At 59.5% G+C, this 114,517-nt stretch carries 104 protein-coding genes and 2 tRNA genes (2 of these 106 only partly in view); 74 read left to right on the forward strand and 32 right to left on the reverse strand.

The window, feature by feature from the left end; all coding sequences use genetic code 11:
• Positions 1 to 192 carry the 3' end of a holo-ACP synthase gene (acpS, locus tag LAD35_RS04505; protein WP_224151516.1) on the forward strand. It extends 201 nt beyond the left edge of the window, so the window shows 192 of its 393 coding nt (coding positions 202–393); its start codon lies off the left edge, out of view; the stop codon is at positions 190 to 192.
• A 108-nt stretch (positions 193 to 300) separates the two neighbouring features.
• Positions 301 to 1,392 (forward strand): beta-N-acetylhexosaminidase, encoded by a 1,092-nt coding sequence (gene nagZ, locus LAD35_RS04510; RefSeq protein WP_224151517.1) that lies wholly within the window; start codon positions 301 to 303, stop codon positions 1,390 to 1,392.
• A 5-nt stretch (positions 1,393 to 1,397) separates the two neighbouring features.
• On the opposite strand, the gene LAD35_RS04515 is transcribed toward nagZ, so the two are convergent.
• Positions 1,398 to 2,324, reverse strand: a complete 927-nt coding sequence (locus LAD35_RS04515) for a LysR substrate-binding domain-containing protein (protein WP_224151518.1) — start codon at positions 2,322 to 2,324, stop codon at positions 1,398 to 1,400.
• Positions 2,325 to 2,610: 286 nt separating this feature from the next.
• Here LAD35_RS04515 and LAD35_RS04520 point away from each other — a divergent pair, with 286 nt between their 5' ends.
• From LAD35_RS04520 to LAD35_RS04555, 8 genes are all read left to right on the forward strand, one after another.
• Positions 2,611 to 3,894, forward strand: coding sequence for an MFS transporter (locus LAD35_RS04520; RefSeq protein WP_224151519.1), 1,284 nt, complete (start codon positions 2,611 to 2,613; stop codon positions 3,892 to 3,894).
• A gap of 308 nt (positions 3,895 to 4,202) precedes the next feature.
• The gene (locus LAD35_RS04525) at positions 4,203 to 5,030 is read left to right on the forward strand and encodes an ABC transporter substrate-binding protein (protein ID WP_224151520.1); all 828 of its coding nucleotides are present in this window, start codon (positions 4,203 to 4,205) and stop codon (positions 5,028 to 5,030) included.
• Between the two features lie 328 nt (positions 5,031 to 5,358).
• Complete coding sequence (locus LAD35_RS04530) at positions 5,359 to 6,189, forward strand: ABC transporter substrate-binding protein (RefSeq protein WP_224151521.1); 831 nt, start codon at positions 5,359 to 5,361, stop codon at positions 6,187 to 6,189.
• A gap of 35 nt (positions 6,190 to 6,224) precedes the next feature.
• Positions 6,225 to 7,049, forward strand: a complete 825-nt coding sequence (locus LAD35_RS04535) for an ABC transporter substrate-binding protein (protein ID WP_224151522.1) — start codon at positions 6,225 to 6,227, stop codon at positions 7,047 to 7,049.
• 68 nt (positions 7,050 to 7,117) lie between these two features.
• Positions 7,118 to 7,813 (forward strand): amino acid ABC transporter permease, encoded by a 696-nt coding sequence (locus LAD35_RS04540; protein ID WP_224151523.1) that lies wholly within the window; start codon positions 7,118 to 7,120, stop codon positions 7,811 to 7,813.
• A 9-nt stretch (positions 7,814 to 7,822) separates the two neighbouring features.
• Positions 7,823 to 8,536, forward strand: a complete 714-nt coding sequence (locus LAD35_RS04545; protein ID WP_224151524.1) for an amino acid ABC transporter permease — start codon at positions 7,823 to 7,825, stop codon at positions 8,534 to 8,536.
• Positions 8,533 to 9,273: an amino acid ABC transporter ATP-binding protein gene (locus LAD35_RS04550; protein WP_224151525.1), complete on the forward strand. Its 741-nt coding sequence runs from the start codon at positions 8,533 to 8,535 to the stop codon at positions 9,271 to 9,273. Before LAD35_RS04545 ends, LAD35_RS04550 begins: the two co-directional genes overlap by 4 nt.
• A gap of 28 nt (positions 9,274 to 9,301) precedes the next feature.
• Positions 9,302 to 10,333 carry an isopenicillin N synthase family dioxygenase gene (locus LAD35_RS04555; protein WP_224151526.1) on the forward strand — a complete coding sequence of 344 codons (1,032 nt, stop codon included), beginning with the start codon at positions 9,302 to 9,304 and terminating at the stop codon, positions 10,331 to 10,333.
• A 95-nt stretch (positions 10,334 to 10,428) separates the two neighbouring features.
• On the opposite strand, the gene LAD35_RS04560 is transcribed toward LAD35_RS04555, so the two are convergent.
• The 4 genes from LAD35_RS04560 to lysS all read right to left on the reverse strand — a co-directional run bounded on the left by LAD35_RS04560 (position 10,429) and on the right by lysS (position 14,243).
• A complete protein-coding gene (locus LAD35_RS04560) occupies positions 10,429 to 10,602 on the reverse strand; it encodes a DUF1328 domain-containing protein (protein ID WP_224151527.1) in 174 nt (57 codons plus the stop codon).
• 138 nt (positions 10,603 to 10,740) lie between these two features.
• A complete protein-coding gene (locus tag LAD35_RS04565; protein ID WP_224151528.1) occupies positions 10,741 to 11,388 on the reverse strand; it encodes a mechanosensitive ion channel family protein in 648 nt (215 codons plus the stop codon).
• 135 nt (positions 11,389 to 11,523) lie between these two features.
• On the reverse strand, positions 11,524 to 12,537 hold the full coding sequence (locus LAD35_RS04570) for a hypothetical protein (protein WP_224151529.1): 1,014 nt from the start codon (positions 12,535 to 12,537) through the stop codon (positions 11,524 to 11,526).
• Between the two features lie 164 nt (positions 12,538 to 12,701).
• Positions 12,702 to 14,243, reverse strand: a complete 1,542-nt coding sequence (gene lysS, locus LAD35_RS04575; RefSeq protein ID WP_224151530.1) for a lysine--tRNA ligase — start codon at positions 14,241 to 14,243, stop codon at positions 12,702 to 12,704.
• A 242-nt stretch (positions 14,244 to 14,485) separates the two neighbouring features.
• Here lysS and LAD35_RS04580 point away from each other — a divergent pair, with 242 nt between their 5' ends.
• Positions 14,486 to 15,043 (forward strand): YggT family protein, encoded by a 558-nt coding sequence (locus LAD35_RS04580; RefSeq protein WP_224151531.1) that lies wholly within the window; start codon positions 14,486 to 14,488, stop codon positions 15,041 to 15,043.
• 101 nt (positions 15,044 to 15,144) lie between these two features.
• Here the strand turns inward: LAD35_RS04580 and accD are convergent, their stop codons facing one another.
• The 5 genes from accD to truA form a co-directional block, all read right to left on the reverse strand.
• Positions 15,145 to 16,017 (reverse strand): acetyl-CoA carboxylase, carboxyltransferase subunit beta, encoded by an 873-nt coding sequence (gene accD, locus LAD35_RS04585; protein WP_224151532.1) that lies wholly within the window; start codon positions 16,015 to 16,017, stop codon positions 15,145 to 15,147.
• A gap of 67 nt (positions 16,018 to 16,084) precedes the next feature.
• Positions 16,085 to 16,894: a tryptophan synthase subunit alpha gene (gene trpA / locus LAD35_RS04590; protein ID WP_224151533.1), complete on the reverse strand. Its 810-nt coding sequence runs from the start codon at positions 16,892 to 16,894 to the stop codon at positions 16,085 to 16,087.
• Positions 16,891 to 18,159, reverse strand: coding sequence for a tryptophan synthase subunit beta (gene trpB / locus LAD35_RS04595; RefSeq protein ID WP_224151534.1), 1,269 nt, complete (start codon positions 18,157 to 18,159; stop codon positions 16,891 to 16,893). The genes trpA and trpB overlap by 4 nt, the downstream gene beginning before the upstream one ends.
• Positions 18,152 to 18,883 (reverse strand): phosphoribosylanthranilate isomerase, encoded by a 732-nt coding sequence (locus LAD35_RS04600; protein WP_224151535.1) that lies wholly within the window; start codon positions 18,881 to 18,883, stop codon positions 18,152 to 18,154. The genes trpB and LAD35_RS04600 overlap by 8 nt, the downstream gene beginning before the upstream one ends.
• 3 nt (positions 18,884 to 18,886) lie before the next feature.
• Positions 18,887 to 19,705 carry a tRNA pseudouridine(38-40) synthase TruA gene (truA, locus tag LAD35_RS04605; RefSeq protein WP_224151536.1) on the reverse strand — a complete coding sequence of 273 codons (819 nt, stop codon included), beginning with the start codon at positions 19,703 to 19,705 and terminating at the stop codon, positions 18,887 to 18,889.
• Between the two features lie 160 nt (positions 19,706 to 19,865).
• Here truA and dnaB point away from each other — a divergent pair, with 160 nt between their 5' ends.
• The gene (dnaB, locus tag LAD35_RS04610) at positions 19,866 to 21,275 is read left to right on the forward strand and encodes a replicative DNA helicase (RefSeq protein ID WP_224152582.1); all 1,410 of its coding nucleotides are present in this window, start codon (positions 19,866 to 19,868) and stop codon (positions 21,273 to 21,275) included.
• A 174-nt stretch (positions 21,276 to 21,449) separates the two neighbouring features.
• Here dnaB and LAD35_RS04615 read toward each other — a convergent pair whose 3' ends face one another.
• Complete coding sequence (locus tag LAD35_RS04615) at positions 21,450 to 22,352, reverse strand: LysR substrate-binding domain-containing protein (protein WP_224151537.1); 903 nt, start codon at positions 22,350 to 22,352, stop codon at positions 21,450 to 21,452.
• Between the two features lie 193 nt (positions 22,353 to 22,545).
• Between LAD35_RS04615 and LAD35_RS04620 the strand changes: the two genes are divergently transcribed.
• The 4 genes from LAD35_RS04620 to LAD35_RS04635 all read left to right on the forward strand — a co-directional run bounded on the left by LAD35_RS04620 (position 22,546) and on the right by LAD35_RS04635 (position 28,679).
• Entirely contained in the window at positions 22,546 to 23,679 is a 1,134-nt protein-coding gene (locus tag LAD35_RS04620) for a branched-chain amino acid ABC transporter substrate-binding protein (RefSeq protein WP_224151538.1), read from the forward strand.
• 121 nt (positions 23,680 to 23,800) lie between these two features.
• Positions 23,801 to 25,333: an L-piperidine-6-carboxylate dehydrogenase gene (gene amaB, locus LAD35_RS04625; RefSeq protein WP_224151539.1), complete on the forward strand. Its 1,533-nt coding sequence runs from the start codon at positions 23,801 to 23,803 to the stop codon at positions 25,331 to 25,333.
• A 107-nt stretch (positions 25,334 to 25,440) separates the two neighbouring features.
• Positions 25,441 to 26,625 (forward strand): NAD(P)/FAD-dependent oxidoreductase, encoded by a 1,185-nt coding sequence (locus LAD35_RS04630; protein ID WP_224151540.1) that lies wholly within the window; start codon positions 25,441 to 25,443, stop codon positions 26,623 to 26,625.
• A 362-nt stretch (positions 26,626 to 26,987) separates the two neighbouring features.
• A complete protein-coding gene (locus tag LAD35_RS04635; RefSeq protein ID WP_224151541.1) occupies positions 26,988 to 28,679 on the forward strand; it encodes a thiamine pyrophosphate-binding protein in 1,692 nt (563 codons plus the stop codon).
• Positions 28,680 to 28,795: 116 nt separating this feature from the next.
• Here the strand turns inward: LAD35_RS04635 and LAD35_RS04640 are convergent, their stop codons facing one another.
• The 3 genes from LAD35_RS04640 to LAD35_RS04650 all read right to left on the reverse strand — a co-directional run bounded on the left by LAD35_RS04640 (position 28,796) and on the right by LAD35_RS04650 (position 31,822).
• Complete coding sequence (locus LAD35_RS04640) at positions 28,796 to 30,523, reverse strand: PhoH family protein (protein ID WP_224151542.1); 1,728 nt, start codon at positions 30,521 to 30,523, stop codon at positions 28,796 to 28,798.
• Positions 30,524 to 30,798: 275 nt separating this feature from the next.
• Complete coding sequence (locus LAD35_RS04645; RefSeq protein WP_224151543.1) at positions 30,799 to 31,287, reverse strand: peroxiredoxin; 489 nt, start codon at positions 31,285 to 31,287, stop codon at positions 30,799 to 30,801.
• 154 nt (positions 31,288 to 31,441) lie between these two features.
• A complete protein-coding gene (locus LAD35_RS04650) occupies positions 31,442 to 31,822 on the reverse strand; it encodes an Mth938-like domain-containing protein (RefSeq protein WP_224151544.1) in 381 nt (126 codons plus the stop codon).
• A 209-nt stretch (positions 31,823 to 32,031) separates the two neighbouring features.
• Between LAD35_RS04650 and LAD35_RS04655 the strand changes: the two genes are divergently transcribed.
• The 7 genes from LAD35_RS04655 (at position 32,032) to moaD (ending at position 41,052) form a co-directional block, all read left to right on the forward strand.
• A complete protein-coding gene (locus LAD35_RS04655) occupies positions 32,032 to 33,324 on the forward strand; it encodes a pyridoxal phosphate-dependent aminotransferase (RefSeq protein WP_224151545.1) in 1,293 nt (430 codons plus the stop codon).
• Positions 33,325 to 33,470: 146 nt separating this feature from the next.
• Entirely contained in the window at positions 33,471 to 34,805 is a 1,335-nt protein-coding gene (locus tag LAD35_RS04660; protein WP_224151546.1) for a homoserine dehydrogenase, read from the forward strand.
• 173 nt (positions 34,806 to 34,978) lie between these two features.
• Positions 34,979 to 37,162 (forward strand): M48 family metallopeptidase, encoded by a 2,184-nt coding sequence (locus LAD35_RS04665; RefSeq protein ID WP_224151547.1) that lies wholly within the window; start codon positions 34,979 to 34,981, stop codon positions 37,160 to 37,162.
• A gap of 163 nt (positions 37,163 to 37,325) precedes the next feature.
• Positions 37,326 to 38,753 carry a threonine synthase gene (thrC, locus tag LAD35_RS04670; protein ID WP_224151548.1) on the forward strand — a complete coding sequence of 476 codons (1,428 nt, stop codon included), beginning with the start codon at positions 37,326 to 37,328 and terminating at the stop codon, positions 38,751 to 38,753.
• 61 nt (positions 38,754 to 38,814) lie between these two features.
• A complete protein-coding gene (gene mobB, locus LAD35_RS04675; RefSeq protein ID WP_224151549.1) occupies positions 38,815 to 39,375 on the forward strand; it encodes a molybdopterin-guanine dinucleotide biosynthesis protein B in 561 nt (186 codons plus the stop codon).
• A 154-nt stretch (positions 39,376 to 39,529) separates the two neighbouring features.
• Positions 39,530 to 40,762, forward strand: coding sequence for a molybdopterin molybdotransferase MoeA (locus tag LAD35_RS04680; protein WP_224151550.1), 1,233 nt, complete (start codon positions 39,530 to 39,532; stop codon positions 40,760 to 40,762).
• A 29-nt stretch (positions 40,763 to 40,791) separates the two neighbouring features.
• Entirely contained in the window at positions 40,792 to 41,052 is a 261-nt protein-coding gene (gene moaD / locus LAD35_RS04685) for a molybdopterin converting factor subunit 1 (RefSeq protein WP_224151551.1), read from the forward strand.
• An 88-nt stretch (positions 41,053 to 41,140) separates the two neighbouring features.
• On the opposite strand, the gene LAD35_RS04690 is transcribed toward moaD, so the two are convergent.
• Positions 41,141 to 41,461 (reverse strand): hypothetical protein, encoded by a 321-nt coding sequence (locus LAD35_RS04690; RefSeq protein ID WP_224152583.1) that lies wholly within the window; start codon positions 41,459 to 41,461, stop codon positions 41,141 to 41,143.
• A 169-nt stretch (positions 41,462 to 41,630) separates the two neighbouring features.
• Here LAD35_RS04690 and ddpX point away from each other — a divergent pair, with 169 nt between their 5' ends.
• From ddpX to LAD35_RS04720, 6 genes are all read left to right on the forward strand, one after another.
• Positions 41,631 to 42,200 (forward strand): D-alanyl-D-alanine dipeptidase, encoded by a 570-nt coding sequence (gene ddpX / locus LAD35_RS04695; RefSeq protein WP_224151552.1) that lies wholly within the window; start codon positions 41,631 to 41,633, stop codon positions 42,198 to 42,200.
• Between the two features lie 104 nt (positions 42,201 to 42,304).
• Positions 42,305 to 43,915 carry an ABC transporter substrate-binding protein gene (locus tag LAD35_RS04700; RefSeq protein WP_224151553.1) on the forward strand — a complete coding sequence of 537 codons (1,611 nt, stop codon included), beginning with the start codon at positions 42,305 to 42,307 and terminating at the stop codon, positions 43,913 to 43,915.
• Positions 43,916 to 44,029: 114 nt separating this feature from the next.
• Positions 44,030 to 45,139 carry an ABC transporter permease gene (locus tag LAD35_RS04705; RefSeq protein ID WP_263434666.1) on the forward strand — a complete coding sequence of 370 codons (1,110 nt, stop codon included), beginning with the start codon at positions 44,030 to 44,032 and terminating at the stop codon, positions 45,137 to 45,139.
• A gap of 48 nt (positions 45,140 to 45,187) precedes the next feature.
• The gene (gene nikC, locus LAD35_RS04710) at positions 45,188 to 46,123 is read left to right on the forward strand and encodes a nickel transporter permease (RefSeq protein WP_224151554.1); all 936 of its coding nucleotides are present in this window, start codon (positions 45,188 to 45,190) and stop codon (positions 46,121 to 46,123) included.
• Positions 46,113 to 47,027 (forward strand): ABC transporter ATP-binding protein, encoded by a 915-nt coding sequence (locus LAD35_RS04715; protein ID WP_396022769.1) that lies wholly within the window; start codon positions 46,113 to 46,115, stop codon positions 47,025 to 47,027. The genes nikC and LAD35_RS04715 overlap by 11 nt, the downstream gene beginning before the upstream one ends.
• A complete protein-coding gene (locus LAD35_RS04720; protein WP_224151555.1) occupies positions 47,024 to 47,785 on the forward strand; it encodes an ABC transporter ATP-binding protein in 762 nt (253 codons plus the stop codon). The genes LAD35_RS04715 and LAD35_RS04720 overlap by 4 nt, the downstream gene beginning before the upstream one ends.
• A 77-nt stretch (positions 47,786 to 47,862) precedes the next feature.
• On the opposite strand, the gene LAD35_RS04725 is transcribed toward LAD35_RS04720, so the two are convergent.
• Positions 47,863 to 48,114 (reverse strand): hypothetical protein, encoded by a 252-nt coding sequence (locus tag LAD35_RS04725; RefSeq protein WP_224151556.1) that lies wholly within the window; start codon positions 48,112 to 48,114, stop codon positions 47,863 to 47,865.
• 229 nt (positions 48,115 to 48,343) lie between these two features.
• On the opposite strand from LAD35_RS04725, the gene moaE reads away from it, so the two are divergent.
• The 7 genes from moaE (at position 48,344) to LAD35_RS04760 (ending at position 57,310) form a co-directional block, all read left to right on the forward strand.
• Positions 48,344 to 48,802, forward strand: coding sequence for a molybdopterin synthase catalytic subunit MoaE (gene moaE / locus LAD35_RS04730; protein WP_224151557.1), 459 nt, complete (start codon positions 48,344 to 48,346; stop codon positions 48,800 to 48,802).
• A 411-nt stretch (positions 48,803 to 49,213) separates the two neighbouring features.
• Positions 49,214 to 51,823 carry an ATP-dependent chaperone ClpB gene (gene clpB, locus LAD35_RS04735; RefSeq protein ID WP_224151558.1) on the forward strand — a complete coding sequence of 870 codons (2,610 nt, stop codon included), beginning with the start codon at positions 49,214 to 49,216 and terminating at the stop codon, positions 51,821 to 51,823.
• Positions 51,824 to 51,996: 173 nt separating this feature from the next.
• Positions 51,997 to 52,335: a hypothetical protein gene (locus LAD35_RS04740; RefSeq protein WP_224151559.1), complete on the forward strand. Its 339-nt coding sequence runs from the start codon at positions 51,997 to 51,999 to the stop codon at positions 52,333 to 52,335.
• A gap of 160 nt (positions 52,336 to 52,495) precedes the next feature.
• Entirely contained in the window at positions 52,496 to 53,932 is a 1,437-nt protein-coding gene (locus LAD35_RS04745) for an aldehyde dehydrogenase family protein (protein ID WP_224151560.1), read from the forward strand.
• Between the two features lie 386 nt (positions 53,933 to 54,318).
• Positions 54,319 to 54,855 (forward strand): GNAT family N-acetyltransferase, encoded by a 537-nt coding sequence (locus LAD35_RS04750; RefSeq protein WP_224151561.1) that lies wholly within the window; start codon positions 54,319 to 54,321, stop codon positions 54,853 to 54,855.
• 126 nt (positions 54,856 to 54,981) lie between these two features.
• On the forward strand, positions 54,982 to 56,253 hold the full coding sequence (locus LAD35_RS04755; RefSeq protein ID WP_224151562.1) for a methyltransferase: 1,272 nt from the start codon (positions 54,982 to 54,984) through the stop codon (positions 56,251 to 56,253).
• A gap of 76 nt (positions 56,254 to 56,329) precedes the next feature.
• Positions 56,330 to 57,310 (forward strand): tRNA dihydrouridine synthase, encoded by a 981-nt coding sequence (locus tag LAD35_RS04760; protein WP_224151563.1) that lies wholly within the window; start codon positions 56,330 to 56,332, stop codon positions 57,308 to 57,310.
• 8 nt (positions 57,311 to 57,318) lie between these two features.
• Here the strand turns inward: LAD35_RS04760 and LAD35_RS04765 are convergent, their stop codons facing one another.
• A complete protein-coding gene (locus LAD35_RS04765) occupies positions 57,319 to 59,145 on the reverse strand; it encodes a phospholipase D-like domain-containing protein (protein WP_224151564.1) in 1,827 nt (608 codons plus the stop codon).
• A gap of 227 nt (positions 59,146 to 59,372) precedes the next feature.
• Between LAD35_RS04765 and LAD35_RS04770 the strand changes: the two genes are divergently transcribed.
• A complete protein-coding gene (locus LAD35_RS04770; RefSeq protein ID WP_224151565.1) occupies positions 59,373 to 59,618 on the forward strand; it encodes a hypothetical protein in 246 nt (81 codons plus the stop codon).
• Between the two features lie 108 nt (positions 59,619 to 59,726).
• Here the strand turns inward: LAD35_RS04770 and ribD are convergent, their stop codons facing one another.
• Entirely contained in the window at positions 59,727 to 60,824 is a 1,098-nt protein-coding gene (gene ribD / locus LAD35_RS04775; protein WP_224152586.1) for a bifunctional diaminohydroxyphosphoribosylaminopyrimidine deaminase/5-amino-6-(5-phosphoribosylamino)uracil reductase RibD, read from the reverse strand.
• An 85-nt stretch (positions 60,825 to 60,909) separates the two neighbouring features.
• Here ribD and LAD35_RS04780 point away from each other — a divergent pair, with 85 nt between their 5' ends.
• The 8 genes from LAD35_RS04780 (at position 60,910) to LAD35_RS04815 (ending at position 69,546) form a co-directional block, all read left to right on the forward strand.
• Positions 60,910 to 61,521, forward strand: coding sequence for a GspH/FimT family pseudopilin (locus LAD35_RS04780; RefSeq protein ID WP_224151566.1), 612 nt, complete (start codon positions 60,910 to 60,912; stop codon positions 61,519 to 61,521).
• A gap of 15 nt (positions 61,522 to 61,536) precedes the next feature.
• A complete protein-coding gene (locus tag LAD35_RS22370) occupies positions 61,537 to 61,815 on the forward strand; it encodes a prepilin-type N-terminal cleavage/methylation domain-containing protein (RefSeq protein ID WP_396022770.1) in 279 nt (92 codons plus the stop codon).
• A gap of 544 nt (positions 61,816 to 62,359) precedes the next feature.
• Positions 62,360 to 62,881 carry a GspH/FimT family pseudopilin gene (locus LAD35_RS04790; protein ID WP_224151567.1) on the forward strand — a complete coding sequence of 174 codons (522 nt, stop codon included), beginning with the start codon at positions 62,360 to 62,362 and terminating at the stop codon, positions 62,879 to 62,881.
• Positions 62,875 to 63,552, forward strand: a complete 678-nt coding sequence (pilV, locus tag LAD35_RS04795; protein WP_224151568.1) for a type IV pilus modification protein PilV — start codon at positions 62,875 to 62,877, stop codon at positions 63,550 to 63,552. Before LAD35_RS04790 ends, pilV begins: the two co-directional genes overlap by 7 nt.
• A gap of 1 nt (position 63,553) precedes the next feature.
• On the forward strand, positions 63,554 to 64,540 hold the full coding sequence (locus LAD35_RS04800) for a PilW family protein (protein WP_224151569.1): 987 nt from the start codon (positions 63,554 to 63,556) through the stop codon (positions 64,538 to 64,540).
• A 19-nt stretch (positions 64,541 to 64,559) separates the two neighbouring features.
• Entirely contained in the window at positions 64,560 to 65,369 is an 810-nt protein-coding gene (locus LAD35_RS04805) for a pilus assembly PilX family protein (protein WP_224151570.1), read from the forward strand.
• Positions 65,370 to 65,431: 62 nt separating this feature from the next.
• Entirely contained in the window at positions 65,432 to 69,109 is a 3,678-nt protein-coding gene (locus tag LAD35_RS04810) for a pilus assembly protein (protein ID WP_224151571.1), read from the forward strand.
• 35 nt (positions 69,110 to 69,144) lie between these two features.
• Entirely contained in the window at positions 69,145 to 69,546 is a 402-nt protein-coding gene (locus tag LAD35_RS04815; protein ID WP_317986730.1) for a type IV pilin protein, read from the forward strand.
• A gap of 121 nt (positions 69,547 to 69,667) precedes the next feature.
• Here the strand turns inward: LAD35_RS04815 and LAD35_RS04820 are convergent, their stop codons facing one another.
• The 3 genes from LAD35_RS04820 to LAD35_RS04830 all read right to left on the reverse strand — a co-directional run bounded on the left by LAD35_RS04820 (position 69,668) and on the right by LAD35_RS04830 (position 72,293).
• Positions 69,668 to 70,093 (reverse strand): RNA-binding S4 domain-containing protein, encoded by a 426-nt coding sequence (locus tag LAD35_RS04820; RefSeq protein WP_224151573.1) that lies wholly within the window; start codon positions 70,091 to 70,093, stop codon positions 69,668 to 69,670.
• A complete protein-coding gene (locus LAD35_RS04825; RefSeq protein WP_224152587.1) occupies positions 70,071 to 71,450 on the reverse strand; it encodes a sensor histidine kinase in 1,380 nt (459 codons plus the stop codon). The genes LAD35_RS04820 and LAD35_RS04825 overlap by 23 nt, the downstream gene beginning before the upstream one ends.
• 147 nt (positions 71,451 to 71,597) lie before the next feature.
• Positions 71,598 to 72,293, reverse strand: coding sequence for a response regulator transcription factor (locus LAD35_RS04830; RefSeq protein ID WP_224151574.1), 696 nt, complete (start codon positions 72,291 to 72,293; stop codon positions 71,598 to 71,600).
• A 158-nt stretch (positions 72,294 to 72,451) separates the two neighbouring features.
• On the opposite strand from LAD35_RS04830, the gene LAD35_RS04835 reads away from it, so the two are divergent.
• From LAD35_RS04835 to LAD35_RS04850, 4 genes are all read left to right on the forward strand, one after another.
• Positions 72,452 to 73,414, forward strand: a complete 963-nt coding sequence (locus LAD35_RS04835) for a Bug family tripartite tricarboxylate transporter substrate binding protein (RefSeq protein ID WP_224151575.1) — start codon at positions 72,452 to 72,454, stop codon at positions 73,412 to 73,414.
• A 315-nt stretch (positions 73,415 to 73,729) separates the two neighbouring features.
• On the forward strand, positions 73,730 to 74,320 hold the full coding sequence (locus LAD35_RS04840; protein ID WP_224151576.1) for a tripartite tricarboxylate transporter TctB family protein: 591 nt from the start codon (positions 73,730 to 73,732) through the stop codon (positions 74,318 to 74,320).
• On the forward strand, positions 74,320 to 75,834 hold the full coding sequence (locus tag LAD35_RS04845) for a tripartite tricarboxylate transporter permease (RefSeq protein WP_224151577.1): 1,515 nt from the start codon (positions 74,320 to 74,322) through the stop codon (positions 75,832 to 75,834). The genes LAD35_RS04840 and LAD35_RS04845 overlap by 1 nt, the downstream gene beginning before the upstream one ends.
• A 169-nt stretch (positions 75,835 to 76,003) precedes the next feature.
• Positions 76,004 to 76,309, forward strand: a complete 306-nt coding sequence (locus LAD35_RS04850; protein ID WP_224151578.1) for an ArsR/SmtB family transcription factor — start codon at positions 76,004 to 76,006, stop codon at positions 76,307 to 76,309.
• A 66-nt stretch (positions 76,310 to 76,375) separates the two neighbouring features.
• Here LAD35_RS04850 and LAD35_RS04855 read toward each other — a convergent pair whose 3' ends face one another.
• Positions 76,376 to 76,792, reverse strand: coding sequence for a DsrE family protein (locus LAD35_RS04855; RefSeq protein WP_224151579.1), 417 nt, complete (start codon positions 76,790 to 76,792; stop codon positions 76,376 to 76,378).
• Between the two features lie 320 nt (positions 76,793 to 77,112).
• Here LAD35_RS04855 and LAD35_RS04860 point away from each other — a divergent pair, with 320 nt between their 5' ends.
• The 12 genes from LAD35_RS04860 (at position 77,113) to LAD35_RS04915 (ending at position 88,592) form a co-directional block, all read left to right on the forward strand.
• On the forward strand, positions 77,113 to 77,979 hold the full coding sequence (locus LAD35_RS04860) for an MBL fold metallo-hydrolase (protein WP_377779489.1): 867 nt from the start codon (positions 77,113 to 77,115) through the stop codon (positions 77,977 to 77,979).
• Positions 77,976 to 78,464, forward strand: a complete 489-nt coding sequence (locus tag LAD35_RS04865; RefSeq protein ID WP_224151581.1) for a thioredoxin domain-containing protein — start codon at positions 77,976 to 77,978, stop codon at positions 78,462 to 78,464. The genes LAD35_RS04860 and LAD35_RS04865 overlap by 4 nt, the downstream gene beginning before the upstream one ends.
• 220 nt (positions 78,465 to 78,684) lie before the next feature.
• Positions 78,685 to 78,987, forward strand: coding sequence for a c-type cytochrome (locus LAD35_RS04870; RefSeq protein ID WP_224152588.1), 303 nt, complete (start codon positions 78,685 to 78,687; stop codon positions 78,985 to 78,987).
• A 55-nt stretch (positions 78,988 to 79,042) separates the two neighbouring features.
• Positions 79,043 to 80,392 carry a sulfite dehydrogenase gene (soxC, locus tag LAD35_RS04875; protein ID WP_224151582.1) on the forward strand — a complete coding sequence of 450 codons (1,350 nt, stop codon included), beginning with the start codon at positions 79,043 to 79,045 and terminating at the stop codon, positions 80,390 to 80,392.
• Complete coding sequence (locus LAD35_RS04880) at positions 80,376 to 81,482, forward strand: c-type cytochrome (RefSeq protein ID WP_224151583.1); 1,107 nt, start codon at positions 80,376 to 80,378, stop codon at positions 81,480 to 81,482. The genes soxC and LAD35_RS04880 overlap by 17 nt, the downstream gene beginning before the upstream one ends.
• A 69-nt stretch (positions 81,483 to 81,551) precedes the next feature.
• Positions 81,552 to 82,007: a thiosulfate oxidation carrier protein SoxY gene (soxY, locus tag LAD35_RS04885; RefSeq protein WP_224151584.1), complete on the forward strand. Its 456-nt coding sequence runs from the start codon at positions 81,552 to 81,554 to the stop codon at positions 82,005 to 82,007.
• A 28-nt stretch (positions 82,008 to 82,035) separates the two neighbouring features.
• The gene (gene soxZ / locus LAD35_RS04890; RefSeq protein WP_224151585.1) at positions 82,036 to 82,347 is read left to right on the forward strand and encodes a thiosulfate oxidation carrier complex protein SoxZ; all 312 of its coding nucleotides are present in this window, start codon (positions 82,036 to 82,038) and stop codon (positions 82,345 to 82,347) included.
• A gap of 141 nt (positions 82,348 to 82,488) precedes the next feature.
• Entirely contained in the window at positions 82,489 to 83,304 is an 816-nt protein-coding gene (gene soxA / locus LAD35_RS04895) for a sulfur oxidation c-type cytochrome SoxA (protein WP_224151586.1), read from the forward strand.
• Between the two features lie 12 nt (positions 83,305 to 83,316).
• Positions 83,317 to 83,970, forward strand: coding sequence for a sulfur oxidation c-type cytochrome SoxX (gene soxX, locus LAD35_RS04900; RefSeq protein WP_224151587.1), 654 nt, complete (start codon positions 83,317 to 83,319; stop codon positions 83,968 to 83,970).
• 80 nt (positions 83,971 to 84,050) lie between these two features.
• Positions 84,051 to 85,778 (forward strand): thiosulfohydrolase SoxB, encoded by a 1,728-nt coding sequence (gene soxB, locus LAD35_RS04905; RefSeq protein WP_224151588.1) that lies wholly within the window; start codon positions 84,051 to 84,053, stop codon positions 85,776 to 85,778.
• A gap of 62 nt (positions 85,779 to 85,840) precedes the next feature.
• On the forward strand, positions 85,841 to 86,956 hold the full coding sequence (locus LAD35_RS04910; protein ID WP_224151589.1) for a YeeE/YedE family protein: 1,116 nt from the start codon (positions 85,841 to 85,843) through the stop codon (positions 86,954 to 86,956).
• Positions 86,957 to 87,092: 136 nt separating this feature from the next.
• Positions 87,093 to 88,592 carry a LamG-like jellyroll fold domain-containing protein gene (locus tag LAD35_RS04915; protein WP_224151590.1) on the forward strand — a complete coding sequence of 500 codons (1,500 nt, stop codon included), beginning with the start codon at positions 87,093 to 87,095 and terminating at the stop codon, positions 88,590 to 88,592.
• Positions 88,593 to 88,636: 44 nt separating this feature from the next.
• On the opposite strand, the gene LAD35_RS04920 is transcribed toward LAD35_RS04915, so the two are convergent.
• Entirely contained in the window at positions 88,637 to 89,257 is a 621-nt protein-coding gene (locus tag LAD35_RS04920) for a uracil-DNA glycosylase family protein (RefSeq protein ID WP_224151591.1), read from the reverse strand.
• Between the two features lie 1,290 nt (positions 89,258 to 90,547).
• Between LAD35_RS04920 and LAD35_RS04925 the strand changes: the two genes are divergently transcribed.
• Positions 90,548 to 93,319, forward strand: a complete 2,772-nt coding sequence (locus LAD35_RS04925) for a DUF7933 domain-containing protein (RefSeq protein ID WP_224151592.1) — start codon at positions 90,548 to 90,550, stop codon at positions 93,317 to 93,319.
• 168 nt (positions 93,320 to 93,487) lie between these two features.
• On the opposite strand, the gene LAD35_RS04930 is transcribed toward LAD35_RS04925, so the two are convergent.
• Entirely contained in the window at positions 93,488 to 96,004 is a 2,517-nt protein-coding gene (locus LAD35_RS04930; protein ID WP_224151593.1) for an autotransporter outer membrane beta-barrel domain-containing protein, read from the reverse strand.
• Positions 96,005 to 96,824: 820 nt separating this feature from the next.
• Between LAD35_RS04930 and LAD35_RS04935 the strand changes: the two genes are divergently transcribed.
• Complete coding sequence (locus tag LAD35_RS04935; protein ID WP_263434667.1) at positions 96,825 to 100,148, forward strand: DUF5979 domain-containing protein; 3,324 nt, start codon at positions 96,825 to 96,827, stop codon at positions 100,146 to 100,148.
• 275 nt (positions 100,149 to 100,423) lie between these two features.
• Here LAD35_RS04935 and LAD35_RS04940 read toward each other — a convergent pair whose 3' ends face one another.
• On the reverse strand, positions 100,424 to 100,657 hold the full coding sequence (locus LAD35_RS04940) for a BPTI domain-containing protein (protein ID WP_224151594.1): 234 nt from the start codon (positions 100,655 to 100,657) through the stop codon (positions 100,424 to 100,426).
• Positions 100,658 to 100,833: 176 nt separating this feature from the next.
• On the opposite strand from LAD35_RS04940, the gene LAD35_RS04945 reads away from it, so the two are divergent.
• Positions 100,834 to 102,219, forward strand: a complete 1,386-nt coding sequence (locus LAD35_RS04945) for an aminotransferase-like domain-containing protein (RefSeq protein ID WP_224152590.1) — start codon at positions 100,834 to 100,836, stop codon at positions 102,217 to 102,219.
• Positions 102,220 to 102,307: 88 nt separating this feature from the next.
• Here LAD35_RS04945 and infA read toward each other — a convergent pair whose 3' ends face one another.
• On the reverse strand, positions 102,308 to 102,574 hold the full coding sequence (gene infA / locus LAD35_RS04950) for a translation initiation factor IF-1 (RefSeq protein ID WP_224151595.1): 267 nt from the start codon (positions 102,572 to 102,574) through the stop codon (positions 102,308 to 102,310).
• Between the two features lie 28 nt (positions 102,575 to 102,602).
• On the reverse strand, positions 102,603 to 102,827 hold the full coding sequence (locus LAD35_RS04955) for a hypothetical protein (RefSeq protein ID WP_224151596.1): 225 nt from the start codon (positions 102,825 to 102,827) through the stop codon (positions 102,603 to 102,605).
• Positions 102,828 to 103,176: 349 nt separating this feature from the next.
• On the opposite strand from LAD35_RS04955, the gene LAD35_RS04960 reads away from it, so the two are divergent.
• The 4 genes from LAD35_RS04960 to arsB are packed head-to-tail and all read left to right on the forward strand — an operon-like array spanning position 103,177 to position 105,619.
• Positions 103,177 to 103,500: an ArsR/SmtB family transcription factor gene (locus LAD35_RS04960; RefSeq protein ID WP_224151597.1), complete on the forward strand. Its 324-nt coding sequence runs from the start codon at positions 103,177 to 103,179 to the stop codon at positions 103,498 to 103,500.
• A 38-nt stretch (positions 103,501 to 103,538) separates the two neighbouring features.
• Positions 103,539 to 104,036 carry an ArsI/CadI family heavy metal resistance metalloenzyme gene (locus LAD35_RS04965; protein WP_224152591.1) on the forward strand — a complete coding sequence of 166 codons (498 nt, stop codon included), beginning with the start codon at positions 103,539 to 103,541 and terminating at the stop codon, positions 104,034 to 104,036.
• A gap of 6 nt (positions 104,037 to 104,042) precedes the next feature.
• Positions 104,043 to 104,549: an arsenate reductase ArsC gene (locus LAD35_RS04970; protein ID WP_224151598.1), complete on the forward strand. Its 507-nt coding sequence runs from the start codon at positions 104,043 to 104,045 to the stop codon at positions 104,547 to 104,549.
• A gap of 5 nt (positions 104,550 to 104,554) precedes the next feature.
• On the forward strand, positions 104,555 to 105,619 hold the full coding sequence (gene arsB, locus LAD35_RS04975; RefSeq protein ID WP_224151599.1) for an ACR3 family arsenite efflux transporter: 1,065 nt from the start codon (positions 104,555 to 104,557) through the stop codon (positions 105,617 to 105,619).
• Positions 105,620 to 105,758: 139 nt separating this feature from the next.
• Here arsB and LAD35_RS04980 read toward each other — a convergent pair whose 3' ends face one another.
• Complete coding sequence (locus LAD35_RS04980; protein WP_224151600.1) at positions 105,759 to 105,956, reverse strand: hypothetical protein; 198 nt, start codon at positions 105,954 to 105,956, stop codon at positions 105,759 to 105,761.
• Positions 105,957 to 105,984: 28 nt separating this feature from the next.
• Here LAD35_RS04980 and LAD35_RS04985 point away from each other — a divergent pair, with 28 nt between their 5' ends.
• The 5 genes from LAD35_RS04985 to greB all read left to right on the forward strand — a co-directional run bounded on the left by LAD35_RS04985 (position 105,985) and on the right by greB (position 109,681).
• Positions 105,985 to 107,898 carry a DUF7933 domain-containing protein gene (locus LAD35_RS04985; protein ID WP_224151601.1) on the forward strand — a complete coding sequence of 638 codons (1,914 nt, stop codon included), beginning with the start codon at positions 105,985 to 105,987 and terminating at the stop codon, positions 107,896 to 107,898.
• A gap of 352 nt (positions 107,899 to 108,250) precedes the next feature.
• A complete protein-coding gene (locus LAD35_RS04990; RefSeq protein WP_224151602.1) occupies positions 108,251 to 108,688 on the forward strand; it encodes a GDSL-type esterase/lipase family protein in 438 nt (145 codons plus the stop codon).
• Positions 108,689 to 108,845: 157 nt separating this feature from the next.
• A tRNA-Ser gene (locus tag LAD35_RS04995) sits at positions 108,846 to 108,935 on the forward strand.
• A 15-nt stretch (positions 108,936 to 108,950) separates the two neighbouring features.
• A tRNA-Arg gene (locus tag LAD35_RS05000) sits at positions 108,951 to 109,027 on the forward strand.
• 96 nt (positions 109,028 to 109,123) lie between these two features.
• On the forward strand, positions 109,124 to 109,681 hold the full coding sequence (greB, locus tag LAD35_RS05005; protein WP_224151603.1) for a transcription elongation factor GreB: 558 nt from the start codon (positions 109,124 to 109,126) through the stop codon (positions 109,679 to 109,681).
• Between the two features lie 35 nt (positions 109,682 to 109,716).
• Here greB and LAD35_RS05010 read toward each other — a convergent pair whose 3' ends face one another.
• From LAD35_RS05010 to LAD35_RS05025, 4 genes are all read right to left on the reverse strand, one after another.
• Positions 109,717 to 111,960, reverse strand: a complete 2,244-nt coding sequence (locus LAD35_RS05010) for a RelA/SpoT family protein (RefSeq protein WP_429017151.1) — start codon at positions 111,958 to 111,960, stop codon at positions 109,717 to 109,719.
• A 101-nt stretch (positions 111,961 to 112,061) separates the two neighbouring features.
• Positions 112,062 to 112,265, reverse strand: a complete 204-nt coding sequence (rpoZ, locus tag LAD35_RS05015) for a DNA-directed RNA polymerase subunit omega (RefSeq protein ID WP_184709130.1) — start codon at positions 112,263 to 112,265, stop codon at positions 112,062 to 112,064.
• Positions 112,265 to 112,903, reverse strand: coding sequence for a guanylate kinase (gene gmk / locus LAD35_RS05020; RefSeq protein WP_224151604.1), 639 nt, complete (start codon positions 112,901 to 112,903; stop codon positions 112,265 to 112,267). Before gmk ends, rpoZ begins: the two co-directional genes overlap by 1 nt.
• A 22-nt stretch (positions 112,904 to 112,925) precedes the next feature.
• Positions 112,926 to 113,822: a YicC/YloC family endoribonuclease gene (locus tag LAD35_RS05025; RefSeq protein WP_396022771.1), complete on the reverse strand. Its 897-nt coding sequence runs from the start codon at positions 113,820 to 113,822 to the stop codon at positions 112,926 to 112,928.
• An 87-nt stretch (positions 113,823 to 113,909) separates the two neighbouring features.
• On the opposite strand from LAD35_RS05025, the gene LAD35_RS05030 reads away from it, so the two are divergent.
• Positions 113,910 to 114,517, forward strand: the 5' portion of a protein-coding gene (locus LAD35_RS05030; RefSeq protein WP_224151605.1) for a serine/threonine protein kinase. Its footprint extends 394 nt past the window's final position; only the first 608 of its 1,002 coding nucleotides appear in the window; it begins with the start codon at positions 113,910 to 113,912; its stop codon lies off the right edge, out of view.

The raw sequence follows: 114,517 nt of genomic DNA on the forward strand, positions 1-114,517 counted from the left end.
GTGGGGCTGGGCATGCGCATGCCCATGACCTGGCGCCACTGCGAAATCGTCAACCTGGCGAGCGGCAAGCCGGCCATTGCCTTGCATGGTGAGCTGGCCACCTGGTTTGCTGCACAAGGGCTCACGGCGCACATCACGGTGACCGACGAGGTCGATTACGCGGCGAGTTTCTGTGTGGTGGAAAAGCTGTAGCAGCACCGCCAATCCAAGTTAATCTAGGCCAAACAGGTTGTTGGCGCTCAACTACTGTGCGCTGATAGCTATTGTTTTTATAGTATTGATCTACGTATTTCCCTGCCCATGACCATGCATGCACCACTGATCATCGATATCGCCGGCAAACAGCTCACCGACGTGGACCGCAAGCGTCTGGCTCACCCGCTGGTGGGCGGCATCATTTTGTTTGCCCGCAACTGGGAAAACCGCTCCGCACTGGTGCAGCTGTGCGCCGATATCAAGGCTGTCAAGCCAGATCTGCTGATCTGTGTCGATCACGAGGGCGGGCGCGTGCAGCGCTTTCGCTCCGACGGCTTCACGCACCTGCCGCCCATGCGCGCCTTTGGCCAGATGTGGATGGATGACGGCAAGGGCAGCAAGCACCGTGAGGGCAGCGGCGCCATGCGCGCCATGAACGCAGCCACTGCGGCGGGCTATGTGCTGGGCGCGGAGCTGCGCGCCTGTGGCGTGGACTTCAGCTTCACGCCGGTGCTCGATCTTGACTATGGCGAAAGCTCCGTCATCGGCGACCGCAGCTTCCACCGCGATCCACGCGTGGTGGCGGCGCTCGCTCGGAGCCTGATGCATGGCCTGCTGCAGGCGGGCCTGGGCAACTGCGGCAAGCATTTTCCCGGCCATGGCTTCGTCAAGGCAGATTCGCATGTCGACATTCCTGTCGACACGCGCAGCCTTTCTGCCATTCTGACCGAAGACGCAGCGCCTTACCCCTGGCTGTCCAGCGTGCTCACGGCCGTGATGCCAGCGCATGTCATCTACCCCAAGGTCGACACACGCCCCGCGGGCTTCAGCGAAAAATGGCTCAAGGACGTGCTGCGCAGCCGCCTGCGCTATGACGGCGCCATTTTCAGCGACGACCTCAGCATGGAAGGCGCTCGCCGCATTGGGGGCCAGCTCATCGGCTACACCGACGCAGCCCTGGCGGCCCTGAATGCGGGCTGCGACATGGTGCTGCTGTGCAACCAGAGCCTGGGCCTGGGCGCACATGTGGACGAACTGCTGGCTGGTATGGATGCGGCGCTGCACGACGGCCGCTGGGTGCCCGACGCTGATTCCGAATCGCGCCGCCTGGCCCTGTTGCCCGACACCGAGCCCCAGGCCTGGGACGACCTGATGCACCAGCCTGCCTACCGCAATGCGCTGGACCTGCTGGTCTGATCTTTTCAGGCGACGACACCAGCCTCCTCGCGTACCCATTGCGCAAAGCGTGCCAGCGCGCCCTGGGCGTCGTCCGCATGGCGCTGGCGGGCCGAGGCAAAGGGCACCAGCCAGTAGCCATAAGGGCTGAGCGTGGGGTCGATGGGGGCGAGCGCCACAAGGCGCCCATCCTCCAGCATCGGGGCAATCAACTCATAACGTCCGATTGCCACCCCTTGCCCGGCAATGGCTGCCTGAATCACCTGGTCGTACTGGTTGTAGCGCAGCATGCGCTGCGTGCCGCTAGCGGGCCAGCCCTGCGCCTGCAGCCAGCCATGCCAGTGCAGCCAGGGGCGGTTGGGCAAGTCCAACTCCAGCAGCACCAGGCTGGCGACTTGTGCAGGTGTATCCAGCCGTGGTGCGTTCAATGACGGGTGGGCCACCGGCACCAGTGATTCGCCAAACAGGCGCTGCGCTCCGGCAGGGGCGTCCTGCGCTGCGCAATAGCGGATGGCCAGGTCGATATCCGGTGTCTGCGGGCCATGCAGCCGGTTGTCTGCAGCCACGCGCACATCCACATCGGGGCAGCGCTGCTGAAAGCGCCCCAGGCGCGGCAGCAACCACAGCGCGGTAATGCCGATGCTGGCAGAGACGGTGACGCTGTGGCGCTGGCCCTGTGCGGCAATCTGCGCCAGCGTGCCATGCAGCGCCCGCAGATGCTGATCGGCACTTTGGTACAGCCGCTCGCCCGCTGTGGTGAACGCAATGCTGCGGTGGCTCCGCACCAGCAGGGCCACGCCCAGGGCTTGTTCCAACTGGCGGATCTGCTTGCTGACGGCAGATTGGGTCAGATACAGATCCTGGGCCGCCAAGGTGATGCTCATGCGCTGGCCCACGGCGACCAGGGTGCGCAACAGATCCAGCGAAGGCTGGGTAGACAGTGGTTTAGGCATTCCTGAAATTCATGTGAAGTGCGACAAGTATTCGTTTGAACATGCACTGGCAATGGCCTGTAATAAGACCACTCTAGCGCAAATTTCAGGATTTTCATGCTCAGTGATTATTCGAACTCTGTTGCAACGCCCAACGATCTCACCTTCGTCCGTGAGGACAGATTCACATTCCTTCCAGCGATGGGCGCCTGCTGCAAGGGCATTTCTGGTTCGCTACTGCATGAGGGGCAGCAACACACCGATCTGCCAACTGCAGTATGCGGCGGCGCAGCCCACTGAGGACAACATGACCAACCATTCCAAGCATTTCCCATCCCCCTTGCAGGACGAAGTCTGGCGCCGCCGCTGGCAGCTGGTGCTGGCCGGCGGCATCATCATGGGCTGCGCACTGGGCGTACGCCATGTGCAGGGCCTGTTGATGCAGCCTGTCATTCTCGAGCGCGGCTGGAGCCGTGAGGATTTCGCCTGGGCCGTGGCGCTGCAGAACCTGGTGTGGGGGCTGGCCCAGCCCTTCACCGGCATGGTGGCCGATCGCTTTGGTGCCGTACGGGTGATGCTGGCCAGCGCCGCACTGTATGCCTTGGGCCTGGTGCTCATGGCGCAATCGCAAAGCACCTGGCTGCTGACCTGGGGCGATGGGGTATTGGTGGGCATTGCCCTGTCGGGCACGGGCTTTGCCGTGGTCTATGGAGCACTCAGCCGCTTGTTTTCTCCGGCGCAACGGCCTTGGGCGCTGGGTGTGGCGGGCGCACTGGGCGGCTTGGGCCAGTTTCTGATGGTGCCCCTGACCCAGAGCCTGTTGCTGCAGTGGAATTGGCAACTGGTAGTGCTGGCGCTGGCTGCCGTCATGGCGGTGGCGGCCCCACTGGCGCTGTTGCTGCGCCAGTGCAAGCCCTCAGCGGCTAATTCTCAGGCGGCGCTTGCCGAACCTGTAGAACCTGCCTTGAACATGCGTAGCGCGCTGCAGCAGGCCTTTGGTCACCAGGGGTTCTGGCTGCTCAATGCTGGTTTTCTGGCCTGTGGCTTTCAGCTCGCCTTCATTGCCGCGCATCTGCCTGCCTATCTGCTGGACCAGGGGCTGGGGGCGCGGGAGGCCGGCATCTGCCTGGCGCTGGTGGCGCTGGCCAATGTGTTTGGCACCTATGCCTGCAGCTGGGCGGGCGGCTGGATGCGCCGCAAATACGCGCTGGCGCTGCTGTATCTGGTGCGATCGGCGATCATGTTGTGGTTCGTGCTGACGCCGGTTTCCGCTGCCACTGCCTATATCTTTTCTGTGGCCATGGGCCTGCTGTGGCTCGGCACTGTGCCACTTACCAACGGCCTGATCGCACAGGTGTTTGGCGTGCGCTACCTCAGCACCTTGTTTGGTTTTGTGTTCTTTGGTCACCAGGTGGGGGGCTTTCTGGGGGCGTGGTTGGGCGGGTTGGTCTACGACGCCACCCATTCGTACCTGTGGCTGTGGTGGGCTGCCATTGCCTTGGGAGTGCTTGCAGCACTGCTGCACTGGCCCATCAATGACGCGGCGCTGGGCGAGGCTCGTGCAAACCGGCTCGCGTCTGTGCCTCGGTGAAAGGGCGGGCTCACATGCACAAGCGCATAAAAAGTTTGGCGATGGTTGCCCTGCTGGCGGGCTTGGCGGCGGTGGTGTTGGTCTGGGCCTGGCGGGCCTGGATGGCTCCGGAATCGCTGATGCGTCTGTTGGCAGGTTTTTCGCTGTGCAATTGAGCAGGCCTGCCGGCGTCACATGCCGTCCAAGGCAGCAGTGGCTGATTTTTGGAATTTTCATATGACTTAAAAATAGTATTGCATCGCTTTTCATAACCATAGAATTTATGACACGGTTTCGCTCGGTAGCGGAACAGAACAAGGAACGATGCAATGAAGACCGGTGTATGGGCTGCCACTGCGGCGGCGTTGGTATTACTGACAGGCGTGGCAAAGGCAGATCTGCTGGCAGACATTCAGAAAAAGGGTGAGCTCGTGGTGGGCGTACTTGGCACGGATGAGCCCAACAGCTTCATCGACCCCAAGACCCGCGAACTGGTGGGCTACGACGTGGATCTGGGCAAGGCAGTCGCGCAGAAGATCGGCGTCAAGCCCGTGTTCAAGCAACTGACCGTGGCGGCGCGCATTCCGGAGCTGCAGCAGGGCCATGTCGATCTGCTGGCCGCATCGCTCACCCATACCAAGGAGCGCGAAGCGCAGCTGGATTTCTCCATCACCACCTTTGTGACCGGCCAGACCGTGCTGGTCAAGAAGAGCAGTGGCATCAATGATGTGCCGGATCTGGCGGGCAAGCGCGTGGTCACGGTCAAGGGTGGCACGCAGGAGCCCAACACCAAGAAGGCCGTGCCCACCGCAACCGTCATCACTTTCGACACCGCACCGCAGGCCTTCCAGGCCTTGCAGCAGGGCAAGGGCGCAGCCTTTGTCAACGATGACAAAAGCGTGGTGCGCGCCCTGGTGCAACTGGGCGACAAGGGCAAGGATTACAAGATTCTGCCCTCCAACCTGAGCATAGAGCCTCTGGCACTGGGCATCAGGAAGGGCGAGAGTGGATTGAAACAGGTGGTGGACAGCACGCTGCGCGAACTGGAAGCGAGCGGCAAAGCCGAAGCCCTGTACGAGCAATGGTATGGGCAGCAGAGCCCCCTGAAGATGCCCAAGCGCAACTTCAAATTTGACAGCGATCAAGTGGCAGAGTGACCACGCTGCGATTGTCTGGAAAGTGACAAAGCGCTCGCAAGAGCGCTTTGCCTTTGACGATGTGGTTGCAAGGGTGAAACAGGTGCTGACTGACTTTACAGGACGTGATTTACAAGAAGCCGATAGCGGCTTCCCAGGTAGGGCGCGTTCTGGGAGCGCGCATTCCTGCAAGTGGACCCCATATGTGCGTTTGCAGCATCATCGGGTTTGCGAGAGCGCCCGTCCTTCCGGGCCACTGCTACAGTGTTCTTTGGCCTGAAACCGATACGCAAGGTCCATTCCCTGCGTCGGCCGAACATTCAGAGCCGTATATATGACAAGGAGCACTATGGAAAGGCGTGTGTGGATGGCAGCGGTGGCCGGTCTGGCATGGATGGCTGCTGGCGCGGCGAACGCAGACCAGTTGGCCGACATCCAGAAAAAGGGCGAGTTGATCATCGGCGTCTACGGCTCCAGCGAGCCTTTCAGCTTCATCGACCCTCAGACTCGCGAAATGGTGGGCTATGAGGTGGACATTGGCAAGGCCGTCGCACAGAAGCTGGGTGTCAAACCCGTCATCAAGCAGCTCAATCTGGCAGCTCGCATACCCGAGCTGCAGCAAGGCCATGTCGACATCCTTGCCGCAGCCCTGACCCACAACAAGGAGCGCGAGGCGCTGGTGGATTTCTCGCTGACCACCTATGTCACCGGCCAGAAAGTCATGGTCAAGAAAACCAGTGGCATCAATGACGTGCCGGACCTGGCAGGCAAACGTGTGGTGACTGCCAAGGGCAGCACGATGGAGGTCAATATCCGCAAGGTGGTGCCCACTGCAGTGATCGTGACCTTTGATACCTCGCCCCAGGCCTTTGTAGCCCTGCAGCAGGGCAAGGCCGTAGGCTTTGTCAACGACGAAATCAGCTTGGTGCAGGCCAACTACGAGTTGGGCGAGCGCAGCAAGGACTACCGGGTGCTGCCGATGAATCTGAGCACCGAGCCCCTGGCGCTGGGCATCAAGAAGGGCGAAGCCGGTTTCAAGAAAATGGTGGATGACCTCCTGCGTGAGATGGAGGCCAGCGGCGCTGCCAATGCCCTGTACGAAAAATGGTTTGGCCAGCAAAGCAAGCTGAAGCTGCCAGCGCGCAGCTTCAAATGGGACAGCGACAAGATTGCAGAATGAGTGAAACAACGGAACACAACAAGGAGAAGTTTGGTATGAAAAGACGTGTATGGATTGCAGCCGTTGCCAGCCTGGTAGCGGCCAGTGGCATGGCGCATGCCGACCAGGTGGCCGATATCCAGAAGAAGGGCGAGCTCGTGGTGGGTGTGCTCGGTACGGACGAGCCTCTGAGCTTCATCGACCCCAAGACCCGCGAGCTGGCGGGCTATGACGTCGACCTGGGCAAGGCCGTGGCGGCCAAGCTAGGAGTCAAGCCGGTGTTCAAGCAGATCACGCTGGCAGCACGCATCCCCGAGCTGCAGCAAGGCCACATCGACCTGCTGGCCGCGTCCCTCACGCATAACAAGGAGCGTGAGGCACAGATCGACTTCTCGCTGACCACATTCGTGGCGGGCCAGAAGGTGCTGGTCAAGGCGGGCAGCGGCATCAAGGATGTGGCCGATCTGGCCGGCAAGCGCGTATCGACGGCCAAGGGCAGCTCGATGGAAGTGAACATCAGGAACGCCGTGCCGACCGTGACCGTGGTGTCCTTCGACACTTCGCCCCAGGCACTGGTGGCGATGCAGCAGGGCAAGGTGGCCGCCTTCGTCAATGAGGACCAAAGTCTCGCACGGGCGCTGGTGCAGATGGGTGACCAGCGCAAGGACTATGTGATGCTGCCTACCAGCATCAGCTCCGAGCCACTGGCACTGGGCATCAAGAAGGGCGAAGCCGGCCTCAAGAAGGTCGTGGATGACACCCTGCGCGAGCTGGAAGCCGGTGGCAAGGCCGAATCCATGTACGAACATTGGTTCGGTCAGCAAAGCGCACTGAAGCTGCCCAAACGCAGCTTCAAGTTCGAGACCGACAAGATCGACTGAACGCGGACCAGCGCTGTGAATGACAAGGCGCTGCTTCCAGCGCCTTGTCATGTTTTTGGATATCTGAGATGACGACTTTTGATGTGCAGATGCTCTTGTCGGGCCAGTACCACGATATGTTGGTGGCCGGCTTCAAGATGTCGCTGCAGTATTTGTTCTACGCCTTCTGGATTGCGCTGCCGCTTGGTCTGGTGATCGCTCTGTGCCGTCTGTCGCCGTTCAAGGCACTGCGCTGGATTGGCGCCACCTATGTCGAGGTAATCCGCAGCATTCCACTGCTGGCGCATATGCTGTTCTGGTACTTTGGTGTGCCCGAGCTCTTGCCTGCAGCATGGAAGGAGGCGCTCTACGCCGGGCCGGTCGAATCGATCTGCGCCGTGGTGGCCTTGGGGGTGTACACCGCAGCCTATATGGCAGAAGACATCCGCAGCGGTATCCGCGCCGTGCCTGCCGTGCAGATGGAGGCATCGCGCGCGCTGGGTCTGACCTACATGCGCACGATGCGCCTGGTCATACTGCCGCAGGCATTGCGTTTTACCGTGCCGCCCCTGATCTCGCAGACCCTGAACATGTGGAAGGGCACATCGATCGCCACCGTGATCGGTGCGGCCGAGATGATGTACCAGGCCGGGCAGGTGGAGAGCCAGTCCTTCCGCAGCTTTGAAGCCTTTGCATTTGCGAGCGTGGCCTATCTGGCCGTCTCGCTGGTGATCACTTTTGCCGCCATCTGGTTCCAGCACCGTTATCCGGTGCGCACGATGTAAGGAACGCAGATGCTGGAACTCATCCAAACTTATTGGCTGTATTTTCTGGTGGGGCAGTACCCCAACGGACCGCTGGGTGGCCTGGTGCTGACATTGATTCTGGCTGTCATGGGCCTGCTGCTGTCGCTGCCGCTGGGGCTGCTGCTGGGCATGGCACGCATATCGCCCTGGCGCATCGTGCGCTGGCCGGTCACGGCACTGGTGTATGTGGTGCGCGGAACGCCGCTGCTGATGGTGGTGTTCTGGGCGTATTTCTTTCTGCCCAGCGTGACTGGTCACAAGACAGACCAGTTCTGGACCATGCTGATTGCGCTGGTGATTTTTGATGCGGCCTACCTGGCCGAGATCGTGCGCGCCGGTATCCAGGGCCTGCCCAAAGGGCAGATGGAATGCGCGCGTTCGCTCGGGCTGTCCTACTTCAAGGCCATGCGGACGGTGATCCTGCCGCAGGCGATGCGCAACTCCCTGCCTTCGCTGGTCAACCAGTTCATCTCGACGATCAAGGAAACCTCGCTGGGCTACATCATCGGGCTGGCCGAGGTGACTTTCATCGCCACACAGATCAACAGCCTGGTGTTCACCAAGCCGGCGCAGGTATTCGGCATTCTGGGCCTGACCTATTTCGTGCTGTGCTTCGGGCTGTCGCGTTTTGCATTTTGGATTGAGAAGCGGCTGGAGCGCAAAGGCTTGGGCAGCCGCCGTGTAGAGAAGGTAGCCGCATGATTGAGCTGAAGAACGTGAACAAGTGGTATGGAGATTACCACGCACTGGTCGATATCAACGAGACGATTCCCACCGGAGAGGTGGTGGTGGTGTGCGGGCCTTCGGGCTCGGGCAAATCCACCTTGATCCGCACCATCAACCGGCTGGAGGAAATCCAGTCCGGCACCATCTTGCTGGACGGACAGGATGTGCACGAACCCAGGCTGGATGTGAACCAGCTGCGCGCGGGCATCGGGTTCGTGTTCCAGCAGTTCAACCTGTTTCCGCACCTGACGGTGCTGGAGAATTGCACGCTGGCTGCGGTGCAGCTCAAGAAGATGACCACTGCGGAGGCCAAGGAGCGTGCGATGGAACTGCTGCACCGCGTGGGGTTGGCCCACAAGGCCGAAGCAATTCCCAATCAGCTCTCGGGCGGCCAGCAGCAGCGGGTGGCGATTGCGCGTGCGCTCACGCTCAAGCCGCCGATCATGCTGTTCGACGAGCCCACCAGCGCGCTCGATCCCGAAATGGTGGGCGAGGTGCTGCTGGTGATGCGCGATCTGGCCAAGGACGGCATGACCATGGTCTGCGTGACGCACGAGATGGGCTTTGCCCGAGAGGTGGCCGATCAGGTCATCTTCATGGACCAGGGCGCCGTGCTGGAGCGTGCCAGGCCCGAGGATTTCTTTTTGCGGCCACAGCACCCGCGCACGCAGAAGTTCCTGGCGGACATCCGCTCGCCGTTCGACAAAGCCTGAGCCCTGCATTGCCTGCAACCACATTTCCATGACGACCGAGACCGTTTCCTCCCCCGTGGCCGGCCTGCCGGTGATCGATATTGCGGCGCTGGTCAATCCTGTTGCCGATGATGCTGCGCGGGCTGCAGTGGCGCACGCGATTGGCAGTGCCTGCCGCGAGCATGGCTTTTTCTATATCCGCCACCATGGCGTTCCGCAGGAACTGATCGACCGCTTGCATGCGTTGAGTCAGGCGTTCTTCAGCTGGCCCGAAGAGCGCAAGATGCAATGGCGCATGGCCCTGGGAGGGCGCGCATGGCGCGGATACTTCAAGGTAGGAGGGGAGCTGACCTCAGGCTTGCCGGACTGGAAAGAGGGCTTGTACCTGGGCACCGAACTGGCGGTCGAACACCCGCTCGTGCAGGCAGGAACGCCCGTCCACGGCCCCAACCTGTTCCCCGAGCTGGAGGGCTATCGCGAAACCATTCTGCAGTACATGGATGCGGTCACCCAGGTGGGGCACCGTGTGATGGAGGGCATCGCATTGAGCCTGGGCCTGCCGGCTGGTTATTTCTCGCAGCGCTATACGGCAGATCCCCTGGTGCTGTTTCGCATCTTCAACTATCCGAGCATCGATGTTCCAGCAGGTGTGGACGCGCCCTGGGGCGTAGGCGAGCATACCGACTACGGTTTGCTCACGATTCTGTACCAGGACCGGATCGGGGGCCTGTCCGTGCACACGCCAGGCGGCTGGGTGGATGCGCCGCCGCTGCCCGGCACCTTCGTCTGCAACATCGGCGATATGCTGGACCGCATGACGGGTGGCCTCTACAAATCCACGCCGCACCGCGTCAGGCGCAATACTTCTGGCACGGACCGTCTGTCGTTTCCGCTGTTTTTTGACCCAAACTTTGAAGCGCGCGTGCAGCGTATCGAGGGGCTGACTGGCGCACGCGTGCGCGACGACAGCAGCGAGCGTTGGGACAAGGCCAATGTGCACGCCTTCAATGGCCGGTATGGTGACTACCTGCTTGCCAAGGTGTCCAAGGTGTTTCCCCAGCTCAAGGACGAGGTGCTGTAGCCATTCGGAGCATTGCGCGCTCAGCCCATCGCTTCCAACACGCAAGAAGCCTGCGCATCGGCAGGCTTTTTGCATGTGAGTGAAATGCCTGTCTGCTACGCCACGGCACCGATACCTAGCAAGGCCACGACCAGGAAGATCACGGTGATCACGATAAAGATATAGAACAGGATTTTCGCAATCCCTGCAGCGCCCGACGACACGCCGGTGAAACCGAAAACGCCAGCGACCAGCGAGATCACCGCAAAGATAATGGCCCACTTGAGCATACAAACCTCCTGTGCAATGGAATGCATTGAGCTTAGGTGTTGGCCAGTGCTGTCTGCGTGAGGCGATGGGGAGTATGACGGTAGGTGTGTGCTGACAGAGAGTGCAGACAGTGCGAAGGTTCGGTGGGTACCCTGGGCTCAGGGGGCAGGCGATGAAGAGGGGGCGGTTGCCTCCGTTGCAGGTACTTCGGCAGGTTTGGTGGGCTCAGTCGGCAGCGGCTGTGGCGGCGCGTCCGTCCAGCGGCGCACCACTTTCTGAAAGACGTGCGTGTTCGGAATCTGCAGAACAATGCGGTGCGCCGGGCCCGCAGAAAAGTCTTCCAGCGTGGTGTAGAGCATGTTGATGTCGACCACGCGGCCTTTGGCCCCGGGCTTGTCCAGCGCGTCCAGCACCTCAATGTAATCGCCCAGGCGGTAGGGCCGGACGGTGAAGATGAGCAGCGCACAGAAGAAATTGGACAGCACGCTCCATGCGGCGAAGAACGCCACGGCACCCACGGCGGCAAAGCCGGAGAATGCCGTCCACAGCACGGTGGCACTCACCCCCAGCCGCTCCAGGATCAGCAGGATGGTGCCCCCGATGATGAGCCAGCGCACCAGGCCTTTGACTGGCACCACCAGCTCAAGCGGCCATTTATAGTGCGCCGCCGCGCGGTTGATGAGCTTGCGGGTGAGGTAATGCAGTGCGATCGACAGCAGCAGAATCAGTGCAATCTGAATGGCCGGAACAATGATGTCCATCCATTCGGCGGCCCAGGCGGGGATCAGTGCTTTGAATCGGTACATGGCAAAGGAATCAGGGAGAGGCTGTCGCTACAAAGGCATTACGGCAGCAGGGATGGCATGGCGGCAAGCCGCGCTGATGCGGGCGACGGACCGAGTGCATGGGTCGTCGATCAGCACACAGGCAAGAACGCACGCTTACGCCACGGGTAGAGCGGTATTGTGGGCCCGGCTGGCCTCGTCGTGCCAGTCCACCAATGGCTGGGCTTCGGGCGCGATTCGGCTCTCGCCCAACTGGCTGACGAACTGGCAGGCGCTGTACTGCGCGGCCTTGTTGTCGTAGTAACGGCTCCAGCGCTCGCGGTCTGCGAGGTGCTTTTCAGTGGTTGGCCAGCGCCTGACCTGTGGGCTGGGGCCTCCCATGCCCATGCGCCAGGGCTTGCCGCTGACACGGGCGCGAAAGCATTGCTGCTGCACGCACAGCCGCTGGTACAGGGGATCTACCTGCAGCGCGGAAAACATGGCCTGCACATCGGCCTCGGCTGATCGCATGGGCCTGTGCGTGACGATGACGCGCAATCCTTTGGGAGTGCTGTAGAGGCGCAATCCCCAATCAGGGTGCTGGGCGGAGAATGCCGTGATGCGCTGGATGGCAGCTTCACGCGGGTCGGCCCGGTTGGCCGCGCTCTGGCGAGCATTGAGGTAGCGCTTGAACCACAGCAGCAGCACCAGCGCGGCAATCGCGAGGGAAACCCAGGCCACCATGCTCCAGCCCTGGGACTGCATCAGAAACCACCAGCCCAGTGCCACGACGGCGAGGGTGCCCAAGGGGCGCAGGCTCGGGGGCGGGGCCTCCTTCGGATAGTCGACATCGGCGATGGCAACATGGGGCGTATTGAGACAGTGCGCGCCGTAGCTGTTGCGCGTCATCACTGTCTCCCCGCGCTGCTCCAGAATCTCTTCCCGGATCGGGGTCTCGCCATTGAGGCCATAGTCATTGAGGCCTTCCAGCCGCCGAAAGTGGCCGTCCAGATTGCGTAGCTTGGGAGCGGCAAGCGTCTGGTCCAGCGCGGCCTGCGCGCGCTCGCGGGCATGGGCTTCGGCAGCCTGTTGGCTTTCGTCGGACCAGCCCCAGCGTTGCACGGTCACGCCGTGGCGGATACCGGTCTCATGGCGCAAGCGCGTTTGCGCCCAGTAGTGTGGAATCTGCATGGTCGCCAGTATATCGGCCTCACAAGCGGGGTTTATGTGGCACACCTGCGGGTGAGATTCCGTAAGGATGCAGCGGAGAGTGTATGAAAAAATAGCTCCCAGCGCTTATTGGTAAAGCGCTGGAAGCTATTTTTTTGGAAGCGTACCGAGGGGCACGCACTGGCTTACTGTTCGCGGCGCAGTGCCGGGAACAGAATGATGTCGCGAATGCTGGCGCTGTCGGTCAGCAGCATCATGAAGCGGTCGATGCCGATGCCGCAGCCGCCGGTGGGAGGCATGCCATATTCCAGCGCGCGCACGAAGTCGTGGTCGTAGTACATAGCTTCGTCGTCACCACCGTCCTTGGCTGCGACCTGGGCGTTGAAGCGGGCAGCCTGGTCTTCGGCATCATTGAGCTCGGAGAATCCATTGCCGAATTCGCGGCCGGTGATGTACAGCTCGAAGCGCTCGGTCACCTCGGGGCGCTCATCGTTGGCGCGCGCCAGCGGGCTGATCTCGGTGGGATGCTCCATGATGAAGGTCGGGTTCCACAGCTTTTCCTCTACCACTTCCTCAAAGTACAGCACCTGCAGGCTGGCCAGCGAGCGGGTGGACAGCTTGTCCTTTTCTTCCTTCATGCCCAGCTTCTTCAAGGCATTGGTCAGCCACTCGCGGTTGCCGACGTTCTCGCCTGCATCGGTGTATTTGACGATGGCCTCGGTGATGGTGAGACGCTCGAAGGGCTTGGCCAGGTCGACGGGTTTGCCGCCATAGGTGAGTTCCAGCGTGCCGACGGCCTTCATCGCGGCATCGCGGATGAGCTGCTCGGTGTAGTCCATCAGATCGCGGTAGTTCCAATAGGCCGCGTAGAACTCCATCATCGTGAATTCAGGGTTGTGGCGTACCGAGATGCCTTCGTTGCGGAAGTTGCGGTTGATCTCGAACACTCGCTCGAAGCCACCCACGATCAGGCGCTTGAGGTACAGCTCGGGCGCGATGCGCAGGTACATCTCCTGGTCCAGCGCATTGTGGTGGGTGATGAACGGCTTGGCGTTGGCGCCGCCTGGGATGGGATGGAGCATGGGTGTTTCCACTTCCAGGAAGCCATGCTCGACCATGAACTCACGGATACCTGCCACGGCCTTGCTGCGCGCCACGAAGCGCTTGCGCGCGTCTTCGTCGGTCATCAGGTCGACATAGCGCTGGCGCACCTTCTGCTCCAGATCGGCCATGCCGTGAAACTTGTCGGGCATGGGGCGCAGGCTCTTGGTGAGCATGCGGATCTTGGTGACCTTGATCGACAGTTCGCCGGTCTTGGTTTTCATGAGCGTGCCTTCGGCGCCAATGATGTCGCCCAGGTCCCACTTCTTGAAATCGGCGTATTCTTCTTCGCCCACGGCATCGCGCGTCACATACAGCTGGATGCGACCGGTAGCGTCCTGCACGGTGGCAAAGCTGGCCTTGCCCATCACGCGCTTGAGCATCATGCGGCCGCCTACGCTCACGGCCACGGCCTGCGCTTCCAGTGCTTCTGCCTCGGTGGCATCATGCGCGGCAATCAAGGCCGCTGCACGGTCGGCAGGCTTGAAGTCGTTGGGGAAGGCCACACCTTTGCCTTCGCGCTGTGCCTCGCGCAGGGCTTTGAGTTTTTCGCGGCGCTCGGCAATCAGTTTGTTTTCGTCCAGCGCAACTGGCGCTGTCTCTGGAGTGGTGTGGTTTTCAGACATGAAGCAAGCCAGCATCGCGCTGGTAAACGGCCAAAACCCGTCATTTTAAGTTTTTTGACCGCGCCTGCGTCCACCAAAGCCGGAGTGCCCGACTGGGGCGCGGCTTTTCATGCCGTGGCCGGAGGGTTTTTGCATGCGTTTCTTGCCATGATCCGCATAGAATGGAGTAGTAGCGCCCGTGTTTATTGGGTTTTTAGCTTCATTTTATATAGCAACCAGGGCTTCGCCCTTGTGGGATATCGATGCTTCTCCAGATTTTGTCGTTGTTGCTCAATGTTGTCGGGGGGCTGTTGACGGGTGCCTGCCTGCTGCGCTGGTACATGCAGCACCAGCGTGTCTCGTTCAACAACCCGCTCGGTCAGCTGGTATTGGCGCTTACCAGCTGGCTGGTGTTGCCACTGCGCAAGATCACCAAGGCCGTGCCGGGTGGTGACTGGGCCAGCGTGCTGGGGGCCTGGCTGGTGCAATGGGTGCAATTCCTGTTGCTGTGGCTGGTGGGCGGTGGCGTGGCTTCGGTGGCCGCCGTGTTCGTGGTGGCCACCATCGGCGTGGCCAATATCGCCATTTCCAGCATGGTGGTCATTCTGCTGGTGCACTGCGTGCTGTCATGGCTGTCTACAGGCAATGCCGTCATCCAGGCGGTGTTCTACCAGCTCACCGCTCCGCTGCTGCGGCCGCTGCGCAAGGTCATTCCACTGGTGGGAGGGATTGACTTGTCGCCCATTGTGCTGATGGTGTTGCTGCAGATTGTGGCCATCGTGCTGGCGAATCTGCAGGCGCGATTGCTGGTGGCCGTGTAGGCTGGAAATCTGGAAATCTGGAAATCGCGCGCTGGTTGCACTCGGGCATGAAAAAAGCCAGCCGATCAGGCTGGCTTTTTGGTTGGTGCGTGAAGCAGGCGTCAAGCCACCGCGTCTGCCGGCAGGCGCTGGAGCATGGCCAGACTGCTGGAGATGCGGTCGCGCAGTTCACGGCGGTCGACGATCATGTCCACGCCGCCCTTTTGCTGCAGGAACTCGGCGCGCTGGAAACCTTCGGGCAGCTTGACGCGCACGGTGTTCTCGATCACGCGGGGGCCGGCAAAGCCGATCAGTGCATTGGGCTCGGCCATGACGATGTCACCCATGAACGCAAAGCCTGCGGACACGCCGCCCATGGTCGGGTCGGTCAGCACGCTGATGTAGGGCAGGCCTTTCTTGGCAAATCGGGTGAGGGCGGCATTGGTCTTGGCCATCTGCATCAGGCTCAACAAACCTTCCTGCATGCGAGCGCCGCCGGTGGCGGTAAAGCAGACGAAGGGCACCTTCTGTTCCATGGCGGTTTCCACGCCACGCACAAAACGCTCTCCGACGACCGAGCCCATGGAGCCGCCCATGAATTCGAATTCAAAGCAGGCTGCCACCAGGTTGACGCTCTTGACCGAGCCGCCCATCACCACCAATGCATCGGTCTCGCCGGTGTTTTCCAGCGCTTCTTTCAGGCGTTCGGGGTATTTGCGGCTGTCCTTGAACTTGAGGGCATCGACTGGCAGCACTTCCTGGCCGATTTCGTACCGGCCTTCGGCATCCAGAAACTGGTTCAGGCGCGCGCGGGCCGACATGCGATGGTGGTGACCGCATTTGGGGCAGACGCTGAAGTTCTGCTCCAGGTCGGTCTTGTACAGCACCGCTTCGCACGCGGGGCACTTGATCCACAGGCCTTCAGGGATTTGACGGCGCTCTGCCGGGTCGGTGTGCTGGATCTTGGCGGGTAACAGTTTTTCTAGCCAGGACATGGTTCTTTCCTTTGCTTTTGCGCTCGGTGGGCCGCAGCACCAGAGTGCGAGCGGCCCGAGGGGCGCATTATGCGTCAAGCGCCTTGCGAACGCCGCGCAAGAAGTCTGAAACGATGGGAACGACCTTCTCGTGCGGCTGGGTTTCAATCAGCTGGATGATGCGCGTACCGATCACCACCGCATCGGCCACCTTGCCGATGGCCTGTGCGGTCTGCGCATCTCGAATGCCAAAGCCAACGCCAACAGGGATGTGCACATGCTCGCGGATCTTGGGCAGCATGGCCTCGACTGCAGCGGTATCCAGCGTACCGGCACCGGTCACGCCTTTGAGCGAGACGTAGTACACATAGCCACTGGCGACGCGCGCTACCTGCTGCATGCGCTCTGGCGTCGATGTAGGGGCCAGCAGGAAGATCAGATCCATGCCATGCTGACGCAGATCGGCGGCAAAGGCTTCGCATTCTTCGGGCGGGTAGTCTACCACCAGCACCCCATCCACTCCGGCGGCTGACGCATCGCGCACGAAGGTCCCTGCGCCGCGAAGCTGGTCATAGCGCTCCACCGGGTTGGCATAGCCCATCAGCACGACGGGCGTGACACTGTCCTTCTTGCGGAACTCGGCCACCATGGCCAGCACCTGCGCAAGGCCAATGCCCAGCGACAGCGCCTTTTCGCCAGCCTTCTGGATCACGATGCCATCGGCCATCGGGTCGGAGAAAGGCACGCCGAGTTCGATGACATCGGCGCCTGCTTCCACCATGCCGTGCATCAATGCGGGCGTGATGTCGGCGAACGGGAAACCCGCCGTGACGTATGGAATCAAGGCCTTGCGGCCGGCCAGTGTCAACTGGTCAAACGTGGCTGCAATGCGGCTCATTTGGATGCTGCTCCTTTGACGGTGACGCCGCGGGCCGAAGGCTGGGTGTAGAAATCCACGCCTGACAGGTCGGCGACGGTGCCGATGTCCTTGTCGCCACGGCCGGACAGACTCACGAGGATGGATTGCTCGGGGCGCATGGTCTTGGCGAGCTTCATCGCGTAGGCGACGGCGTGGCTCGATTCCAGCGCAGGGATGATGCCTTCGGTGTGGCACAGGTAGTGGAAGGCGTCGAGCGCCTCCTGGTCGGTGATGCCGACGTACTGGGCGCGACCGATTTCCTGCAGCCAGGCGTGCTCAGGGCCGACGCCGGGGTAGTCGAGCCCAGCGCTGATCGAGTGGGTTTCGGTGATCTGGCCGTTTTCATCCTGCAGGATGTAGGTGCGATTGCCATGCAGCACGCCACTGGAGCCGCGCTGCAGCGACGCCGAGTGCTTGCCGCTGTCCAGGCCTTCGCCTGCAGCCTCCACGCCGATCAGTCGCGTGTTCTCGTAAGGGATATAGGGGTAGAAGATGCCCATGGCGTTGCTGCCACCGCCCACGCAGGCCACGACGGCGTCGGGCTGTTCGGCCGCCATGTTCTGCTCTTTGAACAGCTGGGGCATCTGCTCCAGGCATTCGTTGCCGATCACGCTCTGGAAATCGCGCACCATCGTCGGGTAGGGGTGCGGGCCCGCCACGGTGCCGATGATGTAGAAGGTGTTGTCCACATTGGCCACCCAGTCGCGCATGGCTTCGTTGAGTGCGTCTTTCAGCGTCTTGCTGCCCGATTCGACCGGCACTACGGTGGCGCCCAGCAGTTTCATGCGGTAGACATTGGGGCTCTGGCGCTTGATGTCTTCGCTGCCCATGTAAACCACGCATTCGAGGCCGTAGCGCGCGCAGATGGTCGCCGTGGCCACACCGTGCTGGCCAGCGCCAGTCTCGGCGATGATGCGCGGCTTGCCCATGCGCTTGGCGAGCATGGCCTGGCCGATCACGTTGTTGATCTTGTGCGCGCCGGTGTGGTTCAAGTCCTCGCGCTTGAGGTAGATCTGCGCGCCCCCCATTTCGCGCGACATGCGCGCTGCGTGGTAGACGGGCGACGGGCGGCCCACGTAGTGCGCCAGTTCGTACTGGAATTCGCGCAGGAATTCCGGGTCGTTCTGGTAGCGGTCGTAGGCCTCACGCAGTTCGGTGAGCGCGTGGGTCAGGGTTTCGCTGGCGAAGGAGCCGCCATAGGGGCCGAAATGGCCTGCGGCATCGGGTTGCTGGTATTCAAACATGGAAAGGGTTCTGTGCAAGAAGCGCGTCTGCCGCACGCACGGCGGCGACGAACTGGTGGATCTTGTCGGCGTCCTTGGTGCCCTTGACGGGTTGGCCGTCGGGCCCGGTGGCTTCGACGCCGGAGCTCACATCAACCGCGAGCGAAATGCAGCGCGGCCTGACCTGCACAATGCCATCGGTCACGTTTGCAGGCGTGAGTCCACCAGACAAAACGAGATGAGAGGCTACGTTTGTTGGAAGCAGTGACCAATTGAATGCCTTGCCGCCACCACCGAATCCGTCGACATGGGCGTCGAGCAGAATGGCCTTGGCTTGTGAATATCGATGTGCGTATTCTACGAGGTCAAACTCTGCCGCAGCGTCGCCAAGGGGTATGCGCGCCGCCCGCAGGAATGCACGGGCGCCGCCCGCCGTAGCGGCAAGGCACTGCTGCGGCGACTCATCTCCATGAAATTGAGCAATGGCGCCCGGTACATGGTCGCAGGCAGCTATTACTTTTGAAGGCTCTTCGTTGACGAACAGCAGTACCGGCGTGACAAATGCAGGCAGGCGCCGGGCCAGCTTGGCAGCACGCTCCACGCTGACTGCACGCGGGCTTTTGGCATACAGCACAAAGCCGATGGCGTCGGCACCGGCGGCCACGGCTGCGTCCACGTCGGCCTCGCGCGTCAGGCCGCAGATCTTGATGCGTGTACGGGCAGGGAAGGGGGTTGTGTGCATCATGCTTCAGGCAAACCAGTCAAAGGAAACGGCCTGGGTGGGCAGGCCCCACTGTGCATCGTACTGGGGACCGAGAAAATACAGGCCGTCTGGCGAAAATGTGGGGGCGGCCATTTCACGGCTCCGTGCATTCAGCACTTCCTGCATCCATTCGGGCGGCTTTACGCCCTGGCCGATCATGATGAGGCAGCCCATGATGTTGCGGATCATGTGGTGGAGGAAGGCGCTGCCCTGAAAATCAAACCGCCAGTAGCACGAGGGCACGCCGTCGCGCGCGCTGCTGGGGCGCATCGGGCTATGGGCGATGTCGATGGCATACAGCGTCTTGACGGGCGACTTGGCCTGGCAGCCTGCAGCGCGGAACGACGAAAAATCATGCTCGCCCAGCAAGAACAGCACGGCCTGCTGCATGGCGGCAAGATCGAGCGGCTGAAACACCCAGCCGACGCGGCCAAACTCGACACTCGGGCGCACCGGCGATTGCAGCAGCGCATAGCCATAGCGGCGCGAAGTGGCGCAGGCGCGGCTGTGAAAAGCCTCGGGAACGGCGCGCGCCCACTGCACGGCAATGTCCTTGGGCAAAAAAGTGTTGGTGCCGCGCACCCATGAGGCCTCGGTGCGCTCCACCGGCGCGTCGAAATGCACGACCTGCATCAGGCCGTGTACGCCGGCATCGGTGCGGCCGGCGCAGATGGTTGAGATGGGGGAAGCGGCGAAGCGGCCCAGGGCCGCTTCGAGATGGTCTTGGACGGTGCGGCCGGATGGCTGGCTCTGCCAGCCCTGGTACGCCTGCCCGTTATAGGTGATACCCAGTGCGATGCGCATGGCGCCGATCATAACTGGTGATGCCGTGCTGGTAGCGGAGCAGGGGCCCTACCAGAGCGGGCAAGGGCCGGGCGGTGGGCGAGGCATTCGAGTTGCGCTATTCTTGCCGCATGGCACCGGCACCGATCCGGTGCATTTCTATTGCTGGAACCCTTCCCCCATGTCAGAGACCTTCCCCCCGATGGACGACGCGTTCATCACCCCCGACAAACAGGTGGCGCAGTTGCGCATTCCGCCGCATTCCATCGAATCGGAATCGAGCGTGCTGGGTGGCCTGCTGCTTGACAACAACGCCTGGGACCGGGTGGGCGACGTACTGGCCGAAGACAACTTCTACCGCCATGAGCACAAGCTGATCTTCACCGCCATCGCCAGCATGATCAACGCAGGCAAGCCCGCCGACGTGATCACTGTCTACGAACATCTGCAGGGCATCGGCAAGGCCGAAGAAGTAGGGGGGCTGGCCTATCTGAACCAGTTGGCGCAGTACGTGCCCAGCGCCACCAATATCCGCCGCTACGGCGAAATCGTGCGGGAACGCTCCATTTTGCGCAAACTGGTGACGGCCAGCGACGAAATCGCCACCAACGCCTTCAATCCGCAGGGCAAGACGGTGGACCGCGTGCTGGACGAGGCCGAGCAGAAGATCTTTGCCATTGGCGAAGAAGGCTCGCGCATGAAGCAGGGCTTCCAGTCGCTGGACACCCTGGTGGTCGACTTGCTTGACCGCGTGCAGGAGATGGCGGACAACCCGGTCGATGTGACTGGCGTGCCCACGGGCTTTGTCGATCTGGACCGGATGACCAGTGGCCTGCAGGCGGGCGACCTGGTGGTGCTGGCGGCACGTCCGTCCATGGGCAAGACCTCGTTTGCGGTGAACATTGCCGAGCATGTGGCGCTCAACGAGGGGCTGCCGGTGGCGGTGTTCTCTATGGAAATGGGCGCGGCCCAGCTGGCGGTGCGTATCGTCGGCTCGATCGGCCGCGTCAACCAGGGCAATCTGCGCACCGGCAAGCTGACCGATGAGGAATGGCCGCGTCTGTCCGAGGCGATCGAGCGCCTGCGCACCGTCAGCCTGCACATCGATGAAACACCGGGCCTTACGCCATCGGAGCTGCGCGCCAATGCGCGGCGCCTCGCGCGCCAGTGCGGCAAGCTGGGCCTGATTGTGGTCGACTACCTGCAGCTGATGAGCGGCTCGGGCAGCGCTGCCTCATCGGACAACCGCGCCACCGAGCTGGGCGAAATCTCGCGTGGCCTGAAGATGCTGGCCAAGGAGCTGCAATGCCCGGTGATCGCGCTGTCGCAGCTCAACCGTTCGGTGGAGCAGCGCACCGACAAGCGGCCCATGATGTCTGACCTGCGCGAATCGGGCGCCATTGAGCAGGACGCGGACATCATCATGTTCATCTACCGCGACGACTACTACAACAAGGAGAGCAACGAGCCCAATGTTGCCGAGGTCATCATCGGCAAGCAGCGTAACGGGCCGACGGGTACCGTCAAGCTCTTCTTCCAGAAGAACCAGACCCGTTTCGAGAACCTGGCTGTGGGCGCAGACGATTATTGAGGAATCGCCCTTGCAGTACCGCAGGGCCATTCAAAACAATAGCTGGCCGCGTAAGGTCTCCTTGGCTTTCAAGCGAAAAAGCATCTGAAAGTGAAAAGGGCAATGCACTGCCAGCTTCTATTTTTATAGCGATCTCTTCAGTTACAGCCTTGTGCAGGGCGGCCGTTTTCTTGGCTAAGGCCCGCTTTGCTGGCTTTGCGCCACCACCCAGCTCTCGAACGCCTGCAATGCCTGCGATGGCTCCCGGTAGGTGGGGTAGCTGAACCAGTAGCTTTGCGTGCCAGGCGAGGTATGGCTGTGGGCAGGTACCACCTGGCCGGCGTCCAGCGCGGGTTGCACCAGCACTTCGGGTACCAGACCGACGCCCAGGCCGGCGCTGGCCGCCATGATGACCATCGAAAACAGCTCGTAACGCGGCCCGCGTGAGGCCTGCACCGAGTAATCCCAGCCCAGTTGTGCATACCAGTCGCGCCAAGCATTGGGGCGGCTCTCCAGCCCGATGTGGACGAGATGGCGCCAATCTGCCTCCGCGCCCAGTGCGTGTTGCTCTGCGAATGCCGGACTGCACACGGGGATGCAGGCTCCGTCTTGAGCAATGCGCTGGCCCTGGGTCTGCGCCCAGAGGCCGTCGCCCGAGTAGATGGCGCCGTCAAAACCGCTTTCCTCAAAGGCAAATGGCTCCGAGCGCACTGACAGGTGCACATGGATATCGGGGTGCAGCTTGGCGAAGGCTGGCAGGCGCGGCACCAGCCACTGCGTGGCAAAGCTGGAGACGACGGCCAGATGGATGGCATAGCCCTGGGCGCGGCTGTTGGCGATCTCCTGCGTATCGCGCTCCAGGCCATTGAGATGCAGGCGCACCCGCTGGGCATATCGTTTTCCCGCATCGGTGAGCATCACGCGGCGTTTGTGCCGTACGAAAAGCGGCACGCCCAGGCGGTCCTCCAGAGCCGCCACATGGCGGCTGACGGCGCTGGCAGTCAGCGCCAACTCGTTGGCAGCACGGGAAAAATTGCCGTGACGAGCTGATGCCTCGAAGGCCATCAACAGCCCGATATTGGGGATCGCGTTGCGCATAGGGGTAGGTACTTTGTTCGGAAAACGCAATATGTCTGGCTATTTTCGCATTTTGCTGTTCCTGATTGTTCACATAGCATTTTTAGCTATTGATGGTCTGTGGCCCGGCAGGCGGCAGACCGCGAACCCCAGCCTGCAACGCACCAGAGCAGTGCGGGCGGCACAACAGGAGACATCACCCATGCCACTGACCATGACCCATCGCCTCGGTTCCCTGACTGCCATTGCCGCTACCGCCTTGCTGGCAGGCCCGGTGAATGCCCAGACGGCGCAAACCGTCAAGATCGGCCACGCAGCGCCGCTGTCGGGGCCCATGTCGCACTGGGGCAAGGACAATGAAAACGGCATCCGCTTGGCGATCGAAGAGCTGAATGCCCAGAAGATGGTGATTGGCGGCAAGCCTGTGCAGTTCGAGCTGAAATCCGAAGACGACCAGGGCGATCCCAAGCAGGCCGTGGTGGTGGCCAACCAGATGGTGGATGGCGGCGTGCAGGCCATGCTGGGCCACTTCAACTCGGGTGCAGCCATTCCGGCGGCGCCCATCTACAACAAGAAGAGCATTCCCAACCTCTCGCCTGCCACCAACCCCGGCTTTACCGAGCTGGGCTACAACAACGTGTTCCGCGTGCTGGCAAGCGATGCAGATGTAGGCGCGGCGCTGGCTGAGCTGGCCGTGAACAAGCTGGGCGCCAAGCGCTTTGCCATCGTGGACGACCGCACGGCCTACGGCAAGGGCTCGGCCGACGACTTTGCCAAGCGCATCAAGGCCATGGGCGCCGAGGTGGTGGCGCAGGAGTTCACGACCGACAAGAGTGTGGATTTCTCCGCGATCCTGACCAATATCCGCGGCAAGAAACCCGATGTGATCTTCTATGGCGGCATGGATGCCCAAGGCGGCCTGATCGCCAACCAGATGAAGCGCCTGGGCGTCAAGGCCAAGCTGATGGGCTCGGACGGTCTGTGCACTGCCGAAATCCTCAAGATCAGCCAGGGCGCAGTCAACGACGTGCTGTACTGCAGCCGTGGCGGCGAAGAGCTGGCCAAGCGCCCCAAGGGTGCAGACTTTGCCAAGCGCTACCATGACCGCTTCAAGGCCGAGGTGCTGACCTATGGCCCCTTCATGTATGACGCGATGATGGTGGTGGCCGCCGCTATGAAAAAGGCTGACTCCACCGACCCCGCCAAATACCTGGCTGCCGTGCGCGATGTGAACTACGAAGGCGTGACCAATATCTTCAACTTTGACGACAAGGGCAATCTGAAGAACCCCGGCGTCACGGCCTATGTGTACAAGGACGGCAAGCAGACGCAGATTTCCTACAAGTGATGCAGGGCTGACGACCCACGGTTTATAGTAAAAACCACTGCTTGCGCGCACCTACAGGGCGCAGGCAGCTTCTTTTTTGATAGTAGGCCTGCCAAGGCCAAAGCGTAAGGAACGACGAGCGATGAGCACATCCACCACCCGTTTGAACGAGATCTGCAAGCAACTGGCGCTGGATCTGAAACCCCTCTCCGGCAATGACATCACCAGCCGTTCACCCGCCGATGGTGCCACGCTGGCAACCCTGAAGGCGCACAGCGCCGAGCAGGCGAGCGCAGCCATCCAGGCCGCCCACAACGCCTACCTGCAATGGCGCACCGTGCCAGCGCCCGTACGCGGCGAGCTGGTACGCCGCTTTGGCCAGACCTTGCGCCAGCACAAGACCGCGCTGGGTGCGCTGGTGTCGGTGGAAGCCGGCAAGATCACCTCCGAAGGCCTGGGCGAAGTGCAGGAAATGATCGACATCTGCGATTTCGCTGTCGGCCTGTCACGCCAGCTGCATGGCCTCACGATTGCCAGCGAGCGCCCCGGCCACCGCATGATGGAAACCTGGCACCCGATGGGTGTGGTCGGCATCATCTCGGCCTTCAACTTCCCCGTGGCCGTGTGGTGCTGGAACAGCGCCCTGGCCCTGGTGTGCGGCGATGCCGTGGTGTGGAAGCCTTCCGAGAAGACCCCGCTCACCGCCGTGGCCTGCCAGCACTTGCTGGAAAAGACCATTGCCGAGTTCAACCAGGAGCAGCCTGGCGCTGTGCCAGCTGGCATCAGCCAACTGCTGATTGGCGCCCGCGACGTGGGCGAAGTGCTGGTGGACAGCCCGCTGGTGCCCATTGTCAGCGCTACCGGCTCGACCCGCATGGGCCGCCAGGTGGGTGTGAAGGTGGCCGAGCGCTTTGGCCGCTCGATCCTGGAGCTGGGTGGCAACAATGCAATGATCGTGACGCCCTCGGCCGACCTGGAGCTGGCTGCACGCGCCATCACCTTCGCCGCCGTTGGCACTGCAGGCCAGCGTTGCACCACCTTGCGCCGTCTGATCGTGCACAAGAGCATTGCCGACCAACTGGTGGCGCGCCTGGAAAAAATCTACGGCAGCGTGACTGTGGGCGACCCAATGACCGACGGCACCCTGGTGGGCCCGTTGATCGACAAGGCATCGTTTGATGGCATGCAGGCTGCCCTGGCGCAGGCCAAGGCAGAAGGCGGCACCGTGATCGGTGGCCAGCGCGAACGCGAAGATCTGGGCGCAGACGCCTACTACGTGCGCCCGGCCCTCGTGAAGATGCCAGCGCAATCGAAGGTGATGGAACACGAAACCTTTGCCCCCATCCTGTACATCGTCACCTACGACGGCAACTCGGATGATGCGATTGCCCTGCAGAACGCGGTGCCGCAGGGCCTGTCGTCGGCCATCTTCACCAGTGACCTGCGCGACGCGGAGCGCTTCATGTCGCCCGCAGGCAGCGACTGCGGCATTGCCAACGTCAATATCGGCACTTCGGGCGCAGAAATCGGTGGCGCCTTCGGTGGCGAGAAGGAAACCGGCGGCGGCCGTGAATCGGGCTCTGACGCATGGAAGGGTTATATGCGCCGTGCGACCAACACCATCAACTACAGCGGCGCGCTGCCGCTGGCGCAAGGCGTTCGCTTTGATGTCTGACGGCACCTGCTGAGCCGCTGCGTCCCTCGCTCTCCTTTGGGCGGGGGCGTTCTTGGCGGTGGCTCGGTGGTGGGCACGCCCTGGATTGACTTTGTGATCTTTGATCTATGCAAGAACTTCCTATCGTCATCGTTGGCGGTGGTGCCATTGGTAGCGCCATCGCCTATTTTTTGACCCTGCAGCAGCCCGGCGTGTCGGTAATGGTGATCGAGCGTGATCCGAGCTATGCGCAGGCCTCGTCGGCGCTGTCGGCCAGCTCCATCCGCCAGCAGTTCTCCACCGCCATCAACATTGCGCTGTCGCAGTTCGGTATTGGTTTCTTGCGCAACCTGAAGACGAAACTCGCCGTTGGCAACGACCAGCCGGACATCGGCCTCGTGGAAGACGGTTACCTGTACCTGGCGACCCAGGCGGGCGAGGCTGTGTTGCGCGACAACCATGCGCTGCAGCGCGCACACGATGTGGATGTGGCATTGCTGGACTCGGAAGCGCTCAAGGCCCGTTTTCCGTGGTTGAACGTTGACGACATCGTGCTCGGCTCGCTGGGGCTGTCGGCAGAAGGCTGGTTTGACGGCTACCTGCTGATGCAGTCGCTCAAGGCCAAGGCGGTGTCGCAGGGTGTGAAGTACCTGCGGGCCGAAGCCGTAGGCGTTGCGCATTCCAGGCACGACGGCGTGGCACATGTGGAAGCCGTGCTGCTGGCAGACGGCACGCGCATTGCCTGCCGCGCCATGGTGAACGCTGCCGGTGCCTGGGCCAAGCCTGTGGCTGGCTGGCTGGATATTGATCTGCCCGTGCACGGCAAGCGCCGAACGGTCTTCAACCTGTCCAGCCCCGCCAAGCTGCCCCAGTGTCCGCTGCTGATCGACCCATCAGGCATCTGGCTGCGACCGGAGGGCCATGGTTTCATCGCCGGTTTCTGCCCAGAAGAGAGGGACGACGGCAACGATATTCCGCTCGATGTGGAACACGATGCTTTCGAGAACTTTGTCTGGCCGACGCTGGCCGAGCGCATTCCGGGCTTTGAAGCGTTGCGCGTGGAAAGCGCCTGGGCGGGTTACTACGAGATGAATTTGTTCGACCACAACGCCATCATTGGCCTGCACCCCAGCTGTGACAACGCCTATTTTGCCAATGGCTTTTCGGGCCATGGCCTGCAGCAGAGCCCGGCGGCTGGCCGTGCAATTGCCGAACTGGTGCTGACCGGGCGCTACCAGACGCTGGACGTGAGCCCGCTGGGCTGGGAACGCCTGTTGCGCAACGAACCGTTGCTTGAGAAATGCATCATCTGAACCAGAGACCCCGGCGTTGCCGGGTGACATAAATCAAAGGGGCTGAGCACCATGCGGAGTATGGTGTCCGGCCCTTTTTCATTGGGGTCGCCCCAAGGTGAAAAGCGCCCTTCTTGGAGGGGCAGCGGCCACACGAAGTGGGTGAGCGTGGGGAGCAATTTTTCATCGCCGGGCCGCCCCAAGATGAAAAGCGCCCCTCTTGGAGGGGCAGCGGCCACACGAAGTGGGTGAGCGTGGGGAGCAATTTTTCATCGCCGGGCCGCCCCAAGATGAAAAGCGCCCCTCTTGGAGGGGCAGCGGCCACACGAAGTGGGCAAGCGTGGGGAGCAATTTTCTTTCGATTTCAACAAGGAGACAAAAAAATGACACAGGCAAATATCCAGCGCACTGGCGGCCAGCTGGTGGTGGACCAGTTGGTGATCCACGGCACCCAGCAGATCTTCACTGTACCGGGCGAGAGCTTTCTGGCCGTTCTGGACGCTCTGTACGATGCGCCCATCGACACCACCATCTGCCGCCAGGAAGGCGGTGCAGCAATGATGGCCGAGGCGCAGGGCAAGCTCACCGGCCGTCCTGGCATCTGCATGGTGACACGCGGCCCGGGCGCCACCAATGCGTCGGCGGGCTTGCATGTGGCAATGCAGGATTCAACGCCGATGATTCTGTTTGTCGGCCAGATCGAGCGCAGCGCGCGCGACCGCGAAGCCTTTCAGGAGCTCAATTACCGCGCCGTCTTCGGCCCCATGGTGAAGTGGGCGACCGAGATCGATGATGCGGCGCGCGTGCCCGAGATCATTGCCCGCGCATTCGCCGTAGCCACCAGTGGCCGTCCGGGGCCGGTGGTGATCGCTCTGCCCGAAGACATGCTGCGCGATACTGTGTCGGTACCGGATGCCAGGCCGTACCAGGCGGCACCCGCCAACGCGGCAGATGCCGATGTACAGACCGTGGTTGCCAAGCTTGCCGCAGCCAGCAATCCCATCATCATTGCAGGCGGTTCGCGCTGGAATACGCAGGCCCACCAGGACATTGCAGCCTTTGCCGCCGCCCATGCCGTGCCGGTAGCGTGTTCCTTCCGCAGGCAGATGGTGTTTCCGGCCAACCACCCCAATTACGCGGGCGATGTGGGCCTGGGCGTCAATCCCAAGCTGATCGAGCGCGTCAAGCGCGCCGATCTGGTGGTGTTGCTGGGCGGGCGCATGTCCGAGGTGCCGTCGCAGGGTTACAGCCTGCTGGGCATTCCGGCGTCGCAAGGCCAGCAGTTGATCCATATCCACCCCGATCCAGACGAGCTGGGCCGCGTGTACCAGGCCGATCTGGCCATTGTGGCTGCGCCAGACAGCTTCTGCGCAGCGCTTGCCAGCCAGCCTGCGGCGCACGCCAGTGAAGCGCGCCGAGAGCTGGTAGTGCTGGCCCACGCGGATTACCTGGCCTGGAGCAATCCGGCGCCCATCCAGGTGCCGGGAAATTTGCAGATGGGCCAGTTGATGGCGCATGTGCGCGAAGTGCTGCCCTCCGATACCGTGTGGTGCAACGGCGCTGGCAACTTTGCCACCTGGGTGCACCGGTTCTGGCCCTTTACCAGCTATGGCAGCCAGCTCGCGCCCACCAGTGGCAGCATGGGCTATGGTTTTCCGGCTGCGGTGGGCGCCAAGCGGCTGTGGGCAGATCGCAGTGTGGTGTGCATTGCGGGCGACGGCGATTTTCTGATGCACGGCCAGGAGTTTGCGACGGCAGTGCAGTACCACTTGCCCGTTGTGGTGCTGCTGATCGACAACGGCATGTACGGCACGATCCGTATGCACCAGGAGCGTGACTACCCCAACCGCGTGAGCGCCACCGAGTTGCGCAACCCTGACTTTGTGGCCTACGCCAAGGCTTTTGGCGGCAATGGCATGCGCGTGGACAGTACAGAAGAGTTTGCCCCCGCTCTGGCCGCCATGCGCGCCTGGGCGGCCGAGTACCAACTGCCAGTGATCGTGCATTGCAAGCTGGATCCGCAGGCCATCACGCCTTCGCGCAGCCTGGACCAGATTCGCGGTACCGGAGCCTGATGACGCTCTGACATGCAGCCAAAGAAAAAGCACCTGTGGAAGGTGCTTTTTTGATGGTTTTTGCTTCTGGCGCTTTGCAGTCAAGCGCCTGTCGCTATCAATTACATAGCAATGACTTACAGCACATCGCTGGCAAAATCGGCCAGGCGCGAGCGCTCTCCGCGTGCCAGGGTGATATGGCCGCTGTGTGGCCAGCCCTTGAAGCGGTCAACCACATAGGTCAGGCCCGATGAGCCTTCGGTCAGGTACGGCGTATCGATCTGGGCCAGATTGCCCATGCAGATGATCTTGGTGCCAGGGCCAGCGCGTGTGATCAAGGTCTTCATCTGCTTGGGCGTCAGGTTCTGCGCCTCGTCGATGATGACGTACTTGTTGAGGAAGGTGCGGCCGCGCATGAAGTTCATGCTCTTGATCTTGATGCGGCTGCGGATCAGGTCATTGGTGGCCGAGCGGCCCCATTCACCAGGATTACCGCCATCGCCCTTGGCCAGAAACTCCAGGTTGTCGTCCAGCGCGCCCATCCAGGGGCCCATCTTCTCTTCCTCGGTACCGGGCAGAAAGCCGATGTCCTCGCCCACACTCACGGTGGCGCGGGTCATGATGATTTCGCTGTAGCGGCGCTCGTCCAGCACCTGCGTCAGACCGGCGGCAAGCGCCATCAAGGTCTTGCCGGTACCGGCCGTACCAGCCAGGGTGACGAAGTCCACGTCCGGGTCCATCAACAGATTCATCGCGAAGTTTTGCTCGCGGTTGCGGGTGGTTACGCCCCAGACGTTGTTCTTCTGGTGGCCGTAGTCCTTCAGGGTCTCCAGCACGGCAGTCTTGTCGCGGATTTCGATCACGCGGGCAAACAGACTGTTTTCGCCCGGTGCTTCGTAGTACACGAACTGGTTGATGTGCAACTGCTGCGTGATCGCGCCGCTGATGCGGTAGCAGGTGGATGCACCGGACTGCCAGCTTTCCACCTTCTTGCCCACCTTGGCCCAGAAATCCAGCGGGAGCTGCAACATGCCGGTGTAGAGCATGTCGCCGTCTTCCAGCGTCTTGTCATTCTGGTAGTCCTCGGCTTCCAGGCCCAGCGCACGCGCCTTGACGCGCATGTTGATGTCCTTGGACACCAGCACCACCGGGCGTTCCGGGTGGCGCTGGCGCAGGGCCTCGACCACGCCCAGGATCTGGTTGTCGGCCTTGCCTTGCGGCAGGCTTTCAGGGAGGTGGTAGTGGAGCGGCTCGGTCTGGAAGAACAGGCGCCCGGTCGCGCCTTTCTGGCCGGTGGCATCGAGGTGAATGCCCTGGGCCAGTTGCGATTCCTGCGTGGCGACCAGTGCATCGAGCGTGCGGCTTGCCTGGCGGCCATTGCGAGCCACTTCGGTCATGCCCTTCTTGTGCGCATCGAGCTCTTCCAGCACGATCATCGGCAGGTAGATGTCGTTTTCCTCGAAGCGGAACAGGCTGCTCGGGTCATGCAGCAGCACATTGGTATCCAGCACAAACAGCTTGGCGACACCGCTGCCGGTCTTGCGCACCTTGGCAGGCTTGCTGGCAGGCACGGCGCTGTCGGCCACTATGTATTTGGCAGGGGCCGTGGGGGTGTTGGCAGTGGTCGCCTTGGCGGCCTTGGCTGCTGCCTTGGGTGAGCGGGCTGGCTTGGTGCCCGTTGCCGGTGTGCGTTGCAGCGCTTGGGCGCTTGCAGCGATCTGGGCGGGCTCCAACTCCAATGCGAGGTCAGAGACATCGCCGATCACGGGGCCGGTGGATTTGCGCGTCTTGGCGGAAGCCTTGGTGGCCAGGTCGCTGGAGGAAAGCCGGCTGGCGCGTCCGGTAGGTGCGGGAGGCAGAGGCATGAAGCAAAAGGCCTTTATCAATTACTCGCCAAAGGGGCGATATCCACATCGGAATGCAGGCCTGCCAAAGCAAAAAAGGCCATCTCGCAAGCAAGACAGCCTTTTTGAAGATCGATAGGGCAGCAACGCATTCCGGGCTCAAACATATGAGTCCATTATGCACATTCTGCCGGACAGAAAAATGTCAAATTTCTGTCATCGTACAGACGGCAACGGCGCACCCCTGCATGACAGGCGATGCGCCGCAAAGGCACGATGAATCGCGCAGGACTGGCTTATGCAGCCTTTTTCTGCGCAGCCTTCATCGATTTGACAGCCTTGAGCACTTCTTCCACGTGCCCGGGAACCTTCAGGCCACGCCATTCCTGCACGAGGACGCCATCAGGGCCTACCAGGAAGGTCGAGCGCTCGATGCCCTTGACCTTCTTGCCGTACATGATCTTGTTCTTGACCACGCCGAACATGTGGCAGAGCTTCTCCTCGGTGTCGGCGATCAGCTCAAAAGGCAGCTCAAGCTTGCCCTTGAAGTCATCGTGCGATTTCATGTTGTCGCGCGATACACCGAACACCGCCGCACCCGCCTTCACGAAGTCCGCGTACTTGTCGCGGAACTGCATGGCCTCGGTGGTGCAGCCGGGAGTGTTATCCTTTGGGTAGAAGTACAGCACCAGAATTTGCCCCTGATGCGATGCATTGGAAACCTTCTGGCCTCCCGTAGCTTGTGCTTCAAATTCTGGCAGGGATTTGTTGACAACAACAGCCATAGCGCTCTATTTTCTCCGGAGTAATCGCAAAAAGGCCGCAGGAATCAAAGTGCTCATATAGTTATTATTCAGGCCCACGACCGCAAGCTGCTATTTTACCCTGAATCGAAATATTTATCGAGCCCCCCTGATAATCACAGGCTATCGATTGTGGCTATCCGGCAGGCACTTCCACCACGGCGGCCAGCAACACCTTCCGGCCTTCTCCAGCGAGCACGTTGTAGGTGCGGCATGCCGCAGGGGTATCCATGGTCTCGAAGCCGATGCGCTGGGCGATCAGTGGCGCCAGCCAGGCGGGCGAAGGAAAACGTAAGCAATTGCCACTGCCAAAAATGATGGTCTCCACATCGAAGTCCGCCAGCTGCGCAAAATGGGCGGGCCCCAGGTCGGCAAAGCTGTTGCAGTTCCAGGGTTGCAAGGTGCCATTGGAGCAGACCACCAGGCTGTGCTCATAGCGCTGCTTGTCCACGGCGATCCAGCCGCGGTCATAGCCCGTGACGGTCAACGTGTTGGATTTGTCGGGTTGGAATTTCATGGGAGCGGGCTTTCGGGCGAGGTGGCATTCGTACTCCGGCAAGGCAGTACGATCCATTGGGTACCACTACACTGTGGTATCGGTGAAGAACTGTGGTCAAATTATAGGTTTCACCTCGTCGGTTCTGTGGTTATCGGGTGCGGGCAGTCTCTGCCGACCTGCTGCCAACGGGCTGCAATCCCTCGTTTTCAAAGGTAGTGCTTTCTGTCATGAAGACCATTCATAAATCCGCCAAGCTGGCCAATGTTTGTTACGACATCCGAGGGCCCATCATGGACGCGGCCAAGCGGATGGAAGACGAAGGCCAGAAGATCATCAAGCTCAACATCGGCAATCTGGCGGTTTTCGGCTTTGATGCACCTGAGGAAGTGCAGCAGGACATGATCCGCAACCTGCCCAATTCGGCGGGCTACTCGGACAGCAAGGGCATTTTTGCGGCGCGCAAGGCGGTGATGCATGAAACCCAGCGCCTGGGCATCAAGGGCGTGACGCTGGACGATATCTATCTGGGCAACGGTGCGTCCGAGCTGATCAGCCTGGCGACCAACGCCTTGCTGGACTCTGGCGACGAAATGCTGCTGCCCGCTCCAGATTACCCACTGTGGACGGCTGCCAGCAGCCTGTCGGGTGGCACGCCAGTGCACTACATGTGCGACGAAGACAACGGCTGGATGCCCAATCTGGCAGACATCCGCGCCAAGATCACGCCGCGTACCAAGGGTATTGTGGTCATCAACCCCAACAACCCTACCGGCGCGCTCTACAGCAAGGAGCTGCTGCTGCAGATCATTGACATCGCTCGCGAGCACGGCCTGGTGGTGTTTGCCGACGAGGTGTATGACAAGGTGCTGTACGACGATGCCGTGCACACGCCAATCGCAAGCCTGTCGCAGGATGTGCTGACGATCACCTTCAACTCGCTGTCCAAGGCATACCGCAGCTGTGGCTACCGTGCTGGCTGGATGGTGATCTCGGGCGATAAATCGGGCGCTTCCGACTACATCGAAGGCCTGAACATGCTGTCGAACATGCGCCTGTGCGCCAATGTGCCAGGCCAGTGGGCGGTGCAGACGGCACTGGGTGGTCACCAGAGCATCGACGAGCTGGTGCAGGAGGGCGGCCGCCTGCGCAAGCAGCGCGACATGGCATGGGAGATGATCAATGCCATTCCCGGTGTCAGCTGTGTCAAGCCCCAGGGCGCGCTCTATATGTTTCCGCGCCTCGATCCGAAGGTGTACCCGATCCAGGACGATCAGGAATTCTTCCTGCAGGTACTGAAGGAAACCCGGGTGATGCTGGTGCAGGGCACGGGCTTCAACTGGCCTCAACCAGACCATTTCCGCATTGTCTTCCTGCCGCATGAGCCGGATCTGAAGGAAGCCATCAACCGCCTGGCTGGCTTTTTGGCCAAATACCGCCAGCGCTTTGGCACGGACAAGCTGGCTGTGGTGCCTGCAGCCGAAGCACCGGCCAAGCTGGCCAAGGCCAGCAAGGCAGCCTGAGCCGTGCGGGCGGTACAGGGCGCCTTCCTTCGGGTGGTCGTCCTGTGCAGGCAGGGTCTGTGTCAGCTGTATTCAATTTGATAGCTACCGGCGCTTACCAGATAAGCGTCAGAGTGTTTTTTACTGCGAACTATTTGTAGAGACTTATGAAACCGATCCAAGTTGGCTTGTTGGGCATCGGCACCGTGGGCAGCGGTGTCTTTGGCGTGTTGCAACGTAACCATGACGAGATTCGTCGCCGCGCTGGCCGCGAAATTGCAATCACCATGGTGGCCGATCTGGACGAAACCCGCGCCCGCGCCGTGGTGGGCGAGCATGCCAAGGTCGTCAAGGACGCACGTGATGTGATCGCCAACCCCGATATCGACGTGGTGGTGGAGCTGATCGGTGGCTATGGCATTGCCAAGGCCCTGGTGCTGGAGGCCATTGCCGCAGGCAAGCATGTGGTGACGGCCAACAAGGCGCTGTTGGCGGTGCATGGCTCCGAAATCTTCAAGGCAGCTGCGGAAAAAGGTGTGATGGTGGCCTATGAAGCTGCTGTGGCAGGCGGCATTCCCATCATCAAGGCACTGCGTGAAGGCCTCACCGCCAACCAGATTCAGTGGATAGCCGGCATCATCAACGGCACCACAAACTTCATCCTGTCCGAAATGCGCGACAAGGGTCTGGATTTTGACGTGGTGCTGAAGGAGGCGCAACGCCTGGGCTACGCCGAAGCCGATCCAACCTTCGATATCGAAGGGGTGGACGCTGCCCACAAGGCCACCTTGATGAGTGCCATCGCCTTTGGCGTTCCTGTGCAGTTCGACAAGGCCTATGTCGAAGGCATCACCAAGCTGTCGTCGGTGGATATCAAATACGCAGAGCAACTGGGTTACCGCATCAAGCTGCTGGGCATTACCAAGCGTGCCGAAAAGGGCATCGAATTGCGTGTGCACCCGTCGCTGGTGCCAGCCAAGCGCCTGATTGCCAATGTGGAAGGCGCCATGAACGCTGTGGTGGTGCATGGCGATGCCGTAGGCACTACGCTTTATTACGGCAAGGGCGCAGGCTCGGAGCCCACCGCTTCGGCCGTGATTGCCGATCTGGTCGATATCGCCCGCCTGGACGGTGCAGATGCAGCCCACCGCGTGCCGCCCCTTGCCTTCCAGAGCAGCACCTTGCGAGAGGCGGGGCAGGATCTGCCCGTGCTGCCCATGGCCGAAGTGGTCACCAGCTATTACCTGCGGATGCGCGTGGCCGACGAGGCTGGCGTATTGGCCAAGGTAACAGGCATTCTGGCCAATGCAGGCATCAGCATCGATGCCGTGCTGCAGCGTGAAGCCGATGAGGTGGGAGGCGAAGGATCGACGCAAACAGATCTGATTATCCTGACCCACGACACCCGCGAAGGCGATATGGACAAGGCGTTGGCCGAAATCCAGGGCCTGCCCACGGTGCTGGCGCCCATCACCCGCATCCGCAAGGAAGAGCTGAACTAAGCCTGCGCGCAGTTCACCTGTCAACCGTCACCGGCCTTGTGCCGCTGGCGGTTTTCTTTTTACCTATTGTTTATTTTTTCGCCATATTGTTTCAAAAATTACTCGTTATTATCAATCGCTTAGAACCATGGTAGGTTTAGCGACCTGCTACATAACAAGGAGTGAGAGCAGGCATGTCTGAGACTGATAAGAAATGGGCTGCACGGGCCAAGCGTTGGGCGGTGTTGTTTGGTATTCCACTGATCATGCTGCTCGTCGGCATGTGGCAATGGTCGCGGGCAGGCGCGTCGGTGGATGTGCAGGCAACGATTGCCGCCTACGAACAGGTCGTGCAGGAACTCAAGGCGATTGAAGAAACCAGCCCCCGAGGCCGGGCAACGGTGAAGGACAGCGAGGGTCGCAGCGTGGATGCAAGGCTGATGCGCAGCCGCTACGAACGCGCATTGGCCGAACTGAAGGCCGGTGGCTTGAACGTGACCACCCGCAATCTAAAGCCAACGCTGGCGGGCTGCACCATGGCTTTCAGCGTGCTGGCGCTGCTGTGGTCGGCGTTTGGCGTGTTCTATCAGAGTGCCATGGGCAAGAAGGCGATGCAGTCGCGCGAGCAATTGCTGGCCACATTTGAAAAGGGCCGCAAGCTGCTGCCGACCTACATGGTGGTGATGGTGCTGCTGCTGTTTGCCGCCGCCATTCCGCTTCTGGTGTACGAGATGATGCCCATCCTGCGCCACAACCGGTACAGCAAGGGCGACATGAAATTCATGCTCGTGCTGGGAGGCTTGGCGCTGTTTCTGCTGTTTTCGGGCTGCAAGGTGCTGTGGGATGTGTGGAAGGCATCCCGCAAGGCAATGGAAAACGAGCCTATCGAGGTGATGGGCCAGGCACTCGCACGCGAGAAGGCGCCTGAGCTGTGGGCCTTTGTCGACCGCGTGGCTAGCAAGACCGGCGCGGGCATGCCTGACAGCATTGTCGTCGGCCTCAATGAAGGGTTCTTTGTGACGGAGCACCCTGTTCGGCTCAGCAATGGCAGCATGGTGCCCGCGGGGCGCGTGCTGTATCTGCCCTTGCCGTACATGGCGTTCCTCAATGCGGCAGAGGTGGCCTCGGTCATTGGCCACGAACTGGGCCACTTCATTGGAGAAGACACGCTCTATAGCCAGCGTTTCTCGCCGATCTATGCCGCCACCATCAACCACCTGGTGGCCATCAGTGGCGGAGAAAAGCACGAAGAGTCCTGGATGGACTTCCTGCGCCGCCCGGCTACCCTGTTTGGCGAGATGTTTCTCGACAGCTTTCACGAGGCGGTGCGCTTTTGGGGGCGCAAGCGCGAACTGGCGGCCGATGCCGTGGGCGCCAGTGTGGTCGGCCCGCAGGCCGTTGCTTCGTCACTTTTGCGCATCACCGCGCTTGAGCCCCACGTGAGCGAAGCGCTGGAGATGAACTGGGACCAGGGCCAGACGGTGGAGGGCGGCATCGTGGGCCATGTACGCCAACTGGTGGCCAGCAAGGGCATGGCAGACCCGAGCCAGCACCTGGAAAATCGCCAGTCGCACCCGACCGATACCCATCCGGAACTGGCCGTGCGGCTGGATGCGCTGGGCGTGCCCATCACTCCGGAGCTGCTGGGCCGGGCCATGGATTCGCAGGGCAGCCGTTTGTTGCAGGAATTTGGCCTGGAGCAGGGTGCGGCACCCGCTGCGGCAACTGGTGGCACCATGGCGGGTAGTGTGTCACCTGCGCCAGTGGCGGACGTGAATGCGGCCTTGCAAAGCGAGCTGACCAGTGTTGCAGCATCTGCACGAGCGGCCAAGATTGCCGAGTTGCAGGAGATCGCGGCCTTGGGGCGCGAGCAGACCGTGATCTATGAGCGTTCCTGGTTTCAAACCGGGCTCTTTGTCTTCTTCACCGTGGTCTGCGTGGCAGGGGCTGCGTTCCTGTTCAACAGCAGGAATGGTCAGCTCTATGGTGTGGGCGTTCTGTTGGCGGGGCTGGCCTGCGCCTATTTCGCATTCCTGTTTTCACGGGATGGCAAGGAGCCCGCATTGGTACTGGCTCCCGAAGGCGTGCAAATGTTCAAGGCGCAGGAGCTGCTGCCATGGTCGGCGATTGACGACTTCCAGTTCACCCAGGCCAACCACATGCTCACCATCACCCTGCCGCTGGAGCAAGGCGTGGTGCCACCTGCCCTGGGCGTGGGGCGCAGACGTGGGCAATACGTCAAGAAAAAGCACCGCATGGTGCTGATGCTCAAGGGTGTGAAGAAGATGAAAAACGACGCCTTTGCCGAGTTGATGGTGGACTACTGGCGGGCCTTCCACGCAAGGCGCGAGCTGCAGCGCATGGGTGTACAGCCCTGACTGTCTTGCAATGCTTTCTGCATACAAAGGGCCCGCCGGGGCCCTTTGTCTTTGCGTAGTAGCCACCAATTGAACCTAAAGCGCACCAGTACTGGCGGCTGACCGATAATAGGCGGCTGATTTCAGGCCCGTGAGGGCTGCATTCCAACCATCTGCTCCATCCATGCTGTATCTCTCCACGCGCGGCCATGCCGAACAAAAACGTTTCTGCGATATCCTGCTTGAAGGCTTGGCGCCCGATGGCGGCCTGTACCTGCCGGTGGAATATCCGCAGATCGATGAAGCCAAGCTGGCCCAGCTGCGCACTACCCTGGCGAGCCAAGGCTACGCGGCCCTCGCGTTCGAGATACTGTCGCTCTATATCGACGACATTCCTGCAGCCGACCTGAAGGCCATCTGCGCCAAGACCTACACCCGGGAGGTGTTCGGCACCGACGCCATCGTGCCGGTGCGCCAGCTGGATGGCAACTTGCTGATCGAAGCCCTCTCCAACGGCCCGACGCTGGCCTTCAAGGACATGGCCATGCAACTGCTGGGCAACCTGTTCGAATACGAACTGGCTCGCCGCGGCGAAGAGCTGAACATTCTGGGCGCCACCAGCGGCGACACCGGCAGCGCAGCCGAATACGCCATGCGCGGCAAGAAGGGCGTGCGCGTTTTCATGACCAGTCCGCATGGCCGCATGAGCCCATTCCAGCAGGCGCAGATGTTCAGCCTGCAGGACGAAAACATCCACAACATCGCCATTGAAGGCGTATTTGACGACTGCCAGGACATCGTCAAGGCCGTGAGCAACGACCATGCCTTCAAGGCCAGGTACAAGATCGGCACCGTCAACTCCATCAACTGGGCACGTCTTCTGGCGCAGGTGGTGTATTACTTTGCTGGCTACCTGCAGACCACCAAGAGCAATGCGGAAAAGGTGAGCTTTACCGTGCCCAGCGGCAACTTCGGCAACATCTGCGCAGGCCATGTCGCGCGCCAGATGGGTCTGCCGATTGCCAAGCTGGTGGTGGCCACCAACGAAAACGATGTACTCGATGAGTTCTTCCGCACCGGTATCTACCAGGTGCGCGGCGCGGCCAACACCTACGAAACATCGAGCCCCTCGATGGACATCAGCAAGGCCAGCAATTTTGAGCGCTTCGTGTTCGATCTGGTGGGACGCGACGGTGCGCGCACCCGGCAGTTGTTTGCCGAAGGTGTGGCCAAGCAAGGCAAGTTCGACCTGAGCGGCGACCCGGCTTTCAAGGATGCCGCTGTCAAATACGGCTTTGAAAGCGGCAAGAGCACCCATGCAGACCGCCTTGCCACCATCAAGGACACATTTGAGCGCTTTGGCCAGATGATCGACACCCATACCGCAGACGGTGTGAAGGTGGCGCGCGAGCACCTGGGCGCCGAGCCGATGATCGTGCTGGAGACTGCGCTGCCCATCAAGTTTGCCGCCACCATTGAAGAGGCGCTGCACCGCCAGCCCGACCGCCCTGCCAAGTTCAATGGCATCGAAGACCTGCCCAAGCGCGTGGTGGTGATGGCGGCTGATGTGGAAAAGGTGAAGGCACTGGTTGCCGAGACCTGCAAGGTGTAAGTGAAAAGGGCAGCTGGCGCTTGATGCATAAGCGCCAGTAGCTATCAAAAGAGGAGTTTGTATGCAGGTGGTCTGTTTTGCGGGCTATTCGGGCAGCGGCAAAACCACCCTGATCGAGCAGGTGATACCGGTGCTGATTGCCCGTGGGCAGCGTGTATCGGTCATCAAGCATACGCACCACCGTTTTGACATCGACACCCCTGGCAAGGACACCTGGCGCCATCGACAGGCTGGGGCTTACGAGGTGCTGGCGGCATCCGACCAACGCATGGTGCTGATGCGCGAATTGCCCAAACCGCAAGAGCCCGATGTGCATGCATTGATTGTGCAACTGGACAGCAGCGTGGACTGGGTGCTGGTTGAGGGCTTCAAGAGCTGTGACCTGCCCAAGCTGGAAGTGCTGACCGGCACGCCTGCGCCAGATGGCAAGCCGCCGCTGTACCCGCACGACAGCTGCGTGCAGGCCGTGGTGCACTCGGCGGGCCGCCACCTGAATCCGGCGACCGACTTACCGGTGCTGCCCCGTGATGAGCCTGCAGCGGTGGCGCAATGGCTGCTTGCACATGCAGATCGCTTTGGCTATACGCCGCCTTGTGTGTTCTCCAATGAAATGGCTGGGTAACCGCAGTCCGATGCAGACCGGATGCATTGCTTCACTGCCCCATGTCAAACAGAGATAGGGCTCGCACAGGCCAGAATGCAGGAAACCATGGCGCCATGGCGCAAGCGTTCGCAGACACCGCCTGCGCAGCTTTGAAAGATTGAGGATTACCGAGATGAACCCATCCACCCGACCACCACTCAAGACCCTGGCCGATGCCCTGGGCGAGTTGCTGGCACAGGCCAAGCAGCTTGCTGCTGCAGAGTCGGTGAGCACCTTTGACGCGGACGGCCGCGTACTGGCGCAGGATCTGGTGTCGGCGCTGCAAGTGCCGTCCTTCGACAACAGTGCAATGGATGGCTATGCATTGCGTGCCGCCGATATACCGGAGGCGGGCGCGGTTCTGCCCGTCAGCCAGCGTATTGCGGCAGGCAGTGTAGGCACGGCTTTGGCCGCAGGTACTGCAGCGCGCATCTTTACCGGTGCGCCCGTGCCTGCGGGCGCTGATGCAGTGGTGATGCAGGAAGAATGCGCGCCTCGCGATGATGGCAGCGTGCAGATCAACGCTGCCGTGGTTATGGGTCAGAACATCCGCAAAAGTGGCGAAGACATTGCGCGCGGCAGTACCATCATTGCCGCTGGCACGCGGCTTTCGCCCGCAGAACTGGGCCTGGCCGCCAGCATTGGCTGCGCCAGCCTGCAGGTGGCGCGGCGCCCGCGTGTAGCCCTGTTCTCCACCGGGGACGAGCTGGTCATGCCTGGCGAGGTGGTGCCGCAGGATCTGCCGGCGGGCAGCATCTACAACAGCAACCGGTTCTTTCTGCGCGCCATGCTGCAAAGGCTGGGCTGCGAGGTGGTCGACCAGGGTATCGTTCCCGACAGCTATGAAGCCACGGTGGCTGCATTGCAATCGGCCGCGCAGGATTGCGATCTGGTGCTGACAAGCGGCGGCGTATCGGTGGGTGAAGAAGACCACATCAAGCCCGCCGTGCAGGCGCTGGGTAGTCTCGATCTGTGGGCCATCGCCATCAAGCCTGGCAAGCCGTTTGCCTATGGCAAGGTAGGCGGTGCCCATTTCATTGGCTTGCCGGGCAACCCGGTATCGAGCTTTGTGACGTTTGCGCTACTCGTACGGCCTTTTGTGCTGCGTCTGCAAGGCATGCAGAATGTCGCGCCGCAGGCTGTCACCATGCGTGCCGATTTTGACTGGCCGCGCGCCGACAGGCGCCAGGAGTTCCTGCGTGCACGCATCAACGCACATGGCGGCCTGGAACGCTTTGCCAACCAAAGCTCGGGCGTGCTCACCTCGGCAGTGTGGGCCGATGGGCTGGTCGACAATCCTGCCGGTACCACGATAGCCCGGGGTGATCTGGTGCGATTCATTCCGTTTGCGCAATTGCTGGGCTGACAGCTGGCTAGGGCTTTGGGAGTCAACACATGTCGATGAAGAACATTCAGCTGCGTTACTTCGCGTCGATCCGCGAAGCCATTGGACGGGGCAGCGAGAGTTTGCAAACGGATGCCGCCGATGTAGGCGCGTTGCGCGATGCCTTGCTGGCGCGCGGCGAACCTTATGCCACCTGCTTGGCGCGTGGAAGGGCCGTGCGTATTGCGGTCAACCAGACCATGGGTGGTGAAGACGCCACGCTTGAAGATGGTGCCGAGATTGCCTTTTTTCCGCCCGTGACTGGCGGTTGACCGCCGTTTTGGGGTACAAAAAAAGCCGCGCAAGCCTGCCTTGCGCGGCTTTTTGCATGGGTTTCGAGGCAGCCTGTTTGAGGGAAAATCAGGATTCTGGCTGGGCGAGTTCTGGCGCCTTCCACTCCAGCAGCTCGGCCAGGCGCAGAATCACCCAGCGTGCCTCGGGCTGTGTCACCACGGCACCTTCGCCCTGTAGGCCCATCAGCATGGTCTTCAAGATGGCGGCTTCCGATGGTGCGCTTTGGTGGTAGAGGATCTGCGCCTGTTCCACCAGCATCTGGGCGAGGTCTTCGCACAGCTCGTAGCGGGCGGCCACTTCGGCCAGCGGCGTCAGCAGCTTGTGGTTGCGGCCCTGGTGGAGGGCGATGAAGGAATCGGGGATGAAAATCTGGCTGCCGTCTTGCATGCAAAAAGTGTAGCGCATGGTGATACAGGGGTTAGCACCAGCATGCGGGGCGCGTGAATCTGGTTATCGTGATCAACAGTTTTTACGATGACCTCCGCCGGGTTGACGATGCAGGACGCATCTACGCCCCTAGCGCCGCCTGCGCTAGCACGAGCGGTAAACCTATCTCATGGCGCCCACTGCTTCCCTGGTTTCCATTACCGAAGACGACCACGATGTGCATCTGTATCTGGCATACGCCACGGCAGACAATTTCATGGGGCGGCCCGTCTACCGCAACGCCTATTGCTACCTCCACCCTGACGCCGAAAAGGCGCTGACCCGCGCCTCGCTCTCGGCACGCCAGGCGGGAGTGCGTCTGCTGGTGTTCGATGCCTACCGGCCTGCGCAGGCGCAGCAGATTCTGTTTGACTATGCCCAGGATCCCACTTTTGTGGCCGACCCCAAGCGCGGCTCACACCACACACGCGGCTGTGCGGTCGATGTCAGCCTGCTGGACGAAAACGGACAGCAGATGGACATGGGCACCGGCTTTGATGCCATGCAGGCCGAATCCTTTCATTTTTGCGCTGGCCTGCCCGCGCAGGTGCAAAAGAACCGGCTGATGCTGCTGGGCATCATGCTGTCGGCAGGGTTTGAGCACATTCCCAGCGAGTGGTGGCATTACCAGTTGCCTGGCGCCATGCAGTACCCACTGATCGAAGATGGCGCCGGGGGCGTGCCCAAGCTCATGGATTGAACAATCCGTAGTGGGGTTGGCACGCTGTGTGCTTTTGCAGGTTTCCAGGTTTTTTGGCCTTTCCGGCATTTCCGCTTTTCAGATACCCAAGAGAGGAGTCTTCCATGCAGACAATGATTCGTAGACAGGTATTGGCCGCCGCTGCGGCCGTGGTGTGCGGAGCCGCCGCTGTGGGCTGGCTGCCCCTCGCGCAGGCGGCCACTCCCAAGGACATGCTGGTGATGGCCGGCACGCTTGACGAATTCTCCACCCTCGATCCGGCCGAAGTCTATGAGCTGGTGCCGATGGAGTACCTGGCCAACACCTACGACCGGCTGATTCGCGCCAATCTGTCCAAACCCGGCGAATTCGATGGCGACATGGCCGAATCGTGGAGCGTGAGCGAAGACGGCAAGACCTTCACGTTCAAGATCCGCCAGGGCCAGAAGTTCCACTCAGGCAACCCCGTTACTGCCGAAGATGTGGCCTGGTCGCTGCAACGCACGCCGCTTTTGGGCAAGGGTGCGGCCGTGGTGCTGGCCGGTATCGGGTTGACCAAGGACAATGCGCTGCAGAACGTCAAGCTGGTGGATGCGAATACCGTGTCTGTCACCACCGACCGCAAGTTCGCGCCGACCTTCGTACTGTCCATTCTGGGCAGCTGGCCTGCGTCCATCGTCGACAAAAAGCTGCTCACCGAAAAGGCGCAGGGCAATGACATGGGCAATGGCTGGCTCAAGACCAACGAAGCAGGCTCGGGTATCTTCAAGCTGAACAAATGGACTGCCAACCAGACCCTGACCCTGGACCGCTTTGACGGCCATCGGTCGCCTGCTGCAATGAAGCGCGTGGTGCTGCGCCATGTGCCTGAGGCATCGGGCCGCCGCCTGCTGCTGGAGAAGGGCGATGTGGACATTGCCCGCGAGCTGAGCCCCGACGATATGGTGGCGCTGGAGAAAACCGGCAAGGTCAAGCTGCAGCCGGTGCCGCAGGCCGTGGTGTACTACATGGGCATGAACCAGAAGAATCCCAATCTGGCTAAACCCGAAGTACGCGAAGCCATGCGCTACGCGGTGGACTACGACGGTATCCAGAAGAATATCGTCAAATCGCTCTACAACGTGCACCAGACCTTCCTGCCCCCGAACATGCTGGGCGCCTGGAAGAACAACCCCTACAAGCAGGACGTGGCCAAGGCCAAGGCGCTGCTTGCCAAGGCGGGCCTGCCCGATGGCTTTGCCGTGACCATGGAGGTGCGTAACACCTATCCTTACAACGAGGTCGCGCAGGCCGTGCAGGCTGATCTGGCCAAGGTCGGCATCAAGCTGACGCTGAACATTGCCGACAACAAGCAGACCCTGGCCAAGTACCGTGCCCGCACGCACGACATCTACATGGGCGAGTGGTCTGCCGATTACCTCGATCCGCACTCCAACGCGCAGGGCTTTGCCTGGAACCCGGATAACTCCGATGCATCGCCCTACAAGATGCTGTCGTGGCGCAATGCCTGGGACATTCCGGATTTCACGAAGCGCACCGACGAGGCGCTGGCCGAGCAGGACACCGCCAAACGGGCAGCGCTGTACCAGGCGATGCAAAAGGACTTTCAACCGGTTTCGCCATACGTCGTCATGTTCAACAAGGTCAGCCAGGTGGCCATGCAGAGCAATGTGAAGGATTTCACGGTCGGCCCGATCTATGACCTGGTGCAATACCGTTCCGTCAAGAAGAACTGAGTGTTGAAGCAGCAGGGCGCGTGCCGCTGTCGATGCGTGCCCGCGCTGCGCCATCCGTGCTGTGTGCCCCGGATCACCGGGGTTGCACAGTCAGCCTTGTGATTCTGGTTTTCTATGGCCTCCAGCACTTCCTCCGTTCCCTCTGCTGTCACCGCCACCCCTGCTGCGCCAGCGGTGGCACAGCGCAGCGCGGGCCAGCGCCTGTGGCGCCGTGCCAAAGGCTTGCTGCAATGGCTGGTGATGCTCGCCATCACCTTGCTTGGCCTGCTGGCCATCACCTTCTATATTGGCCGCATGGTGCCGATCGATCCGGTGCTGGCCGTCGTTGGTGACCGCGCCACGCCCGATATCTACAACGCCGCCAAAGAGGCCATGGGGCTGGACAAGCCGCTGTGGCAGCAGTTTGCAATGTATGTGCGCGACGTGCTCCACGGCAACCTGGGCACCTCGATCCTGACGAGCAACCCGGTGTGGGAAGACATCAAGCGCGTCTTTCCCGCCACGCTGGAGTTGGCGACGCTTGCCACCATCCTGGGCGTTCTGGTGGGCGTGCCGCTGGGTGTGGCCGCTGCGGTGCGTCACAACAAGCTCACCGACCATATTGCGCGCTTTGTCAGCCTGATTGGCAGCTCCATGCCCGTGTTCTGGCTGGGCATGATGGGGTTGATGCTGTTCTACGCCAAACTCGGCTGGCTGCCCGGGCCGGGCCGCATCGACCCGGTGTACGACGGCATGGTGGCTGAGGTGACCGGCAGTCTGCTGATCGACAGCGCGCTGGCGGGCGAGTGGGACGTGCTGGGCGATGCGCTCTGGCACATTGCGCTGCCTACTTTGATCCTGAGCTATTTCTCTGTGGCGTATTTGAGCCGCATGACGCGCGCCTTCATGCTGGAGCAGCTGAGCCAGGAATACATCATCACCGCGCGCGCCAAGGGCGTGCCCGAATGGCGCGTGGTATGGAGCCACGCGTGCCGCAATATCGCCGTGCCGCTGCTCACCGTCATTGCGCTCACCTACGGCAACCTGCTCGAAGGCTCGGTGCTGACGGAGATCGTCTTTTCGTGGCCAGGCATTGGTTCGTATCTGACAGGCGCGCTGATGAACGCCGACATGAGCGCCATCCTGGGCTCCACTCTGGTGATCGGCACCGTCTTTGTGGTGATCAACCTGCTGACCGATGTGCTGTACGCGGTGTTTGATCCGCGTGCACGCCGCAAGGCTTGAATATGGAAGAAAAAGCTGTTGGCGCTTGTCAATAAAGCGCGAAATGCTATGAATTTAGATAACACTACGTCTGCCGAATCCAGGCTACCCCTGCGGGATTGGCTGCTGTCCGATGCGCCTGCATCGCCGCGCCAGGCCTTCTGGGGGTTGTGGTACCGGCGCGCGCGCCGCTTTGCCCGCAACCCGCTCAGCATGGCGGGCCTCTTGGTGCTCGTGGTCTTGCTGCTGGTGGCGCTGCTGGCACCGTGGATTGCTACGCACGATCCCCTCGCCCAGGTGCTGGCCGACCGCCTGCAGCCCATTGGCAGTGCAGGTCACTGGCTGGGCACCGATCAGTTGGGTCGCGACATCTTCTCGCGCGTTGTCTACGGCTCGCGCCTCACACTCGTCATTGCCATGCTGGTGCTGGTGATCGTGGTGCCGATCGGTTTGCTGATCGGCGTGGTGGCGGGCTACTTTGGCGGCTGGGTCGATACGGTGCTGATGCGTGTGACCGATATTGCGCTGGCCTTTCCCAAGATTGTGCTGGCGCTCGCCTTTGCCGCCGCCATGGGGCCGGGTGTGGTCAATGCAGTGATTGCAATTTCGATCACCGCCTGGCCTGCCTACGCGCGCCTGGCGCGGGCCGAGACCTTGAAGGTGGTGGAGAGCGACTACATCCATGCCGCGCGGCTGCAGGGCGCAAGCCATGCACGCATTCTGTGGCGCTATATCACGCCGCTGTGCATGTCTTCGGTCATTGTGCGTGCCACGCTCGATATGGCAGGCATCATCCTTACCGTGGCGGGCCTGGGCTTTCTGGGCCTGGGCGCGCAGCCGCCCAGCCCGGAATGGGGGTTCATGGTGGCATCGGGCCGCAATGTGCTGGTGGATGCCTGGTGGGTGGCCACGGTGCCGGGTATCGCGATCCTGATCGTGAGCCTCGCGTTCAACCTGCTGGGCGACGGCCTGCGCGATGTATTTGACCCGCGCCATGCTGACTGAGGGCTCCGTCATGAATACCGAAGTGCATACGCCCACCCCGCTTGCGCAGATTCGCAATCTGCGCATCAGCTTTCCAACCGCCACCGGCGCGCTGCGCGAAGTGGTGCGTGGCCTGTCGCTCACCCTGATGCCGGGTGAGCGCCTGGGTATTGTGGGTGAGTCGGGCTCGGGCAAATCGCTCACCGGCCGCGCGCTGCTGGGCATGCTGGCGCCGGGGGCGGTGTGGTCGGCGGACGACATGCGCTTTGAAGGCCGCGACCTGCTGGCGATGAAACCTGCCGCGCGCCGCCAACTGTGCGGGCGCGATATCGGCATGATCCTGCAGGATCCTAAATACTCCCTCAACCCGGTAATGACCGTTGCCAGCCAGCTCAAGGAGGCGTTTCACCTGCGTGAGCCGCACCTCAAGGGCGCGGCGCTGCAGGCGCGCATGGTGCAGGCGCTCGAATCCGTGCATATCCGCGATCCCGAGCAGGTGCTCAAGGCCTATCCGCATGAGCTGTCTGGCGGCATGGGCCAGCGCGTGATGATTGCGATGATGGTCTCTTCCGGCCCCAAGCTGCTGATTGCCGATGAGCCGACCAGCGCGCTGGATGTGCTGGTGGCCATGCAGACCCTGCGCGTGATGGACGAATTGATCGCCCGGCACAACACTGGCCTCATCCTGATCAGCCATGATCTGGAACTGGTCAGCCAGTTTTGTGACCGCGTGGTGGTGATGTACGCTGGCCAGGTGATGGATACCTGTGCGGCCGGTGACTTGAACCAGGCCACCCACCCCTATACACGCGCCCTGCTGGCCGCCAGCCCCCGCTTGCAGCAGGACCAGGCATGGTTGCCCACCATGCAGCGCGACCCGCGCTGGCGTGAGCCACAGGCCGCCATGACAGGAGGTCTGCAATGATCGATGTGAATGGTGTGAGCATCGGTTTTGAAACGCCCCAGGGCTTCAAGACCGTGGTGCACGGGGTGAGCCTGCAGGTGCCGCAGGGGCAGGCCTATGGGCTGGTGGGCGAATCGGGCTCGGGCAAATCCACCGTGTTGCGGGCGCTGTGCGGCATGACGCCGCTGTGTGGCGGTCAGATGCAGGTAGCCGGTCAGCCGGTTGCCAGGCACATGCCCAAGGCGCAGCGCCGTGCCGTGCAGATGGTGTTTCAGGACCCGTATGCGTCGCTGCACCCGCGCCTCACCGTAGACCAGAGCTTGCGTGAGCCGCTTTTGATTCATGGCTTGGATCGTGTGGCCGAGCGCGTGACCCAGGCGCTGGCCGATGTGGGGCTGGACGCCAGCTTTCGCTATCGCTATCCGCACCAGCTCTCGGGTGGGCAACGCCAGCGCGTGGCCATCGCCCGTGCCCTGGTGCTGGAGCCGCAGGTGCTGCTGCTCGACGAGCCGACCAGCGCGCTCGATGTATCGGTGCAGGCGGAGGTTCTGAACCTGCTCAAGAAGCTGCACCACGAGCGGGGCCTGACCATGCTGCTTGTCAGCCACAACCTGGCCGTCGTTGCATTCCTGTGCAGTCAGCTCTCGGTCATGCAGCATGGCCGGATCGTTGAAAGCCTTGGTACCGATGCAGTACGGGCCGGTGCCGTGCAGACCGACTACGCTCGCCAGCTGCTGACAGCCGCCGATGGCTACCGCCGCGTGCAAGAAGTGGCATAAGACGGTATGAGCATAAAAAATAGCTTCCGGCGCTACTCCATCAGGCGCAGGAAGCTATTGTTTTGATAGTTGTTGGGTTACGGTGTGAAACGCTTCTCGAAACGGGCCACATCCTCTTCGAGCTCAAACGTCACCACCTGGCCCATCTTCTGGTCGGTCTCGCGGCAGGCGGCATAGACGCTGGTCTTGCCCACCAGATCCATGGCCGGAATATCGATGATCGCGTAGGGGTAGGGAACGAACACGTGGTATTCGAACACGATGCGGTGCTCGTTGCGTGGGTTGGGGTAGAGCAGGTAGCCGTGGGCGCTCAAGGTTTTGCTGGGCATGGCATTTTGTCAAAAATACAGAATTGCTGTTAGTGTGCCGCAAGCGAGAAGGGCTGACGGGGCGGCGTGGTTTACACGGCATCCCACATGGCGGGCCCGTATGGATGGACTGATGCGCCATCAGCGCGGATATTTCTGCGTCCTTCCGGACGGAAATTTGGTTCAACGCGTTGATGAGCCATGCTACGCTTGGCCTATCCCAACCCCGCCAGTTGACCGATTTATCTCCATGTTCCACACCCATATCGCCGTCCAGACCGCTGACTTTGATGTGAGCGAGGAGCTGCGCCTGCTGCGCGCGGCAGATGCGCGCATTGGCGCGGTGTGCAGCTTTGTGGGCACGGTGCGTGATCGCAATGACGGCAGCAGCGTGGCCAGCATGGAGTTGGAGCACTACCCGGGCATGACAGAAAAGTCGATTGCCGAGATGGTGGAGGCAGCGCGCCAGCGTTTTGATATCTATGGTGCGCGCGTCATCCATCGCGTGGGTTTGTTGGCGCCGCAGGACCAGATCGTACTGGTGGCCGTGTCGAGCGCGCACCGGGGCGAGAGCTTTACGGCCTGCGAATTCCTGATGGATTACCTCAAGACGCAGGCACCCTTTTGGAAGAAGGAAGACACCCCCGGCGGCGCGCGCTGGGTGGACGCGCGCGTGGCCGACGACGCAGCGATGGCTCGCTGGAACTGAATCTTGGTCTGCAAGGGCCTTGGCGCCGTAACGCCTTCTTGCTGACAGTTGTTGCGGAATTTCATGAAAATGGCTGTTGGCGCCTAGCTGGTGAGCGCAAAAAGCTATTTTTTATATAGCAATAGAGGTTGCGGCTTTTATCAATCCGCATGCGGCTGCTGAATATGGTGGACAAGCCACGAATGCGACGCATCTGCTGCATGGGCACGTTGCTTTTAAAACCATAGCTACCGGCGCTTTTCCGTTGTGCACTATTGGCTGATTTGAATGAAAAACACTGTGGGATTCGTCCTGCAGACCGGATGGCGCGCGCCTGATATACCCGTATCAGGCTGCCTGCAGCTCCTTGAAAAACCGGCAGGCGACGCAAAATATTCTGCAGTTCAATTTTCCAGACGGAATATTCATTTCATGCGAATCGATAAATTAACCACCAAGTTCCAAGAGGCACTGTCCGACGCCCAATCGCTGGCGCTTGGCAACGACAACGCCTATATCGAACCCATCCACGTACTTACTGCCATGCTGCGCCAGCCAGATGGCCCCAAGTCGCTCCTGGCACGCTCCGGCGCCAACGTGGCGGCGATGACGACCGCAGCCGAGAATGCCATCAAGCGCCTGCCGCAGGTGCAGGGGCAGGACCAGGTCACGGTGGGTCCCGAGTTGCAGCGCGTGCTGCAGGCGACCGAGAAGGAGGCCATCAAGCGTGGCGACCAGTTCTATGCCAGCGAACTGTTCCTGCTGGCCTTGACCGATGACAAGGGTGAGGCGGGCCGGATCGTTCGTGAAGCGGGGTTGACCCGCAAGGCGTTGGAAGCGGCGATTGACGCCGTGCGCGGAGGACAGAGTATGGACAGCGCAGACGGCGAAAGCCAGCGGGAAGCCCTGAAGAAATACACGCTTGACCTGACCGAGCGCGCCAGAAGCGGCAAGCTCGACCCGGTGATCGGCCGCGATGACGAGATTCGCCGCACCATCCAGGTGCTGCAGCGGCGCAGCAAGAACAACCCGGTGCTCATCGGCGAGCCCGGCGTAGGCAAAACGGCCATTGTCGAAGGTCTGGCCCAGCGCATCGTAGCGGGAGAAGTGCCCGATACCTTGCGCGACAAGAAAGTGCTGGTGCTGGACATGGCAGGCCTGCTGGCCGGTGCCAAGTACCGGGGCGATTTTGAAGAGCGTCTGAAATCGGTGCTCAAGGAAGTGGCGCAAGAAGAAGGGCGCATCATCCTGTTCATCGACGAAATCCATACCATGGTGGGCGCGGGCAAGGCCGATGGCGCCATGGACGCGGGCAATATGCTCAAACCGGCGCTCTCGCGCGGCGAGCTCCATTGCATCGGCGCTACTACGCTCGATGAATACCGCAAGTACATCGAAAAGGATGCCGCGCTGGAGAGGCGCTTCCAGAAAGTGCTGGTCAACGAGCCTTCGGTGGAAGACACCATTGCCATTTTGCGCGGCCTGCAGGAAAAGTACGAAGCCCATCACGGCGTGGATATCACCGACCCGGCCATCGTCGCTGCAGCCGAGCTGTCGGCGCGCTACATCACCGACCGTTTTCTGCCCGACAAGGCGATTGACCTGATCGACGAGGCCGCTGCCAAGATCAAGATCGAGATCGACTCCAAGCCTGAGGTGATGGACAAGCTCGAACGCCGCATGATCCAGCTCAAGATCGAGCGCGAGGCGATGAAGAAGGAGACCGACGAGGCTTCGCAGAAACGCCTGGCGCTGATCGAGGAAGACCTGTCCAAGATCGAGCGCGAGTACGCCGACATGGAGGAAATCTGGAAGGCCGAGAAGGCCGATGCCATGGGCAGCGAGCAGATCCGCAAGGAGATTGACCAGATCAAGTTCCAGATCCAGGAAGCCACGCGCAAAGGCGATTTCAACCAGGTGGCTGAGCTGCAGTACGGCAAGCTGCCCAGCCTGGAAAAGCAGCTGGCCGATGTGCAGAAGGACGAAAAGGGCGAACAGGCCAAGGACAAGGGCCACAAGCTGCTGCGCACCCAGGTGGGTGCCGAGGAAATCGCTGAAGTGGTGAGCCGCGCGACTGGCATCCCGGTTGCCAAGATGATGCAGGGCGAAAAGGACAAGCTTCTGCACATGGAAGCCAAGCTGCACGAGCGTGTGGTGGGCCAGGACGAGGCGATCAATGCCGTCTCCAACGCCATCCGCCGTTCTCGCTCCGGCTTGTCCGACCCGAACCGGCCTACCGGATCGTTCCTGTTCCTGGGCCCGACCGGCGTGGGCAAGACCGAGCTGTGCAAGGCCTTGGCGGGCTTCCTGTTCGACAGCGAAGACCACCTGATCCGTGTCGACATGAGCGAGTTCATGGAAAAGCACTCGGTATCGCGCCTGATCGGAGCGCCCCCAGGCTATGTGGGCTATGACGAAGGCGGCTATCTGACCGAGGCTGTGCGTCGCAAGCCCTATAGCGTCATCCTGCTGGACGAGGTGGAGAAGGCCCACCCCGATGTCTTCAACATCCTGCTGCAGGTGCTGGACGACGGACGCCTGACCGATGGCCAGGGCCGGACCGTGGACTTCAAGAACACGGTGATCGTGATGACCAGCAACATCGGCTCCCAGCTCATCCAGGCGATGGTCGGGCAACCGTATGAAGATGTAAAAGACGCGGTGTGGGGGGAACTCAAGAACCATTTCCGCCCCGAATTCCTCAACCGTATCGACGAGACGGTGGTGTTCCACGGCCTGGATGCCAAGAACATTGAATCGATTGCCCGTATCCAGCTCAAGCAACTGGAGGCGCGCCTGGCCAAGATGGATCTGCACCTGCAGGTGTCGGATGCAGCCATGGCCGAGCTGGCCAAGGTGGGCTTCGATCCGGTGTTTGGCGCCCGTCCTCTCAAGCGCGCCATTCAGCAGCGCATTGAGAACCCGCTGTCGAGGTTGTTGCTGGAAGGCAAGTATCCGCCCAAGAGCACCATTCCCGTGTCGGTCGATCCAGTACAGGCGCCGGGCGAGTTCCATTTCGGCAAGTCGGTGGAGCAGGCCTGATGCCGGGGGCTGGGCACCTGCCCAGTACCCATGCTGAGCCCACAAGCATTGCAGTGCGCTATGCTTGTTGAGCGGTCATTGGGCCGTGCGGGGCTTGAAAAATCGCAGCATGCCCATCACATGGTGTCATGCAGCAGTGCTGTGATGGGCCATGAGCTTTGAAAGGAAATGCGTTGAACGAATTGTTGGCAACCGTGGTGAGCTGGACTTTGCGAGTGGTCGTCGTGCTGGCCGGCTTGGTGTTTTTCGCCAGCCTGCTGGTGGTAGCCGCCATCGCCGCGCTCCTGTGGGGCGCTCGCATGTTGTGGGCCAAGCTGACCGGCAAACCGGTGGTTCCGTTTGCATTCAAGATGAACCCGGCTTCGGGGTGGACCACGGTGTACCGCTCCACAGCGCGCTGGACTGCCAACGGCAGTGGCGGCAATGACCGCGCTGCGGCATCTGCGCCAGGGCGTGCTGCGGTCATCGACGTTACCGATGTGGAGCCGCGCGAGATTCGTTCGCAGCATTGAAGAAGGCAGGGCGCGCCCTGTTCTGGATAAAACCCGGTTACGCGGATGCCGCTGGCCGGGTTTTTTTATTGCCGTTGGATGCACCGCAGGACCTGCGGTACCAACAACCCGGAGCTTTATACGTTGCGGATTATTCAATGCAACGCCTACAAGGAATGTTATGGACGTGAGCGAACTGCACTCCCGCTTTGCCGCCATGCGTGCGGCCAGCCGCGCGGAGCCCGACACGCCATTGCTGCGGCGGCGCGAGCGGTTGCTGCGTCTGCAGAAATTGATAGCAGACAGCGCAGACCAGATATGCGCTGCCGTGCAATCTGATTTTGGGCAGCGTTCTGCCAAGGTGACCGAGCTGACCGAGCTGCTGCCACTGCGCAGCCAATTGGCCCAGGCGCTCGGCCAGCTCAAGCGCTGGGCTGCACCCCAGCGCGTTGCAACGCCTCTGCACTTGCTGCCGACGCGCGCCTGGGTGCAGCCCGTACCGCTCGGGGTGATCGGTGTGATTGCGCCATGGAACTACCCGGTACTGCTCGCCTTGGGGCCCGCCATCAGCGCGCTGGCGGCGGGCAACCGTGTCATCGTCAAGCCCAGCGAGCACACCCCAGCCACCAGCGCCTTGCTGGCAGAGCTGGTAGCGCGTTACTTTGCAGATGACGAAATGGCCGTGCTGGTAGGCGATGCGGGGGCGGCAGCCGATCTGGCCGCATTGCCACTCGACCATCTGCTGTTCACCGGCTCCACCACCGTAGGGCGCAAGGTGGCGCTGGCGGCTGCCAACCACCTGGTGCCCACGACTTTGGAGCTGGGTGGAAAGACGCCGTGCCTGCTGGAGGCAGGCTGCGACATTCACGATGCTGCGCGCAAAATTGCCCATGCCAAGCTCTTGAATGCCGGACAGACCTGCATTGCCCCTGATTACGTATTGCTGCCAGCGGGCAGCGAAGCCGCCTTTGTCGATGCCTATGCCGATGCGGTGCGCCAGATGTACCCGCAGCAGCAGGGCAACCCCGACTACACCTCGATCATCAATGCCGCTCACACCAGCCGTCTTCTGGCCATGCTGGCGCAGGCCGAGCAGGGCGGGGCGCAGCTCGTCCGCATGGGCGATGACCAGCCTGCCGTGCCGCAAAGCCGGATGGGGGAGGGCATCAGCCGGCAGCTTGCGCCTGTGGTGGTGCTCGGAGCAACGCCGCAGATGCCATTGATGCAGGAAGAGATTTTCGGCCCCCTTCTGCCGGTGCTGTGCTACGACGAGCGCGAAGATGCGATTGCCGCCATCAACCAGGGGGAGATACCGCTGGCGTTTTACTGGTTTGGCAGCGATGCCAGGCAAGGCCTGGATGCGGCCTTGCGTGTACGGGCTGCAGGTGTGTGCATGAACGACTGCCTGCTGCAGTTCGTACACGATGGCTTGCCGTTTGGAGGCTGGGGTGCGAGTGGCTGGGGCGCTATCCATGGCAGGCATGGATTCATGCGTTTTTCGCACGCAAAACCGGTGCTGCGCGCATCGCTCTGGTCGCCTGCGAAATGGTTGTACCCCCCATACGGTGGGCGGTTTGACGGCATCATGCGCATGCTCAAGGGCAAGATGCTGCGCTAAGCGATTGATTTAATTGGGATGTAATGCCTAGGGTAAACGCCTAGCGCAAATATCAACGCTTGCAAACCCTTGCGTAAATTGACCTACAAGCCAACCAAGGGACTATCCAAATGATGTCTGGAGTGCGACAATGGAAGGCTTTCGAGCACCACATCCCTTGCGGCGCGCTGTTCCCGCGCTGACTCTTCCATACGCCCTTAAAACAGCCATCGGCAGCCACAGTCTGCCTTTGCTGCGTGAGCCATGGCGTGCTGCAGACTGCACATGTTGAGCCCCAGAGGTGCTCCATGGGCGGGACTGGCATCCGGCCGGGCGGGATGGTCGCAGTGTATTACGAGTTGTGCGTGCTTTTTGGTTAATTCATTGATTTTTGTTTTCGGTTATCCATGTCTGAAACTATCACCATTCTGGTTCGTCCCGCTACGCTTCGTGATGCCAAAGCCATTGCTCAGATCCACGCTTCTGCCTCTGTAGAAGCTTATCGCGGCGTCTTGCCCGACGATCAGCTCAAAGCCATGTCGTCGGTTGAAAAGCGCCAGGCCTACTGGCGCGAAGCGATCGAGTTTTGCGAACCCCAGGTGCAAGTGGCCGTGGAAAACGACAAGATCGTCGGTTTTGTGGGCTTCGACCGCTCGCGCGATGCCAAGACCCGCCCCACCACCGGTGAAATCTGGGCCATTTATGCAGCCCCTAGCCATTGGGACCAAGGCGTTGGCGTGGCGCTGTGGGATGCTGCCCGTGATGGCCTGTCTGAAGAAGGCTGCACGTCGGTGACTTCCTGGGTGCCCCTGCGCAACGAGCGTGCACTCCGTTTCCATGAATCGGCAGGTTTCAAGCGCGAAATGTCCACCGCCAAGACGGCCACTGTGGGCGCCATCAAGATTGAAGAAGTGCGCATGCAGCGCTCTTTGATGAACCGCTGATAATCTCTCCTCCAGCTGCGACAGCGGATCGCTGCGCAGCGCAGAACATGCTTGAAGAGGCCGTCCTGCACGGCCTCTTTTGTTTTTTGCGGCTCACGCCGCATGCTTTGCGAGAAAGCAACCACCATGACCAGCGTTCGCCCTGACGGCACAACCGATGCCTCCACCGTTCCCTTTGCCACCATCCACTGGACCGAAGGGGACGCCGAGCGCAGTGCGCGATGGCGCTGCGAGCGCGGCAGCGCCGCACCGGCCCGCGTGGTACTGGCAGACGACACCCTGCCCGCCGATACCGCCTATCGCCTCGCCTGTGAAGGCACGGCATTGCTGTGGCGCGGTGATTTTCAGAACGCGCGCCAACTGCTGCAGGCCCTGGGCCGGCGGCTGGACAAGACGGGTGAGCGCAGCACCAAGAAGAAGGCGCTGCCTGTACCCTCCGGAGGTGCTGCCAAGAAGGGCATGCCCACCCCGCAGCAGGCGCTGCCCTTTCACCAGCAGCGCCAGCTGCAGGCCCAGCGCGCGCGCGTGCTGTCGATGGTATTGATCGAGCTGGACGCGCAGTACGGCGTGGCCCTGCGCCGTGCGCCGCAGGTGGATGCCGCCTGTGCAGAAGCCTGGGGAGTGACCGAAGTCGAAGGCAGTGGCGCACCTGGCAACGTGGTGTCGCTGCGCGAACTCCAGGCGCTGGTGGGCGCACACGAATGGCGCAAGAAGGGTGTGGAGATTCCCGCACTCACCAAACTGGCACCGCGCGGCTATGGCCGCATCCACCCGCACTATGGCGTGTTCTCGCCCGTGCGCGGCGAATACATCGACCTGATCGCCCAGGCACCGCTGCCCACGGCGCTGGCCAAGAAATCCCTGGCTTTCGATATCGGCACCGGCACGGGCGTGATTGCCGCTGTGCTGGCGCGCCGTGGGGTACAGCAGGTGGTGGCTACCGACACCGACCCGCGCGCGCTGGCTTGTGCGGCAGACAATCTGGAACGCCTGGGCGTGGCTGCCAGAGTGACCCTGGCACAGACCGATCTCTTCCCCGAAGGCAAGGCGGCCCTGGTGGTGTGCAACCCGCCATGGGTGCCGGCCAAGCCCAGCGCGCCAGTGGAGCGTGCCGTGTACGACGAAGGCAGCCGCATGCTGCGCGGCTTTCTGGCCGGTGTATCGGAGCATCTGGCACCAGGAGGCGAGGCCTGGCTGGTGCTGTCCGATTTTGCCGAGCACCTGGGGCTGCGCCGCCGTGAAGAACTGCTGGCCTGGATTGCAGAGGCCGGCTTGCAGGTCGTGGGCAAGCACCATATCCGCCCGCGACACCCCAAGGCGCAGGACGAAGCCAACCCGCTGCACCGCGCGCGCGCTGCCGAAGTGACGACGTTGTGGCGCATGCAGGCGGCCTGGTAACTTGTTTGCTATTTAATTGATAGCTATTGGCGCATGACAGCTACGCGCCAATGGCAAAAATACTCAAATAACCGTCATGCGATTGCTCCTGGCGCCGATGGAAGGCCTGCTCGACTTTGTGCTGCGCGATGTGCTCACCAGCATTGGCGGTGCAGACCGCTGTGTGTCCGAGTTCATCCGCATCACAGGCAGCCTGCTGCCTGACAAGGTCTACCTGCGCACCATGCCCGAGCTGCTGAACGCCAGCCATACGGCGGCGGGAATACCGGTGCGTGCGCAACTTTTGGGAAGCGACCCGGCCAGCATGGCGGCCAATGCGGTGCAGTTGGCGGCCCTGTCGCCCGAAGGCATTGACCTGAACTTTGGCTGTCCGGCCAAGGTGGTCAACCGCCACGGTGGCGGCGCATCGTTGCTGCAGTATCCCGATGCAATCCATGCCGTGGTGGCGTCTGTGCGCGCCGTCGTGCCGGCGCACCTGCCCGTATCGGCCAAGATGCGTCTGGGCTTCAACGACCGCAGCCTGATGCTCGAATGTGCCCAGGCCATGCAGGCCGCAGGTGCCTGCGAGCTGGTGGTGCACGGCCGCACCAAGCAGGATGGCTACCGGCCTCCTGCCTACTGGGACCAGATCGCCCGCGTCCGAGAGGCAGTGACGATACCGGTAGTGGCCAACGGTGAGATTTGGACGGTGGAAGACGCCTTGCGCTGCCAGGCTGAATCAGGTTGCACCGACCTGATGCTGGGCCGCGGCATGGTGGCGGACCCGGGCCTGGCCTGGCGCATCCGCAAGGCGGTGGCCGAGCGCGCTGGCACACCGCTGCCGCAAGGGTACCGCGATATCGGCTGGCCCGACCTGGTACCGGCCCTGCTGCGCTTTTGGGAACTGGTCTGCGCCGATCTGGAACCGCGCCAGCGCGCAGGTCGCCTGAAACAATGGCTCAATCTGATGCGCCGAGCCTACCCCGAGGCCGAAGCGGCTTACCAGCATGTGCGGGTGATGACCGATCAGCGCGCCATCACCGTCTGGCTGGACGAATTGCAGGCCCGCACCCTCTGAATACGTTCTTACAGCATCGAATCTGGTGTAAACGGGCTGATGATCTTGAGCATCAGCCGCAGCGGCAGGCTGGTATCGGGCTCCGTGGTTTCGTCTTGCAACTGGCTACCCTGGGGTGCCTTCCACACCAGCTTTCCATCCTGCAACACCACATGCCAGGCGCCCGATTGCAGGCCGCGTTCAATCATGTCGGTGGCTTGGCGGGAGAGCTCGCGGCTGCGCACCAAAACGGCAATCTCGGTGTTCTGCAGTTTGGAGCGCTCGTCCAGGTTCATCGAGCCGGTCACGAACAACTGGCCGTCGAGCACCAGAATCTTGCCGTGGAGCATGATGCGCTTGCCTTCGAGAAAGCTGTTTTGCCCGCTGCCCACACCAAATGCGGCCCGCAAGGTGCTGTCGTCGCTGATGAGCTCGTAAAGGTCCACGCCACTGCGAAGCAACTCTTCGCGGTACCTGGCATAGCCCACGTGCGCAATGGGTGCATCGTTTGAAGACAGCGAGTTGGTGAGAATGCGAACGCGCACGCCGCGCTCCACCGCAGCCTTGAATGCCGAGCGCATGTCTTCGTTGGGAACAAAGTAGGGCGAGACGATGAGCAAGTCCTTTTTGGCATAGGCCAGCAGATGGATCAGGCCATCCACCACCGAGTCGGCAGCAGGCGGTGGCTGCGCTACCCCGCTGGCGGAGGCGTGGGAGGCGACCTGTGCAGACCGCAGGCGGAGTTGGCGCAGGGCTTGGCTCTCCATCACGCCAGGGGCCGTGGTCATGGCTTCGTTCTTGCCATCCGAATCTACGACCGGAATCTTGCTGGGTTCATCGGCAATCATCACGGCCCGCGCCCAAACCAGCGGGGTCGTCTGCAGATCCAAAGCCTGCATGTCCCATGCACGGGCGCGCTGCTCGGTGGAGATACTGCCGCCTCGGGGCTCTCCATCCGGCGGCATGGGGCGTGTGCTGCTGGCACTTCCGCTCAGGGCCGCACCATTGCCAGCGCCTGCAACCTCGCCGGCCTGGGACGCCTGCTGCATGGCCAGCAGCTGATCCTTGCTGATCAGCGATTGCACGGGATAGGCGCGTTCGTTGTTCCAGTAACGGTCAAAGCTGCGAGACAGATCCTTGACCACCGGCCCCAGGATCAACACGTCCGTATCCAGGAAGTTGGAGCTGTCGTCATTGTCGAAATAGGAGTCGCCGAGGTTGCGCCCGCCCATCACCCCCATCACGTTGTCGGCCAGAAACAGCTTGTTGTGCATGCGCTGCTGGGCGCGCTGAAAATCGGTTGCGGCATACCACATGCGGCTGAAAGGGGAGTCGCGGCTGCCCATGAGTGGATTGAACATGCGCATCTCGATGTTCGGCTCGAACGCCAGACGCATCACCTGGGCATTGCGCCCGGTGCCATGAAAATCGTCGAGCAGCACCCGTACCCGAACGCCCCGGCGAGCCGCCTTGACCACGGCATCGAGGAGGCGGGCCGTGCTGGCATCGGCATGGATGGCGTAGTACTGCAGATCCAGCGTCGTCTGTGCGCCTTGCACCAGTGCCAGGCGTGCGCCATAGGCGGCCTGGGCGCCGGCCAGAATCTGAAAACCCGAGGCTTCGGCACCGGCCTTGTTCTCTGCCTGCTTGCGCTGGTAGGTGAGCGCCCCCAGGGCGGTGCTGGCAGAGGGCGACACGGCATGGGACATCGGCCTCTCCACTTGGGTGGGCAGCTTGGTGGCGCAACCTGTCAGCATGGCAGTTGCAATGGCGAGCCCCACAACCCAGCGCAGCGGCCGGGGTGCAGGCAGCGCGTGGGCTGGATTGGCAGAAGAGAGCGCAGTATCAATGAACATGGTGAAGGCGAAAACAGGCGGCAGTCACTATTGTGCGGGGCAAAACAGCGCCCTGTGCATCTGGCAAGGGTTGTAACGGCGGTGTCCGACGTTATTGGCCAGAGGTGTCTTCAGCGTGCGTCGCGCGCGTGCAACGGCGCGCCGCTTCTTGCGTTGTGGGCTGGCTGGGGCAGGCCCGGCGGCCTAAGCTGACAACCGCATGATTCATGCGAACCAGGAGGAGATTTATGCGCAAACCATACATTGCATGCACACTAATGGCCGCTTTCATCGGCGTGGCTTTGCTGGCTCCTCACGATGCCTGGGCCGTCCGCAAACGAGGCACCACCGCCGAAACGCATGCCGCCAAAACCCACAAGGCCAAACGCAGCAAGAACCTGGGGGGTGAAAGCGCCGCTGAACGCGACCGCCGCCTGCTGCGCGAGTGCAAAGGCTTGCCCAATGCGGGTGCGTGCCTTGGGTATGCAAGCTAGGGTGCAGACCCGTCAAAAGCGCAGTCCCAGGCTGAACGCGTGGCCGGTGCTGATGAATCCCTGCAGGGTAAAATCGCTGCTGGCGCTTATGTGGCAAGCAGTTGCTTGTCAAAAATCATAGTGGCCGGAGAGGCGGGCGACAATGCGTTGGTCGGCTCCGATGGTGGTGCTCTCCACCATCTCCAGCTGCGGCGCATCTTGTAACTGTGCCAAAGCCATGCCGCCAAAGGCATCCTGGCCTTGGCCCAGTAGCACAGGGGCCTGGTACAGCACCAGCTCGTCCACCAGCCCGGCCTGCAGCAAGGCGCCATTCAGAAGGCCGCCAGCTTCTACATGCAACTCGTTCACCTCTCGCTGGCCCAGATCACGCATCAGAGCGGGCAGATCAATGCCTGCGGCATTGGCTGCAGGCAGGCAGACCACCACTGCACCGGCGGCTTCCAGTGCAGCCCGGCGCCCAGCATCCTCCTGCGCACAATAGATCAGCATCTGGCGTGAGGCTGCAAAGATGCGGGCCGTTGGTGGCGTGCGCAACTGGCTGTCCAGCACCACCAGGCGTGGCTGGCGCGGCGTATCGATATAACGGACATCCAAAGCGGGGTCATCTGCAAGCACGGTGCCAATGCCGGTGAGGATGGTGCAGGCGCGGGCGCGCCAATGGTGACCGTCCGCACGCGCTGCCTCGCCCGTGATCCACTGGCTGCTGCCGTCGGCCAAGGCCGTCTTCCCATCCAGCGACATGGCAGCCTTGAGCCGTACCCACGGAGTCTTGCGCACCATGCGGCTGAAAAAGCCAATGTTCAAGTCGCGTGACGCCGACCCGCCGTTCTGCGCGTCGCACACTTCCACAGCCACACCCGCAGCGCGCAATCGTGCAAAGCCGTTGCCCACCACCAGGGGGTTCGGGTCTGCCACAGCCGCCACTACCTTGGTGATGCCGGCAGCGACCAAGGCATCACAGCAGGGCCCGGTGCGCCCGTGGTGTGAACAGGGCTCCAGCGTCACATAGGCCGTTGCGCCATGGGTGCCATGCCCGCGCGCAGCCGCATCCCGCAGCGCCATCACTTCGGCATGCGGGCCTCCAGCCCGCTGGGTGTGGCCCTCTCCAATGACGCGGCCTTGCCCATCCACCAGTACGCAACCTACACGTGGATTGGGAGAGGTCAGGAAAAGTGCGCTGCCAGCCAGATCCAGCGCCCTGTGCATATGTGAGTTCACAAAAAATCTATCTATTGATTGGTTAAGTCTCTATTGTGGCGCGTTTACTAATACAGCTTCCATCTGTCATGTTTTGTCTGCCACCCGTCATCCGTTTAACGGTTTATTTTTGTCCGATACTACGCTTGCGGGCATGAGCTACTTATATCCGCAACGCCATTATCAAGGCTTTACAGCCATCGAATTGATGGTGGTTATTTCCATCATGGCAATACTGACTGCCTTGGCTGCACCCAGTTTTACCGGTCTGATGGAACGCTGGCGCGCCATGCAGACCTTCGATGGGTTGCAATCAACCTTGTATTTCGCACGCTCCGAGGCCATTCGCCGCGGAGGACATATCACCTTGCGAAAAGAAGCGACCGGCATCAATGATTGCAATTTGGCAAATGACTCCGACGAATGGGACTGCGGTTGGTATGTTTTCAGCGATGCCAATGCGAACGGAAATTTTAATAACGGGGATACTCGTCTGCAAGGATTTCTAACGCCTCGAAATATTCAAGTCACCCGGTCTGAAAGTGGCGCATCCATTGCTTTTGACCGTTGGGGAATGCCTGATGCGCCCTTTGGCTTCACTATTGTTCCCCAGGGTAAAAATCTCTCAAATTCAGCAGCCATTGGTTTATGCATGAGTCGAGGGGGACGAGTTCGTAAAGTTCCGGTGACGGATTTACCATGTTGAGATTGTTAGTGACTTATGTTCAATAAAAAAAACCGCCAGCATGGCGTAACCTTGCTTGAATCACTGATTGCCATTGTTCTCGCTGCGCTTGGCGTCATAGGAATGATCGGCATTCAACTGCGTACGCTCGCCGATACACAGAATACAGTGCGACGTGAACACCTTCGCCGCACCCGTGCGCCATCGGCACATCTCGTGGCCGAGACTGCTGCGCTTGCTCGTAGCGAATCAAAGCGAGTGAAAGCAGAAACTGGCGATATACCTATTCGGCGCATAGCAGCCTGGGCTTGGTAGAGGTCTTCCGACGGAAAGAATGGGCCTTCACAAGCTGGCACCTGTCGTCTGGTGTCAATGTGTGACGGCACTCTCCAAAAAACTTTTGCTTCCAAGCATGAAGCCATTGGCTGATGAAGCAGTTCGGCACAGTCTAAGCGGTTGCTGTGATGACAGCGCAGCGGCACCCTCAGGAGAGTCAAAGGCGGCGCAGTGAGCGGTGCCTGACCATAGGAAACGAGACGCGGCAGTCCGACCAGCGCAAAAGATCCGCCGACGAAAGGCACAAAAGCTTCAGCTATTTATTGATAGAATTAATGTATCAATTGCGTAAATTTGAAAAAATGATTTTGTCCTCAACCAAGTGGAACCCTCTGCAAAAGGACTTTTCGCTCCTGAGCATACTTGTATCTATTGTTACCTGGGGTTTTGGAATTCCTGGGGGTACACGCATGCAGAGGGCATTGCTGATGGGTGTTCGGAAAGCCCGAGTCGGTGCAGACGCCTTGAATTTGGCCATGCGGCCATCGGTCCTCTTTGGCGCTATTTCAAGGAGCCGTATTTGATGGCCGATAAATTTCATCGTAAAAGAAGTTCGGGCTTTACCTTGGTAGAACTGATGGTCACGATCACCATCATGGCTGTACTCGCCGCGCTGGCGGCGCCGAGCTTCACAGGATTGATAGAACGCTGGCGGGTGCGCTCTGCCGTAGAAGAACTACAAGCCACGCTGTACTACGCCCGCTCGGAGGCCATCAAGCGCGGAGGGGGCATTGTTTTACAGAAAAAAGCCAACGGCACTGATGGTTGCCAGCAAGCGGCGGCCACGATTGAGTGGGGATGTGGTTGGACTGTCAGTACTGCAGGCAGTTTGTTGAAAACTGTGTCACCTCCTGTCAAGGTGAATGTAACGCAAGCTCCTTCTGGTGCTTCAATAAGGTTTGATCGATATGGCATGGCAGGCCTGAATGCTCATAGTTTTGTAATCTCGCCAGCGGGCTCTGGCGTAAGTTCTTCAGCTACCACCACGCTATGCGTGGCGTCAGGTGGCCGGATTCGAACGCTGCCAGGAGACGTTTCATGCTAACAATATCTGTCAAGCGCCAACGCGGTATTACCTTGCTTGAATCGCTAATCGCTCTGGTAGTGGCATCGCTGGGAATTCTGGGTATTGTTGGAGTGCAGTTGCGAACGCTTTCCGACACGCAGAACACTGTTCGTCGTGAACAGGCTATCCGTCTGATTGAGGATTTGAGCGAGCGTATGAAGGTCAATCCCAATGCCATGGGGGTGATGGGCTCCTACATCTCGAACTTTGCCAATGAGCCTGCGCTAAGTGACTGTACTTCCGGTTGCACGCCAGCTACTCAGGCTGCTTACGATCTTGCGCTATGGAAACAGGCTGTGAAAACTCTACCAATGGGGAGGGCCAGTATTTTTGTTCCGCCAGGCGAGGCTGCCATTAATACAGGCCGTACTCGTCAATTGGGCGTAATGGTGGCTTGGCGTGAAAACGAGAGCAAAGACCTCACGGGTGACGATAAAAAACAGATTGACGCCACTCAAGTGCGTGCAGCAGATGGAAGCTTAAGTGCCGGTGGAGGCGCGGATACTGCAGTAGATGCCTGCCCTAGTGGTTTCACCTGCCATCTGCAATACATTCCCATCAGTGCCCGCTGCGCTCCTTATAAGGTCCCGAGCAAAGCAGGAAGTACTGCCCCGACCCAAGACACTCGCTATTTTTGCCCAGGAAACTGATATGCCAAAAAAAATAGTCACTGGTAGCCGTCACATGTGTGTTGAAGATAGGAGATATTCGAAAAAAGGATATCAACGCGGTGTTAGTCTCGTCGAGTTGATGGTTGGTATTGCTATTGGCCTAATGGTGGTAGCCGTAGCTGGGGGGGTGTTGATGGTTTCTCGTGGTCTTACTGGAACTGTCAGCGATGTCAGTCAGATTCAACAGCAAGCGGCGTATGCGCTGCGAGCCATTGGACAACAGGTGCGCCAGTCCGGTTCGCTTTACCTCAATCTCAATCCTGAAAATGAGACCAATACTGATATCGACCGTTATGCGATACCAGTGGCATTCGAAACTCGGGCGGGAACAGGTAATTTCGGATTTGATCCCAAGACGGACTCAATTAGGGGCACTGCCACAACGCTCAACGTGGGATACAGTCGTTATGCGGAAACCTTATTTTTTAAAGAAAATGCAAGTGACCCCGATGCTCAATCGCAATCGCGCGACTGTTTAGGCGGTCCCTCGGATGCTGCTGCCAACTCAATATATCGGCGCTTACAAAGCAATTTTTCGTTCAGTGCAATCGGCGGCAGCAATGATCTTGTCTGTACCGGCACCGCCATTCCTGCACAAACACAGCCAATTGTAACCAATGTCGCCAATTTTCAGATTCGCTATCTATTACAGGGAAAGAGTGGTAGTAATGCAGGCAGTACCACCATCAGATATGCCAATACTGGTGATTCTGGCTTTAGCTGGGCCAAGGTGACGGGAGTAGAAGTCTGCTTAGTACTTTATGGTACCGAGCGTATGGATTTGCTTACAGGCGATATCTCATCCTATACCGATTGTGACGGAACGACTCGAGTCGACATGTCCAGTGCTGCTTCTACTGATATGAATGGCGTTGCTATTGGTACTGCCCGCGCTGGGCGTTTGCACATGGTATTTCGTAATACTTATCAATTGCGCAGCCAGGGGCTGATCGGCAGCGTCCTGTGATCTCTAAAAAGAGCAAAAAATGATGCAAGAGCGATCCTTCTCCTTTCACTCTCCATGTCAAATTGGTGCCGGTGCACAGCAGCGTGGCATTGCGCTGTTTGTGGTCATTGTGTTTGTCATGTTGTCGATGCTGCTGGCATTGTGGGCTTCGCGTACTTCGATATTCAGCGAAATGGTGGTCGGTAATGATGCTGATTACCAGCGTGCCTATGAAGCCGCGCAGGCGCTGCTGCAGGATGCGGAACTGGATATCCGTGGCCAAGATGCTGGTGGCAGTCCATGTACGCCGAACACCAGTAACGACAAAGTTTGTCGCCGCAATCCCAGTATTGATCAAATCCCATTAGAGGGCAAAGACGTAGGCAAGCTGCTGGCGGAGCTGAATGCGGCAAATACCTCTGTCAACCCCACACAATGCAACAATGCCCTTTGTATTAAGCGCGAAGGTGTGCAGGATTTTTGGAATAACGCAGATCCTAGCCGGGGCACTACATTGGGCCAGATGACGGGACCTACCAGTGCAGGGGGAGTTGTAGGTGCGCGTTATGGAATGTTCACTGGCGCGCAATTGGGTACTTCAAATCCTATTCTTGCGGAAACGGCTGCAGGCAAAGGAGGTTGGTACTGGATAGAGGTGCTTCCATATAGCGAAAGCAGCAAAAATGCTGGCTTGATTGTTGATGCCTCTGGTGTTTCCACCAAAAACTACCTCGCGCTCAATTTGCTGCCCAGTGTAGTCTACCGTATCACATCGGTGGCTAATGGCCGCAAGCCTGGCTCCATGGTTGTGCTGCAGCAAACCTATGCGCGGCAAAAGCTCAAGGATTGATTGGGTTGCCAGTTAATGAGCCCTTTCATAAATTTCATGATCGCGTAAACGCAATTTAATAAATGAACCAATTGGATAGAGAGGAGGGTAGTATGGCCTGTAACGCACCCCATCGCTTTCGCAAAAACCTATTAACCATAGCGGTCATTGCAGCTATTGTGCCGCATGGCGCATTTGCGCTGGATTTGGCCAGTGGACCACCGGGCACTAAAGAGCCCTATGTAGCGCCCAACGTTATTCTGTCTTTGGATGACTCGGGAAGTATGGGTAATGCCGCCACTGTGGGAACCAAGGCATATACACTCAAAGCTGCTTTGATAGATGTGTTTAATGACACGAGTCTACTGCCAGATGGAAAAATTCGACTTGCCTGGCAAACGATGAACAGCGTTCCAAAGGTCAATGGATCCCAATGGCTGACAACTTTAGGCACAGGTGCTGCTTCTGCGTCAACAGCAAATACCTCGGCCAACAGGAATCTCATGCGTCCGCTGGAAGGTCAGCATCGTGCCAATTTTCTGACCTACATGGCTAACTTTCAGGCAAGCGGCGGCACTCCTACTCACGATATGGTACAGCGTGCCGATCAATATATGCGTGCTGGTCTCAATCAGAATGGACCTTGGGCAACTAAGCCGGGGCAAGGTAGTCCTGAGTATTTAGGTTGCCGTCGCAACTACCACATTCTATTGACCGATGGTGGTTGGAATGGGAGTGAAAGGACAACCTCTCCTCGCAATTATGATGGGGCGGCGACTACGCTACCTGATGGCACCGTGTATGGCAGCAATACCGCCAATAATCGGCTCTACAGAGATAGTGAGAGTTACACGACAATAGCTGATTGGGCGATGTATAGCTGGGGAACTAAATTACAGGATCCAGCCCTATTGGATGGTACGGTGCAGCCATCCGTTGATTATCGTAAGGCGCCTAGCGACGAAACATTCAAAAACCGGGTGACTGGGGCAACAGCAACACTGGATCGTTTTTGGAACCCGCGCTACGATCCTGCTACTTGGCCGCATATGGTGACTTTCACAATTGGTTTTGGTATTGATGCCCTACCCAGCGTGAATTATCTTTCTAATGGAAAGAATGCAGCAATGACAAAGCCGACGTCGATGCTGCCTTACGGGTTTGATGGAAATTTGGCAGATTATGCCAATGGAACTTATTCATGGAAGGCCTGGGGCGGGCAGACAAGTGGCCCACCAGGGGTTGGTACTGCAGATCGCGGTCACGACATGTGGCATGCTGCCCTGAATGGGCGTGGCTCATTTTATGCGGTAGAGAAAAACGAAGACTTGAAAAAGGCCTTCCAGGCTATTATTGGTACTATCAATACTGAGAATAGCGCTGACTTGACATCTACTGCGGCCAGTGGCGCCAATGCATCACGTTTTGATGTTGCTACCTTTACAGGCGCTTACGAGCCCTCCAATGCTTGGAAGGGGTATGTAAAAGCTGAAACTGTAAACAAAGACGGTAGTACAACCGAAATATGGGGGAAAAAAAATACATCGCAGCTGCTGGATGCAGTGAATCCAAGTAGTCGTCTGATTTTGAGCTGGAGCGACCAATTGGCATTGGTAGACGCAGCAGTGGCAGAAAAAGGTGGTGTGGCATTTAAATGGTCTACTAGCCAGACCTATCTGAGTACCACACAAAATGCAAAAATAGGCTTAAACACAACGTCTCCATTGGTTACTAGTGGAGCGAATATTTTGGCCTATATTCGAGGCGAGCGTATTTATGAGGCGCCGGATGGTGGGGCAACTTCTAGCATGCCTTTTCGCAAGCGTCAAAGTATTCAAGGCGATATTATAAATTCAGGAGTGTGGTATACAGGGGCGCCAGCGGGTACGTATGCACAGCAAGGATATAGTAATTTCGTGCGCGCCCAAAAATCCCGCGAACCTATGATATATGTAGGGGGCAATGATGGTATGCTGCACGGATTTTCTGCTGCTGATGGCTCTGAAAAAATCGCTTATATCCCTCAAGGAGTGATCGCCTCACTTAAAGACTTAACTAGTCCTGGTTATACCCACAAATACTATGTAGATGGTTCTCCCATGACTGGTGATGTGGAATTGGGTGGTGTAGTGACTGGCGGTGCTGGCTCTTACTACCAGCCTAATTGGCGTACCTTGCTTGTGGGTACATTGGGTGCTGGAGGCAAAGGCTATTTTGTGCTAGACGTCACCAACCCCGTCGTTGGGAGTTCTTCGAGTGCCCCCACCTTTACGGAAGCGAATGCGAGTACGCTGGTCAAATTGGACCGAACGCGCGGAGTTGCGGACGAACGAAACTGCACCTCTCTGACCAGTGGTTCCGCAGAGAAGGCTTTTTGCGAAAAGGCCGCTGATGAAGACAAAGACATTGGCTATATCACGGCAAAACCGGTATTGGATGAAAGCGACCCCATGCGCACTACCCAGATTACACGCATGAACAATGGGCGCTGGGCAGTAGTTCTGGGCAATGGATATAACAGTGCCAATCAACGTCCAGTGTTGCTGGTGCAGTATCTGGATGGCAAAAAAGAGCTATTGCGGCTTGTTGCAACGGGGGCAATTACTGCTCCCGCACCCGTGGGTTGCACTAACTTTGACGCAGACTGCTATCGCACCAAGGACAATGGCCTGTCAGCGCCGCGGTTGGTGGACTTGAATGGTGATGGTCGAGTCGACATTGCCTATGCAGGTGACAACAATGGTAATTTGTGGAAGTTTGACCTGACCAGTGATGATGCTGGCCAGTGGAGCGTAGCTTTGGGTGGTACCCCGTTGTTTACTGCACGTGGGCCAGCCTCGTTGGGTTCTAGTGCACGTAATAATCCGCAGCCCATTACCGTGGCCCCGACTGCGCGTGCCAATGACCGAAAGAAGTGCTTGGAATTCGTGGTGGTGGGCGGCATTAAATCCTGTAAATCTGGGAAGGAAGAGGCCGTTGGAGGCATGATGGTCTCTTTTGGTACAGGTCGCAATGTAACGACCTCTGACCCTAATAGCGTAGAGGTGCAGACCTTGTACTCAGTGTTGGATAACACTCGCTACCAGTTGCGCTATAGCGGCAACTCATCTAAAAAGCAGTTAAAAGTCTGTGATGCGTCAGCATGCCCTACACCTGCGGCACTGGGTATCGGGGTTGTGACTGCAGGGCTTGTCAAACGGTCGATCACTGCAGCGAATATTAGCGGCACGTCTGCAACACCGGGTGCCGGCCGGGTGGTGGAGGATGAAGATTTGTATGAAACAGACGATGCCTACACCAAATATTGGCTGAAGACAAAGAATGGCTGGTATATGGACTTGCCTGCTGTGGGTGAGCGTTTGCTTAAGAGTATGGAGATGTATGACAACACCAATATTCTGATGGCTTATACTCAAGTGCCTGCCAAGGGATCGAATGTAGATGTGACCAAAGAGAGTTGCGAATCTACATCAGTGGATGCTGAACGTCAGTACCGTACCATGCTAAATATTATGGATGGGGCAAAGCCTAGCATTCAATTGGTAGATGCAGCAAATAATGGAAGCTATAAAGCCACGGATAATGACAGTGCTTCACGTGTGCAAGTAGACAAGGGACCGCATTCGCAAATCGCATCGTCCGAGACCATCATGCTGGATATAAGTACCTGCAAGAATGATAAATGTCTACACGATGAGGCTGAGCGTATTCTGCGCATGCCTGAGCAATCGCTGCGTCCCAGCTGGCGCCAACTGAAATGAGCGGAGGCCAAGGAATGCACAAGAGAAGCAGAGTGATGCAGCAACGCGGATTTACATTGATTGAGCTAATGATTGTGGTGGCCGTGGTGGGTATTCTCACAGCCATTGCAATGCCCAGCTATAACGAATATATGCGTCGCGGTTATAGAGCCGAAGGGCGCGCTGCTTTGCTGCAAGCAGCGCAATGGATGGAGCGTGCGGCTACGGCCGGTGGAACATATCCGCTAAAGGCGGTCTTTCCCGAGAGCCTGAAAAAGGTGCCATCAGACCGTTACGATATTAGTATCGAATCCAGCGATGGCTCGACCTTCACATTGATCGCCACGCCCAAAGGCAGTCAAGTGGGAGATAAGTGCGGTAGCTACACGTTGACGAACACTGGTTTTCAAGACCTACTGGGCAATACCGCAACTGTTGCGGAGTGTTGGCGTAAGTAATGTTTATAAGATTCGTAAGAATTATGTGCCAAAGGTGCGTTACTGGTGCAGGCTGCTTGGGGATTTTCGTTAAGCTTACCTAAAGGCAAAGCGCCAAAAGCTATTCTTCTTTGGTGAACTTTCACTCCGCACTCCACCGATCCCCCCAATCTCGCAATCCTTGCAACTCTCGTCTGTCGCGCTTGGTGGGACGGCCGTCCTTGAGCGTATTGGCGGGTTCGGGGGCCAAGCGGCGCTGTTCGGCCAGCGTGGCCCTCTGTGTAATGCTCTCTGCGGTCTCGGTGTAAAGCGCCTGTGCGGTGGGTGCGGGCCCACGGGTGCGGGCCATGGCGGCAATGACCACAGTCTTGGGGATGTTGCCCTGTTGCAGTTCCACGGTATCGCCTGCTCTTACCTCTTTGCCAGGCTTGGCGCTGGTCTGGTTGACGCGCACATGGCCTTTGCTGATGGCTTCCACCGCGATGGCGCGTGTCTTGTAGAAGCGCGCGCACCACAGCCATTTGTCGATGCGCATGGATTCACTGTCAGAGGTGTCGGATGTGGACATGTGAGGAAGGTGGGGATGTGTTGGCTACTAAAGCAAACTCTACTACAGCGTCGAATCCTTCAACGGCGCCGTTGCCATGGCGGTTACGCAAGTGCAGTTGTGCATGAAGCGCATCACAGATGGAGCGGCAAATGGCAAGGCCCAGGCCTGATCCGCCATTGGGTGTACCGCTGACAAAAGGCTCTGCCAAGCGTGTCTGTACCGCCGGGGATACGCCTTCGCCCCAATCGCTGACGCGCAGAATCGGGTGATTTTCTTCAATGGCCAACCTGATCTGCAAGGGCGCACCATGCGGTGAATGCTGTATGGCGTTGTGCAGCAGATTGCGTACCAGTTCACGAAGCATCCAGGGGTGGGCCAGCAGCGTCAGCTCTTCGCTCACCAGTTCAAACTGCAGGTTCTTTTCGGCCAGAAGGGGGGATAGCTCGATGACCATGTCGCGCATGATCTCGGTCAAGCTGACGGGCTGCGCCTGCTCCGACTGCTGCAACTGCTCTACTTTTGCGAGCGACAGCATCTGGTTGGCCAGCTGGGTTGCGCGGCCTACTGTGCTGTTGATCTCATGCAAGGCCTGGAGTGGCTCCACATCGCCGCGCAAGGCCGATTGCACCTGAACCTTGAGCACGGCCAGTGGCGTGCGCAATTGATGCGATGCATCACGCACAAAGCGTTTCTGGTGTGCCAGCAGATGGGCCAGGCGCGCCATGGCGCGGTTGGTGGAGTCCACAAGGGGCAGTACTTCGACGGGGGTGGCGGGTGGCACTTTTAGCGGCTGCAGATCGTCGTTGCTGCGGCTGTTGAGCTGTTCGCTCAATTGCAGGATGGGCAGGGTGGCTCGGCGCACCACGAACACAACGACACATGCAATGCAGACAAACAGCAGCGCCTGCTTGAACAAGGTGCCCAGCAGAATCTCTCGGGCAAGGGATTCTCGGATCTGCAGTGTTTCTGCCACCTGCACGATGGCCATGCCGCGTCCGTTGGCGCTGGCTACAGGTTGCAGCAGCGCGGCAATGCGAACAGGCATACCTCGGAACTCCCCATTGTAGAAGTCCACCAGGGCCGCATAGGGCGGCTGCTGGGCGATCCGGCCCCTCCACAGTGGCAGTTCGGCAAAGCCACCAACCAGTTCGCCCGCCATCGTGGAGACGCGATAGAACAGGCGCGACTGGTTGTCCGCCTCAAAGGCCTCCAGGGCGGAGTAGGGGACGGTGGATTCGACAATGGCCAGTTCGTCATAGCCTTGCACCGTCAGCTGCTCACCAATTACCTTGGCCGATGCCAGCAAGCTGCGGTCATAGGCGGTGTTCAGGGACTGGAGCGACTGCTGGTAGAGGCTGCTGGTGTTGTAGACCATGAAGATGACCACGGGCAGCAGAATGCCGAGCAACAGATTTCGGCGGATGGAGCTATTCGAGTTGCTGGCTGTATGAGGGCTACTGGAGCTCGGCTTTGCAGTGTTGGCTGGCGTGGGCATGTCTTGCAGGTGGTACGGGGTGGCATGCTATTCGGCTGGAGTACCGCCGGATTTGAGCAGGTAGCCCAGGCCGCGCAAGGTCATCAGCTGCATGCCGGTAGGGGCCAGTTTTTTTCGCAGGCGGTAGGCCACGACTTCGACCGCTTCGAGCTGCACGTCGGGCTCGCCGGCAAACACGGCGGCGAACAGGCGCTCCTTGGTGACGGCCTGGCCCATGGGCTGGATCAGGGTCTTGAGGAAGGCGACTTCCCTTGGTGTCAGCTCAAATATGGCGTCCTGCCAGTAAAAGGCCTCGGCGGACTTGTCATAGCGCAGGCTCCCGGCGGCCGTTGTGGCTGGTGTAGCACTGTCTGGTGCAGTGGGCTGCGACCGCCGCACCAGGGCGCGGATGCGGGCCTCCAGCTCATCCAGGTCAAATGGCTTGGCCAGATAGTCGTCAGCGCCGGAATTGAGGCCAAGCACGCGGTCACCCACCGTACCGCGCGCAGTCAGGATCAGGGTGGGGGTGGCCAGGCCTTCTGCTCGTGCCTGGGCAATGATGTCCAGCCCATCCATATTGGGCAGGCTCAGGTCCAGCAGCACGGCATCGGGCCGCAGCCGACGCCAAGCATGCAGCGCGGCTGCGCCGTCGGTAATGGGAGTGACATCCATGCCGCGCCGCTGCAGTGTGCGCTGCAGGGTGGTCTGCATGGTGGCATCGTCCTCGATCAAAAGCAGGTGCATGCCAGCAAGTTTGCACCATATTGAAGGCTGTTCGTACCGTGGGTGCGGCCCCCGAACCCTTGGTGTTTCCCCTAGTGAATCAACGCAGGCGTGACAGCCATTTGACAGGTATTGCCACGATCATCGGTTCATCTACAACATCTTCCAAGGAGACAATCATGCGTCGTGACGAGTTCCTTAAATCCATGCTGGCATTGGCTGCTGCCGGAGCCTTGCCGCTCAGCGCCCATGCTGCTGCAAATCTGAAAATGTTGCTGCCTGCCAACCCTGGTGGTGGCTGGGACACCACGGGCCGTGCACTGGGCAAGGCCTTGCAGGACGCCGGCGTGGCTGGCTCGGTCACCTACGACAACAAGGGCGGCGCGGCCGGTGCCATTGGCCTTGCGCAGTTCGTCAATGGCAGCAAGGGCGATGCCAATGCCATGATGGTGATGGGCGCGGTCATGCTGGGCGGCATTATCACCGGCAAGCCGCCGGTGGATCTGAACCAGGCGACGCCTTTGGCTCGCCTCACCAGCGAATACAACGTCTTTGTGCTGCCTACCAATTCGCCGTTCAAGACCATGGCAGATGTGGTGGCGCAGCTCAAAAAGGATCCGGGCTCCGTCAAATGGGGTGGCGGCTCGCGCGGATCGACCGAGCACATCGCTGCTGCGATGATTGCACGGGCGGTGGGCGTGGATCCCGCCAAGATCAATTACGTTGCCTTCCGTGGCGGCGGCGAGGCGATTGCCGCCATCCTGGGTGGCAATGTCACCGTCGGAGGCAGCGGTTTCAGCGAATTTGCCGAATACATCTCGACTGGCAAGATGAAGCCGATTGCCGTCACGGCTGCACAACGCCTGGAGGGTGTGGATGTTCCCACACTCAAGGAGCAGGGTATTGATGTGGAGATCGGCAACTGGCGCGGCGTGTATGGTGCCCCCGGCATCAGTGCGGAGCAGCGCAAGAATCTGATCGACATGCTGGACAAAGCCATGAAGAGCAAGAGCTGGGCCGAGTCGATGAAGAAGAACGACTGGACAGCCGCCTGGCTGGCGGGCGATGACTTCAGCAAGTTTGTATCGACGGAATTTGCCAGCCTGAAAGACACGATGACCCGCGCAGGCATGGTGTCCTGATTCTTGTGCTGCCCTGGCGGTTCTGCTCCGCCAGGAGCGATTCTCAGATTTTCTGTTTATTAAAAAGATAGCTGCTGGCGCTTGGCGGATAAGCGCCAGGACTTGTTTTTCTCAAGATTTCAGGTGCTGGAAGCAGGTTGTGGATTGTGGGCAGGCGGCCTGCCGGTGGTGGATTGAGATGCGATGTGGTCAGCGCACTGCATTGCTGCTGCACAGCGTCGCTTCTCTGCGGCGATGGTTCGGGCCCGCCTGCACCCCAGAGTCCATGATCCAACATTGCCGTGCACCATTCCAAAGGACAAAGGAGACGCCGACATGAGCCCAATGGCAGATCCCCATGCAGCGGCCGGTACCGCTGCCAATAATTCGTCAGGCGCGGAGCCTGGTTTTGAACACGCCCATCAGCCAAGCACGGCGGCCCAACTGGCCGTTGGCATTGCTGTGCTGGTGGTGGCGGGCCTGCTGTCATGGGGTGCGTTGCACATCCCATCCCAAGCCGGTTACAGCGGCGTCGGGCCTGATTTCCTGCCCTGGCTGGCCGCCTGCGTGCTCGGTCTGTGCGGGCTGTGGCTGTGCTGGGAAGCGCTGAGTGGCGGCTACCGTCACCTGGACGCGCCGGACGGTGCGCAGCACGGCGACTGGGGCGCACTGGTCTGGGTATGTGCTGGCTTGCTCATCAACGCGGCGCTCATCACCACCTTGGGCTTCATCGTCAGCTGTACGCTGTGCTACGCCGTGGCAACACAGGGCTTGCGTCGCGCCTCTGGCCAAGCCCATGCGGGCAGCGCCAGAACCATTGGCACCGATCTGTTCACCGGAGCGGTGATTTCGGCGCCGGTGTTCTGGACCTTCACGCAATTCCTGGCAATCAATCTGCCGGGTCTGACGGAAACAGGGTGGCTGTGATGGAAATATTCAACGCATTGCTCCAAGGCTTCGCCACCGCAGCGACGCCAGTCAACCTGCTGTGGGCGCTGGTCGGTTGCGCGCTGGGTACGGCAGTAGGCGTGCTGCCCGGCATCGGTCCTGCAGTAGCCGTGGCCATGCTGCTGCCCATTACTGCCAAGGTGGAAGTCACCGCCTCGATGATCTTCTTTGCCGGTATCTACTACGGCGCCATGTACGGTGGCTCGACCACGTCGATCCTGCTGAACACCCCAGGCGAGACTGCGAGCATGGTGACGGCCATGGAGGGCAACAAGATGGCCAAGAGCGGCCGCGCTGGCGCGGCGCTCGCCACGTCGGCCATTGGCTCTTTTGTGGCCGGTACCATTGCCACCGTGGTGGTGACGCTGTTTGCTCCCTATGTTGCAGATTTCGCTGTCAAGCTGGGGCCGCCGGAGTATTTCATGCTGATGGTGCTGGCTTTCACCACCGTGAGCGCGGTGCTCGGCAAGAGCAGCCTGCGCGGCATGACCGCGCTGTTTCTCGGTCTTGCCATTGGTTGCATCGGCATGGACCAGATCACTGGCACGGCCCGCTATACGATGGGCAAGCCGGAGTTGCTGGACGGTATCGACATCGTGCTGGTGGCGGTGGGCCTGTTTGCCGTGGCTGAGGTGCTGTATTACGCGCTGTACGAGGGCAAGACGCGTGACTCGCAGAACAAGATGGGCCGCGTGCACATGACGCGTCGCGACTGGAAGCGTTCAGTGCCTGCATGGATCCGCGGCACGGTGATTGGAACGCCCTTTGGCTGCATTCCCGCTGGCGGTACGGAGATTCCGACCTTTCTGAGCTATGCCACCGAGAAGAAGCTGGCCAAGGGCGAAGACAAGGCAGAGTTCGGTACCTCCGGCGCCATCGAGGGCGTTGCAGGCCCGGAAGCTGCCAACAACGCGACTGTCACGGCGGCGTTGATTCCGCTGTTGACGCTGGGCATTCCTACCAGCAACACCACCGCCGTGTTGCTGGGGGCATTCCAGAACTACGGCATCAACCCGGGCCCGCAGCTATTTACCTCTTCGGCTGCACTGGTCTGGGCACTGATCGCTTCGCTTTATATCGGCAATGTGATGCTGCTGGTGCTGAACCTGCCCATGGTGGGCATGTGGGTCAAGCTGCTCAAGATTCCCAAGCCGCAGCTGTATGCAGGCATTCTGATCTTTGCGACCGTCGGAGCGTATGGCATGCGCCAAAGCACGTTTGATCTGTACCTGCTGCTGGCTATCGGTGCGCTGGGTGTGGTGATGCGCCGGTTTGATTTTCCTACTGCGCCCGTGGTGGTTGGCATGATTCTCGGGCCGCTGGCTGAGGCGCAAATGCGCAACGCCGTGGCTATTGGGGAAGGCAGCTGGAGCATCTTCTGGCAGCGGCCCATGTCGTTGGCGTTGATCATCATCGTGCTGGCTGTGCTGATTGTTCCACGCGTGCTCAAGGCAAGAGGGAGCAAAAAGGCCGCAATGCCGGCTTCGGCATGAGGCATCGGCCATCCACTTTCAGGCGCCCGGACGGGCGCCTTTTTATTCATGGAGGGCGTGCAAAGGCATCAGGCAATTGCATGGGCTCTGCTATATAGTGGTGTACCGGCAAGGTATGGTGGCCTGGCCGGAAAGCTGGCCAGTCGCTGCAGATGGAAGGAATGCGGGCATGGAATCGCAAGAGATAGAAGACGACGGCGTGTATGAAAGCGCCGCAGAGCTATTCAAGGCCATGGCCGCGCCCATGCGGCTCAAGATCATCAGCGCGCTGTGCAATGGTGAAAAGAACGTGTCCGAACTGCTGACATCGATCAACACCACGCAGCCCAATATGTCGCAGCACCTGAACACCTTGTACCAGGCAGGGGTGCTGGGCAAGCGGCGCGAGGGGGTCAGCATCTACTACTACATTGCAAATGACAAGGTGGTGCAGATGTGCCGCAGCGTCTGTCTGCAGATTGCCATGGAAGATTGAAGGCTCCATCCGCAAAATGTGAAAAGGCAGCCGGTGGCTGCCTTTTTTGCTGATGATGCAGGGCGATCAGGGCTTCAAGTACACGAAGCCCTCCTTGGCTTGAAGGCGGGCGACTTCGGCTACGCCGGACGGCACCACCTGTGTTTCCATCAGCAGCTTCGATGCGTCAATCTTGCGGCTCTGCAAGGTGTTGTTGCACACGCGAAACTCCACACCCTTGGCGGACAATGCGCTCACCTGTCCGCTGAACTCGCGGCCCTTGCTGTCCTTGGCATCACTGAGCAGGAAATCGATTCCCGGGCCATGCGTCACCACCACGATCTTGTCGGTGGGCGAAGCGTTGAGCTCGTTGGTGATGTTGTTGAGGATGGCTGCTGCAGTCTCGACGCCAGTATTGACGTGGTAGACCACTTTGACCTTGTCCTGGGCAAAGCCGACGGCTGCCATCAAGGACAGGAAGACGGCACACAACAGGCGTTTCATGGGAGGCTCCTTTGCATTGGTAGTATCTCCAGCCCCAAAATATCGCTGGTAACTTATATTAGCAACAGGCAATTGCTTTGCAAAGCCAGTAACAGTACCTAGGATTTCTAGTGAACGGCGGGTGGAGACAGGAGTCAAGCATGGTGGCAACACGGGTGAAATGGGCTTACGCTTTTGCATGGGTGCTGGGCTGGAGTGCTGCAAGCGCGCAGGCGCACGGCACGGATGGAGCATCTGAAATGCCGATGGCCGCAACTGCCAGCACGGCGGCGGGCAATCCATCACAGGGCTTGCCGGGCGCGGCGACAGCAGCCGTCTCGATGGAAGTCAAACGGGTAGCCCCCGATGTGTATTACGTGCAGGGCCTGTCCGCGCTGGGCTCGCCGCAAAACCAGAACTTCATCTCCAATGCTGGCTTCGTCATCACGCAAGACAGCGTGGTGGTGATTGATGCGCTGGGCTCTCCCGCACTGGCCAAGACGCTGGTGCAGAAAATCAGGCAGATCACGAACAAACCCATCAGCACCGTGCTGCTGACGCATTACCACGCTGACCACATCTATGGCCTGCAGGTCTTCAAGGCGCTGGGTGCCAAGATCATTGCCAATGGCTTGGCGCGAGAGTACATCAACTCCGAAACGGCCACGCTGCGCCTGGCGGCCTCCCGCACGGAGCTGGCGCCATGGATCGATGCCGACACCCACCTGGTGAATGCAGATGAATGGGTGAGTGCAGACAACAGTGTGTTCACGATCGGTGGAGTGCAGTTTCAGTTGCAGCACATGGGGCCTGCCCATACGCCGGAAGATACAGCGATTTTCCTCCCGCAAAGCGGTGTGCTGTTCATTGGGGATGTGGTGTTTCGCAACCGTATTCCTTACGTCGGCCAAGCCGACAGCCGCCATTGGATTGCCGCGCTCGACAGCCTGCTGAAGCTCCCCGTCAAGGTCATGGTGCCAGGCCATGGCCCGGCATCGAATGATCCCAAGGTCGACATGCAGCTGACGCGCGACTATCTCAACTACCTGCGCGAATCTATGGCCAAGGCTGCAGGCAATCTGGACCCCTTTGACGAAGCCTACAAATCCACGGATTGGTCGCGCTTTGAGAAGTATCCGCTGTTCAAGGAGGCCAACCGCATGAACGCGTACAACACCTATTTGCTGATGGAGCAGGAAAAACCATGATCCGCCGACGCGATGCCATGCTGGGATTGCTCATCAGCCAGGCAGCAGGAAGCTGGGCAGTGCAGGCCCAGACACTGGACGCATCGGAGCAGCTGCTGCCTACGGCGGCGGATTTGCCCCAAAGCCTGGCGTTGGCCGTGCGTCAAGGCCAACCGCTGGTGGTGTTGGCTACCTTGCATGGTTGCCCATTTTGCAAGGTGGCGCGCGAAAACTACCTGCTTCCTGCCAGCAAGGACGGTGCGGTGGTAACGCAGATCCACTTTCTGTCACGCATGCCTTTGCGTGACTGGGCGGGGCGAGCCACGACCCATGGACAGGTGGTCAAGGACCTGGGCATTGAGGTTGCGCCGACGGTATTGTTCTACGGCCGTGGCGGAAAGGAATTGGTCCCTCGGCTTACGGCGGGTTCCACTTCCGACTTCTACGGCGCATACCTTGACGAACGTCTTGCGCAGGCACGTACATCTTTCAAGTCTGCAATCTAATCCAACGGGCCACGCCGTTGTTCAATGGTATGGAGCCCGATGCAGTAACACCGCGCCTGTACCGGCACGGCTGAAAACCTGAAGTTCGCTATTCATATATGGGATAACGCGGGTATCACCTAGTCCTGCGAGCGGCCAGAATTCTCTAATATTTCGATAAATAAAAATATGCTTATATATAAATAAAGGTGAAGCGATGAGACAACTTCGAAGTGTTTGGATGGCAGGAGCCGTCATGGTGGGGGGCGGGTTGGCAGCAGCTCCCGCATGGGCCAATCTGGCCCTGGCACAGAAGAATGCATGCATGGCCTGCCACAGCGTCGACAAGAAACTGGTGGGCCCGGCTTATCAGGATGTGGCAAAGAAATATGCAGGCCAGGCCGATGCACAAGCCCAGCTCGCCAAAAGCATCAAGGCGGGCGGTTCTGGCAAGTGGGGCGCGGTTCCCATGCCGCCGCAAGCAGCGCTCAGCGATGCAGATGCCAGCATACTGGCTGCCTGGATTCTGGGTGGTTCCAAGTAAGGCAAGCGACCAGCGCTTATTTCTTGGAAAAGCTTTGCTATTGGAAAGGGAGCATATGCGGAGCCAGCTGATGGGCAGGGTGCGCAAGGCGCCAGAGAATTTTGTACCTCCACAGGCGGTGGGTACGGTATTTGCAGAGGCGAAGGCTGGGCGGCGCGACTTCATACGCAGTGCATTTGCCGCTGCTGCAGGCACCGTTGTGGCTTCCGTGCATGCGCAACAGGCGTCGGTGGGAGATGGAGACCCGAACATTCTGGAGTTGCCTGCCCACAGCAAGGGCCTGGGCCAGCCGGTTGTGACCGATGGCTATGGCAAACCCTCCAAGTACGAGGCCAATGTACAGCGTAGGCAAAGCCCCGGGCTCACACAGACCAAGCAGGCCTCGGTATCGTTTGCGCCGCTGCAATCTCTGTTTGGCATTGTTACGCCGAGCGGCCTGCACTTCGAGCGCCACCATCAGGGCTGGTGGGACATTGATCCCTCCAAGCACCGCTTGATGGTCAATGGTCTGGTCAAGAGCGCCAAGGTGTTCACGATGGATGACATCATGCGCCTGCCATCGGTGTCGCGCTTTCATTTCATCGAGTGCGGTGCCAATACGGGTATGGAATGGGGCAATGTGGCCGTGCCAACGGTGCAATATACGCACGGCATGCTCTCGTGCAGCGAGTTCACCGGTGTACCGTTGATCACCTTGCTCGAAATGGCCGGGGCCGATCTGAAAAAGGGCAAGTTCATTCTGGCCGAGGGCGCCGATGGCTCTTCGATGACGCGCACCATTCCGGTGGAGCTGATCACGTCCGGTGAAGTGCTGGTGGCTTATGGCCAGAACGGCGAGATGCTGCGTCCCGAGCAAGGCTATCCGCTGCGCCTCGTGGTGCCAGGCGTGCAAGGTGTCAGCTGGGTCAAGTACCTGCGTCGCATTGAAGTGGGCGATATGCCCTACGCCACCAAAGACGAAGCGGTGCACTATGTGGATCTGATGCCGGACGGCCAGCACCGCCAGTACACCAGCATTCAGGAATGCAAGAGCGTGGTGACCACGCCTTCGGGCGGACAGATGCTGCTCGACAAGGGCTTCTACAACATCACAGGGCTGGCATGGTCAGGGCGCGGCAAGGTCAAGCGTGTGGATGTGAGCGTGGATGGCGGTCGCAACTGGCGCACGGCTCGCCTCGAAGGGCCTGTGATGGAAAAATGCCTTACGCGTTTCAACATCGACTGGGCCTGGAATGGCGAGGAATGCATCATCCAGAGCCGGGCGATGGACGAGACCGGCTATGTGCAGCCTACCTATCAGCAGCTGCGGGCCGTCCGCGGCACGCGTTCCATCTACCACAACAACGCCATCCAGTCGTGGGCGGTGCATGCGAATGGGGAGGTGGCCAATGTTCAGCTTGCGTAAAAAAAGACTGATGGGGTATGCCCTGTTTGTGCTGACTGCTATCAATGGAGTAGCGTTTGCGCAAACTGCTGGAAAAACAGGAGAGCGCTTTCAAGGCATTGGCCGGGAGGCGACTTCCAAGGAAGTACAAGCCTGGGATATCGACGTACGTCCTGATTTCAAAGGACTGCCGCCAGGCTCGGGCTCGGTGCAGAAAGGCATGGATGTGTGGGAGGCCAAGTGTGCATCCTGCCATGGGGTCTTTGGCGAATCGAACGAGGTCTTCAGCCCGTTGATTGGCGGCACCACAGCCGAGGACATCAAGACCGGCCATGCAGCGCGACTGATGGACCCCGCCTTTCCAGGCCGGACCACAATGATGAAGGTAGCCACGGTATCGACCCTGTGGGACTACATCAACCGCGCCATGCCATGGAATGCCCCCAAGACGCTGACCACGGAAGAGGTGTATGCGGTAACCGCCTACCTGCTCAACCTGGGCGGCGTCGTTCCCGATGACTACACGCTCAGCGACAAGAACATTGCCCAAGTGCAGCAGAGAATGCCCAATCGCAATGGCATGACCACCCAGCACGGGCTGTGGCCAGGCAACGAGTTTGCGAACGGTGCAAAGCAGGGAGCAGGCCAGCCGGATGTGCGCGCCACAGCCTGCATGCGCAATTGCGGCCCCGAGCCACAGGTGCGGTCGGCCTTGCCTGCGCATGCAAGCAATAACCACGGCAACCTGGCGGCACAAAACCGCCTGGTGGGTGCGCAGCGCGGTGTTGAAACCGACGGCAGCAATGGCAAGTCTGGCAAGGCAGAGACGAAGGCGGGTGCGAGCGCAGGCAAGGCTGCAGCACCTACCGCGCTGCTGGAGAAAAACGCCTGCATTGCCTGCCATGGCATGGATCAGAAGATTGTGGGCCCGGGATTTGCCGAGATCGCGAAGAAATACCCCGGCAAGAAGGACTATCTTCTGGGCAAGATCAAAGCGGGCGGCACGGGCGTGTGGGGGTCAATGCTCATGCCGCCGCAGCCCGGAATCAGCGACGATGATGCCCAGGCGATTGCCGGTTGGCTGGCGGGTGATTCTGCGGCAAAGCCGTAGCAGGCCTGTTGCTGGCGACTGAACGCATCGGGCCATTCCCATATTCACGTATTACAAGGAGACTGAGACATGAACCGCAGAGATGCACTCAAACATTCCGCAGCCGTTACCGGCTTGCTGCTGGCAGCGGGCTTGCTGCCCCGTGCAGCACTGGCAGCCTACAACCAGACCGCGTTTGATGCAAAGACCGTGGCGGATGTGATCAAGGCCATGGGCGCTGCGGCGCCCGAGGAAAGCAAGGATGTCAGCCTGACCGCGCCAGACATTGCAGAGAACGGCGCAGTCGTGCCCATTGGTGCTGCCACCACCCTGCCCAATGTGAAGCGCCTTCTGGTGCTGGTCGAGAAGAATCCGAACACTCTGGTGGCCGCCTTTGATGTGAATGATGCTGTCGAGCCGAACTTTCTCACGCGCGCCAAGCTGGGCCAGTCTTCGGACGTGTATGCGGTTGCCATCACCGCGGATGGCAAGGCTCTGTTTGCGAAGAAGGAAGTGAAGGTCACCCTGGGCGGCTGCGGCGGCTAAGACGAGACGAGACAACAAGGAGATAGACATGGCAGATCCAATGCGTATTCGCGCCCAGGCAGCGGGTGACAAGACCACGGTGCGGGTGTTGATGTCCCACGAGATGGAAACCGGCCAACGCAAGGATGGGGAAGGCAAGACCATTCCGGCCTGGTTCATCCAGGAAGTGACCGCATCACTCAATGGCAAGCCCGTGCTGACGGCTGAATGGGGGCCTGCGGTATCGAAGAACCCGTTTCTGCAGTTTGTCGTCAAAGGCGCCAAGGCGGGCGACAAGATATCGGTGTCCTGGAAGGACAACAAGGGAGAGACGCGAACCGATGAAGCCACGGTGAGCTGATGGCTGCAACGTCGCAAGGACGAACCTTTCTCGACCTTGCGGCGGCAACTGCGGCAGGATCCGCCACACGGCAGTGCACTTTGCCTGGGTAGACGCCGCGCTGTCTGCCTTCTTTGACAGATAACAAAAAAGGGGTGCCCCATGAGACAAACCAACCGGGCCGGGAAACTGGCCTTCTCTGCCGTTCTGGCATTGCTGGCCAGTGCCTCTGCCGTTGCGCAGAAAAGCACCGCCGATGGCATTGCCGAATACCGCGAAATGCTGCAGGACGGAAATCCCGCCGAGCTGTTCGAGATGAAAGGCGAGGAGTTGTGGAAACAAAGACGCGGCCCCAAGAACGCCTCGCTGGAACAGTGTGACCTGGGCAAGGGGCCAGGCGTGGTCAAAGGCGCGTTTGTGGAGTTGCCCCGCTATTTTGCAGACACCGCAAAGGTGCAGGATCTGGAGTCGCGCCTCTTGACCTGCATGGAAAAGCAGCAAGGCCTCGATGCCAAAAAAATTGCCGCTACGCCTTTTGGCAAGGATGAGCAGAAGAACATGGAAGGCCTCGTCGCCTGGATTGCATCGCAGTCCAAGGGAATGGCCTTCAACCTGCCGCAAACCCATGTGCAGGAGAAGCAGGCCTATGAAATGGGCAAGCGTTTGTTCTTCATGCGAGGCGGCCCTCATGACTTTGCCTGTGCCTCCTGCCATGGTGCGGATGGCAAGCGCATCCGCCTGCAGGATTTGCCTAACCTGACCAAGAACCCGGGTGCCTCGGAAGGCTTTGGTGCATGGCCCGCGTACCGAGTCTCGTCTGGCGAACTGTGGAGCATGCAGAGGCGCCTGAATGACTGCTATCGCCAGCAGCGATTTCCGTACCCCGGTTACGCCAGTGATGTGACCGTCGCTCTGGGGGTGTACATGGGTGTCAATGGCAAGGACGGCAAGGCAACTGCACCGTCCATCAAGCGCTGAAGGAGGGGAACCATGTCAAAAGCAAACTGGTTGCCCATTGCGGGCATCGCGTCGTCCTTGATCGTGCTGGGGTGTGCATCTGTGGACAGTAGCGCAAATCTGGATGCCCTGACCCAACAGGCCGTGGCATCGTCGTTCCGCGATCAGGGTATCGCAAAGGTGGATCGCCTGCAGCAGGACGAATCCAATGCCGCTTGCAGTGCCGCCGATGTGGCGGGCGTACCATTGGACGCCAAGCGCAGCGCGGCAATTGAAGCTGCCAACCTGAAAACCGTGCAGTGGCCCAAGGACGGCAAGCTGGTCGGTGATTGGAGAGAGGGCGAGAAAATTGCCCAGAACGGTCGAGGCATGACCTGGACCGACAAGGCAGGCAGCGCCAATGGTGGCAACTGCTACAACTGCCACCAGATCAGCAAGGAAGAAATCTCGTTCGGCACGTTGGGCCCTTCGCTCTACAACTACGGCAAGATTCGCGGCATCACCGATCCCGGCAGTGCCGAGTCCAAGGCCATTGTGGAGTACACCTGGGGCAAGGTCTGGAACGCCAAGGCCTACAACGCCTGTTCCGGCATGCCGCGTTTTGGCCATGCGGGCATCCTGACCGAAGCGCAGGTGCGCGATGTGGTGGCCCTGCTGGTGGATCCCAAGTCTCCGGTCAACCGCTGAAGTCGGCCGGATTATCAACACTATGAAAACAATAGCTGGTAGCGCTTGGTGAAAGCGCGCTACCAGCTATTTTTATCACTATGAGCCTCTCCAAACGCGAATTTCTGCAAGTGCTGGCGGCAGCCAGCGTCGGTGGCATGGGCCTGCAGCGCTACGCCTGGGCTGACAGCGCCACCGCTGACAAGGCGCTGTACGATGTGCCTCAATTTGGCAATGTGTCGCTGCTGCACATGACCGACTGCCACGCGCAGCTCAAACCCATTTATTTCCGTGAACCGAGCGTGAACCTGGGCATCGGTGCCATGAAGAACCAGCGACCCCATCTGGTGGGCGAACATTTGCTGCAGTCCTGCGACATTCGGCCCGGAACCGCGAGTGCGCATGCCTTCAGCTACCTGGATTTTGAGGCAGCAGCCAAGCGTTACGGCAAGGTAGGCGGTTTTGCACACCTGTCTACTCTGGTCAAGCGCATGAAGGCTTCGCGCCCTGGGGCACTGCTGCTTGATGGCGGCGACACCTGGCAGGGATCGGCCACTTCGCTGTGGACGAACGCCCAGGACATGGTGGATGCCTGCAAGCTGCTGGGCGTGGATGTGATGACTGGTCATTGGGAATTTACCTATGGCATGGAGCGGGTGCAGCAGATCATCGAGAAGGATTTCGGCAACAAGCTCGACTTTGTGGCGCAGAACGTCAAGACCGCAGATTTTGGCGATCCGGTGTTCAAGCCCTATGTGATCCGCGAGATGAATGGCGTTCCCGTCGCCATCATTGGCCAGGCGTTCCCGTACACGCCGATCGCCAATCCACGCTACATGGTGGCGGACTGGAGCTTTGGCATTCAGGACGACAACCTGCAGAAGATGGTGGATGAGGCACGCGGCAAGGGGGCCAAGGTCGTCGTGGTTCTGTCGCACAACGGCATGGATGTCGACATCAAGATGGCGAGCCGTGTGCGTGGGGTGGATGCCATCCTGGGAGGCCATACGCATGATGGCATGCCCATTCCGACCATTGTCGAGAACGCGGGCGGCAAAACCATTGTGACCAACGCCGGTTCGAACGGAAAGTTCCTGGGCGTGCTGGATTTTGATGTGAAGGACGGCAAGGTTCGCGATTTCAAATACCGCCTGATGCCGATCTTTGCCAACATCCTGCCTGCCGATACCGAGATGGAGGCGCTGATCACCAAGATCCGTGCGCCTTACGAATCGCGGTTGAACGAGGTGCTGGCGCGTACTGACGGAACCCTGTATCGGCGTGGCAACTTCAACGGCACGGGTGACCAGCTGCTGCTGGATGCCATGATGGCGGTGCAGGATGCGCCGATTGCATTTTCGCCCGGTTTCCGTTGGGGAACATCGTTGCTGGCGGGCCAGGACATCACGCGAGAATGGCTGATGGACATGACCGCAACGACCTATTCGTATGCCACGGTAACCGAGATGACCGGCGCGACCATCAAGACCGTATTGGAGGATGTGGCTGACAACCTGTTCAACCCTGACCCCTATTACCAGCAGGGCGGTGACATGGTGCGTGTGGGCGGCCTGCAGTACCAGTGCGACCCGACAGCAAAGGCAGGGGCGCGCATCACCGAGATGCGGCTCAAGGGCGAGTTGCTGGAGGCTGACAAGAAATACAAGGTGGCGGGATGGGCGCCTGTGGCGGAAGAAGCGAAGAGTGCGGGCAACAAGCAGATCTGGGAAGTGGTGGAGCCGTGGCTGAAGGACCAGAAGGTGCTCAAGCCGCGTTCGCTTAATGAACCAAGTCTGCTGAACGTGAAGCCCAACCAGGGGCTGGCCTGAGCGCGACAATATAGGGCTAGCGGGCATTGCTAAAACGCGATAGAACCGCTCCAATAGCGGACATGAGCCCCGCAGAGTTCGATACTTTAGTGGCCACCATCTTGGTGGCCGTTTTTTTCCTGGCCGCCGTGTTGGGTTTTGTCATGCGCGAAACCCGCTTCTGCACCATGGGCGCGATCAGCGATGTGGTCTACCTGGGCGATTGGATGCGCGTGCGCCAGTGGGCCATGGCCGTCGGCGTTGCCATGTGCGGCTTTACCGCTCTGGTGTTGTGGGCAGGGGTATCGGCTGCGGACACGCTGTATGCGGGTGCGCAACTGATGTGGCTTTCTTCCATGGTCGGAGGCTTGATGTTTGGCGTCGGGATGGTGCTGGCGTCTGGCTGCGGGGCGCGCAATCTCACCCGGTTGGGCGGCGGCAATCTCAAGTCACTGGTCGTTCTGCTGGTCATTGCGGTCGCGGCTTTTGCAACGCTCAAAGGCATCACGGCGGTGGCCCGTGCGCGGTGGCTCGATAGCACGCACATCGGTTTCAGTTCGCCCGCCTTGTTGCCCGAGGTAGTGGCCGGGGCTGCGGGCTGGCCTCCGCTACTGGCACGAGGCCTGATGGGGGGAGGACTCGGCTTGCTGCTGCTCCTGTTGGCCTGGTGCGCAAGGGGCAGGCAGGGGCGCGATCTTCCCGTGCTTGCGGGAGGAGCTGTTGTCGGCCTGTGCGTGGTTGCTGCATGGTGGCTGGGCGGGTATGTCGGCAATGTGCAGGAGCATCCTGCGACCTTGGAGCATGTGTATGCCGCTACCTACACCGGGCGCATCGAGGCTTTCAGCTTCGTGACTCCGCTGGCGCATACCCTGGACTGGCTTTTGTTCTTCAGCGACCGCAACAAGGTGCTGACCTGGGGTATCGCCAGCGTGGCGGGAATGGTGGCAGGGGCTTTCCTGCATGCGCTGTGGCGGCATGACTTTCGCTGGCAAGGCTTTGCCAACACTGCCGACCTGGCGAGGCATTTGGCTGGTGCCGCCCTGATGGGCGTAGGAGGTGTAGTTGCAATGGGCTGCACCATTGGTCAGGGCATCAGTGCGCTTTCCACCTTGCAGTTGGGAAGTTTCTTGTCCGTGGCCGGCATTGTGGCGGGCGCTGTTTTGGCATTGCGTTATCTGGCCTGGAAAGAAGCCCGGTAGCGACAAGCTTCACCAGTAGGGGTGAAGAGGCACCCAGGAGCAAGGGTGTCATCAAGGCGTAGTTGGAACAAGGGTGTCATCAGGCTGTTACCGGTCCCTGGCATGGTTGCAGCTTTCTATATCGAATGGAGAGCCTATGTCTGCAACCAAGCTGGCATTCATGAGCCTTGCGACCGTTCTGCTATCTGCCTGTGGCGGTGGTGAAGACATGGCGCTGCGATCCGAACCCGCGGAACTGCGCGCCACTGCTTCAGCCTACTGGGCTGGGGTGGGGCGTGCATTGCCCCAATCGCCCCTGGGCAATACCGTGGCGATTTCTTGCCACAACTGCTATGGGGAAACGCTGGCGGCTACACAGGCCAAGGTGGGCAAAGCACTGGCGCGTGGCTTTGACCTGGTGGAGTTGGATCTGACCACCCATGCCGATGGCAAAGTCTATGTCGAGCATGGCGACAGCGAGTTACCGCGCGGCAGCCTGGAGGACTCGTTGGCCAACACGGCTCTGCAGCAAAGCGATCGCATGCTGTTCGTGGAAGTGAAGGAAAAATTCACCACGACTGCGCAGAGTGATGCAATGATGCTGCAGGTGCTCCGCGCCATTCGTGACGGCAACTATGCCACTGCTGCAAGGCCCGCATTCCTGCGCGCCTTCATGGATGGTCGGCATCAGCATCTGGTGCGCGCCAAACAGCTGCTGGCGACCTCGGAGTTTTCTGGAATTCGCAACCACATCCGATTGCATACCCTGGTGGAGAGCGATATCCGCAACAACATTCGCACCACCAAAAACCTCGGTTTTGACGGTGTGGAACTGGAGTACCGCACTGGCGATCTGTTCGGAAAAATCCAACAGGCCAAGACGCTCGGGCTCGGCGTAGGGCTCTACACCATTCCGGCGAGCATGGGAGAGGCGTATTTGTCGGCCTTGCGCGAGGACGTGGATTTCCTGACCACCGACTACGACCTGGCTGATGCTGCCAAGCCAAGCAATGTCCGCTCGCTGGTACAGGAGAATACGTCGCTGGTGTACTTGAACGCCGCACAACAAAGCAGCTATCCCTTGAACTACCAGCGAACCAGTGGCACCGGCTATCCGTTGGCAGCCGGAGCCAGCACACCAGCACTGGAGTGGCTGGATGCGGCCAGCGATGAAGACAGGGTGGGTGGGAGCATGGTGTTTGCTGGCGGCCAGAGCTTGACGACCTGGGATGCTGACAATGACGCTGCCGGCGGCTATCTTGTCACTGCCGTGGTGAATTTTGACGATCTGAACCCCGCCACCACAGCCAGCATCATCGCCAAGAGCGACAGCGGTGGCTTTGCCCTGGAGCAGAACGCCGGCCTGCTCCGCTTTGGGGTGCATGCCAACGGCAGCTACCACTACGCATCCGTGCCCATGACGGCATTCAATGGCACCGATTCATACTTCATCGTCGGTGCCTATGACGGCAACGGTGCTGTGCGCCTGTGGGTCAACAATACGGAGCGAACCCCTTCCATCGCAGTCACCGGTGGGGTCACGCAAAACAATAGCCCGGTTGTCATCGGTGCAGATCCGCAAGGTGCCACGGATCGGCGCTTCTTCTTCAAGGGCAAGGTACAGCAGGTGATGGTGCAGAAGTGGCGCGACCACTGAAGGAATGCTGTTCGGGCCTGGCGCAGAGAATGGCCCGCGTGCGATCACAGCAGTGATCGCACGGCTTGCCTCAACTCGGGCAGCAATTCCGATTCAAACCAGGAATTGCGGTTGAGCCAGCCGCTGTTGCGCCACGATGGATGGGGAAGCGGGATGCAGCGCGGTGTGAAAGCCGGGTTGTCATAGATGCTGCGCCAATGTGCAACGGTATCGCTCACACCCAGACGGGCAAGCTCCTTGGGCGCGCGCAGGCGCTGCAAGTGCCAGCGTTGTGCATGGCCGCCGACGAGCAGTAACAAGCGCAGGTCGGGCAATTGCGCCATCAGCCGATCTTGCCAGGTGCGTGCGCACTCCGGCCGGGGTGGCAGATCACCTCCGTGAGTGTCAAGACCGGGAAAACAGAATCCCATCGGGAGTATGGCAATACGGCGAGCGTCGTAGAAGGTGTTCTCGTCGATATCCAGCCACTGCCGGAGGCGCACACCAGATGGATCGGAAAACGGGATGCCGCTTTCATGCGCACGTATGCCCGGTGCCTGTCCAGCAATGCAAATGCGGGCGGAAGCGGATAGCTGGAAGACGGGGCGCGGTTCATGGTTCAGGACACGGCCCTTGTCGGGATGCTCAAGACAGATCCTGCACTTGCGTATTTCGTCTGCAAGCACATCCAGCGGAGTAGGACTTTGTGAGAGGGCATTCAAAGGAAATGCCCCTGGTTGTATGTATTGGAGTGTCGAGGTAGCGTATTTCCATTCGTGCCGCCGGTACTGCTGGTATCACGCGTGCTCATCTTCGAAAGTCTCCCACTCAAATGGCTGACGGTATCTTCAAAGGCGTTTCGGTGCTCGGCTGTGCAGATCATGGCCTGATTATGAGGTCGAGGTTATCAAAGAGTGCGCAGGGCTCTGGTATGGGAAGCCAGGCGTTGTCGCAACCCGCTCACGAAAGGCGGGAAACACCATCGCGATCCAATGCCGCGCACTGGTGGTTGCAGTCTCAATTGCAAGGGATTGTCAATTTCAGCCGATCACTCCTTCCTGCGGTAGAGCGCGCTTGCTTATACCGGTATTCTGGTGCGAATTTGTAGCAGTTTGCGCCGGGCCAGAGAGAACACCCCCTCCCTCTCTTTTATTTCTTTGGCAGCTTCATCAGCACCGGCTTTTTTCACGCACCAGACGAATCCTTCCGTCGCCTTGTTTTCACACGAGGGAACTTTTCCAAAGCGGGGCAGTCTGTTTGATTGTCCAATCACTGCGGTTTCCCTCCTCCATTGAAAGTTGGAGAAGGAACTGACGATCGAATCGCTTGGACTACTAATGAATACCAAAAAATTAGTAGTCGCCTCAAGTCTTCGGTACTCGCAACGGGGCTTCGATCCAGACGCTGAAAACGCGGCTGGAATGCGTCAACACCCCCAGAGGACCTAAGCACACCAACGCCAATCCAGTTGCTGAAATAAATTGGGCTCTATGAGGCCCAAGGCGCTTGCATTGCCATGGAGCTGCGTTATAGCTGGGCGTGCGTGCCTGACAACTCGAGTATTGGAAAGTCTCACCCTGGAGGAACGGCGAAGGTGGCGCTGACGACAAGAGTGCTGCGGCGGGTCTCCGAGAGCCGGCGAACTCCTTGCGATTTGAATCTCATACGCGTGATTTTAATTTGAAACAATATATTTCATAATAATCATTATTGTTTCGTTTGTAGAAAATAATGATTTGAGAAATGGCAGTTTCAAACAAAGCTGGTCCATTGTTTTCAATGAATCTGTCTATCTTCAAACCCCAAGCGTAGCAGTCAATGTGGTGAACGCAGCGCATACGCATTCGTGCGGCTCGAGCGGTTTGCCCCAATGGGCGGGAGAGAAGGTTCATTGCGGATGCAGGACCAAACGATAACAGCAGCTTCAGCTGCCTGAAGACGGAGTATCTGTTTTCAACACAGAAGGAATCTAGGCCATGGCGAACCTTGCGGCGCTGACTCATCCACATCCCTTATTAACCGGCGCACGCGTACGGATTGCTACCACCTGTGCCGTATTGTTGGCGGCAACTGTTCCACATCTTGCTGGCGCCACTGTACTGTTCGATAACTACCGGGGGCGCAATAGTCTGCCTGCCGGTGCCACGCCCGTAGCTCCGAACTATGGCAACAACGATGGCTCCAGGGCGCTGTCGAATCTGATCAATCTCGCAAGCGGCGGCCCTCAGAATGTTGCCTCTTCGGGCAAGCTGGATGACCTGGACTGGTCAAGCAACGAACAGCAGTTATGCAATACCCGTGTAGGCAATGCGCCATGCGCGAGCCAGATTCAGGGGCGGGTAGCCTATACCCTGGTGCGCTTTCCCAGCGCTGGGACCTATACCTTCAAGGCCGCGCACGATGATGATCTTCAGGTGGATTTTTCCACCAATTTTTCAGCAGCTTCGGCATCGAATTACCGCAACTTCGACTACAACGTGCCTGTCGGTGGGCTGAGCTCCTATACCAGCGAGACTTCCTTTCCCGACATCCCAGGCAATTTTGTTGCGTCGCAGGACAACAGCTGCTATGCCATGCGTGTCTACTGGAACAACAGGGGTGGCTTGAATTTCCTGCGCATGAAATGGGTGAAACCGGGTGGCATCGAAGAGATCATCCCGGCAGCCAATCTGCTGGATCCATCGAAACCCGAATCCTATGCCAGCTGCGCCAATACCCTGGCCGACATTGGCGTGTCCAAGACCGGCCCCGCTCAGTTCACGCAAGGTGGCACGCTGAACTACGCCATCACGGTCTGGAACTATGGCCCGACGGAGGTGAGCGGCATTCCCATTGCCGATCTTTTGCCAGGCAACGTTACGCTGTTGAGCGGCCCAACCTGCACGGCCTCCGGTTCCGCGCAATGCGGTAGCAGTTCGAACAACGGAAATGCCTGGGTGATGACGACGGGCCTGCTGCCAGTGAACACCACTGCGGGTGATCCGTCGAGCGCGCCCTCGCAGGGCAGCTATCTCACTTACCAATTTGCGGTAAGGGCTGCAGCCAATGCATTGAGCATCAAGAACACTGCGACCGTTGCGACCAACGACCTGAATCCAGACAACAACTCCAGTACCGTTATCAGCCAGAGCAGCGGGAAGGTGAGCGTAAGCAAGACGGGCCCAGCCAAGGTGGCGATGGGACAGGCCTTCGACTACCAGTTCACTGTCAACAACGGGCTGGGTGTGGCCGTGCCCAGCGCAGTGATTGCCGAACAGTTGCCGGCCAATATGCAAGCACTTTCAGTGAATGGCGCCAACTGTGGCGCTCTGCCGAGCGCTGCGGGTGCATTGCTCACCTGCAGGTTGCAATCGAGTATTGCTGCAGGAGGTATCGGTGCGTTCACGCTCCGAGCTGTTGCAACCAGCACGGGGGTGGTCACCAACTATGCGTCTACGGATCCAAGTGGCGGGTCATCTAGCGGTACCCCGGGTGCCAGTTGCGATGCCTCTCGCTTCAGCTGCACCAGTGCCAAAACGGAGGTGGTAGCGCCTGCGGTGGCGGTGAGCAAAAGTTTCTCGCCTGCGAGTATTGGCTCGGGCGGCTCCAGTCTGCTCACAATCACGGTGAGCAACGCCAACTCCAGCATCGACCTGCATTCTCTGAGTGTCACGGATGCCTTGCCTGCTGATGTCTTTGCAACAGGAAACCTGATCGGCAATACCTGTTTTGGCAGCCTTACGGCGCCGGGCAACAGCCAGTTGACGCTATCTGGTGGCACTCTCGCAGCTGGTACATCCTGCCAACTGCGATGGATGGTGACTTCTTCTACGGTGGGCACGCATGTAAACACCATTCCCGCCGGGGGTGTCACTTCTGCAGAGGGTGCTGTCAATACCGCCCAAGCCCAGGCCACTCTGAGCGTTCATACGCCAGCCTATCCGGCCACCGCCAAAAAACTGTCTCTGGTAAACGGGGCACCGTATCAGGGGCAAAGGCTGCGCAATGGCGATGTGCTGGTATATGACATCACAGTCACCAATTCTGGAGGCACAGCCGCTACCACCGACCTGACAGAGACCGTGCCCAATGGAGCGACCTACACCGGGGTGGGTGAGGGTTGGAGCACCTCGCCCGGATGCACCACCGAAGGCTCGACCTGCGAGCAAACCAGCATTACCGTGGCACCGGGTGGTACCGTGACCAAGCAGTTCACGTTGACCATCACCCCTCCGGTACTGACGCCTACATTCATCAATACCGTTACCAGCTCCGTAGGTGATTGCGATGCCTGCACGGTTTCTTCGCCAGGCGTGTTTGCAGACATGGTGGCGACCGGGGCTGCTTCGCAGGAAGTGCGGAAGGGCTCCGATGTCACGGTGGTCACCAGCTGTACCAACCAGGGCCCGGACTATGGCGTCAATGCCACCTGTTCCGTAACAGGCGCTCCTGTGGGGGCGGCCACGGTATGTACGCCATCAGCCCCGGTGCCTCAGTTTCAGGTGGGATCCGTGCTCACCTGCACCACCACATTCAAGGCAGAGCAGTCAGGTCCGGTGATGTTGGTGACCACCGCATATTCCGAAACCAGCGACCCTGAGGTCGGTAACAACAAGGCCATCAGTGCCGTCACCGTGCTAGAAGCCGATCCGACACCCGTGGATGGTGCAGCCCCTGTCCCCATGGATGCACGCTGGATGCTGGCGCTGATGTCGCTGGTAATTGGGGGAATGGCTCTACTGCGTCTGCGCCGTTCTCGATCTGATTGATCTGGAAGGGCTACAGGGGAAGCTCAGGGTGAGGCGTCAGTGGATCTCGCCGCTGACCCTCAGATTTCAGCCTCTGTGTAGTTACTTGAGATCATGGGAGCAGCAGAGGCGTTGGCGATGGCTGTAAGCTCACGGAGCAGCCACTGAGCGTGTGCTCACCCCTGTGGGCTAGTGCACTTTGGGATGGTGCCTTTGGCGGCGGGCAAAGAAGAAGCCGACACCGCCCACCCCCAGGGATAGTAATAGCAGGCCGTGCCCTCCCATGGTCGGAACCGGTGCGGGCGTTGTCGGAGATGGCTTGTCGTCGTCTTTGACAAGTACCTGCGCGGGCGAGCCGGTAATGTCATAGGATCCCGCCGTGGCGGGTGCAACCGAAAGCTCTGCAATCACGTCTCCATCGTTGGCAACTGTGTTCGGGGTTGCCATGATCGTGCAGGTTACAGATAGGGAGTCTGCGGGCGCCAGAATCGGCTGTGTACACGTTGTGCTATAGCGCGGGTTGGATGCTGGCAGATTCAGATTCACGCTGAGGCCTTGCGGCGGAGCTGGATGGGTCAGCGTTAAAGTGCAGGTGCTTACTTGATTGGCAGAGTCAAATAGCTCCACTGGGTTGCATGCCACGCTGACGGCGGGAGTCAGCAAGCGGGATTGCAGATACCAGTTGTTGCCTACCTGGTGCAACGTATAGCTGAAGTGTCCGGCTGTGATCGATCCGCCTTCTAGTGTGAAGACGCCGTTGGATGCTCCGTCCACTTTGACCACCAGGATACCGTTACCCGTGGTGGCTGCACCCAGCCCATTTGCGTTCGCAATACGTAAGGTGCTGACACCGCCCGTATTGCCATTCACTTCCAGCAAGTCAGATGCAGAACTGCTGTCACCCAGCACAGTATCCAGTGCCACTACATTGCTGCCTATGCCGTTGAAGCTGCCTGTGAATGTGATGCGGTCATCTGCTGCAGGGCTCGTGTCGGCCAAGGTGATGGTGCCGTTATTGGCAACGCTGCCGTAAACATGAAACGTACCGGGCACATCACTGGCGCGCAGAGTGGCCGCGCTATCAATGTTGATTTGTGCTGCCGCACTGTTCTCAAACAGATCGCCGGAGAGTTGCAATGTCGCCGCGTTGGCAAGATGAATGGTTTCCCAAAGCGTCAGATTGCTCCCATTGGCAAGATTGTTGCTGCTGCCGGTAAAGCCCCGCATTGCCAATCCATCCAAAGTCAAGGTGTCGGTGCCTGTACCGCCATCGAACTGCGGAACCTGAGATATATCCACGCCTGCGGCAAGCGTGAGCGCATCATCGCCTTCGTCCATGGCGGTGATCCCTATGAGCGCGCCTCCACTGGCTCGCATGGTGTCGTTGCCATTGCCCAGATTGATATCGCCGGTGATGGTGCCACCGGTATGAATAAGCTCATCGGCACCAGTGCCCATGAACACTTTGCCGGTAATGACCCCTCCGTTATTCAGATGGACCGGAGTGTCTTCATACACCACTACCGCATAGCTTTGTGCGTCAGCACGAATGATGCCGCTGGCGGTATTGTTGATGGTCTGCAATGCCGTCAGACCAGCGGTACGGGGCAATACCATCACTGCGGCTCGAAAGGAGGCGTCAGGGATGGCTGTGCTGGATTTGATTTCGAGCAGTCCACTATTGTCTATGGTCATCGGGTTGGCGTTGCTAGACGTGCCGGATTGGGCGGCATAGACGTAATTGCTCGGGCTGTCGATTACGACGCTGCCGGTATTGTTGATTCGCACAAAACCTGAACTGTTGGCATAACCAGTGTTACCGATGCCTCCGATGGGAAAGGTTACCAGGGGGCTCGAACTGGTGATGGTGATGCTGCCGCTATTCTCGGCCAGCGAATTGATGGATGCCTGCTGGTAGATACCGACGCTGCCTGTTGTGCGCGTTGTATTGGTATTGGTGATATTGATTTGGCCCGAATTCGTGGTAGTGCCGCTGCCTCCTGTGGCAGGGTTCCACATGCGAGGCTGCAAACCGCTGGTGAATGCGCTGGCGGAGGAGACGACGCTCACCGGGCCGGAGTTGGTGACGGAGAAATTCTGTGCCAGCACTTCAATGGCATTGTTCGACACGCTTGTGCCGGTGGCCGTATTGGTGAGTGAGATGGAGCCGTCATTGGTGACTGTTGCCAGGCTGTTGGCCGCACTTGCTGCAACCGCCACGGTATCGAGGCCGCTATTGGCAAGAGCTGGGCTTGCCGTAGTCATCGTCAGGCTGGCGCCACTGGCGTTCGTGAAGCTTGCGCTGCTGAAATTGTTGGCGTTCAGATACCCAATGTTGGCCAGTGCTCTCCCTCCGCCAGAGGGAGTTTGGTAGAGTGCGCCGCTCCATGTCATCTTGCCCTGGTTGATGACCGAGACACCATTGGCCGTATTTTCGCGAGCATAGATCAAACCGATGCTGGTTCCGCTCAACGTCATGTCGCCGGTACTGTCGTTGGTGAACTGTACATTGGCGGCGTTGATCAGATACTGCCCCGCAGTAGCTCCACTGCATAACACAGAGCCATTTGCGACGCCCATGGGTGAGGGCGGAGCACAGGCTGCCCAACTGGTCCAGGGCAGGGCAAAAGCTCCATATGCTGTTGCAATGACAGCCTTAAGCTTCAAGTTCGATCGAACTCTCCAATACATCGGCATATGGTTCATGCGCGTCAAATTAACATGCCGTTAACTCTTTAAGTTTTGTTTTTGCTATGACTGACGTATTTCTTGAAACAGTGATCTATGTTTGTGGGCTGGACTGTCCCTGGTCAGGGGCAATCCAAAGATAGGCGGAGTTCGTCTACCTGACCAGGGGCAGTCCAGTTGTGGGCTGTAGTTGCCGTGCAGCAATCATGTAAACAACTGTCACTTTCATGTGTCAACGCTCGGAAATTTGTTGGCAATCGATTGATAAAATCGAATAATTTGCATGAAGCAATTTAATAAATAGAAAGATGTCATGCAACTTCACAAGTCTTTCTCAGTATTGGCTGCACTTATGACTGCTCTGGTGGTGCGGGCTGGTGTGGGGGCTGCATAGGTACCAAACAGCAAATCTGTGCGGGCAAAACTGCATTGCAGCAATGGTGCCCAACCTCACCTTTATTGCTACTGGCTCCCCCTTCCCTTCTTGCAGACGATTCAAACGTTGCTGTTTGGTTGACGTCTTCACTCCTGTGATTGACCTATACGCAGGGCCCTGCAGGTTGCAGCGGTCGCACTGATCACGCGTTAATCGCCCTTGAGTTTGACTATCGATTTGCAAGTCCTCCTTTAAAACGGATTGCGGCTTCAATGCGCCGCAGCGATGAGTAGCGCTCCGCGCCAAGAAATTCAGATAGATCACATCTGGAAAAACGCTATGAAAATTACTCACCTTTTGTGTGTCTTGATGAAGGCCAAGAGCACGGCTTCCGCTGCCTTTGCCATATGCTTCGCCCTCTTGTGGCTTGCACCTACAACCAGTTTTGCGCAATCAGCTGATTTGCAGCTGACCAAGAGCGGGCCTTCTTCGGCCAGTGGCGGCGACACATTCACCTATACGCTGGTGATGGACAACAATGGTCCCGATGCTGGCAATGGTGCTACTTTCCTTGACACGCTTCCACCCGGTGTCAGCAATGTCGCAATGTCCTGTGTCAGCGCCAGCGCAGGGGCGCAGTGCCCGACCAACCTTTCGGTCAGCAACACCTCGGTATCTGGCACCTTGCTCGTTTTCCCCAATCAGGCCAAGGTAACGATTGAGGTTACCGGTAATTTTTCTGCTGCCGGTCCTACTTCATTGACCAACACGGCGACCATCACCGTCCCCGCCGGCGTGAGCGACCCCAAGCCTGATTCCAATACCAGTGCCGTCAGCACATCGATGTCCTATGTGGTCGATCTCTCGGTCATAAAGACACAGAGTCCGGCGGCCTACACCTCGGGTGTACCGGTTACCTATACGGTCACGATTGCCAATAGCGGCCCGGCGGCGGCCGACGGCGCGCGCATCAGCGATTTCCTGCGCAGCTATGCAGCGGGCAACTACACCAACCTGGTTGCCACCTTCGTCAGTTGCACGGCTGGTGGTGGGGCCCAGTGTCCGGCGAATTCGGCCTTTTCCAATTATTTGGGAGTCGGCGCGTACGATAACTATTTGTACTCGACCACGGTACCAAGGCTGCCTGCCAATGGCTCACTGACGATCGTCTACACCTTGCTGCCAATGGACACAGTGGCACCTTGCGGAACGGGAAATGGCGATATCCAGAACTTCGCGTTTGTCTCGCCCCCGTCTGGGGTCACGGATTCAAACTCCAATAACAATGCATCGTCGGTCGCACTGCTCAAACCGGCAGCTCCTGCTTGTCCGCAGGTCGATCTATCGGTCATAAAGACGCAGAGCCCGGCGACTTACACTTCGGGTGTGCCGGTCACCTATACCGTCACGGTCAGCAATGCCGGCCCCAACGCAGCAAACGGTGCGATGATCAGGGACTTCATGCGGACCTATGGATCTGGCAACTACACCAACCTGGTGGCGAGCTTTGTCAGCTGCACGGCAGCCGGCGGCGCGCAATGCCCCGCGAATTCGGCTTTTCAAAATTATTCGGGCGTAGGCGCTTACGATAATTACCTGTACTCGACCACCATCCCCCAGTTTCCTGCAGGTGGTTCGCTCACAATCGTCTACACGATGACGCCGACCGACGTTGCTGCGCCTTGCGGCACGGGCAACGGCGATATCCAGAATTTTGCGTTCATCACCGCTCCAGCAGGTATCACCGATTCCAACTCTAACAATGATGCGAGTTCGGTGGCACTGCTTAAGCCAGCTGCTGCTGCCTGTCCGCAAGCGGATCTGTCGGTCACCAAAACGCAGAGTCCGGAAAACTATGTGTCCGGCGCACCCGTTACCTACACCATCACATTCAACAACGCAGGTCCGAGCGCAGCGAACGGCACGTCGATCAGCGATTTTCTGCGTGGTTACGGCCAGGGAAATGCGACCAACCTGGTGGCCTCCTTTGTGAGCTGCACTCCGGGCGGTGGTGCGCAGTGCCCCGCGAATTCTGCGTTCCATAACTATTCGGGAGTGGGCGCCTATGACAATTACCTGTACTCCACGACAGTGCCGCAGTTGCCTTCCGGGGGATCGCTGACGATCATCTATACATTGGTTGCAACGGATATAGCTGCGCCCTGCAGTAGCGGTGCAGGAGATATCCAGAATTTCGCCTCGATAACCCCGCCAGCCGGAGTCACGGATCCGGAGGGAGGCAATAACAACAGATCGGTTGCACTGTTGCTGAGCTGTGCAGATGTCTCGGTCAACAAATCGGTTGCGCCGGTTACCACAGTGAGTGGTGGTACGGTGACATACATGATCGATGTGGCCAGCGCGGGCCCGGCCGATACCAGCAACGTCGCGTTCAGCGATCAGTTGCCAGCCGGTTTCAATTACGGCAGTGCCAGCTGTTCCACGCTGACGGCGCCAGCCACCTGTGGTCCTGTGAATTTCGACAGCGGCACCCGTACCGTGAGCAGCTCCATTGCTTCGATCGGCAGCCAAGGCGCAGTGCGCTTTCTGATCACAGGTACGGCTGGCTCAACACCCGGCACTTATCCGAACACGGCCTATGCTGTGGTGGCGCCTGGCGTGGTTGACCCGATCCAATCTTCCAACAGCAGCACGGTGAACCTGCAGATTGTGCCGAGCAGTACGTTGACCGTGGTCAAGACCGTCAATGGCGGGCCAGCGGCTGGCTTGCCGGCAGCGATGACCTTCACTGGCGTGATCACCTGCGGTGCGCAGGCGCCGCAGAACTGGTCCGTCACCGTGGCCGCTGGAGCCACCACCGGCACCGCCACTGCACTGCGATTCATCGATGGTGATACCTGCAGCATCACTGAAAATACGCCGCCTACTGCGCCGACTGGGTATATATGGTCCGGTGCGCCAAGCATCAGTCCCAACCCGACCACGGCCATCGGTCCTTCAGCGGCGCTTACCATCAATGTGACCAATACACTGCAAGCCACTACGAGCACGCTGACTGTGGTGAAGACAGTCAGTGGTGGCCCAGCGACTGGCTTGCCGGCAGCGATGACCTTCACCGGCGTGATCACCTGCGGTGCGCAGGCGCCACAGAGCTGGTCCGTCACCGTAGCCGCTGGAGCCACCACCGGCACCGCCACTGCACTGCGGTTCATCGATGGTGATACCTGCAGCATCACCGAAAATACACCGCCCACCGCGCCGACCGGGTATACATGGTCTGGTGCGCCAAGAATCAGCCCCAACCCGACCACGGCCATCGGTCCTTCAGCGGCACTGACCATCAATGTGACCAACACACTGCAAGCCACCAGCAGTACGCTGACCGTGGTGAAGAAAGTGAACGGTGGCCCAGCGGCTGGCTTGCCAGCAGCAATGACCTTCACCGGCGTGATCACCTGCGGTGCGCAGGCGCCGCAGAACTGGTCCGTCACCGTGGCGGCTGGCGCCACAACTGGCACAGGTACCGCGCTGCGGTTCATCGATGGTGATACCTGCAGCATCACCGAAAACACACCGTCAGCCGCGCCGGACGGATATACATGGTCCGGTGCGCCAAGCATCAGCCCCAACCCGACCACGGCCATCGGTCCTTCGACGGCACTCACCATCAATGTGACCAACACACTGGTACAGCAGGATACTGGGGGTAATCCAGGCGTGCTTGCACCCGTTCCATCATTGAATCAGTGGGCATTGATGCTGTTGTCCATTGTCCTAGTGGGATTCCCGGGAGCTGATGTCCGCCGAGCCCGTAAGACCCGCTAAGCTGGAATGGATTGGCTCGCTGCGAACAGCCAAGGAGCTGTTTGCAGATTTGAGCTCGACTCTGGATGCGATTCGGCCAATGTCGCTGCGGGACCTGTGCCAGTTCTAATGAGCCGTCAGCCTTGCAAAGCTGGCGGCTTGCCGGTAGGCAGCCCCACCGCAATGCCCGATGTTGATTGCCAATGGCAATCTCTGCCTTGTCTGCTGATGCAGTTCAACAGCCGTATCGGGGAATGGGGGCCCATCACTGAATATCGGGCAGCCATTCTGAGCCATCATGGGAAGCTCAAGTCCAAGCCAAGCATCCTCATCAGGGTGAGCGTGACGAGCCCCAGGCCGAGGAGTGCTAGTGCGAAGACTGCCACCACCATGCTGCCTGCACGTAGCACGGCGCGCTTGTCCTTTCCCTTTGTTCCTTGGTCGTAGTGCCACTTGATGGCAAAGAACATGCATGTGCCGAACATGAGAACCTTGAAGGTAACGAAGACTATGGGGATCCAATCGATCATTTTGAATATTTCCGGCCTGTGATCTGACACTATCTATCGTGAAGAGCACTGCTTCCCAGAGGAACGCGGTGAAACGCCAACGACCACCATGCAAGGATGGGGCTGCTGCACGTTCTGATGCATATTACTTACAAGCAATTTCCATACATGGAGACAAATTGTCCCAGTCGAAAACCATGCGAGATGAAAATTTGCCAGGCTGGTTGCCGCGATTGGCCGCGCACGGCGGGCCACGTTTTTTGCAGATTGCGGATGCGTTGCAGGCGGCACTGGTAGAAGGGGTGCTAAAGCCGGGTGACCGGCTGCTTCCGCAGCGCCAGTTGGCAGCACTTCTGGAAGTGGATTTGACGACGGTTACACGCGCATACGACGAGGCCAGGCGCCGTAACCTGCTGGAGGGCCGCGGCGCTCGAGGAACCTATGTTGCGGCGCCGAAAGTCGAATTGACCTCGATCATTGACTTGAGCATGAATACCCCGCCGCCGCCAGATGACGTGGATTTTGACGACATGTTGAAGCAAGGGTTGTCGCAAGTATTGATGCGGGCAGATACCAACTTGCTGATGACTTACCACTTGGGCGGGGGAAGCGACTCCGACCGCAAGGCTGGAGCCAAATGGCTTGAACCAATGTTTGGACATCTGGATTCTGGGCAGCTTGTCGTCTGTCCAGGTGCGCAAGCGGCGATCGCTGCATTGATCCTTGCGCTGACGGAACCTGGCGACGCGATCCTGGCAGAAGCTGCGAGCTATCCTGGCTTGCGGGCCGCAGTGGCTCAATTCGACCGGCGCATCATTGCAGTGGAGGCGGATGAGTGTGGGATGGTGCCCGAAATGCTGGAGCAAGCGTGCCGTCTGCACAAGCCTGGGCTGGTCTACCTCAATCCGACGTTGCAAAACCCGACCGCCGTTACTATTCCAGAACACCGGCGCAGGCAAATCGCCGGCATCGCCAAGCGGTGCCAGGTGCGCATCGTCGAGGACGATCCCTACTGGCTCCTCGCCAATTCCCCGCCGCCACCCATTGCCACGTTTGCCCCGGAGCAGGTGTACTACATCTCGACCTTGTCGAAATGCCTGACACCCGGCTTGCGTGTGGCCTTCGTGTTGATACCTGACCTGCAAGAGCGCGAACGCTTCCTGGTCGCGCTGAGGTCATTTGCGCTGATGGACGCTCCTCTGATGGCCGCACTGGCCACTCAGTGGATTCTTGATGGTTCGGCTGACAGATTGATGGATGGGGTGCGCAAAGAAGCGCGTCTACGCCATCGGATGGCGCGGGATATTCTGGCCGGTCGATACGATGGCGCTGGAGATGGCCTGCATGTATGGCTGGAGTTGCCGGGCTATTGGAGTTCTGCCCAGCTTGCGCGCGCGGCTGGCAGCGAGGGTATCGCAGTCACACCGGCAGAGGCGTTCGCAACGGGGAGTGGATCCGTGAACGCAATTCGGATCTCCTTGGGTTGCATCAAGGACCGGAGACGCTTGCAGGCGGGCATTCAACGGCTGTCTCATCTGCTTGCACGGCGGCCCGAGTCGTTCGGTGCCGATTTGAACATGTAGATCTCCGATTCATTGCAGCGAATCGTGTGTCCGAGGCACTTGGTAATATGCAAAAAAAAGCGCCCTCCAGGGGAGGGCGCTTGCATGTTCACCGTTTGCGGAAATTCTTCGACCCCGTGGCAGGGCTCGATCGAGGCGCCAGGTGCCGGAAGGTGATCCGCCCTTTGGTTAAATCATAGGGGGACATTTCAACGGTTACGTTGTCTCCGGCAATGATCTTGATCCGGTGTTTTCTCATCTTGCCGCCCGTGTACGCAACCAGCGAATGGCCGTTATCAAGATTCACTCGATACCGTGCATCAGGAAGAATTTCTTCGATCTTCCCCTGCATTTCAATTAGGTCTTCTTTGCTCAATGGATATCCTTAATGATGGCCTGGGGCCTTATTTCATGAGGGCAAGATGAATGCCTTCATGCCTGGCATGGTCGACCGCCTCCTGAGCTGTCTCAAATAGCCTGGAGAAGGTGTACACGGTGTCTTGAGCGAGTGAGCCTTGGCCGGATTTCAGTGATACGGCAGACTTGAATTTGCCATCAGCCTGCTTGCAAACTCCTGGCGAGATGAAATAGCGAGATATTTTTTGGGTGTTTTTGATAAATTTAAACATGGATGCGCACTCCACATACATTTCAGTGGAGTTCTGTGCGCCAGAAATAAAAACAGAAATACGGAAAAGCCGAACCTAGGAATTTATTATGGCTTGTAGCTTGCCTAGGACAGTGCGCGAGGAGGGCGTGAGAAACCCAGCACTGAATTAGATCGAATCAGGGGGCAAGCATGCCCAGATCTGCGGCTCAGTCTATCACAGATGTCAAATATGTGCTTTTGGACTGCCGCTGCTCAGGAGCAGTCCAAATGCGGCTGGGTGCTCGCACATCAACCACAGGTAATCTTGAAAGGACTTGCAATGTCGCATGCTTTGCTCAATAATTCAATAAAAGTTGAATTGTTGAAATATGAAAGAACCTCAAGTCATCCGCTCCCTTGCAGCCCTGGCCCAGGAGGCTCGCTTGCGCGCCTTCCGTGCGTTGGTCGTCGCGGGTCCTGAAGGCTTGACACCCAGCGTACTGGCGGAGCAGTTGGGCATTGCCGCCAACACCTTGTCGTTCCATCTCAAGGAGTTGACCAATGCCGAGCTTATTACCCAGGAGCGTCAGGGGCGCAATCTGGTGTATCGCGCTTCGTTCGAGACCATGAATTCCCTGCTTGGCTACCTCACAGAAAACTGCTGCCAGGGCGCTGCCTGCGGCCCTGCTTCTGTCACATCCTGCAATTGCTGAAGGACAACACAATGAAGCGCTTTCACGTTCACATGCCAATGAAGCGCTTTCACGTTCACATGCACGTCGATGACCTGCCCCAGAACATCGCTTTCTATTCCCGGCTCTTTGGTGCCGGGCCCACCCGCGTGGAAAGCGACTACGCCAAGTGGATGCTGGAAGACCCGCGCGTCAATTTCGCCATCTCCACCCGTGGCCATGCCAGGGCAGGACTCGATCACCTGGGCTTCCAGGTCGATGATGCAGCCGAACTGGGTGCACTCAAGGCCCGGGCAGAAGCGGCCGACATGGCAATGCTCGATGAAGGCGAAACCACCTGCTGTTATGCCCGCAGTGAAAAGCACTGGATCACCGATCCGCAAGGGGTGGCCTGGGAGCATTTTCATTCGCTGGGTAGCATCCCGGTGTTCAACGAGTCGGTAGCTTGTGCACCTGCTGCGGTTGCCTGCTGCCCAACTGCAATCGCCACCCCTGCTGCTGCATCCAGTTGCTGCGAGCCTCGCGCCACGGCCCACACCGCAAAGGCTTGCTGCTGAACCACCATGACAAATGCCGTCTCTCCCCTAAATGTGCTGTTCCTGTGCACCCACAATTCGGCACGCAGTATCCTGGCCGAGGCCTTGCTCAATGACATGGGCCAAGGTCGCTTCAAGGCCTATTCAGCGGGCAGCAGCCCTCGCGAGAACCAGCAACCCAACCCCCTGGGCTTGGAAGTACTGCAGCGCGCAGGTATTGCCGTGGAAGGCCTGCGTAGCAAGAGCTGGGACGAATTCACCGGACCTGATGCGCCTCAGATGGACTTGGTGATTACCGTGTGCGACAACGCCAAGGGCGAGATGTGCCCCATATGGCCTGGCCATCCGGCTACGGCGCATTGGGGGTACGCTGATCCTTCCGAAGGCGATGCGCCGCCCGAGGTGAAGCGGGAGTCCTTCAGGCAAACCATGCTCCAGATGCGACAACGCTTGGAGCTGTTGGTGAACCTGCCTGCTGACAAGTTCCACCAGGCGGCCTTGCAGAACACGGCACGCGAACTCTCCACACACTGAACGCCATGAACCAAACCTGTGACGCTGCCTCACTGCAGGCTGGCAGTTCTTCGATGAGCGTCTTCGAACGCTACCTCTCGCTCTGGGTGTTCCTGTGCATCGTTGCCGGCATTGCCTTGGGTCACCTGTTGCCTGGCCTGTTCCGGGCCGTCGGTGCCATGGAGGTGGCCCAGGTCAATTTGCCGGTGGGCCTGCTGATCTGGGTAATGATCATCCCCATGCTGGTCAAAGTGGATTTTGGCGCGCTGGGCGAGGTGCGCCACCACATGAAGGGCATCGGCGTTACCTTGTTCGTGAACTGGTTGGTCAAACCATTCTCCATGGCCTTGCTTGGCTGGGTATTCATTCGCCATGCGTTTGCGCCGTGGCTTCCGGCTGAGCAGATTGACAGTTACATCGCCGGGTTGATCCTGCTGGCTGCAGCCCCGTGCACGGCCATGGTATTTGTCTGGAGCCGTCTTACCGGGGGTGATCCGCTGTTCACGCTGTCACAGGTTGCCCTTAACGACGCGATCATGGTCGTCGCGTTCGCTCCTCTGGTGGGTTTGCTGTTGGGTCTGTCGGCCATCACAGTACCTTGGGCAACACTGCTGGTATCGGTGCTGCTCTACATCGTGGTGCCTGTGGCCCTTGCGCAGTGGCTGCGCCGTAGGTTGCTGGTCAAAGGGCAAGCGCGATTTGATCGTGTGCTGGCGGCCATCAGCCCCTGGTCGATGGTGGCGCTGCTGGCAACCCTGGTGTTGCTGTTCGCCTTCCAGGGCAACGCCATCTTGCAGCAGCCGCTGGTAATTGCGCTGCTGGCCGTGCCGATCCTGATTCAGGTGTTCTTCAACTCGGCCTTGGCCTACTGGCTGAACCGCGCGGTGGGCGAAAAGCACAGCATCGCCTGCCCATCGGCCCTGATCGGTGCGTCCAATTTCTTCGAGCTGGCGGTGGCCGCAGCCATCAGCCTGTTCGGCTTGCAATCGGGTGCAGCTTTGGCCACCGTCGTAGGCGTGTTGATTGAAGTTCCGGTCATGCTGCTGGTCGTCCGCGTAGTGAACCGGACACGGGGCTGGTACGAAGCATAGGTGTCGCCGGGCTCGTGCTAGGGGCTTTCGGTACCAGCCATTGCGACGGGGCATGACCCTCGGCTTGAGGCGCCCGTCTACCCTTTTCTGAACTTCAACGGTATGATCCCGCAAGAGCTAACCCGGGTATCGACGGGTATCAAACCCACTCGGCGGTTTGGAGTTGTGTGCTCTGGCAGGAGACAACGGTGCTGATCCATACCAATGCCCGGCTGCTTTGTTTGTTCTTGTTGGCAAGCGCGTGCCGTGGCGCGCGTATCGCCGCGTCTGCAATGGCATTGTTGCTGTTGGCCTCCACAGTCGTTCGGGCGGCCCCTGTCGTTTTTCCTTCGAGCACGGTGGCTGTTACTCTGGACGGTGTGCCGTTGGGAACCCAAACTTCGGGTAGTGGCCTGCGCAATTCCGTAGTGCATGCTGACGATGGCTCCTACCACCTCTGGCTCATCAAAAATGGCGCTGATTCCTTCATCAGCAAGATGATCCATGCAACTTCCGTAGATGGCGTTGCATTTACGACGCAAGGAGTCTTGCAGCCTCCCGCCAATTACTGGGCCTTGGCTTGCGGTGCGAACAGCATCCCTGCGACAGAACCGATTGCAACATTCGTGCGGGTCTCGAAGGTCGGCGGCGAATGGTTGATGGCCGTCTGGCATCAAAACCAAGTGGGCCAGAACTGGTACAGCTACAACACCAGCATTTGGCGTATTGGGTCCAACCCCGGCAGCTTGGCCGTTACGCCCATCGGACCCTTGCCATCTCAGACCTGCGGCACCATCGCAGGACCTGGCCGCTTCCATGTCGGCGCTTTCGGTGTGGAGGATTCTTTCATCTATTTACGGCATGTGCCCCAGGCAGGTGCACTGCCTGGATCGAGGGGTGGGAACCTGGGGCGCTACGGTGTGAACCTTGCTGCATCTCCACCTCTGGCCACGCCACGCCCAGCCACAGATATTGGCAATCCCAAGCAAACACTGGAAGCAGATCTTTTTGCGGGTACCGGTTTTTCGGAAATTCTGCCGCTCCCGCCGGGGGGCGCTCGCGCGCTGGTGTACAACGCAGGTCGAACACTGCGCGTGGGAAGCGTGCTGGGCACCTACTACAACTTCGCAGACTACAACACCACTGCGGCCCTGGAGAAGGATCTTTGGTACGTGGAGTCTGCTGATGGCGGAGTCAGCTGGAGTTCTCCGGCTCGCATTTATGGCCCGGCAGGCGTCAATGTACTGGTCGGCGGATTGCCCAACGGAGGCAATTTCAGCGCTCCAGAGGTCACCTCGGACGGTCGCAGCTATTTCCTGACGCGCGACGCCTGCAACAACAGCGTCATGGTCACCGCGCCTGGCGGCAACAGCGACGATCCGGGCCTGAGTGTCAGCATGCAGTTCAATCCTGCAAACATCGTCGCCGGCCAAACTACGCAGTGGGCCGTCACATTGCAGGGGCCGCAAGGTTGTGATCCTCTCGCGACAGCAGCCATTGTTACGGATCTGGCCTATGCCCATTCGCTTCCTGCGAACCTGCAGTTCACGGGAGTTGTTGTAAGTAACAGCTGCTCGGGTGTGTTGGATGCTCCTGCCGGGGGCTCGCTGAGTTTGTCTGGCGTGGCGTTGGCTGCGGGGCAGAGCTGCACCACCGTCATGGAGGTGCGGGGTGTTGAGCCCGGCAGCTATGGCGACCGTATTGCTGCAGCAGAGGTAACGAATGCACAAAATCTGACGCCTGCGCGAGACGCTGAGGCAACACTGATCGTGTCGGAGGACCCTGTGGTACAGCTGCCGCAGATTTCTGTCACCAAGAGTCGCCCGGGTGCTGCTCTGACTCCTGGCGGCACAGCTGTCTATTCCGTGACCGTGGCGAACACAGGCCAGACATCTGCGGGCGGCACCTTGCTCAACGACGCAATGCCTGCAGGTATCGAAAGCTGGAGCTGGACTTGCGCGGCCACAGGAGGCGCGCTGTGCCCTGCGCCCAGTGGTGCCGCTGCTCTGAATGAGCAGGTGGCGACCTTTCCTGCAGGCTCGCAACTGGTGTATACCGTGACTGCGCGGCTACTGAGGACTGCCTCTGGATCCATCACCAATGTTGCAATAGTGACTCCGCCCGCACAGGGTGATTGTCTGGAGGCATGTCAGGCGCAGGTCACGGATGATGTGACTGCGCACCCTGGCGATGTTGTACCCGTTCCATCATTAGGCCAGTGGGCGCTGATGCTGCTCTCCATTGTCTTTGCCGCATTCGCTGCAACGTGCTCATCAGGTGCGCCGCCGCGCAGGCGTTGATTCGAGCGAGTGCATGGGCAGCGTTTCAAGGCCAGGTGCGAGGCCCCGAGTGGTATTCAAGCCCGCTGCATCCGGTGCTCGGCGACTTCCGCCCACTGCTGCCCGAGCCGCCTTGGCTATGTGAAACGAATTTCAACGGCAAGACCTTTGCTGCAGCATCGTTGCTCGCTTGTGGTGGAGGCGTGGGAGAAAAAGGGGAACAGGGCGACGCTAGAGATGCCAGAACATGGGCTCGCGCACCTGTTGACTTTTACGCCCCCAATTTGGATGGCTCCAACAACCCGGAACTGCATTTTGGTGACCAGACCCTGCGCCAAAGCATACGCATTTCCGTAGGAGGTCAGTCCGTTTATTGGCACGCTTCAAGCGCGATGCATTGGATGTGCCGGATGCCAGCCACATCATCGTACTGATTGGTATCAACGATATTCAGTACGGCAGCCTGCTCCCGAAGCGAGCCAGGACTTTTGACGAAATGGCTGTGGGCTATACGCAATTGGTGCAGGCGGCCCAGGCGCAGGGCGTGAGGATCCAATGGGGCACTCTTCTACCTTTTGGAGGACCGGCGGATGACTCGACTGAGGCTGAATCGCAGCGCCAAGCGCTGAATACCTGGCTGTGCGCCAATTCGGTCAAGGCGGATGCGGTGATTGATTTCGACCAGGCGCTACGAGACCCTGCTCAGCCGACTCGCCTGCTGCCTCTCTATGACTCCGGTGATCGCCTTAATCCCAGTGACGAGGGTTATGCAGCCCTGGCCAATACGGTCGATTTGGCATCTTTGCGTTGATCCGGGCTAGACCTTCCCTCTATCCATGACTGCAGCTCGCACAGCTATGGTTCCCTGGGAAGGGGGGAGATGGCCACCAAGGACGCCATTTTTCAGAAATCTGCATTTCTTCCCGAGACCCTCAAATTGCCTGCTATAATTTCAGCTTCGGCGCTGCGGAGAGGTGGCAGAGTGGTCGAATGTACCTGACTCGAAATCAGGCGTACGTGCAAGCGTACCGAGGGTTCGAATCCCTCCCTCTCCGCCATCGCATCGATAATAAGCGGCTGTAGCTCAGCTGGATAGAGTACTTGGCTACGAACCAAGGGGTCGTGGGTTCGATTCCTGCCAGCCGCACCATATTGAAAAGCCTGCAATCTTTGGATTGCAGGCTTTTTCTTTGTCGTCATGCCGCCTTGCCTCCATGCTGCGGCCCAATTTGCTTAAATGGCGGGTATGAACAAAGCTTTCACCAAAGAGTCCGACGCAGACGACGATGAGATGCCGGAGTTGCCCAGGATTGCTGGCGGCAAGAATTACATCACACCAGCAGGCTACCGCACGCTGGAGGCCGAACTGCTGCAGTTGATTGATGATGAGCGCCCGAAGGTGGTGGAGGTCGTGCACTGGGCGGCCAGCAATGGGGATCGGTCTGAAAACGGCGACTACCTGTATGGCAAAAAGCGCTTGCGGGAGATTGATCGCCGTATTCGTTTTCTGACCAAGCGCATGGAGGCGGCTGAAGTGGTAGACCCATCAGTGCACCACGGAAGCGATCAGGTGTACTTTGGCGCGACGGTCACATACTGTGACCAGAACGGTTGCGATGAGCGCATTGTCATCATGGGAATTGATGAGGCCGATGCAAGCCGCGGACAGGTGAGCTGGATTGCGCCTATTGCGCGGGCTTTGCTCAAGGCCCGGGTCGGCGACGAGGTTCAACTGCCAACCCCGGGGGGCGTGCGCGTACTGGAGGTGCTGGATGTGGAGTATCCGCCGCCCAAGACTGCCTGATTGACCTGATATGCCTGCTGGAGCGTGAATGGCGTTCAGGCTGTCGGCAGTATGCGATAGGCTCGCGATACATAGGATAGCTTGACGAGTTGACGCAGCATATGCTCCACCTGCTGGCGATCGCTCACTACCAGCACAAACTTCAGCTCCGTGGTGTTCATGGCGACTTCGTCGTCCATGGTGATATGGGTGATGTCTGAGCCCAGTGCGGCAATTTCCGCTGCAATCTTTCCCAGGACGCCCTTGCCATTGATGATGGTGACAACGACGCCAGTTTCGAAGTCGCCTTTGGGCTCGTCGGCCCATTCCACTTCGACAAAGCGTTCTGCGTCCTTGCTCAGCAACTTCTTGCAGACCGCGCAGTCGCTGTTGTGAACGATCAGACCTGCATTGCGATCCAGATAGCCGGCAACACTGTCGCCAGGTACCGGGCGACAGCATTTGGCGTATTTGACTGCGGCGTTGTTGCCGCCATCGAGAACAACGGCGCTGGTGACGGAGGAACTCCTGTTTTTATAGCGCTCCTGGGTCAGCAGCACGGCGTCGGGACGCATGCCCTGTTCTGCGAGCAGTTCCACCATTTGCTTGGCTGCGAATACCGCAATGCGCTTGCCCTGGCCAATGTCGCTGAACAGTTCGGCCTTGTTGCGCGCGCCCAATCGCTCCAGCAGTCCATCCCAGGCTGCTTTTGCCTCGGGTAGCTGCGAGATGCCTTCAGCACGCAGTGCTTGCAACAGCAGGCGCTCTCCCAGGACTGCCGTCTCACTTTGGCCCTGGGTCTTGAGGTAATAGCGAATCTTGGATTTGGCGCGCCCCGTGCGCACGATGGTGAGCCAGGAGGGGTGAGGCACCGCCTCAGGCGAGGTGGTGACTTCAACGATGTCGCCGCTCTTGAGTACGGTGCTCAGGGGAACCTGCTCGTTGTTGATGCGGGCGCCAGATGTGTGCTCACCCACATTGCTGTGGATGGCATAGGCAAAATCCAGCACCGTGGCGCCGCGCGGCAAGGTCAACATCTGGTTTTTGGGAGTGAACACATAGACCGAGTCGGGGAACAGGTCCACGCGCACGTTGTCCCAGAATTCATGCGCATCGCGGGTTTCGTCCTGGATATCGAGCAGCGACTGTACCCATTTGGTGCCCAACTGCTCGCCGCTGCCGGAGGCGCGAGCCTGGATCATCCAGTGCGTGAGCACACCGTTTTCGTCCACCAGATTCATGTCCTCGGTGCGGATCTGGAAATCCATGCTCACGCCCGATGGGCCAACCAGGGTGGTATGCAGCGACTGGTAGCCATTGGATTTTGGGTTGGCAATGTAATCGCGGAACTTGGATGGCACGGGACGGAAAACCTGGTGCAGCACGCCCAGCGCCGTATAACAGTCGATCAGGTTGGGAACGATGACGCGTACGGCATACGAATCGGTGACTTGCGCAAACGATAAATGCTTGGCATCCATCTTCTTGTAGATGGAATACAGCGTCTTTTCCTGGTTGCCCAGGCGAATCTTGATGCCGGATTTGGCAAAGGATGCATCCACCTCGGCATGGATTTTCTGCACCACTTCCTTGCGGCGGTTGCGCGAGCGGCCCAGCGCTTTGACCAGGGTGTCATGGCGCCATGGATACAGGTGCTTGAAGGCCAGGTCCTGAAGCTCCCGGTAGACGCGATTGATGCCCAGCCGGTTGGCAATGGGCACATGGATTTCCATGGTTTCGGTGGAAATGCGTCCCCATTTGCTGCGCGGCATGTCCGACATGGTGCGCATATTGTGGGTTCGGTCTGCCAGCTTGACGAGAATCACGCGAACGTCGCGCGCCATGGCCAGCAGCATTTTGCGGAAGGATTCCGCCTGGTTTTCCTCGCGCGAATTGAAATGCAGCTTGTCCAGCTTGGTGAGGCCGTCGACCAACTCTGCCACCGTGTCGCCAAACTGCCGGGCGATATCGTCGCGGGTGACGCCACAGTCTTCCATGGCGTCGTGCATCAGTGCTGCCATCAGGGCTTCGGCGTCCAGCTTCCAGGTGGCACAGATCTCGGCAACCGCAATGGGGTGGGTGATATAGGGGTCGCCGCTGCTGCGGAACTGGCCGGAGTGCGCAACCGCTGCAAATTCAAAGGCTTCTTCCACCCGCGCCAGATCGGCATCTTTCAGGTAATCAAGCTTTTCCAGGAATGCAGCATAGGCACTCACGACTACCGGGTAGGACATAGCAGGCTTGGCTGCGGCGGTAGCGGAAGTACCAGAAGATTGAACGGGAGGGGTGGAGATGGACACGGACTTCACGCCTTTACTGTAGCGTGCGATGACAAACTTGTGTGAATAACAAGAAAAATGGCACCGATATTCGGTGCCATTGCGCGTGAAGATACGAGGATTTAACCCGGAACTTTCTTCAGCATCTCCAGGCCGACCTTGCCAGCTGCGATTTCGCGCAAGGCAGTGACTGCCGGCTTGTTGCGGCTGTCGATCTTGGGGGTGTGGCCTTGGCTGAGCATGCGGGCGCGGTAGGTGGCCGCAAGCACGAGCTGGAAACGGTTAGGGACTTTTTCGAGGCAATCTTCTACAGTGATGCGGGCCATCAGGAGTTCTCCAGGCTGTCAGATATGTTGAGTGACGAGAATATTTCGGCACGGGCGCGGCGCTGGCACAAAAAACGCAGCCGTTGCGAATGAACAACAGCTTTCAGATCGAACAGTGCGCGTTCAAATAACTCGTTGATTATAACGAAGTCGAATTTGTCGACCTGGGACATTTCCTGATGGGCATTCTTCAGGCGCACTTCGATAACCTCCGAGGTGTCTTCGCCCCGGTTCTCCAGGCGCGAACGCAGCTCATCCCAGCTCGGCGGCAAGATGAAGATCAGCACGGCATGCGGAAAGCTTTCCTTGATCTGCAAGGCGCCCTGGTAATCGATCTCCAGCACGATGTCCGCGCCTTTGGCCAGGCGCTCCTCGATGGCCTTTTTGGCAGTGCCGTACATGTTGCCATGCACATTGGCCCATTCCACGAAAGCGTTGCCCGCGATCATTTTTTCGAAATCTTCGCGTGACGCGAAGTAGTACTCGCGACCATGCTTTTCCTGGCCGCGTGGTGCGCGCGTGGTGTGCGAGATGGAGCGGTAGACCTGGGAATCGAGTTCCAGCAGGGCCTTGACCAGCGATGATTTACCGGCCCCGCTGGGGGCCGATACGACGAAGAGATTTCCTGGGTAATCCATGGTGATGAATAGCTTTTTGTTTTTATTCGATGTTCTGTACCTGCTCGCGCATCTGCTCGATCAGCACCTTCATGTCCACGCTGATGCGTGTCAGCTCCAGCGCAGCTGATTTGGAGCCCAGCGTGTTGGCCTCGCGATGCAGTTCCTGGATCAGAAAATCCAGGCGCTTGCCGATGTCGCCACCCTTGCCCAGCAGGCGGGTGATTTCTTCGAGGTGCGAGCGCAGACGGGTGATTTCTTCGGCAACGTCGATGCGGATGGCAAAGGAGGTGGCTTCTGTCAGGGCGCGATCTTGTGCTGCTTCGGGTGAAACGCTGCCTTCGGTCAACGCCATAGCGTCCTTCCAGCGCTCCAGAAAGCGGTCTTTCTGCTGCCTGACGAGGTCCGGAACCAGTGGCTCGGCCTTTTCGGCCAGGGCCTTGAGCTGGTCGACCCGGTCCTGCAGCATCGCAGTGAGGCGTTTTCCTTCACGCTGGCGGGCATCGAGCAAGGCTTTGAGTGCCTGCTTGCAAACGTCGGCAACGGATTCGGCCCAGTTCTCGGGGAGGTCGGAGCTGCCGGTGCCGCTTAAACGCAACACTTCTGCCACGGTAAGAGGCTGGGCGCTGGGCATCCATGCGGTGACCGTGTCCTGAAAGCTGCCCAATTGCTGCAGCAGACGCGCGGAAGCCACGGGAATGTTTGACGCTTGTTCACTGACGACCAGAACCCGCACTTCCACCTTGCCGCGCTTCAGACTATTATCGACAAGAGAGCGTAACTGTGGTTCGCAGCTTCTGAGATCTTCCGGAAGCTTGAAAGATAAATCGAGAAAACGGCTGTTAACCGAGCGAATTTCCAGTCCGACGCGCCAGAGAGAGGGAGCATTGTCGCCACCGGCCGGTGGGATGCTTTGCTGGACAGAGGCATAGCCTGTCATGCTGTAAACTGGCATAGGACTGTATGGGGTTGCTTGCAATCGCGCTCATTATCAGGCTTCTCATATACCTGCGTTGTTCATCTAACTATGTCAAAAGCAAAGCCAGCGCCGTTACCCACCAATACCGTCATCGGTGGATATCGTATCGTGCGGCGTATATCGTCGGGGGGATTCGGGGTTGTCTATCTGGCTTTGGCGCCTGATGGCCAGCAGGTGGCCATCAAGGAATATCTGCCTTCCAGCCTGGCCTCGCGTGAGCCTGGCGCCCTGGCGCCCACGGTAGAGCCCGAAAAATTGTCGTTGTACCGCCTGGGCCTCAAGAGCTTTTTCGAAGAGGGGCGGGCGCTCGCGCAAATCTCCCATCCCTCGGTGGTCAGCGTCTACAACTTCTTCCGCGAGAACGAGACTGTCTACATGGTCATGAACTACCTGGAGGGTGCCACCCTGCAGGATTTCATCGTGACCGCGCGCGACCTGAAAGAGGCCAAGGTCTTCCGCGAGTCGACGATCCGCTCGCTGTTTGACGAGGTACTGCGCGGCCTGCGCATCGTGCACCAGCACAAGATGCTGCATCTGGACATCAAGCCGGCCAATATCTTCATCACCGATGACAACAAGGCCTTGATGATCGACTTTGGCGCTGCGCGCGAAGTGCTCAGCAAGGAAGGCAATTTTGTCCGTCCCATGTACACGCC

The organism is Comamonas odontotermitis (assembly GCF_020080045.1).
GTDB classification, from domain to species: Bacteria; Pseudomonadota; Gammaproteobacteria; order Burkholderiales; family Burkholderiaceae_C; genus Comamonas; species Comamonas odontotermitis.

Coding starts and splice junctions, on each gene's coding strand:
- LAD35_RS04565 (WP_224151528.1), bottom strand. CDS start 11,388: ATGTACCGATTCAAAGCACTGATCCCCGCCTGGGCCGCCGAATGGATG.
- LAD35_RS04855 (WP_224151579.1), bottom strand. CDS start 76,792: ATGAAACGCCTGTTGTGTGCCGTCTTCCTGTCCTTGATGGCAGCCGTC.
- LAD35_RS04820 (WP_224151573.1), bottom strand. CDS start 70,093: ATGTCCACATCCGACACCTCTGACAGTGAATCCATGCGCATCGACAAA.
- LAD35_RS04555 (WP_224151526.1), top strand. CDS start 9,302: ATGACGACCGAGACCGTTTCCTCCCCCGTGGCCGGCCTGCCGGTGATC.
- pilV (WP_224151568.1), top strand. CDS start 62,875: ATGCTAACAATATCTGTCAAGCGCCAACGCGGTATTACCTTGCTTGAA.
- LAD35_RS04645 (WP_224151543.1), bottom strand. CDS start 31,287: ATGGCTGTTGTTGTCAACAAATCCCTGCCAGAATTTGAAGCACAAGCT.
- LAD35_RS04845 (WP_224151577.1), top strand. CDS start 74,320: ATGGAAATATTCAACGCATTGCTCCAAGGCTTCGCCACCGCAGCGACG.
- ribD (WP_224152586.1), bottom strand. CDS start 60,824: ATGCACAGGGCGCTGGATCTGGCTGGCAGCGCACTTTTCCTGACCTCT.
- amaB (WP_224151539.1), top strand. CDS start 23,801: ATGAGCACATCCACCACCCGTTTGAACGAGATCTGCAAGCAACTGGCG.
- LAD35_RS04615 (WP_224151537.1), bottom strand. CDS start 22,352: ATGCGCAACGCGATCCCCAATATCGGGCTGTTGATGGCCTTCGAGGCA.
- LAD35_RS04720 (WP_224151555.1), top strand. CDS start 47,024: ATGATCGATGTGAATGGTGTGAGCATCGGTTTTGAAACGCCCCAGGGC.
- dnaB (WP_224152582.1), top strand. CDS start 19,866: ATGTCAGAGACCTTCCCCCCGATGGACGACGCGTTCATCACCCCCGAC.
- LAD35_RS04960 (WP_224151597.1), top strand. CDS start 103,177: ATGAAAGAACCTCAAGTCATCCGCTCCCTTGCAGCCCTGGCCCAGGAG.
- clpB (WP_224151558.1), top strand. CDS start 49,214: ATGCGAATCGATAAATTAACCACCAAGTTCCAAGAGGCACTGTCCGAC.
- soxY (WP_224151584.1), top strand. CDS start 81,552: ATGAACCGCAGAGATGCACTCAAACATTCCGCAGCCGTTACCGGCTTG.
- LAD35_RS04725 (WP_224151556.1), bottom strand. CDS start 48,114: ATGCCCAGCAAAACCTTGAGCGCCCACGGCTACCTGCTCTACCCCAAC.
- accD (WP_224151532.1), bottom strand. CDS start 16,017: ATGTCCTGGCTAGAAAAACTGTTACCCGCCAAGATCCAGCACACCGAC.
- LAD35_RS04525 (WP_224151520.1), top strand. CDS start 4,203: ATGAAGACCGGTGTATGGGCTGCCACTGCGGCGGCGTTGGTATTACTG.
- LAD35_RS04545 (WP_224151524.1), top strand. CDS start 7,823: ATGCTGGAACTCATCCAAACTTATTGGCTGTATTTTCTGGTGGGGCAG.
- lysS (WP_224151530.1), bottom strand. CDS start 14,243: ATGTCTGAAAACCACACCACTCCAGAGACAGCGCCAGTTGCGCTGGAC.
- LAD35_RS04915 (WP_224151590.1), top strand. CDS start 87,093: ATGTCTGCAACCAAGCTGGCATTCATGAGCCTTGCGACCGTTCTGCTA.
- rpoZ (WP_184709130.1), bottom strand. CDS start 112,265: ATGGCCCGCATCACTGTAGAAGATTGCCTCGAAAAAGTCCCTAACCGT.
- LAD35_RS04965 (WP_224152591.1), top strand. CDS start 103,539: ATGAAGCGCTTTCACGTTCACATGCACGTCGATGACCTGCCCCAGAAC.
- moaD (WP_224151551.1), top strand. CDS start 40,792: ATGTCGATGAAGAACATTCAGCTGCGTTACTTCGCGTCGATCCGCGAA.
- LAD35_RS04830 (WP_224151574.1), bottom strand. CDS start 72,293: ATGCACCTGCTTTTGATCGAGGACGATGCCACCATGCAGACCACCCTG.
- LAD35_RS05025 (WP_396022771.1), bottom strand. CDS start 113,822: ATGACAGGCTATGCCTCTGTCCAGCAAAGCATCCCACCGGCCGGTGGC.
- LAD35_RS04860 (WP_377779489.1), top strand. CDS start 77,113: ATGGAAGTCAAACGGGTAGCCCCCGATGTGTATTACGTGCAGGGCCTG.
- LAD35_RS04870 (WP_224152588.1), top strand. CDS start 78,685: ATGGCAGGAGCCGTCATGGTGGGGGGCGGGTTGGCAGCAGCTCCCGCA.
- LAD35_RS04705 (WP_263434666.1), top strand. CDS start 44,030: ATGGCCTCCAGCACTTCCTCCGTTCCCTCTGCTGTCACCGCCACCCCT.
- LAD35_RS04755 (WP_224151562.1), top strand. CDS start 54,982: ATGACCAGCGTTCGCCCTGACGGCACAACCGATGCCTCCACCGTTCCC.
- soxA (WP_224151586.1), top strand. CDS start 82,489: ATGAGACAAACCAACCGGGCCGGGAAACTGGCCTTCTCTGCCGTTCTG.
- LAD35_RS22370 (WP_396022770.1), top strand. CDS start 61,537: ATGTTCAATAAAAAAAACCGCCAGCATGGCGTAACCTTGCTTGAATCA.
- LAD35_RS04940 (WP_224151594.1), bottom strand. CDS start 100,657: ATGATCGATTGGATCCCCATAGTCTTCGTTACCTTCAAGGTTCTCATG.
- LAD35_RS04925 (WP_224151592.1), top strand. CDS start 90,548: ATGGCGAACCTTGCGGCGCTGACTCATCCACATCCCTTATTAACCGGC.
- LAD35_RS04560 (WP_224151527.1), bottom strand. CDS start 10,602: ATGCTCAAGTGGGCCATTATCTTTGCGGTGATCTCGCTGGTCGCTGGC.
- LAD35_RS04810 (WP_224151571.1), top strand. CDS start 65,432: ATGAACCAATTGGATAGAGAGGAGGGTAGTATGGCCTGTAACGCACCC.
- LAD35_RS04655 (WP_224151545.1), top strand. CDS start 32,032: ATGAAGACCATTCATAAATCCGCCAAGCTGGCCAATGTTTGTTACGAC.
- LAD35_RS04880 (WP_224151583.1), top strand. CDS start 80,376: ATGTTCAGCTTGCGTAAAAAAAGACTGATGGGGTATGCCCTGTTTGTG.
- LAD35_RS04680 (WP_224151550.1), top strand. CDS start 39,530: ATGAACCCATCCACCCGACCACCACTCAAGACCCTGGCCGATGCCCTG.
- LAD35_RS04550 (WP_224151525.1), top strand. CDS start 8,533: ATGATTGAGCTGAAGAACGTGAACAAGTGGTATGGAGATTACCACGCA.
- LAD35_RS04570 (WP_224151529.1), bottom strand. CDS start 12,537: ATGCAGATTCCACACTACTGGGCGCAAACGCGCTTGCGCCATGAGACC.
- LAD35_RS04790 (WP_224151567.1), top strand. CDS start 62,360: ATGGCCGATAAATTTCATCGTAAAAGAAGTTCGGGCTTTACCTTGGTA.
- truA (WP_224151536.1), bottom strand. CDS start 19,705: ATGCGCATCGCACTGGGTATCACCTATAACGGGCAGGCGTACCAGGGC.
- LAD35_RS04515 (WP_224151518.1), bottom strand. CDS start 2,324: ATGCCTAAACCACTGTCTACCCAGCCTTCGCTGGATCTGTTGCGCACC.
- moaE (WP_224151557.1), top strand. CDS start 48,344: ATGTTCCACACCCATATCGCCGTCCAGACCGCTGACTTTGATGTGAGC.
- LAD35_RS04760 (WP_224151563.1), top strand. CDS start 56,330: ATGCGATTGCTCCTGGCGCCGATGGAAGGCCTGCTCGACTTTGTGCTG.
- LAD35_RS04540 (WP_224151523.1), top strand. CDS start 7,118: ATGACGACTTTTGATGTGCAGATGCTCTTGTCGGGCCAGTACCACGAT.
- LAD35_RS04825 (WP_224152587.1), bottom strand. CDS start 71,450: ATGGTCTACAACACCAGCAGCCTCTACCAGCAGTCGCTCCAGTCCCTG.
- mobB (WP_224151549.1), top strand. CDS start 38,815: ATGCAGGTGGTCTGTTTTGCGGGCTATTCGGGCAGCGGCAAAACCACC.
- trpA (WP_224151533.1), bottom strand. CDS start 16,894: ATGAGCCGCATTGCAGCCACGTTTGACCAGTTGACACTGGCCGGCCGC.
- soxZ (WP_224151585.1), top strand. CDS start 82,036: ATGGCAGATCCAATGCGTATTCGCGCCCAGGCAGCGGGTGACAAGACC.
- LAD35_RS04805 (WP_224151570.1), top strand. CDS start 64,560: ATGATGCAAGAGCGATCCTTCTCCTTTCACTCTCCATGTCAAATTGGT.
- LAD35_RS04530 (WP_224151521.1), top strand. CDS start 5,359: ATGGAAAGGCGTGTGTGGATGGCAGCGGTGGCCGGTCTGGCATGGATG.
- LAD35_RS04765 (WP_224151564.1), bottom strand. CDS start 59,145: ATGTTCATTGATACTGCGCTCTCTTCTGCCAATCCAGCCCACGCGCTG.
- LAD35_RS04955 (WP_224151596.1), bottom strand. CDS start 102,827: ATGTTTAAATTTATCAAAAACACCCAAAAAATATCTCGCTATTTCATC.
- LAD35_RS04520 (WP_224151519.1), top strand. CDS start 2,611: ATGACCAACCATTCCAAGCATTTCCCATCCCCCTTGCAGGACGAAGTC.
- LAD35_RS04745 (WP_224151560.1), top strand. CDS start 52,496: ATGGACGTGAGCGAACTGCACTCCCGCTTTGCCGCCATGCGTGCGGCC.
- LAD35_RS04770 (WP_224151565.1), top strand. CDS start 59,373: ATGCGCAAACCATACATTGCATGCACACTAATGGCCGCTTTCATCGGC.
- arsB (WP_224151599.1), top strand. CDS start 104,555: ATGAACCAAACCTGTGACGCTGCCTCACTGCAGGCTGGCAGTTCTTCG.
- LAD35_RS04580 (WP_224151531.1), top strand. CDS start 14,486: ATGCTTCTCCAGATTTTGTCGTTGTTGCTCAATGTTGTCGGGGGGCTG.
- LAD35_RS04640 (WP_224151542.1), bottom strand. CDS start 30,523: ATGCCTCTGCCTCCCGCACCTACCGGACGCGCCAGCCGGCTTTCCTCC.
- LAD35_RS04815 (WP_317986730.1), top strand. CDS start 69,145: ATGCAGCAACGCGGATTTACATTGATTGAGCTAATGATTGTGGTGGCC.
- LAD35_RS04690 (WP_224152583.1), bottom strand. CDS start 41,461: ATGCAAGACGGCAGCCAGATTTTCATCCCCGATTCCTTCATCGCCCTC.
- LAD35_RS04630 (WP_224151540.1), top strand. CDS start 25,441: ATGCAAGAACTTCCTATCGTCATCGTTGGCGGTGGTGCCATTGGTAGC.
- gmk (WP_224151604.1), bottom strand. CDS start 112,903: ATGGATTACCCAGGAAATCTCTTCGTCGTATCGGCCCCCAGCGGGGCC.
- LAD35_RS04945 (WP_224152590.1), top strand. CDS start 100,834: ATGCGAGATGAAAATTTGCCAGGCTGGTTGCCGCGATTGGCCGCGCAC.
- LAD35_RS04840 (WP_224151576.1), top strand. CDS start 73,730: ATGAGCCCAATGGCAGATCCCCATGCAGCGGCCGGTACCGCTGCCAAT.
- ddpX (WP_224151552.1), top strand. CDS start 41,631: ATGGCGCCCACTGCTTCCCTGGTTTCCATTACCGAAGACGACCACGAT.
- LAD35_RS04600 (WP_224151535.1), bottom strand. CDS start 18,883: ATGATGCACACAACCCCCTTCCCTGCCCGTACACGCATCAAGATCTGC.
- LAD35_RS04910 (WP_224151589.1), top strand. CDS start 85,841: ATGAGCCCCGCAGAGTTCGATACTTTAGTGGCCACCATCTTGGTGGCC.
- LAD35_RS04620 (WP_224151538.1), top strand. CDS start 22,546: ATGACCCATCGCCTCGGTTCCCTGACTGCCATTGCCGCTACCGCCTTG.
- LAD35_RS04835 (WP_224151575.1), top strand. CDS start 72,452: ATGCGTCGTGACGAGTTCCTTAAATCCATGCTGGCATTGGCTGCTGCC.
- LAD35_RS04850 (WP_224151578.1), top strand. CDS start 76,004: ATGGAATCGCAAGAGATAGAAGACGACGGCGTGTATGAAAGCGCCGCA.
- LAD35_RS04660 (WP_224151546.1), top strand. CDS start 33,471: ATGAAACCGATCCAAGTTGGCTTGTTGGGCATCGGCACCGTGGGCAGC.
- LAD35_RS04800 (WP_224151569.1), top strand. CDS start 63,554: ATGCCAAAAAAAATAGTCACTGGTAGCCGTCACATGTGTGTTGAAGAT.
- nikC (WP_224151554.1), top strand. CDS start 45,188: ATGAATTTAGATAACACTACGTCTGCCGAATCCAGGCTACCCCTGCGG.
- greB (WP_224151603.1), top strand. CDS start 109,124: ATGAACAAAGCTTTCACCAAAGAGTCCGACGCAGACGACGATGAGATG.
- LAD35_RS04535 (WP_224151522.1), top strand. CDS start 6,225: ATGAAAAGACGTGTATGGATTGCAGCCGTTGCCAGCCTGGTAGCGGCC.
- LAD35_RS04635 (WP_224151541.1), top strand. CDS start 26,988: ATGACACAGGCAAATATCCAGCGCACTGGCGGCCAGCTGGTGGTGGAC.
- LAD35_RS04750 (WP_224151561.1), top strand. CDS start 54,319: ATGTCTGAAACTATCACCATTCTGGTTCGTCCCGCTACGCTTCGTGAT.
- nagZ (WP_224151517.1), top strand. CDS start 301: ATGACCATGCATGCACCACTGATCATCGATATCGCCGGCAAACAGCTC.
- LAD35_RS04930 (WP_224151593.1), bottom strand. CDS start 96,004: ATGAACCATATGCCGATGTATTGGAGAGTTCGATCGAACTTGAAGCTT.
- LAD35_RS04650 (WP_224151544.1), bottom strand. CDS start 31,822: ATGAAATTCCAACCCGACAAATCCAACACGTTGACCGTCACGGGCTAT.
- LAD35_RS04665 (WP_224151547.1), top strand. CDS start 34,979: ATGTCTGAGACTGATAAGAAATGGGCTGCACGGGCCAAGCGTTGGGCG.
- thrC (WP_224151548.1), top strand. CDS start 37,326: ATGCTGTATCTCTCCACGCGCGGCCATGCCGAACAAAAACGTTTCTGC.
- LAD35_RS04700 (WP_224151553.1), top strand. CDS start 42,305: ATGCAGACAATGATTCGTAGACAGGTATTGGCCGCCGCTGCGGCCGTG.
- soxB (WP_224151588.1), top strand. CDS start 84,051: ATGAGCCTCTCCAAACGCGAATTTCTGCAAGTGCTGGCGGCAGCCAGC.
- LAD35_RS04970 (WP_224151598.1), top strand. CDS start 104,043: ATGACAAATGCCGTCTCTCCCCTAAATGTGCTGTTCCTGTGCACCCAC.
- trpB (WP_224151534.1), bottom strand. CDS start 18,159: ATGTTTGAATACCAGCAACCCGATGCCGCAGGCCATTTCGGCCCCTAT.
- LAD35_RS04865 (WP_224151581.1), top strand. CDS start 77,976: ATGATCCGCCGACGCGATGCCATGCTGGGATTGCTCATCAGCCAGGCA.
- soxX (WP_224151587.1), top strand. CDS start 83,317: ATGTCAAAAGCAAACTGGTTGCCCATTGCGGGCATCGCGTCGTCCTTG.
- LAD35_RS04715 (WP_396022769.1), top strand. CDS start 46,113: ATGCTGACTGAGGGCTCCGTCATGAATACCGAAGTGCATACGCCCACC.
- soxC (WP_224151582.1), top strand. CDS start 79,043: ATGCGGAGCCAGCTGATGGGCAGGGTGCGCAAGGCGCCAGAGAATTTT.